This is a genomic window from Acidovorax sp. GW821-FHT11A03 (assembly GCF_058809075.1).
Genome location: NZ_JBXASG010000002.1, coordinates 621396 through 736738 on the forward strand (window position 1 = coordinate 621396; position 115343 = coordinate 736738).

A 115343-nucleotide genomic window follows, 5' to 3' on the forward strand; every position below is an offset into this window, starting at 1 on the left:
GCAGGGTGGTCCGGGTCTTCGCAGCTCATCGTGAGGCTGCCGTCCTTGAGCGATTGCACCACGTAGTCCTTGGCATCCATGCCCTTGGCAGCGGCATCTTTGGCCACCTGCATCGGGTTGGTCTTGAGCTGGGGAGCCGATGGCAGCCAGCCCATGCGCTCGGCACGCACGTTGTAGTCGATCTGCGCGCCGTGGTAGGACTTCTTTTCGGCCAGGGGCGAGAGGATTTCCTCCATGCCCAGCTTCTCGTAACGCCACTGGTCGGTGTGGGCGTAGAAGAAGCTCGTGCTGTTCATCTGGCGCGGTGGACGGATCCAGTCCAGTGCAAAGGCCAGCGCCGTCCAGCCCGTCTGGGGCCGCAGCTTTTCCTGGCCCACATAGTGCGCCCAGCCGCCGCCGCTTTGGCCGATACAGCCGCACAGCATCAGCATGTTGATGATGCCGCGGTAGTTCATGTCACTGTGGTACCAGTGGTTCATGGCCGCGCCGATGATCACCATGGACTTGCCATGGGTCTTGTGCGCGTTGTCGGCGAACTGGCGGGCTACGGTGATGATCTGCTCGCGCGGCACACCGGTGATGGCCTCTTGCCATGCGGGGGTGTAGGGGCGGTCGGCATCGTAGCTGCCACCAGGTTCTTCACCCGGCAGGCCACGGTCGATGCCGTAGTTGCCTGCCAGCAGGTCGAACACAGTGGCCACCATCACGCGGCCCTGGGCTTCGTGCCCGGCCAGCTCCAGGTGCGACACCGGCACGCGGCGCACCATCACGTCGCCACCTTGTTCGTTGGCGGTGAAATTGGGCGTTGCCACACCGCCAAAGTACGGGAAGGCGACGTCGGCCACGTCATGGGCCTGCGCGCCGTCCTCGATCACCGACAGCTTGAGCTTGACGGTGTTGCCGGTGCGTGCTTCTTTGTTCTCCAGGTTCCACAGACCCTGGTCGGGGCGGCCGTCGGCCCCCCAGCGAAAGCCGATGGAACCATTGGGCAGCGTGACCTGGCCCAGCTCGTCGTAGCCCACCGTCTTCCAGTCGGGGTTGTTGGACTGGTCGAGCTGGCCGGGGAAGTCGCTGGCGCGCACATAGCGGTCGGGCACCATCACCGTGCGGCCATCGGGCAGCGTCTTTTCCTTGAGCACCACCAAGAGCGGCAGGTCGGTGTAGCGGCGGGCGTAGTCGTCGAAGTACGCGCTGCGGCCCTTGCCGCCGTCCTTGAAGTAGAACTCGTTCAGGATCACATGGCCCATGGCCATGGCCACCGCGGCGTCGGTGCCCTGCTTGGGGTGCATCCAGAGGTCGCCGAGCTTGGCGACTTCGGAATAGTCGGGCGTGATGGATACGACCTTGGTGCCCTTGTAGCGCACCTCGGTCAAGAAGTGCGCATCGGGTGTGCGCGTCTGGGGCACGTTGGAGCCCCAGGCAATGATGTAGGAGCTGTTGTACCAGTCGGCCGACTCGGGCACGTCGGTCTGCTCACCCCAAACTTGCGGGCTGCTCGGGGGCAGGTCGCAGTACCAGTCGTAAAAGCTCATGCACACGCCGCCAATCAGGCTGAGATAGCGGCTGCCCGCGGCGTACGAAATCATCGACATCGCCGGGATGGGCGAGAAGCCGATGATGCGGTCCGGTCCGTGCTTCTTGATGGTGTACACGTTGGCCGCAGCGATCATCTGGTTCACTTCTTCCCAGGTGCTGCGCACGAAGCCGCCCAAGCCCCGTTGCTTTTGCCATTCGCGTTTGGAGGCATCGTTCTCGACAATGCTGGCCCAGGCGTCCACCGGGCTCTTGGCGAGGGCAATGGCGGCGCGCCAGTGCTTGAGCAGGCGGCCACGCACCATGGGGTACTTCACGCGGTTGGCGCTGTACAGGTACCAGCTGTAGCTGGCGCCGCGTGCGCAGCCACGGGGTTCGTGGTTGGGCAGATCGGGGCGGGTGCGGGGGTAGTCGGTCTGCTGGGTTTCCCAGGTCACGATGCCGCCCTTGACGTAGATCTTCCAGCTGCAGCTGCCCGTGCAGTTCACGCCGTGCGTGCTGCGCACAATCTTGTCGTGCGCCCAGCGGTCGCGGTAGGCGTCTTCCCAGGTGCGGTCTTCACCGTTGGTTTCGCCGTGGCCTTGGGCAAAGGTCTCGCGGGGCTGCGAGAAGTACGAAAGGCGATCGAGGAAATGGCTCATCGGGGGCTCCTTGTTCTGTCTTGTTCAGGTGTGCTCAGCAAGGCATGGCGGCGTTCTTGCGCGCGTAGTGCCACCAGGTGATGACGATGCAGACGATGTAGAACGCGAAGAACGTCCACAGCGCGGCATGGGGGCTGCCGGTCAGGGCAATCGAGCTGCCATAGCTCTTGGGAATGAAGAACCCGCCGTAGGCGGCCATGGCGGCGGTGAAGCCCAGCGTGGCCGCGCCCAGGGTGTTGCCTTCCTTGTTGGCATGCGCGATGGCGGCCGGGTCGTTGCGGTCCACGCCGCGCATGGCTTCGGTCAGGAAGATCACGGGGATCATGCGGAAGGTCGAGCCGTTGCCGATCCCGGTGGTGAGGAACAGCACCAGGAAACACACGAAGAAACCCGCGAACTGGCCTTCGTTGCCGCCGGGGCCGCCGGAGGGCAGGAAGAACGTAACGCCCACCACCGCGATGGCCATGACGATGAAGTTCCACAGCGTGACGCGCGCACCGCCGAGCTTGTCGGCCAGCCAGCCGCCAAAGGGGCGGATCACGGCGCCCACCAGCGGGCCCAGCCAGGCGTAGGCCAGGGGGTTCACGCCGGGGAACTGGCTCTTGATGAGCAGCGGAAAGCCCGCCGCATAGCCGATGAACGAGCCGAAGGTGCCGAGGTACAGCACGCACATCAGCCAGTTGTGCTTGCGCCTGAAGATCGCGGCCTGCGCGGCGAACGAGGCGCGCGCGTCGGCGATGTCGTTCATGCCGAACCAGGCGGCCAGCGCCGTCAGCGCGATCCATGGCACCCAGATGAAGGCGGCGTTCTGCGTCCACACCTGCACGGTCTGGCCGTTCTTCACGATGGTCTGGCCTTCGCCGCCAAAGATGCCGAAGATGCCGGCCGTGACCACGAGCGGGCTCAGGAACTGCACCACCGACACGCCCAGGTTACCGAGGCCCGCGTTCACCCCCAGCGCCGAGCCCTTGCGCTCCTTCGGAAAGAAGAAGCTGATGTTCGCCATGCTGGAGCTGAAGTTGCCGCCGCCCAGGCCGCACAGCAGCGCCAGGATGAGCATGGTGGGGTAGGCCGTGGTGTTGTCCTGCACGGCAAAGCCGATGCCGATGGCGGGGATCAGCAACGAGGCGGTGGAGATCGCCGTCCAGCGGCGTCCACCCACGAGCGGCACCATGAATGAATAGAAGATGCGCAGCGTGGCACCCGAGAGCGCGGGCGCCGCCGCCAGCCAGAACAGCTGGTTGGTCGAATACTTGAATCCGAGGCCCGGCAGGCTCACGGCGACCACGCTCCAGACCTGCCAGATGGCGAAGGCCAGGAACAGCGCGGGCACCGAGATCCACAGGTTGAGCTTGGCGACGGCCTCGCCTTCGCGCTCCCAGAACGACTTGTCCTCCGGAGCCCAGAGGGTGAGCAGGCGCCCCTGGCGCCCGCTGGTGGTGGTGGCAGACATGGTGAGGTTCCTTGAAAAATCAGCGGGCGCCAGCCGGTGCGGCGGCGTTCGGCGAGCCCATGAGACGGGTGTTGCGCACTTCGGTGAAGTACATCCAGATCAGCGAGACCCACACCACGCCGTACATCAGCATGAAAGCGCTGGAGCGGATGCCGGTGATGTCCATCAGCGCGCCGAACAGGATGGGCAGGATGAAGCCGCCCAGGCCGCCGGCCAGGCCCACGATGCCGCTGATGGCGCCGATGTTGTGGGGGTAGTCGTCGCTGATGTACTTGAAGACACTGGCCTTGCCGAAGGCCCAGGCAATGCCCAGCAGGAACATCAGGCCGGTGAACAGGTAGACGTTCAGGCCGATGTGGAAGGTCTTCGGGCCGTTGACGGTGGCGATGGTGAAGTCGGTCTGCGGGTAGCTCAGCAGGAACAGGCAGATCCAGCTCACCCACATCACCCACCAGGTCACGCTGTGGGCGCCGTACTTGTCAGACAGCATGCCGCCGATGGCGCGCAGCACGCCGCCGGGCAGCGAGAAGCAGGCGGCCAGCAACGCCGCCACGCGGATGTCCAGGCCGAACTCGCCCACGTAGTACTGCACCATCCACAGCGACAGCGCCACGTAGCCGCCGAACACGATGCTGTAGTACTGGCAGTACTTGAGTACCTTGGGGTCCTTGAGCGCCTTGAGCTGGTCGGTGAACTTGACGTTGCTTCCCACCAGGTGGGCCGGGTCGCTGTAGCTGAACAGCCAGAACAGCACCAGCGTGCCCAGCATGATGGCCGCGTACACCTGCGGCACCATGGTCCAGCCAAAGGCCACCAGCAGCACCGGGGCCACGAACTTGTTCACCGCCGCGCCCGAGTTGCCCGCGCCGTACACGCCCATGGCCGTGCCCTGGCGGTGCTTGGGGAACCAGCGCGCCACGTAGGGCGTGCCCACCGAGAACGAGCCCCCCGCCAGCCCCACGAACAGGCCGATGGTGAGGAAGTGCCAGTACTCCGTGGCGTAGCCCATCATCCAGATGGCGGGCACGGTGGTCGCCATCACGGCGGCCATCACGATGCGGCCGCCGAAGCGGTCGGTCCAGATGCCCAGCGGCACGCGCACCAGCGAGCCCGTGAGCACGGGCATGGACATGAGCAGCCCGAACTGCGTGGAGTTCAGGTTGAGCATCTTCTTGATGGGGATGCCGATGACGCCGAACATCATCCAGACCATGAAGCAGACGGTGAATGCGAAGGTGCTGACGATCAGCACCGACCAGGCCTGGCGGGTGCGCTGTGGGCTTTCGCCCGGGGGCAGGGTGGTGTGTGCCATTGCGCGGTTCCTCTTCCTTCTTCTCTTTGGGGTATGGCTGTATGGTCCGTTTTCAGGGCCGCCCTGAACATCCTTCGCAAGCACACCCGCGCCACGGCAGAAGGACTAGGCCGGAGGGCGCCGCGAGGCCCGCGCATCGTCCGAAGGAACTATGGACACCGGGGCCGTCTGGGTGCAGCAAAGTCCCCGGCGCGCGCGCACGGGCCGCCAATGCCGGGTCCACCGGGGTTGGATATCGAAAGAAAACAGGCTTTCGCGCTGGATGGACAAGCGCCAGAAGCTACCAATTCAGTAGCAAATCACCACATGCGGCCACCGGGGATGGCGGCCGTGGGCACCCTCTACTCCGTGCGCTGGCGGTCCGAGGCGTAGACCGCCGCCTGCACGCGCGAGGTGAGGCCCAGCTTGCGCAGGATGTGCTGCACGTGGATCTTCACCGTGGTCTCGGCGATGTCCAGGGTGCGCGCGATTTCCTTGTTGCTCGCGCCGCGCGCGATCTCGCGCAGCACGTCCTCCTCGCGCGGCGAGAGCGGCGCCACACCGCCCGCGGGATCGGCCTGCAGCGGCGCGGGCGCGGACGCCAGGGCGTGAGCTGGCGGCGCCTCGGGCGCGCCTTGCGACTGGAACGCCGCCACCAGCTTGCCCATGAGCTCGGGGCTCACCACCGGCTCGCCGCGTGCCGCGCGGCGGATGGCCTGGGCGAGCAGGTCGCCGTCGATGGTCTTGAGCAGGTAGCCCTGCGCGCCATTGCGCAGCGCGGCGGCCAGGTCCTGCGAATCCTCGCTCACGGTGAGCATGAGCACGCGCGATGCGGGCGCCACCTCGCGCAGCCCCCGGATGGCGTCCACGCCCATCACGCCGGGCAGGTGGTTGTCCAGCAGGATCACCTGGGGCCGCAGCTGGGGCGCCAGGCGCAGCGCCTCGGCGGCGTCGCCCGCCTCGCCCAGCACCAGGAGGCCCGCGTCCTGCCCCAGCAGGGCGATCAGCCCCCGGCGGAACAGCGTGTGGTCGTCCACCACGAGCAGGGTCACCGGCGGCTGCATCGGGGCGTCCGGGTGCGCAGGGACAGCTGCCGGCAAAGGGGCGGTGGTGGTGGTGTTGTTCATGGTGCGTGCGCCGCCACCGGGCTGGTGGCGGCGGCAGAGGGGGTGTCCGCGCCAGGCGGCGTGCCGCGCGAGGCGCGGGCCACGGATGGCGGGGTGGCGGGCGGGTGCGCCGGCGGCGCAGGCATGGGGGCGGCGGCCGTCACCGTGGGCAGCTCGATGCACACGCGCGTGCCCTGGCCCGGCGCGGATTCGACCTGCAGGGCCGCCCCCACGCGCTGGGCCCGCTCGCGCATGATGCCCAGGCCCACGTGCAGCGAATCGGGCGGCACGCTGGCCACGTCGAAGCCCTTGCCGTTGTCCTGCACCTCGAAGCGCCAGCGCGGGTGCCGGTGCACCAGCAGTTCCACGCGCGTGGCGCCCGAATGCTTGCGCACGTTCGACAGCGCTTCCTGCACCATGTGCAGCACCTGGATCTGCAGGTCCGGCGGCAGCGGCAGCCCATGGCCCACCATGCTGAGCACGGTGGCCATGCCGGTCTGGTGCTCGAACTTGGACAGCGTGGCGCGCAGGGCGGACTCGATGTCCTCCTCGCTGGTGCGCGTGCGAAAGTGCACCAGCAGCTCGCGCACGTCGGCATAACACTCGCGCACGCCCACGTCCAGCTCGCCGATGCTGCGGTCGCGCTTGGCCTCGTCGCCGCGCGCCACCGCGTCGCGCAGCAGCTGGGTCTGGATCTTGAGGAAGGCCAGCGACTGCGCGATGGAGTCGTGCAGCTCGCGCGCCAGCAGGCTGCGCTCCTCGGCCACCGCCGCCTCGCGCTCGAGCGCCGTCGCGCGCAGGCCCTCCATGGCGCTGGCCAGGTGGCGCGTCATGGCTTCGAGCAGGTCGCGCAGCTCGTCGGTCAGCTCGACCTGGGAGCGGAAGAACAGGTCCACCTCGCCCAGCAGGCGCTGCTGCATCTGCACGGGGATGGTCACCATGGTTTCAAAGCCCGCTTCGCGGCAGTGGGGCAGCGCGACGTGGGTGGACGGCGTGATGGGAATGACCCGCGTGCGCGCCTGGGCCTGGGGCTGGCCGCACAGGCAGCTGCCCGTGTGCAGGCAGTGCTCACCGTCGGCCATGGAGCGCGGCAGGCCGTCACCGGCCAGCAGCACATAGCGTTCGTTGGCCTCGTTGGACCAGCGCACGGCCGCCGCGTCGGCCCCGGCCACGCGGCGGATCTGCTGCACGAAGCCCTGGGCCAGCAGCTCCAGGCTGCCCGCGGTGGACGCCAGCGCGCTCACCTCGTACAGCGCGGCCAGGCGCTGGTTCTTCACGGCGATGCTGGCGGTCTTGTCGCGCACCTTGTGCTCCAGCTCGTCGTGCGAGGCCTGCAGCGCGTGCGCCATGAGGTTGAAACCCGCCGAGAGCTGGCCGAACTCGTCATCGGTATCGACCGGCAGGCGCGTGCCCAGCTCGCCCTGGCGCAGCCGGGCCTGGGCCTGCTGCAGGCGCGCCACGGGGTTGATGACGAGCAGGTAGCTCACGGCCATGAAGGTCACGGCCGCCACGATGGCCAGCGCCATCATGAACAGCTGGAACAGGTGCAGCGCGGCCGTCCAGCCCGCGATCTGCAGCTCGATCGCGTCGACGAAGCCGTCCACCTGCTGCACGAACGCGTCGGCCTGCGCCAGCGTGCGCGCGCGGTCGGGTGGCTGCGTGGCCACCCAGCCGCTGCGCGCCTGCGCCCACTGCGCGCGGATCGCGTCGAAGCGCGTGCGCGTCTCGGCGCTCCAGGGCACGAACAGCGGCCGCGAAGGATCGCCCGTGCGCAGCAGCTCCAGGCTCGCATCGAACAGGCGGGCGCGCTCCTGCACCGCCTCGGGCGGTTCGGTCTGCAGCACCAGCACCATGCGCAGCATGTTCATGCGCAGCCGGCCCGCCTCATTGACGGCGGCCGCGCCGCCCTCCAGCTTCCAGGTCACCCACAGCGTGAGGCTGATGGAGGCTAGGGCCACGAGCAGAAAGCCTCCACCCATCGCCAGGAGCTTGGTGGTCAGGGTGGGCTTGGAGCGCATCGGCCCAGTGTAGGCAGGGGGTTCGCCCGAAGTCTTGACCTGCGTCAAGTCGCAGCCGCGTAGCATCGCCCCATGCACACACAGCACCCGAGCACCTTTGCACCGTCTTCGGCCCCGGCCCGTGGCCGCTGGCGGGCTTGTACGCTGGCCTGGGCCGCCGCCACGGCGGCGGCGCTGAGCGCCTGCGCCAGCCCTGAATCCAGCGCCCCGGTGTCGCCCGCCGCCTGGCCCGCGCGCCTTGAGGCCCTGCTGCCCGCCGACGTGCTGCTGCTGGGCGAAAAACACGATGCCCCCGAGCACCAGCGCCTGCAGCGCGAGGCCGTGCAGTGGCTGGCGGCGCGCGGACAGCTGGCGGCCCTGGTGCTGGAGATGGCCGAGCGCGGGAACGGCACCACCGGCCTGCCCCGTGACGCCACCCCGGACCAGGTGCAGGCCGCCCTGCAATGGAAGGACGCCGCCTGGCCCTGGCAGGCCTATGGCCCCGTGGTGATGGCCGCCGTGGCCGCCGGCGTGCCGGTGCTGGGCGGCAACCTGCCGCGCGCGGATATGCGCGCGGCGATGGGCGAATCCACGTGGGACCGGCACCTGCCCGCCGCCGCGCTGCAGCGCCAGCACGAGGCGCTGCGCGAGGGCCACTGCGGCCTGCTGCCCGAGGCGCAGATCGCCCCCATGGCCCGCATCCAGATCGCGAGCGACGCCAGCATGGCCCGCACCGCGCGGGAGGCCCTGCGCCCCGGCCAGACCGTGCTGCTGGTGGCCGGTGGCGGCCATGTGCTGCGCAGCCTGGGCGTGCCCACGCACTGGCCCTCGGATCTCAGGTCAAAGGTGGCCCTGGCGCAAGCAGGAAAAGCGCAGGAAGCTATCAAAAACGAAGCAGATGCGGTGATCGAGACCCCCGCCCCGCCGCCCCGAGACCATTGCGCGGAACTGCGCCAGCAATGGGGCCAGGGCGCGCGCACGGGCGGCTGACGGCGGCGGGGCGAGCGTTCAGCGCGGCTCGCCACGCTCCCGCAGCAGCGCGGCGAACCCGTCGGCGGGCAGCGGGCGGCTGCACAGGTAGCCCTGGTAGGCGTCGCATCCGCGCGCCTTCAGGAAGGCCAGCTGGCCCTCGTCCTCCACCCCCTCGGCCAGCACCGACAGCCCCATGCTGTGCCCCATGGCGATGATGGCCGCGCTGATGGCCATGTCGTCCGCGCTTTGGGGGATGTCGCGGATGAAGCCCTGGTCGATCTTGAGCACGTCGATGGGAAAGCGCTTGAGCTGCGCGAGCGATGAGTACCCCGTGCCGAAGTCGTCCACCGCGATCCGCACGCCCACGCTGCGCAGCCGCATCAGCACCTGGCGCGCCTCCTCGGTGCGCTCGGCCAGCGCGGACTCGGTGATCTCCAGCTCCAGCAATTCGCTGGGAAAGCCCGAGTCGGCCAGCGCCGCCGAGGTGCACCCCGCCAGGTCGGTCAGGTGGAACTGGCGGGGCGATACGTTGACGGCCAGCGTCAGGTCGGGCAGGCCCTCGGCGCGCCACTGCTGGCCCTGGCGGCAGACCTCGCGCAGCACCCATTCACCCAGCGGGCCGATCACGCCCGAGGTCTCGGCCACGGGGATGAAGCGCGCGGGCGAGATCAGCCCCTCCTCGGGGTCGTTCCAGCGCACCAGCGCCTCGGCCCCCAGGATGCGCCCGCTGGCGATGTCCACCTGCGGCTGGTAGTGCATCTGCAGATGGCCCTGGGCCAGCGCCAGGCGCAGGCGCGATTCGAGCGCGAGCCGCTCGCGCGCGGCCTGGGTCATGGCTTCGTGGAAGAAGCACCACGCGCCCCGGCCCCGGGCCTTGGCGCCGTACACCGCAGCGTGCGCGCCCTGCAGCAGCAGCTCGGTGGTGGCGGCGTGTTCGGGGAACATGCAGATGCCCACGCTCACGCCGGCCACCACCTCGAAGCCGTCGGGCGAGCGCCAGGGCTCGGCCACGGCGGTGATGAGGTGGCGCGCCACGGCCGCAGCGCCGTCCGCATGGCGCAGGTGGCGCGCCACCACGGCCAGCTCGTCGCCGGCCAGCCGCCCCAGCACGTCGCCGGGCCGCAGGGCCGACTGCACCTGCCGCGCGATGTGCTTGAGCACCTCGTCGCCCGTCGTGTGGCCATAGCTGTCGTTCACGTCCTTGAAACGGTCCAGGTTGAGCAGCAGCACGGCGATGTGCTCGCCGCTGGCGCGCGCCTCCTGCACCACCTGCTCCAGCTGGTGGCCGAACCAGGCGCGGTTGGACAGCCCCGTGAGCGCGTCGTTGTGCGCCAGGAATTCCAGCTGCCGCTGGTGCGCCTTCTCCTCGGAGATGTCGGTGAACATGCACACGTAGTGCGTGACCTCGCCCGCCGGGTCGCGCACGGCCGACAGCGACATGTGCTCGGGGAAGACCTCGCCGCTCTTGCGCCGGTTCCAGATCTCGCCCTGCCAGTGGCCCGTGCGCCGCAGCGTGCTCCACAGGGCCTCGTAGAACGCCTTGTCGTGCCGGCCGGACTTGAACACGCGCGGCGTCTTGCCCAGCAGTTCCTCCTCGGTATAGCCCAGGAGCCGCGTCACGGCCGCGTTGGCGGACAGGATGCGGCTGTGCGCATCGGTGACCACCACGCCCTCGATGGTGTTGTCCACCACCGTGGCGGCCAGCCGCTGGCGGGCCTCGCTGGTCTGCAGCGCGGCGCGCGCGGCCTTGATCTCGTCCAGGTCCTGCACCACGCAGACCAGGTGGGCGGGCTCGTCGCCCGCTTCGGGGATCTGCGTCACGGTGCACAGCACCGGCACCCCGCGCGTCCCGCCGGGCCGCCGGCACTCGCGCTCGTCCACGCAGTGGTCGATCTCTCCCGCCAGCAGGCGCACCAGCTGGGCGGTGGCCCCCTCGGGGTCGGGGGACTGCATCACATCGTGGAAATTGAGGTGGCGCACCTGCGCCAGGGACACGCCCAACAGCTCGCACAGCCGCTCATTGGCCCAGAGGAAGCGGCCGTCCGGCGCCACGCGCGCGAAGCCCGCGGGTGCATGGCGCACCACCTGGGCCAGCTCCCGGGCCATGGCCCAGCGCACCTTCTCGGCGTAGCGCATGCGCCGCAGCATGCACCAGGCGAGCACGCTGGTGGCCAGCACATAGCCCCAGCCTTTCCAGGTCTGCCAGTGCGTGAGCTGGGCCGGGTCGGTCACCCAGCGGGCCAGCAGCGCGTCGCCCGCGAACACCCAGGCCACCCCGAGCACCAGGTACAGCAGCATCCCCCGCCAGGGGGCAAGACGCGGGGCATCGCCCGGATTGACCATCGATTCCCTCGTTCCTTGGGCGCCTGTAGCCATGCTGCGACAATTGGGCAGCTATGACGACCAACGCCTACATCCTTACTCTGTCCTGCCCCGACCGCCTCGGGCTGGTGCACGCAGTCTCCGGCTTCCTGCTGGAGCACGGCGGCAACATCGAAGAAGCCGCCCAGTACAACGACCACGCCACCGGCCTGTTCTTCATGCGGGTGCAGTTCGCCTGCGACCAGCATGACCACGCCACGCTCAAGACCCGCCTGGCCAGCTTCGCGGAGCCCCACACCATGCGCTGGAGCCTGCACGCCACGGCCGCCCCCATGAAGACGGTGCTCATGGTCAGCAAGGAAGGCCATTGCCTCAATGACCTGCTGTTCCGCTGGAAAAGCGGCCTGCTGCCCATCGACATCCGCGCCATTGTCAGCAACCACCGCGACTTCTACCAGCTCGCGGCCAGCTACAACGTGCCGTTCCACCACATCCCGGTGACTGCCGCCAGCAAGCCGCAGGCCGAAGCGAAACAGTTGGAGATTATCGAGGCCGAAGGGGCCGAGCTGGTGGTGCTGGCGCGCTACATGCAGGTTCTTTCTCTTGATCTGTGTCAAGCTTTGGCCGGACGGGCGATCAACATCCACCACAGCTTCCTGCCCAGCTTCAAGGGCGCCAAGCCCTATTACCAGGCGCACGACCGGGGCGTGAAGCTCATCGGCGCCACCGCGCACTACGTGACGGCCGACCTGGACGAAGGCCCGATCATCGAGCAGGACGTGGCCCGCGCCGACCACACCGACACGGTGGAAGACCTCACGGCCCGGGGCCGCGACACCGAAAGCCAGGTGCTGGCCCGCGCCGTGAAGTGGCACAGCGAGCACCGCGTGCTGCTCAACGGCCACAAGACCGTGGTTTTCCGCTAGCCCGTTCTGCCCCATGGCCACGGCAGCTCCGTCCTCCTTCCTCAGCAGCGCGGCACGGCGCATCCCGCCGATACAGTGCCTGCTGACGTTTGAAGCCCTGGCCCGCCTGCGCAGCGTGACGCAGACGGCGGACGAGCTGTGCGTGACGCCCAGCGCGGTGAGCCACCGGGTCAAGCAGCTCGAACAGATCCTGGGCGTGCGGCTGTTCGGGCGGGCCGATTTTTCGCTGACCACCGAGGGCAGCGCCTACCTGGCCCACGTGCGCGAGGGCCTGGGCGCGCTGCAGCGGTTTCCGGGGGCCGCTGCGGCGCCCGGGCGCCGGCGGCTCAAGCTGGCCGTGACGCCCACGTTCGCGCGCACCATCCTCATTCCGCGCCTGCGCCAGTTCACCGAGGCCTACCCCGAGATCGACCTGGCGCTGCAGGTGTCCATCCCGCTGCTGGACGTGGTGGCCGAGGACGCCGACCTGATGGTGCGCTTTGGCCCCGGTCACTACGCCGACGTGGAGCATGTGGAGCTGGCCCGCGACGTGGTCACGCCGCTGGCCTCGCCCGCGTTCGTGCGCGAACACGGCCCGTTCGACCGGCCGGAGGACCTGGAGGGCGTGCCCCTGCTGCGCAGCCCGCTGGAGCCCTGGCGCACCTGGTTTGCCGCCACGGGCCTGGACTGGGCCGAGCCCAGCGAGGGCTCGCAGTTCAACGACATCGGCCTGATGTGCGACGGCGCCGCCGCCGGCATGGGCGTGGCGCTGGTGCGCCTGAAGCTCGGGGCGCCGTGGCTGGAGAACGGCACGCTGGTGCGCCTGTTCGACACCGATACGACCAGCCCCCACGCACACTACCTGTGCTGGCGCACGGGCACCATGGACCGCTGGGAGTGCGCGGCGTTCGCCGAGTGGCTGCGCAAGACCATGGCCTGAGCCCTCGCCGCATTCAAGGCCATTCTGGCCCCCAGCGCTTACCTATAAAGCGTCAATAGCTATACATTTTATAGCACACCGGATCCACCCCGCCCTCCCCTGTGGCGCGCAGGGTTCCAGATTCACGCAGCCCGCCTGCCGCCGTCACCCGGCACGCGCCTCTCGCCTGTCCTGTCTCTTGACCTCTCCACCATCTCACCACGCCGTGCCACAAGACGCCCACTTCAAGAAGAGATACCCCACGCTGGAGCAGAACGCGGTGCTCAACGCCACGGCGAGCGCGGTGCTGGTCAACGCGCTCGCGGGCACGGGCAAGACCACCACCCTGGCCATCAAGGCCGCCGACCTCCTGCGCACCCAGGGCGCAAGCCGCATCCTGATGCTCGCGTATTCGGAGGCCGGGCTGGCCGCCATTGCGCAGCGCCTGGAAAAGCTCGTTCCGGCCATTCCGCGCCAGGTGCAGATCATGACCGTGGAGCAGCTGTGCGCCACCGTGCTCAAGGAACAGGGCGACGAGCTGGTGCGTGTCACCGAGCCCCTGCAAAAGAACCTGCTGGTCCGCCAGGCCCACACCGCGCTGCTCCAGGACCCGGCGCTGGACAGGGCGCCCGAGGCCGGCGACTTCCTGTCGCGTGAACTGGACGTGCAGGCCTTCGCCGACTTCGAGGCCCGGGCCAAGCAGCAACTGCTGCTGCGCGACATGGACCGCTCGGACCTCGGCGCCCTGCCCTACTGCCGCGAGCACCAGCTCGACTACGGGCTCTACCAGCTGCTGGTGAAGTACGAACGCCTGCGCCGGGGGCTGAACCACGAGCCGCATTTCTACGCACCGGGCGACTGCACGTATGAAGTGGCCACGCAGCTCGGGGAGCTGGATTTCGGCGATGCCTTCGCGCCGCTGCAGGGGCGCTTCGATGCGGTGCTGTTCGATGAGCTGCAGGACCTGGACGAAGCCGCCATGCTGGTGCTGCGGCATCTGGTGCAGGGCGGCAACGGTCTGTTCGTCGGCGCGGGAGACTTCAACCAGCACATCCTGCCCGGCGCGTTCTCCGTCTTCGGCGACAGCCTGGCCCGCATCCGGCAGGAACTGCCCGCGGACACCCAGGTGGTCGCCCTCAACACCACCTACCGCTTCGGCAACGCCATCTGCCAGGGGCTGAACCCCCTGTTCGGCGTGGAATTTGCCGCGCACTACCCCACCAAGCCCTCCGCGTTCGAGCGGCGCAGCTACACCGACGACGAGGATTGCGCCCGGCAACTGCTGGCGATCCACGACGCCGTGCTGCACCAGCAGCCCCCCGCGCCCGGCGGCACCACGCCCCCTCCTTGCCTGAACGTGGTGCTGCGGTCGCCGGAAGACTCCATCCTGCTGGAATGGATGTTCGCCCACGAAGGCGTGCACTACGCCTGCTTGGGGCTGAAGCGCTTCTACCAGCGCCGCGAGATCGCCCTGGTGCTGGCCATCATGGGGGCCATGCAGGGCTGCGGCACCGGCGTGCGGCTCACGCAGGGCATTCTGAGCAGCGCCATGGAAGGCCTGCTGCGCTACGTGCGGCGCGGCAGCCAGCCGGACCAGGACGTGCTGGCCAACGGCGCGTTCGACATGCAGGCGCTGGTGGAGGACTCCCCCGTCGAAATGGACACCCGCGCCGTGGCGGCGGAACTCATCGGCAGGCAGGACCTGGTGCGCCGGTTCCTGGTGCGCGCCAGCTTCAACCCCCAGGCCCCGGTGGCCTCCCCCGTGTTCGAACAATTGCTGGCCTTGCCCCCCGAGGCCTGCGCCGACGCCGGGCAGCTGTGCGCGCACCCGCTGGTGCACCGCTTCTTCGCGCAGGCGCCCATCAGCCCGCAGGAGCTGCGCTACTGCAGGGACAGCCTGGCGGCGCTGGCCCGCATCTGCGCCGGCTTGTCCGTGGACGAATTCCTGGGCCGGCTCACGCTCATGGTGCAGGCCAGCATCCACCAGCACACCCAGCAGGAAGCCTCCAGCCTGCAGCTGCTGACGGTGGAGCGCTGCAAGGGGCATGAATACGACCATGTGGCCGTGCCCCTGGTGGAGCGCGGGCGCTTTCCGCGCAGTGCCGCCCGGCAGGAGGCCTATCGCGAACGCAACATGCTGTATGTCGCCATGACGCGCGCCAGCAAACGCCTGTGGCTTCTGGAAGGCAGCCAACGCCCGGTGAGCCCCGGGCCGGTGTGAGGAGGAGGAGGATGAGGAGGGGGGCTGCGGGCCGCCCACCGGCCCAATTCAAGGCAAAGGAGCCTCCAGCGCTTTGTCCATATGCGCCAGCCGCTCATTGGTTGATAGTAAACGGCCACACCCAGGCCATTTCACAGACCGCTGCAAGAAAACTCACGCTCCCGCGCGCGGGCTTCCTCTACAGTGGCGGCCATGAACACTGCCGCCGAACCCACCACAGCCCTGTCCGAACGCGCCGCACGCCAGGCCGAGGTTGTCCAGGCCCTGAGCCGCGTGGTGCCCGCGCACGCGCTGCTGTGGCACGCCGAAGACACCACCCCCTACGAATGCGACGGCCTCACCGCCTACCGCCAGCGCCCGCTGGTGGTGTGCCTGCCCGAAACATACGAGCAGGTGCAGGCCGTGCTCAAGGCCTGCCACCACCTGCAGGTGCCCGTGGTGGCGCGCGGCGCGGGCACGGGCCTGTCGGGCGGCGCCATGCCGCATGCCCTGGGCGTCACGCTCTCGCTCGCCAAGTTCAACCGCATCCTCGACCTCGACCCGGTGAGCCGCACGGCCGTGGTGCAGTGCGGCGTGCGCAACCTGGCCATCAGCGAGGCCGCCGCGCCCTACGGCCTGTACTACGCGCCCGACCCCAGCAGCCAGATCGCCTGCACCATCGGCGGCAACGTGGCAGAGAACTCGGGCGGCGTGCACTGCCTGAAATACGGTCTCACGGTGCACAACGTGCTCAAGGTGAAGGGCTTCACGGTGGAAGGCGAGCCGGTGGAGTTCGGCAGCGATGCGCTGGACACCCCTGGCTACGACCTGCTGGCCGCCGTGATCGGCAGCGAAGGCATGCTCGCGGTGATCACCGAGGTGACGGTGCGCATCATCCCCAAGCCCATGCTGGCGCGCTGCATCATGGCCAGCTTCGACGACGTGCGCAAAGCGGGCGACGCCGTGGCGGCCGTGATCGCCGCCGGCATCATCCCCGCCGGCCTGGAGATGATGGACAAGCCCATGACCGCCGCCGTGGAAGATTTTGTGCACGCAGGCTACGACCTCACGGCCGAAGCCATCCTGCTGTGCGAAAGCGATGGCACGCCCGAGGAGGTGGAAGAAGAAATCGGCCGCATGAGCGACGTGCTGCGCGCGGCGGGTGCCACCGCCATCTCGGTCAGCCAGGACGAGGCCGAACGCCTGCGCTTCTGGAGCGGCCGCAAGAACGCCTTCCCCGCCAGCGGCCGCATCAGCCCCGACTACATGTGCATGGACTCGACCATCCCGAGGAAGCGCCTGGCGGACATCCTGCTGGCCATCCAGGAGATGGAAAAGAAGTACCAGCTGCGCTGCGCCAACGTATTCCACGCGGGCGACGGCAACCTGCACCCGCTGATCCTGTTCGATGCGAACGATGCCGACCAGCTGCACCGCTGCGAACTGTTTGGCGCGGACATCCTGGAGACCAGCGTGGCCATGGGCGGCACGGTGACGGGCGAACACGGCGTGGGCGTGGAGAAGCTCAACAGCATGTGCGTGCAGTTCACGGCCGAGGAGAACGCGCAGATGTTCGGGCTCAAGCACGCGTTTGACCCGGCGGGGCTGTTGAATCCGGGGAAAGTGATTCCCACGCTGAACCGGTGTGCGGAGTACGGGAAGATGCTGGTGCGCGGGGGGAAGATCAAGCATCCGGAGTTGCTGAGGTTTTGAGAACACAGTCCTATAAGCCGCTCTCAGGAGAAGCCCATGTCCAGAGAATCCCGCGTCGCCCAGCATGTCGCGCAGGTTCGGCGGCCTCAATTGCGCTAGACCTCAGATGAAGCCCATCGAAACCACCCCGGAAGACTACACGGATATGTTTGAGCTGTTCCGGGGCGAAACAGACCGAGGAGCTGCGGTCTTGGCCGGAAGCTACGTAGAAAACTTTCTGGGTCTATTTCTTCAAGCGTGCATGGCCGACCGCTCGCTGAGCGACAGAATATTTGGCACCAATGGCCCTCTGGCGACGTTTTCTCAGCGCATCGATTTCGCTCAAGCCTTCGGCTTCCTTCCGCAGCCGCTATGCGTAGACCTGCATCTAATTCGAAGAATTAGGAACCACTTTGCCCACCACCCTAAGAGCGCCTCCTTTAAGGCAGCGCCAGTGCGCGACTGGGTGGCCTCTCTCAAGGCGTCCAAGCAGGTGTCCATGGGGGACGGACAGCCATTCAAGCTGGACGACGGACGCACTGCATATCTGGTCACAGTAGCAATGGTGATGATCCTCGCGAACCAAAAGATCCACGGATATGGGAACCCTGAGGTCTAACAGGTCGCTGGATACGGACACGCTGCGCATTGAACGTCTGCTTTTTCTAGCTGTAACCGGTAGGTCTTCGCCGACAGCAGCCAGCAAAACCTCCGACAATCCTCAACCCCATCGTTCCCGCCTCCCAAACCCATGCCCAGCGACTCCCCCACCTCCCTCCTCCAATCCGGCAACGCCCTCGTAGCCCAAGCGCAAGCCGTAGCCACGCAAGACTTTGCCGCAGCGCGGGCGCTGTGGCGGCAGGCGGGAGTGTTGTTTCAACGGGCGCATGACGCCGCCCCCACTCAACATGCTGCTGCGTTTCGCCTGGGGCAGGCGTGGGTCGCAGAGGCCCATGCGCTGCAGAAAGAAGGATCAGAAGATGCGACCGCGATGTGGCGCCAGGCGGCGCTGCAGTGCGAGGTGGCCTTTGCGCTCGACCCGCACCATGCGGTGACGGCCATGCACATCGCCAGTTGCTACGCCTGGGCGCAGGACGCCGAGGCCAAGCAGGCCTGGGCGCAGATTGCGCAGCATCTGCAGGAAGAACACGCAGCCAACATGGCGGCGGATCAGGCGGCCCGCTAGCAGCGCAGCGCTGGCGCGGCCGAGCAACGCGATGGCCCGTGTGGCTGCTCGGCTGTTGGCTGTTCGGCTCCCACCCCCTGCTGGCTGCGCCTGCGGCGGGGCGGTTGCGGGGTGAGCATGGGCGTCGCAGCGCCCATGCCTCGTGCTCTGACTCGCCGTGGTTGTCCGAGCGGCGCGCCGCAGGCGCAAAGCGAGTTCCACGGCGCACCCCGCAACCGCACCGACGCAGGTTTGCCCCGTAGCGAAGCGCAGGGGTCGCAGACTGGGGGTCGCCTTTCTTTTGGGTACTTTTCTTTGGCGAAGCAAAGAACAAGTACCTCGCCCGCCGAGGCGAGTCCCGGCCTCCGCCCTCAACACCAGCATGCTTTTCGAACCAGCACGCCCTGGCTGCGACAAGCTCAGCCCGAACGGTTGGGGTGGAACGCACCGGCTTCGACAGGCTCAGCCCGAACGAGTGGTCAGCTGCCCACCACCGCCCGCCAAATCTCCCCAGCGTGCGACACCACAAACAGCACCAGCCCGATCAGCCCGCCCACCACGGTGCCGTTGATGCGGATGTACTGCAGGTCCTTGCCAATGTTCAGCTCAATCAGCTGCGTCATCTCCTCGGTATCCCATCGCCGCACGGTGTCCTCAATGTGCTGCGCAATGAACGCCGACACATCCGGCGCCAGGCTCTCCACCCACCGCTCCAGCCGGTCATTGAGCGACTGCCGCAGCGCCGCATCCCCCGCCAGCGACTGGCCCAGCCACTGCCCCAGGTTGCGCACCTGCCGCGCCAGCACCGAATCCGAGTCGGCCAGATCGCGCTGCAGCGCCCCGCGCAGGTCCTGCCACAGCGCCTGCACATAGCCACCCACCGTGGCATCGGTCTGCAGCCAGGCGCGGATCTCTTCGCCCTTGCGCGCCCAATCGGGGTCGCCGCGCAGGCGCTCGATGAAGCGCTGCACCGCTGCGTCGAACTGCGCGCGCAAGGCGTGCTGCGGGTTGGCGGCCACATCGGCCATCACGCTCTCCAGCGCGCGCGCCAGCAGGGCCGAGCCCTTGTCGCCCAGCCAGTCGCTGGGCAATAGCCTCTCGGTGCGCGGGTGGTCCTTCTTGAGCCAGGCCACGATGGTCTGCGCCACCCAGGCACGGGTCTGCTCGTTCTGCAGCAGCTCGATGAGCTTGCCCAGCACGTCGTCCAGCAGCGCCTGGTGGCGGCCGTTGTGCGTGAGGGTGTCGAGCACCGCCGCCAGGGCCCGCGACATGTCCACCTGCCCGATCAATGCGCGCGCCGCCTTCTGAATGAAGCGCTCCACCTGCGCGTCCTGCACCGTCTCGAGCGCGGCCGACGCCAGGCGGGTGGCCTGGTGGCCCAGGAGCGCGGCGTTGCCGGGTGCCGTGAGCCACTGCGCCAGCCGCTCGGCGGGGTCGTGCCGGCGGATCAGCGCCACCAGCGAGGGCACGTCCAGGAACTTGTCGCGCACGAAGACCGCCAGGTTGCGGCCGATGCGCGCCTGGTTGCGCGCGATGACCGCCGTGTGCGGGATCGGCAGGCCCAGCGGGCGGCGAAACAGCGCCACCACCGCGAACCAGTCGGCCAGCGCGCCCACCATCGCGGCCTCGGCCACGGCCTTCAGGCAGTTCAGCCACAGGCCGCGCTCCACCACGCTGGTGGCCACGAACACGGCCGACACCAGCACCAGCAGCCCCAGGGCGTGGCGCCTCGCACGTTGCAGGGCAAGGGCTTGTGGCAGCGGTTCGGATTCCTGGGTCATGGCATCGGACAGGCAGCATGCGGGCGGGCGGGGCGGCCGGCCGGCCGGCGGGGGATTCAAGATGCATTCACCCTACCATGCCCGGCCCCGGCGCATGCCCCGTCTCCACTCGCGCCCCGGCCGTCCAGGCGCACCCACTGTCATTCGCGGGGCGCGGGCTCCCTGGCCAGGATGCCGCGCGCGGCGCGCTCCTCCTCCCGCAGCTCCCGCAACCGCCGCACGTTCGCCAGGATCATCTGCCGCTGGGCGGGCGTCAGGATGAGCCGCTGGCGTTCACGGTCGTCCACGGGCGGGGCGGGCACCACTGCCGCCACCGGCCGGGCGCCGTCCTGGGAGCAGCCCCCCACGGGGTGGTCCCGCCCTGCGCAGGGCGGCAGCGATCCTTCGCGGGGGTGGCGGGGGCCGCTGCTGCACACGTCCCGGCCCCCTGTCAGTGCGGCAGCCCGCGCACCGCGGGCGTCACCGCCGCGCAAGTACATGGGTGACTGTGGCGCAATGCAGAACCCCGCACAATGGGCCGGCGGCCGGGCCACCCGCGCGGCCGCCGCCCGCCCGGCAGGGCTGCCGCGCGCATGCAGGCACCGGGAAACCAGCCCACCCGCTCCCGCCGGGCTTCCCAGGTTTCCATCCTTCGGTGTTCGACAGCCACGCCACCCTCCTTGCAAGGCCGCTCGTTGCCCCTGAATTGGCGGGCAGACCCGCTACGTAACCAACGAGCAAATTGATTGCGTGACTATATACAAGAATCACCGCAGCTCCTGCGCGCCTTTTTAGTGTGACTGCATGCAGGATGCAAAAAGACAGTTTGCGGACCGGTTACGCAAGGCGATGATGGACGCAGGCTATGAACCCAGGCCGGCGGTGCTGGAGCGCGAGTTCAACACCCGCCACTGGGGCAAGCCCATGACGCTGCACGGCGTGCGCCGCTGGCTGCTGGGCGAGACCATGCCCGACCACAAGAAGCTCACCACCCTGGCCGAATGGCTGCAGGTGCCGGTGCAGCAGCTGGGCTACGGCGATGCAGAGCCCCTGCGCGTGCGGGAGCGGCAGGCGCAGTGGCATGCGGGCCTGGGCTACCAGGACCGCGAGCTGTTCGACATCTACCTGCGCCTGCCCGTGCCCAAGCGGCGCCTCGCGCGCGACGTGATCCTGGCGATCGCGCGCGCCCACGCGGCCGAAGAGGCCGAGCGCGAAACCCAGGCCCCCTAGGGATTCTCTGCACGCATGAATCACCGCGCCGTGTGCATCTGCGGTCTCGGGCGGTCCGCGGCGCGCACTTGCCGCCCGGTGCGTGCCGAGCCCCCAGGCACCACCACCGCGCCCGGCCACCACGAAAAAAAGCCACCCGCGGGTGGCTTTTTTTTCAAGAGGCCCGCGAAACACGGGCGGCGGCCCGGTTCAGCCGCGCGGGGCCACCTGGTCGAGCGCGGTGCTCAGGTGGCCCACCGTGCGGTCCACGTTGTGCCACTTCTCCAGGCCGAACAGGCCGATGCGGAAGGTCTTGAAGTCCGGCCCCTCGTCGCACTGCAGCGGCACGCCGGCGGCGGTCTGCAGGCCCACCTCCATGAACTTCTTGCCGTTCTGGATGCCGGGGTCGGTGGTGTAGCTCACCACCACGCCGGGGGCCTTGAAGCCCTCGGCCGCCACGCTCGGGAAGCCGCGCGACTCGAGCAGCGCGCGCACCTTGGCGCCCAGCTCGATCTGCTCGTCGCGCACCTTGGCAAAACCGTATTCGCGCGTCTCGGCCATCACTTCGGAGAGGCGCACCAGCGCGTCGGTGGGCATGGTGGTGTGGTACGCGTGCTGGCCCTTTTCGTAGCCCTCGGCGATCTGCATCCACTTCTTGAGATCGCACGAGAAGCTGCTGCTCGTGGTGCCGTCGATGGCCTGGCGCGCGCGCTCGCTGAGCATCACCATGGCGCAGCAGGGCGAGCCGCTCCAGCCCTTTTGCGGGGCCGAGATCAGCACGTCCACGCCGGTGGCCTGCATGTCCACCCACATCGCGCCCGAGGCCACGCAGTCGAGCACGAACAGCGCGCCCACCTCGTGGGCCGCGGCCGTCAGGGTGCGCAGGTAGTCGTCGCTCAAGATGATGCCGCTGGCCGTTTCCACATGGGGCGCGAACACGACCTTGGGCTTTTCGGCGCGGATGGTGGCCGCCACTTCCTCGGCCGGGCACGGCGCCCAGGGCGCCTGCGGGCCGCTGCCCTGCGGGCGCGCCTTGCACACCACGGAGCCGCCGCCCAGGCCCTTGTCGGCGTCGAAGATCTGCGTCCAGCGGTAGCTGAACCAGCCGTTGCGCACGATGAGCACCTTCTCGCGATTGGCGAACTGGCGCGCCACGGCCTCCATGCCGAAGGTGCCGCTGCCGGGCACCAGCACGGCGGTGTGGGCGTGGTAGACCTCCTTGAGCGTGGCCAGGATGTCCTGCATCACGCCGGTGAAGCGCTTGGACATGTGGTTGAGCGCGCGGTCGGTGTAGACCACCGAAAACTCGAGCAAACCATCGGGATCGATATCGGGCAGCAGTCCGGGCATGGTGAAAAGTCTCCGTCAAACAGGGGCGCCGCCCCGGCGTGGGGCGGGCAAGGCGGGCCAGCTTAGCATGCAGCGCGCGGCCCGCGCGCTGCCCTACCAGGTGTCCACGAACCGGTGCCCGGGCGGCGCCACCTGCGCCGATGCCAGGCCCCGTGCCAGCCATGCGCGCGTGTCGGCCGGGTCGATCACCGCGTCGATCTCCAGCGTGGTCGCCATGTGCAGCGCCTCGCCGTTGGCGTACGACCTGGCCAGCAGCTTGGCGAACAGCGCGTCGCGCTCGGCGCCCTCGGGCAAGGCCTCCAGCTCCTTGCGGAAGCCCAGGCGCACCGCGCCTTCGAGCCCCATGGCGCCGAACTCGCCCGTGGGCCAGGCCACGGTGAACACCGGCGCGTGAAAGCCCCCGGCCGTCATGCCCATGGCGCCCAGGCCGTAGCCCTTGCGCAGCACCACGCTGAAATACGGCACGCGCAGGCTGGCGGCGGTGACGAACAGGCGGCTCACGTGGCGCACCTGGGCCGTGGCCTCCACCTCGGGGCCGACCATGAAGCCGGGCGTGTCCACCAGGCTCACGATGGGCAGGCCGTGCGCGTTGCACAGCTGCATGAAGCGCGCGCCCTTGTCGGCCGCATCGGCGTCGATGGCGCCGCCCAGGTGCAGCGGGTTGTTGGCCAGGATGCCCACGGGGCGGCCCTCGATGCGCGCCAGCGCCGTGTGGATGCCCGCGCCGAAGCCGGTGCGCAGCGGCAGCAGGCTGCCGTCGTCCACCAGGCCGGCCATCGCCGCGCGGGTGTCGTACACGCGCAGCCGGTTCTCGGGCACCACGGAGCGCAGGGCCCGTGCGTCCGGCGCCGTCCAGGCACCGGTGCGCCCCTGGAAGAACGACAGGTAGTGCCGCGCGGCCGCCACGGCCCCGGCCTCGTTGTCCACCAGCACGTCGATCACGCCGTTGGCATGCTGCACGCGGCTGGGGCCGATGTGCTCGGGCTTGAACACGCCCAGGCCGCCGCCCTCGATCATGGCCGGGCCGCCCATGCCGATGTTGCTGCCGCGCGTGGCGATGATCACGTCGCTGCAGCCCAGCAGGGCCGCGTTGCCCGCAAAGCAGCGCCCCGCCGCGATGCCGATCACCGGCACCTGGCCCGAGAGCGCGGCGTAGCTGGCGAAGGTGTGCACGTGCAGGCCGGCCACCACGGGCATGTCGGTGTCGCCCGGGCGGCCGCCGCCGCCTTCGGCGAACAGCACCACGGGCAGTTTCTGCGCCAGCGCCACGCCCAGCATGCGGTCGGTCTTGGCGTGGTTGCGCGCGCCCTGGGTGCCCGCGAGCACGGTCGCGTCGTAGGACATGACCACGGCGCGGGACTTCTCGGGCCCGAACAGCGCACCGTTGATGCCGCCGATGCCCGTGACCATGCCGTCGGCGGGCGTGTTGGCGATGAGGTCATCCAGGCTGCGGCGGCGCGTCTGCGCGGCGATGGCCAGCGTGCCGTATTCGATGAAGCTGTCCGCGTCGCACAGGTCGGCGATGTTCTCGCGCGCGGTGCGCCCGCCCTGGGCGTGGCGCCTGGCGATGGCCTCGGGCCGCGCGGCGTCGAGCGTGAAGGCGTGGCGGTCCCGCACGCGCTGCAGGTCGGGGCGAATGGCATCCAGGTCCTGCTGCGCGCCCTGTGCGTCCTGGGCGAGGTCCGCCCCCTCCACGGCATCGAGCACCAGCAGCGGCTGGCCCTGCACGAGGTAGCCGCCCGGCACCGCGAGCAGCGCGCGCACGCGGCCCGCATTCGGCGCCAGCAGCATGTGCTCCATCTTCATGGACTCGAGCACGGCCAGCTCGGCACCCGCGGCCACCACGTCGCCCTCGGACACGCTCAGTTGCACGAGGCGCGCGGGCATGGGAGCGAGCACGGCGCCTTCGGGTGCGGGCGCTGACGGATTTTGGGGGTTTTGAGCGCTAGCGCTTGAATCATATGCGCCAGTAGCTATATTTTTGGTAGCAACCAGCAGTTCTGGCAGCACCGACTCCAGCCAGCGCGTGTGCACCTGCTGGCTTTCCATTTCGGGCCGCGCGGCCAGGGCCTGCAGCAGCGCGAGGTTGGTGGCCACGCCACCGATGCGGCACTCGTCCAGCGCGCGCCGCGAGCGGCGCAGCGCATCGGCAAAGCGCGGGCCGCCCGTGTGCACGATGAGCTTGGCCAGCAGCGTGTCGTAGTGCGGCGAGGGCGTGGCGCCCGCTGCGCCGTGCGTGTCCACGCGCACGCCGGGGCCGGTGGGAAGGTCGAAGCGGGTGAGCGTGCCGCTGCCGGGGGTGGCACCGCCCTGCGCGTCCAGCGTCTCGGCGTTGATGCGCCACTGCACCGCAAAGCCGCGCACGGCGGGCGGCGCGGCGGGGTCGAGCCCGATGTCTTGCAGCCTGCGGCCGGCCGCCAGCGCGATCTGCGCCTGTACCAGGTCCACGCCGGTCACCTCTTCGGTGATGGTGTGCTCCACCTGCAGGCGCGGGTTGCATTCGATGAACACGAAGGGCACGTCGCTGGAGGCCAGGTCCACCAGGAACTCGAAGGTGCCCAGGCCCTCGTAGGCCACCGCGCGCGCCATGGCCAGCGCGGCGGCGATGATGCGTTCACGCAGCGGCGCGGGCAGCGAAGGGCTGGGCGCGATCTCCACCACCTTCTGAAAGCGCCGCTGCAGCGTGCACTCGCGCTCGCCCAGCGCGACCACGTCCTGGCCGTCGCCCAGCACCTGCACCTCGATGTGGCGCGCGTTGGACATGAGCCGCTCCACATACACGCCGTCCACGCCAAACGCTGCCTGCGCCTCGCTGCGGCAGCGCGCGTAGGCGGCGGGCAGGTCGTCCTGCGCCTGCACGGCGCGCATGCCGCGCCCGCCGCCGCCGCCAATCGCCTTGATCACGATGCCGGCGCCGCCCTGCTGCGCGAAGAAGGCCTGGGCCTCCTCCAGCGACACCGCCGCCTGGGTGCCCGGCATGAGCGGCACGCCCTGCTGCAGCGCCAGCGCGCGGGCCTGCGCCTTGTCGCCGAACAGCGCGAGCTGCGCAGGCGTGGGGCCGATGAAACGCAGGCCGGCCCCGGCGCAGGCGCGCGCGAAGTCGGCGCGTTCGCTCAGGAAGCCGTAGCCGGGGTGCACGGCGTCGCAGCCCTGCGCCTGCGCGATGGCGATGATGCGCGCGCCGTCCAGGTACGCGGCGGGCCCGGTGGCGCCCAGGGCGACGGCGGTGCCCGCGGCCTGCACGTGCGGGCTGGCCGCATCGTCATCGGCAAACACGGCCACGCTGGCGATGCCCAGGTCATGAAGGCCGCGCACGGTGCGCAGCGCAATCTCCCCCCGGTTGGCGACAAGAACTTTGGTGAACAGAGCGGGCGATGGCATGGGGTGTTGCTATGGTTGGTGGAGCTGCCAGCGCAGGATGGGCAAGCGCTGGAATCGTTTCTGGTTCAAAGGTCGCGCAGCAGGCGGCGCAGCACCTTGCCGGCGCCCGTGGCCGGCAGCGCGTCGATGAAGCGCACCTCGCGCGGGGCCTTGTAGGGCGCCATGTTCTCGCGGCACCAGGCCACCAGGGCAGCGGCGTCCACGTCCTGGCCGGGTTTCTTCACGATGAAGGCACGCACCACCTCGCCCTTTTCCGCGTCGGGCACGCCGATGACGGCGGCCTGGGCCACGGCGGGATGCTTGATGAGCAGGGTCTCCACCTCTTCCGGGAACACGCTGTAGCCCGAGACCTTGATCATCTCCTTGAAGCGGCCGATGAAGGTGACGTAGCCGTCGGCATCGATCTTGCCCATGTCGCCGGTGTAGACCCAGCCGTCCCGCAGGGTCTTGGCCGTGGCCTCGGGCTTGTTCCAGTAGCCCTTGAAGTTGCCGGGGCCGTGGATGGTGATCTCGCCCACCTCGCCCGTGGCCAGCGGCGCGCCGGTGTCGGGGTCGACGATGCGCAAGGTGTTGCCCGGCACCGGCTTGCCCTGGGTGCCCCAGCGGATCGCGTCCACCGGCATGGCGGTATCCACCGTGTGGGTTTCGCTCAAGCCGTAGGCGGCCTCGTGCGCGATGCAATGGGGCGCGAACTGCCGCCACTGCTGGGCGAGCGCCTCGGTGAAGGTGATGCCAAAGCTCGTGACCGGGTTGCGGCGCAGCGCGCTCCAGTCCATGGCGCGCGCGCCCGGCACCTGCATGAGCGCGCCGTTCATGGGCGCGATGCTGTACCACCAGGTGATGCGGTGGCGCTCCAGCGCCTGGGCCACGCCCAGCGGATCGAAGCGGTACAGCAGCACGGCCGTGGCGCCGGTGTAGACGGGCAGGTTCACGCCCATCACCATGCCGGCGATGTGGTACAGCGGCGCCACCGCGAGCAGCGTCTCCTGCTGCGTCATGCCATTGCAGTCGGCCGACGCGGCGGTCTTGAAGGTGGCGTTGCCGTAGCTCAGCATCGCGCCCTTGGGCAACCCCGTGGTGCCCGAGGTGTAGGTCATGAGCGAGACATCGTCCATGGACAGCGCCACGGGCGCGGGCCGCTGCCCGGTGCGCGTGGCGGCCAGGAAGTCCTCGCAACCCGCGGGGGCTGGCGCCATGGCGGCACGCATGGCCAGCAGCTCGGCGGGCGCGTCGATGCTGAGCGCGCCGTCGGGCAGCAGCTCGGCATAGCGCACCACGAACACGTGCCGCAGCGCCGTGCTGGCGCGCACCTTGTCCACCACGGGCAGCAGCACGTCGGCCGCGACGATCACGCGCGCCTGCAGGTCGGTGAGCTGGTATTCCAGCTCGTGCTCCTTGTTCAGCGGCCCGCAGGGGCAGACGATGGCGCCGATCTTCTGGATGCCGTAGTGCGCCATCACGTACTGCGGGCAGTTGTTCATGAACAGCGCCACGGGCTCGCCCTTGCCCACGCCCAGCGCCTGCAGGCGCGCGGCGAAGGCGTCGCTGGCCGCGTCGAGCTCTGCCCAGGTGACGGGCTGGCCGTACCAGAGGTACGCGGTGCGGTCGGGCGTTTCGCGCGCGTGGCGGCGCAGGTGTTCGTGCAGCGGCAGCTGCGGTGCGGTCTGTGGCATGGCGTTGTCTCCGAGGTGTCTGGAATCGCTGGTTCTAAGGGCTTGCTAAGGGTTTGCGATAGGCACCCCTGCCCGCCAGCGTCTTGCCAATATATACCGACCGGTAGAACAATGCTACCCATGGGTATAAATCAACCGTCACACAAAGGACAGCCTGCCATGGGCCAGCAGCTCCCCATGCAGGCCAGCGGCCGGCAGAAAGCCGCCACGGCCGGGTCGGACGAGAAGCGCGAGCGCATCCTGCGCGCAGCAGAGGCGCTGTTCGATGCGCAGGGCTACGCCAACACCACCATCGAGCAGATCGTGCAGAAGCTGGGGGTGACCAAGCCCTTCGTCTACTACTACTTCCGCAACAAGCAGGAGATCTTCGAGACCCTGTCGTGGGCACCCGCCGTGGCGTGCTTCACGGCCATGGACTTCGCCGAGGACGACCCGCGCCCCGCGCACGTGAAGGTGGCCGAGGGCATCGACCGCCTGATCCGCGCCACGCTCGCGCACCACCCGTCGGCGTTCTTTCCGTACCGCGAACCCCAGGTGTACCGCCCCGAATACCTGGCCACCCAGAAGCAGCTGGCCAACCATTTCTACGACAAGCTCTGCGCCCTGCTCGAGGAAGGCCGCGAGGACGGCATGTTCGAGTTCCACGACACCAAGATCACCGCCCTGGCGGCCTGCAGCCTGCCGGGCTTTCTCTACAACTGGTACCGGCCGGACGGCCGCCTGTCGGCCGACGAAGTGGCGCAGGAGCTGTCCACCCTGGCCTACCGGGTGCTGGGCCTGCGCGCCCGGCGCCGGTCCGCGCGCTGAGCGCGGCGAGAGTCTTTCGCCCCCACACACCCCTCAAGGAAACCTAGCCACCATGCTGCTGTCACGACGATCCACACTGGCGCTGCTCGGCGCCACATCGCTCGGCCTGAGCCGCGCGCTGCACGCCTCCGCCCCTTTCCCGGCCAAGCCGCTGCGCTGGATCGTGCCCTACCCCGCGGGCGGCGGCTCCGATTTCATGGCGCGCACGGTGGGCCAGCCCATGTCGGCCGCCGTGGGCCAGAGCGTGGTGGTGGACAACAAGCCCGGCGGCAATGGCGCCATCGCCGTGGCCGATGTGCTGCGCGGCCCGGCCGACGGGCACACGCTCATCAACGTGGACAACGGCACGCTGGTCTTCAACCCGGTGCTGTACCGCAAGCTCGGCTACGCGCCCGACAAGGACCTCAAGCTCGTGACGCTGCTGGCGCGCGCCCCGATGATCCTGGTCGTGGGCCCCGCCTGCGACGCCAAGGACGCGAAGGAGTTCATCGAGCAGGCGCGGCGCCAGCCCGGCACGCTCAACTTTGGCTCGGCGGGCGCGGGCACGCCGCAGCACATGGCGATGGAGATGCTCATGCACCACGCCCGACTGAAGATGACGCACATCCCCTACAAGGGATCGTCGCCCGCGCTCGCCGACCTGGCGGGCGGGCAGATCCCGGCGGTGATGAGCGACTACGCGGCCGCGGGCGGCTTCCTGCAGGCGGGCAAGCTGCGCGCGCTGGCGGTGGCCGACAGCCGGCGCCACCCGCGCCTGCCCGATGTCCCCACGTTCGAGGAACTGGGACTCAAGGGCGTGGAGGCCACGGCGCTGGTGGGCGTGGCGGTGCATGCGTCCACGCCGGATGCCACCGTGCAGGCGCTGCAGAAAGCCATCGCCCAGGCCCTGCTGTCGCCGCAGACCAGCGCCCGGTACCGCGAGGTGGGGATCGAGCCCGTGGGCAACACGCCGCAGGAGTTCACGCAGATGATCACGGCCGAGGTGTCGCGCTGGCACCCGCTGATACGCAGCCTGGGCATCGCGCTCGACTGACGGGCCCAGCCTTCTCCCTCCCGCCGGGGTGGCAAGCCCGCCCCGGTCTCACCACGACAAGAAAGCGAGACAAGCACCATGCTGCGCCACCCCCTGACGCGTTCCTTCACGCCCCTGGCCGCCTGTGCGGCCCTGCTGTGCACCGCCGCCGCCTCCACGGCCTGGTCGCAGGAGACCTTCAAGGTCGCCTACATCGACCCGCTCTCGGGCCCCTTCGCCAACGTGGGCGAGCTCATGCTCACGCACACGCAGTACGCCATCGAGGACATCAACGCCAAGGGCGGCGTGCTCAAGGGCACGAAGCTGCAGTTGCTGCAGTTCGACAGCAAGCTCTCGGCCCAGGAGAGCCAGAGCGCGCTGCAGGCGGCCATCGACCAGGGGGCCAAGGCCATCGTGACGGGCGGCTCGGGCTCGTCGGTGGTCACGGCGCTGGTGCAGGCCGCGGCGCGCCACAACCAGCGCAACCCGGGCAAGGAGATCCTGGTGCTCAACCACTCCTCCATCGACCCCGAGCTCACCGGCAAGGCCTGCAACTTCTGGCACTTCCAGTTCGAGGCCAACACCGCCATGAAGATGAAGGCCATCGCCAACTACATCAAGAAGCAGCCGGACATCAAGAAGGTGTACCTGCTCAACCAGGACTACGCGCATGGCAAGCAGTGGGCGCACTACGGCCGCGAGATGGTGGGCCTGGCGCGGCCCGACATCCAGTTCGTGGGCGAGGCGCTGCACCCCATCGGCCGCGTGAAGGACTTCGCGCCCTACCTCGCCAAGGTCAAGAGCACCGAGGCCGACTCGGTCATCACCGGCAACTGGGGGCAGGACATGACGCTGCTGCTCAAGGCGGCGGGTGACGCGGGCTACAACCTGCGCTACTTCAACCACAGCGCGGGCTCCATTCCCGGCACGGTACTGGCGGTGTCGCAGGCCAAGCAGGGCCAGCTGACCTGGGTGGCCGAATGGCACCCGGGCCAGGCCGACACCCCCAAGGTGGACGCGCTCGCCAAGGCCTACCAGGCCAAGACGGGCAAGGACTTCCTCGCGCCGCGCATCGAGATGACGCCGCGCTTTCTGGCCGCGGCCATCAACAAGGCACAGTCCACCGACCCGGTGAAGGTGGCCCGCGCGCTGGAAGACCTGACCATCGACTCGGTGGTGGGCCCCGTGCGCATGCGCGGCGAGGACCACCAGCTGCTGCTGCCGCAGGTGGTCAACACCATCGCGCCGGTGGACGGCAAGACCGTGAAGGTGGGCTGGGAAGGCACGAACTATGGCTTCCGCACCGATGCCGCCTACACCGGCAATGAGCTGGCGCAAGGCACGGACTGCAAGATGACCAGACCGTAGCCCCCCTGAGTCGCCTTCGGCGCCTTCCCCCCAGGGGGACGACGCCCTCGCTGCGGGGCGGCCCTGGCTCGGCGTCCCTGGCCTCGGCAGCGCCCATGTCGCCGGCCGAGCGCCTTGCGGCCGCAGGGGAGGCCAACGCGACTAACATGGCCGGTCTTTGCATTCATTGACCCGACCCACGAGGACCGCGCCCATGCCCGACTTTCGCAGCGACACCGTCACCCAGCCCACGCCCGCCATGCGCGAGGCCATGTTCAAGGCCCCGCTGGGCGACGATGTGTTTGCCGACGACCCTTCCGTGAACGCACTGCAGGAGCATGCGGCGCAGTTGCTGGGCTTCGAGGCCGCGCTGCTCGCACCTTCGGGCACGCAGACCAACCTGATCGCGCTGTGGGGCCACTGCCAGCGCGGCGACGAGGCCATCGTGGGCCAGAGCTGGCACACCTACCGCTGGGAGGCCGGTGGCATGGCGGTGCTGGGCTCCATCCAGCCGCAGCCGGTGGAGACGCAGCCCGACGGCACCTTGCGCATTGCCGACATCACCGCCGCCATCAAGCCCGACGACCCGCACTTTGCCCGCACCCGCCTGGTGGTGCTGGAGAACACGACCGGCGGCCAGGTGCTGCCGCCCGCCTACATCGCCGAGGTAGCCCAGCTGGCGCGCAGCCGGGGGCTGGCGATGCACCTGGACGGCGCTCGCCTGTTCAACGCCGCCACGGCCAACGCGGCGCGCCACGGCACCGATGTGTACGACGAGGCGCGTTCGCTGTGCAGCCATTTCGATTCGGTGTCGCTGTGCCTGAGCAAGGGCCTGGGCGCCCCCGTGGGCTCGCTGGTGCTGGGCTCGCGCGACTTCATCCGCCAGGCGCGCCGCACCCGCAAGATCCTGGGCGGCGGCATGCGCCAGGCCGGCGTGCTGGCCGCAGCAGGCCACCATGCGCTGGAGCACCACGTGCGCCGACTGGCCGACGACCATGCGAACCTGGCACGGCTGGCCCAGGGGCTGAGCGATATCAACCAGCGCCATCCGGTGCTGCAGGGCAAGATCACGGTCCACCCCTGGCAGACCAACATCCTCTTCACCGACCTGCATGCGGATGTGGCCCCGGCCTTCACCGCCTGGCTGGCCGAGCATGGCGTGCGGGTGACGAGCAGCCTGTACGGCGTCGCCACGCGCCTGCGCTGGGTGGCGCATCTGGACGTGAGCGAGGCCGATGTGACAGCGGCGCTGGACTGCGTGGGGCGGTTCCAGCTGCCGGGCTGATCGACCGGCTCATGCTTCAGGCGGGGTAAGTCCGACCTCCAAAAATGCCGGTGCCCACGCGCACCATCGTGCTGCCGGCGTGGATGGCGGCCTCCAGGTCGGCCGTCATGCCCATCGAGAGCGTGTCAAAACGAGCCAAGCCTGGCTCGTTCAGGGCGCATATCTCGTCAAAAAGCGCTCGGGCGCGGGTGTGGATGGCCAACTGTGCTTCGAATTCAGGAGCATGGTCCGGGATGCTCATGATCCCGCGCACCACCAGCCGTGGCAGTTTCGCGACAGCACGCACCAGTTCCAGCGCGTCGGCCGGCGCCACGCCCGACTTGGTGGCCCCGCCATCGATGTTGACCTGAACGCATATTTGTAACGGCACCAGGTGCTCCGGCCGCTGGGCCGACAGGCGCTCGGCGATCTTCAGGCGGTCCACCGTGTGCACCCAGTCGAAGTGTTCGGCCACCAGGCGCGTCTTGTTGCTCTGGATGGGCCCGATGCAGTGCCACTGCAGCGCCACGCCGGGCGCGGCGGCGCGCAGGGCGATGATCTTGTCCACCCCTTCCTGGATGTAGTTCTCGCCGAAGTCGCGCTGCCCGGCGGCCACGGCCTCGGCCACGGCGTCGGCGCCAAAGGTCTTGGAAACCGCCAGCAAGGACACGCTGGCCGGGTCGCGCGAGGCGGCTGTGCACGCCCGCGCCATCCTGCCCAGAACCTGTTGGAGGTTGTTAGCAATCGTGGTCATAATGTTTGACAGCGTATCAAACGATAGAGGGATTCCGTGGACATTACCCAACTGCTCGCTTTCAGCGTCAAGAACAAGGCCTCCGACCTGCACCTTTCCGCAGGCCTGCCGCCCATGATCCGGGTCCACGGGGATGTCCGCCGCATCAATGTCGATGCGCTCGACCACAAGACGGTGCATGCCATGGTGTACGACATCATGAGCGACTCGCAGCGCAAGACATATGAAGAGTTCCTGGAGGTCGACTTCTCGTTCGAGATCGAAGGCCTGGCCCGCTTTCGCGTCAACGCCTTCAACCAGAACCGTGGCGCGGCCGCCGTGTTCCGGACCATTCCCTCCAAGATCCTCACGCTCGAGCAGCTCAATGCGCCCAAGATCTTCGGCGACCTGGCCCTGAAGCCTCGCGGTCTGGTGCTGGTGACCGGCCCCACGGGCTCGGGCAAGTCCACCACGCTGGCCGCCATGGTCAACTACCTGAACGAAACCGAGTACGGCCACATCCTCACGGTGGAGGACCCGATCGAGTTCGTGCACGAATCCAAGAAGTGCCTGATCAACCAGCGTGAAGTCGGCCCGATGACGCTGTCGTTCGCCGCCGCGCTGAAGTCCGCGCTGCGCGAAGACCCGGACGCCATCCTGGTGGGCGAAATGCGCGACCTGGAAACCATCCGCCTGGCCATGACGGCGGCGGAAACGGGCCATTTGGTGTTCGGCACGCTGCACACCTCCAGCGCCGCCAAGACCATCGACCGGATCATCGACGTGTTCCCCGCCGAAGAAAAGGAAATGGTCCGCGCGATGTTGTCCGAATCGCTGCAGGCCGTGATCTCGCAGACGCTGTGCAAGACCAAGGACGGCTCGGGCCGCGTGGCGGCGCACGAGATCATGCTGGGCACCAGCGCCATCCGCAACCTGATCCGCGAGGCCAAGGTGGCGCAGATGTACTCCACCATCCAGACCAGCAACAGCGTGGGCATGCAGACGCTGGACCAGAATCTCACCGACCTCGTTCGCCGCAACATCATCAGCCCGGCCGAGGCGCGCGCCAAGGCCAAGATCCCCGAAAACTTCCCGGGCTGATCCGCGCGCGGCACCCATGTACCCTGCGGCCCGACGAGCTGCCGCACACCGGAGCACTGTATGAAAGGCATTCTGAGCCTTCTGAAAATGAAAACCCGCGGCGGCAAGCCCATGGAGGACAACACGGATTCGGTGCTGTTTTCCACGGCCTTCGCCGGCCAGGGCGTGGACGATTCGATGCTCGTGCCCTGGGAGGCGCGTGCGGTGGAAGTGGGCGCCAAGCGCCTGCCCACCAGCCGTGGCGGCAAGCTGCTGCAGGGCCTGTGGGCCAAGGACAAGTACATGGCGCACCTGGACAAGGACGCCGTGGAGCGCATGGAGCGTTTCTTCGAATTCGCGGCCATCCCGTCCAACCGCGACGTGATCCGCCAGGACGAATACGGCAACTTCATGGTGGTGCTGCTCACCGGCACCATCGCGGTGGACCGCGTGCAGCCCTGGGGCGAACAGCTGCGCCTGGCCGAGACCCGGCCCGGCGACATCCTGGGCGAGATGTCGCTGCTCGACAGCGGCATCCGCTTTTCGGCCTGCACCACGCTCACCGACTGCGAGATCGCCGTGCTGAGCGCCGAGGCCATGGACGACATGATGACCAAGGACCCGCAGCTCGCCGCCAGCCTGATCGCGCTGCTGGCCCGCAAGCTGTCGCTGCGCCTGCGCGTGGTGAGCGCCCGCCTGAGCGACAACCAGAAATGATGATGCGCGGATACCACCTGCACAACGACCACCCGACAGACGAACACCCCCGGGAGAAATTCTGATGGAACGCGATCAGGCCAGTAAATTCATCAATGACCTGCTCAAGTTGATGGTGAGCCGCAATGGCAGCGACTTGTTCATCACGGCGGAATTCCCCCCCGCGATCAAGGTCGATGGCAAGGTGACCAAGGTGTCGCCCCAGCCGCTCACGCCCAACCACACGCTCACGCTGGCGCGCGCCATCATGAGCGACAAGCAGGTGGCCGATTTCGAACGCACCAAGGAGTGCAACTTCGCGATCTCGCCCGCCGGCATCGGGCGGTTTCGCGTCAACGCGTTCATCCAGCAAGGCAAGGTCGGCATGGTGCTGCGCACGATTCCGCTCACGCTGCCCACCATCGACGGCCTGGGCGTGCCGCAGGTGCTGAAAGAAGTGACGATGACCAAGCGCGGCCTGTGCATCCTGGTGGGTGCCACGGGCTCGGGCAAATCGACCACGCTGGCCGCCATGGTGGACTGGCGCAACGAGAACTCGTTCGGCCACATCATCACGGTGGAAGACCCCATCGAATTCGTGCACCCGCACAAGAACTGCGTGGTGACGCAGCGCGAGGTGGGCCTGGACACCGACAGCTGGGAAGCGGCCCTGAAGAACACGCTGCGCCAGGCGCCCGACGTGATCCTGATGGGTGAAATCCGCGACCGCGAGACCATGGAGCATGCCGTGGCCTTTGCGGAAACCGGCCACTTGTGCCTGGCCACGCTGCACGCCAACAGCGCCAACCAGGCGCTGGACCGGATCATCAACTTCTTCCCCGAAGAGCGCCGCGCGCAGCTGCTGATGGACCTGTCGCTCAACCTGCGCGGCATGGTGTCCCAGCGCCTGATCCCCAAGCAGGACGGCAAGGGCCGTGCTGCGGCCGTGGAAATCATGCTGAACACCCCGCTGATCTCCGACCTGATCTTCAAGGGCGATGTCTCCGAGATCAAGGAGATCATGAAGAAGAGCCGCAACCTGGGCATGCAGACCTTCGACCAGGCACTGTTCGACCTGTACGAGGCCAACGTGATCAGCTATGAAGACGCGCTGCGCAACGCCGATTCGCTCAACGACCTGCGCCTGCAGATCAAGCTCAACAGCCAGCGCGCCAAATCGCCGGACCTTGCCTCGGGCACCGAGCACTTCGCGATTGTGTGACAACCCCCTGAGCGGCTGCGCCGCTTCCCCCTTTTCTCGCGCTGCGCGCGGGAAGGGGGACGACGCTGGTGGCCTGGCAAAGCCAGTTCCACGGCGTCCGCTGGCCTGGGCCGCGCCAGTTTCAAACGCTGCCCCCGTGGCGGCCTTTTTTTGCAAGAACCACTCCCATGCCAAGCACCAATCCCCGCAACTACGACGCAACCCCATCCCGCAAGGTCGCCTTCCTGGGCCTGGGCGTGATGGGCTATCCGATGGCCGGCCACCTCGCGCTGGCCGGGCATGAGGTCACGGTCTACAACCGAACCGCTACAAAATCCATAGCTTGGTGCACGGAGTACGCCAGCGCCAAGGCGCCAAGGCATGCCGCAACGCCGCGCGAGGCCGCGGCTGGTGCCGACATCGTGTTCTGCTGCGTGGGCAACGACGATGACCTGCGCTCCGTCACCCTGGGGGCCGACGGCGCCTTTGCCGGGATGAAGCCGGGCGCGATCTTCGTGGACCACACCACCGCGTCGGCCGAGGTGGCGCGCGAGCTGTACGCAGCCGCCCATGCCCTGGGCCTGCACTTCGTGGATGCCCCCGTCTCCGGCGGCCAGGCCGGCGCGCAGAACGGCCTGCTCACCGTGATGTGCGGCGGCGACGCGGCGGCCTTCGAGGCGGCCCAGCCCGTGGCCATGGCGTTCTCGCGCGCCTTCACGCTGCTGGGTGACAGCGGCGCGGGCCAGCTGGCCAAGATGGTCAACCAGATCTGCATCGCCGGGCTGGTGCAGGGGCTGTCCGAGGCGGTGGCGTTTGGCCAGAACGCGGGCCTGGACATGAAACAGGTGCTGGAGGTGATCGGCAAGGGCGCGGCCCAGAGCTGGCAGATGGACAACCGTGGCAAGACCATGGTGGACGGCAAGTTCGACTTCGGCTTTGCGGTGGACTGGATGCGCAAGGACCTGGGCCTGGTGCTCGACGAAGCCAAGCGCAACGGCTCGCGCGTGCCCGTGACGGCGCTGGTGGACCAGTTCTACGCCGATGTGCAGAAGATGGGCGGCAACCGCTGGGACACGTCGAGCCTGATCAAAAGGCTGACGTAGCCCCCTGGGTCGCCTGCGGCGCCCCGGTGGCACGCGCCAGAAGCGCGCGCGGCCTCTTCGGCCTGGCGAAGCCGGCTCTGCGAGTGCACTCGCTTGTGCCGTGCCAGCTTCATGCCGCAACGCGCGATGCAGGGTCTTCAAGAAAAAATCCCGGTCCGCGTCATGCGAACCGGGATGTTTCGACCCAAGGGGCTGTGCAGGCTATCGAGCCTGACCGCCCGCTTTCAACCGCCGGGCGATGCGCTGTTGTCGGTGGTCACTGGCGCGGGCTGCGGCGCGATGCGGCGCAGCTCTTCTTCCGAGACGATCTCGAACACGCGCACGACCTTGCTCACGCCGCTCACGCCCCGGGCGATCTCGGTGGCGCGGTTGGCCTCGCGCTGCGACACGCGGCCCATCAGGTAGACGATGTTGCGCTCGGTCACCACCTTGAAGGAATTCGCCGAGATGTCCTGGGCGTCCACCAGGCTGGCGCGCACCTTGCCGGTGATGAAGGTGTCGTTGGAGCGCTGGCTCAGGCTGCTGGCGGGCATCACGGCCAGGTCATTGACGACCGAGCGCGTGTTCTCCACCTGCGACACGATCTGCTCGACGGTCTGGCGGTCCTGGGCGCTCGGTACCTCGCCGGTCAGCAGGGCCTGGCGGTTGTAGCTGGTCACGTTGACATGGGCGCGGTCGCCCAGGGTTTCGCGGATGCGGTTGGCGGCGCGCAGCTCGATGCCTTCGTCCTCGATCTGCGTGCCGGTCGTGCGGCGGTCCACGGCCATCACGCCGCCCACGACGGCGCCGCCCACGATCAACGGCGCGCAGGCCGACAGGCCCGCGGCCAGCGCGGCGGCGGCCAGCACCGAGCACACGGTGCGCCGGGTACGTTTCAGGGTGGTTTGCTTCATAGGGGAATCTCCTGTTCGCCAAGTAACTGGGCGTCCACGCCATCGCTCAGGCAATGCAGCACCAGGGCATGGACTTCGCGCACGCGCGCGGCGCGGTCGTGCGGAACGCTGATCAACACATCGGTCTCGCGCAGCAGGGCGGCCAGCTTGCCGCCCGTGCGGCCGGTCAGCACCACCACGGTCATGTCACGCTCGTGGGCGGCCTCGGCGGCGGCCAGCAGGTTGGCGTCATTGCCGGTGACCGACAGCGCCAGCAGCACGTCGCCCGCCTGGCCCAGCGCTCGCACCTGGCGCGCAAACTGCTGCGCCGCATCGTGGCTGCCACCCGTGGCGGCCGTGAGCAGCGTGCTGTCGGAGGTGAGGGCCAGCGCGGCCAGCTCGGGCCGGTCGCGCTCGAAACCGGCCACGCAGAACGCGGCGAACTGCTGCGCCTCGGCGGCCGAGGGGCCGTTGCCGCAGGCCAGCACCTTGCCGCCGCTGGTCACGCAGGCCAGCACGGCCTGCACGGCGGCGGCGATGGGGTGGCTCAGAACCTGCGCGGCCTGGTACTTCAGGTCGGCGCTGTCGATGAAATGCTGTTGGATGCGTTGCTCAAGCATGAGGGCCCGATGATACCCGCCGCGTGTTACAGCTTTTGTAGCAAACCGTAGTTCCCTGCATGGCGCCGGCGCCAGGGATGGCGGCCACCGGGCGCGCGCCTACTGCGCATCGAAAGCGGCCTGCAGCCACTGCACGGACTCCTCGACCAGCACCACGTCGAAGCGGCACGGCGGCGGGGAAGGCAGGCGCAGCAGGTAGTGCCGGGCCGCGAAAATGATGCGCTGCTGCTTGGTGGCGCCGATGCTGGCCCCTGCGCCGCCAAACGCGCGGCCCGCGCGGCTGCGCACCTCGACGAACACGAGCGTGCCGTCCCGTGCACGCATCACCAGGTCGATCTCGCCGCCGCCGCGCCCGGGCGTCCGATAATTGCGCTGCACCAGGTGCAGGCCCGCCGCCTGCAGGTGGGCCAGGGCCTGGTCTTCCGCCGCATTGCCGCGCTCGCGCGTGGTGGCGGGTTTGGCGGCCGGGCCAGGGGCTTCCGCCGGTTTTCTCTTTCCAAGGAATTTCATTGAGCGCATCTTTCGCTTCAGCCCAGGGCGCCGCGCGTGAAGCGGCGGCTGCGCAGCATTATCCCGAGGGCGCCCTGTACGTGGTGGCCACGCCCATCGGCAACCTGGCCGATATCACCCTGCGCGCGCTGCATGTGCTGCAGATGGCCGACACCGTGGCCTGCGAGGACACGCGCCATACGCAATCCCTGCTGCGCGCCTATGGCATCGACAAGGGGGCCTCGCAGCTGCTGGCCGTGCACCAGCACAACGAGGCCGAAGCCGCGCAGAACGTGGTGCAGCGGCTGCAGCAGGGCCTGCGCGTGGCGTACGTGAGCGACGCGGGCACGCCCGGCGTGAGCGACCCCGGCGCCCGGCTGGTGGCCGCCGTGCAGGCGGTCGGCCTGCGCGCCGTGCCCCTGCCCGGCGCCAGCAGCATCACCACCGCGCTGAGCGTGGCTGGCGCCGTGGCCCACAGCACCGAACACGGCGGCTTCGTGTTTGCGGGCTTCCTGCCCGTCAAGAACGCTGAACGCGCCACGGTGATTGCGCAGCAGCTGGCCCATGAGCCCCGCTGCGTGGTGCTGCTCGAAGCCCCGCACCGCATCGGCGAACTGGCCCAGGCCCTGGCGGTGCTGGGCGATCGCCCGGTGACGCTGGCGCGGGAATTGACCAAGCAGTTCGAGGAAGTGACCACGCGGCCCGCCCATGAGCTGGCGGCGTGGCTGGACGGCGCCCCCCAGCGTTCGCGCGGCGAGTTCGTGGTGCTGCTGCACCCGGTGGCGGTGGCCAGCGACGATGGCTCCAGCCTGCGGGTGCTGCGCCTGCTGGTGCAGGAGCTGCCGCTGAAAACCGCCGTGCGCCTGGCCGCCGAGATCACCGGCGCATCGCGCAATGTGCTGTACGACACGGCCCTGGCATGGAAGCGCAGCGGTGCGGACGACGGTGGCGCAGACAGCGGCACCGCGGACTGATTCCGGCCCGGATTTCATGCTAATTGGCCGCAGACCCTTGGCAGGAAAGCGCCAACAGCTACATTTTCAATAGCAAACCGACCCGCCACGGCGAGTACCGGCACCGGCCAGGGTGCGCGGCACCTCCCGCCGGACTCTCACCCCGACACCGCCAGCCCGGCCGCCACGCCGCCGAACAGGTCGCCTTCCACCTGGGGGGTGCCGGGAAATGCCGCCTTGAGGGCCTGGCGCAGCGGCCGCAGGGCCGACGAGCCGCCCGTGAGATAGATCGCATCGACCCCCTGCTGCCCCAGGCCCGCCAGCTGCACACATTCCTGCGCGCAGGCCACCACCTGTTCGAGGGGCTGCGACAGGAACCGCGCCAGCCCCTCGGGGGTGACGGATTCAGCCAGCCCGGCCTCGATCCAGTCCAGCGGCATGGGCGCATCGGCATCGCCCAGGGACGCGGCGATCTTGGCCTGCTCCACGGTGTTGGCCATGCGGTGCCCCAGGCGCTCGTGCAGCACCCGCATGAGCCGCGCGTGCAGCCGGGCATCTGAATAGTCGGTGCGCAGGTTCTGCGCGTCGCGCAGCGCGCGCGGCGAGTACAGCCACTGGATCAGGTGCCAGGTGGACAGGTCGAAGAACACCCGGCTGGGCACCTCGCGCCCCGCGGGGCCGGTGTGCCGAAATCCGAGCAGGGGCATCAGCAGGTCCAGGCTCAGCCGCCGGTCGAAGTCGGTGCCGCCCACGTGCACGCCGGTGGTGGCCAGCACATCGCTGCCGCGCTCGGCGCGCGCCATGCGCTGCGGCCCCAGCCGCACCACCGTGAAGTCCGACGTGCCCCCGCCGATGTCCACCACCAGCACCAGCGACTCGTGCGTGATGCGCTGCTCGTGGTCCAGCGCGGCGGCGATGGGCTCCAGCTGGAACGACACCTCGGCGAACCCCGCGTCCACCGCGGCCTGGCGCAGCGCATCTTCCGCCTGCTGGTCGCGGCCGGCGTCCCCGTCCACGAAATGCACCGGGCGCCCCATCACCACCCGGGCCGGCATGCCGCCCAGGTCATCGCGCGCCTTTTGCACCAGCATGCGCAAGAAGAGGCTGATGATGTCCTGGTAGCTCACCAGCTTGTTGTGCACCGCCGTCTTGTCCTGCAGCAGCGCGCTGCCCAGCAGGCTCTTGAGCGAGCGCATCAGGCGCCCCTCCGTGCCCGCCAGGTACTGCCCCACGGCATCCCGGCCAAAGTGGGTGCGGTGGTCTTCCGCATTGAAGAACAGCGCGGTGGGCAGTGTGGGGGCGCCTCCTTCGAGCGCGATCATCCGCGCGGGCCCGGTGCCCTGGCGCACGGCCATCGCGGAGTTGGAAGTGCCAAAGTCGATGCCGAGGGTGGTGTCCTTCAGGAAGGGTGTCATGGGAGGTCAGAGAATCGGTGGCGAAGTCACTCTGCACGGCCGAACTGTCGTGCCCGGGCCGGCGAGTGGCGGCGGTGGCCGCGTGGAACAGGGTGAATGGCATGCCGCGAGGCATGCCGGGGGAAACCGTCCGGCGCCCAGGGCGCCCATTGAAAAGAAAAGGCCCTTGATTCCTTCATCAAATCAAGGGCCTTCGGCGGCGCAGGCGGGTACCGGCACATCGGCCGCGCATTCACACGCCGTTGCCTGGCGTTGCCGCCGGGCCTGGTGCCTGCCACGGCATGGCGCCCTCGGATCGGCAGCGGCAGTGGGGCTCCCGTGGAGCCGCTGCGCAGGGCGGCATTGTCTCACGCTCCGCGCGCCCTCGGCCCGAAGCGGCATGCCGCCCCCGGCAGGTGCGCATGGAAACCGGCGACCGCCCGCCGCTGCCACCGGCGGGCACGGGAAAGGCAGGCCGTCAGCCCCGGGTGAGGCGCCGGCGCGCCGGGGCCGGCGCCTTCTTCGCGGGCGGCGGGGGCTGGCAATCGCTGCACTGGCCGTACAAGGTGACGTCGTGGCCGTCCACGGTGAAGCCCGGCGGGGCCAGGTGTGCGAAGCCGCCAGGGCATGCATGGATATCGAACACGCGGTGGCAGACCCGGCACAGGAAATGGTGATGGTGGTCCTGCCCCGCCATCTCGTAGCGGGCGCTGCTGCCGGGCAGGGTCACCGGCTCGATCGTGCCGTCCTCCATCAGCGCGCGAAGATTCCGGTAGACGGTTGCCACCCCCAGCGAGGGGATGTCGGCGCGTGCTGCCTCCAGGACCTCCTGCGGCGACAAGGGACGCCCTGCGGTGGCTATCGCGGCGTGGATTGCCGCACGCTGGCGGGTTGCTCGTTCCATGGTCGTGTTTCTTGGGGGGTCGGTGGGCTCCCGCGATTCTAGGGACTCGCCGTGCCCCACGGGACCGGCGGGCGGCGCGCCCTGAGGGGGCCCACAAAGCTCCACCATGCCATCTATTGGTTCCCCGCAAGGCCTCCAGTCGGTATATTCGAACTGGCCGATAGCAGCCAGCCAACGGATTCCTGATGTGCTGCACGATGCAGCAGGCATGGCGAACCCCGTCCTTCCGGTGCCGGCGTACTGTTCGATCCGGGTCCATCCGGCCGGGTCTCCTCACGGAAAGGTCAATACGGTGGCACGCTGGTCCAGTTTCGAAAGCAAGGTCGCCATTGCATTCGGCGCCGCCGTGCTGGTGGTGGCGGCGCTGGTGGCGGCCACCTGGCGGGTGGCGAACGATGCGTCCCAGACCGCGCTGATGCTCGCGCATACCCATGAGGTGCTCAACAACCTGGCCCGCACCCGTGGCTACACCCTGCAGATCGAGCTGGCCACGCAGAACTTCCGGCTCAGCGGAGATCCCGCCCACATCGCCGAACGCGACGACACCATCGCGCAGAGAGAGCGCACGCTGGAGAGGATCCAGTTGCTGACCGCCAGCAACCCCGACCAGCACCAGCGCTGGGGCCAGCTGCGGGAAATCGTGAACCAGCGGATGGTGATCTCCCGGCAGGTCGAGATGCTGCGCAAGACCCAGGGCCAGGAGGCCGCCAATGCCTTCGTGGCCACGGCGCCGCTGCGGGCCACGCGCGCACGCACCTACGAGCTGCTCGGCGACATGGACACGGCGGAGCGCCACCTGCTCACGCTGCGCGCCAACGCGCATGCCCAGGCACGGCAGAAACTGGTGGTGGCGGGCTCCATCGCCGCCGCGATGCTGGTGGCCCTGCTGGGCGCGACCTACCTGCTGATCCGCCGGCAGCTGCGCGAAACCGAAACCAGCCAGCGCGCGCTGGCGGACAGCGAAGAGAGCCTGTCGACCACGCTGCACTCCATCGGAGATGCCGTGCTGGCCACCGACACCGAAGGCCGCATCCTGCGCATGAACCCCGTGGCCGAGCAGTTGACGGGCTGGCCCATCGCGCTGGCCCGGGGGTTGCCGGTGGAAGTGGTGTTTCGCATCGTCAACGAACAGACCCGCGAGCCCGCCCTGGTGCCCGTGGCCGCCGCGCTTGCCACCGGCGAGATTCAAGCCCTCGCCAACCACACGTCGCTGCTCGCGCGCGACGGCACGGAATGCCCCATCGCGGACAGCGCGGCCCCCATCCGGGATGCCAACGGCCAGCTGCATGGCGTGGTCCTCGTCTTCCGTGACGTCACGGCGGAGCGCCAGGCCGAGCAGACCATTCGCGCGCAGAACATCCTGCTGGAGTCGCACGTCCGGGAGCGGACGACGCAGCTCAAAGAAAGCGAAGACCACCTGCGCAGCGTCATTGGCGCGGTTCCCGCGCTGATCGCGTTCGTGAGCGCCGAGCGGCGCTATGTGTACGTGAACGACCAGTACCGCCAGAGCTTCGCCCCGGAACGCGCGGACATCACGGGGTGCACGGTGCAGGAAATACTCGGCGACGAACGCTACGGCCAGGCCGCCCCGATGATCGACGGCGTGCTGGCGGGCACTCCGCAGGCCTATGACTGGCAGCCCTTCCCCGGGGTCTGGCAGGCCATCCGCTACCTGCCCAGGTTCGAGGCGCACGACAAGGTGGGCGGCTACTACGTGCTGGGCACCGACATCACGGACCGCAAGCACTTCGAGAACCGCATACAGACGCTCAACACCGAACTGGAGCAGCGCATACGGCAGCTGGAGCACGCGACCCGCGCCCTGCGCACCCTGAGCGCCGGCAACCGCACCATGCTGCGGGCCAGCGAGGAACAGGATCTGCTGGACAGCATGTGCCAGGCCATCGTCACGGCCGGCGGCTATGGCATGGCCGTGGTCTGGTACTGCGGCAGCCGCCCGGAGCTGCCCCTTGAACCCATGGCCGAATGCGGCTACCCCGGCGGCATGGACGCGCTGCGGCAGCTGGGGCTGGACCTGAGCGGCACGGCCCTGGGCCAGGGGGTCACCTCCAGCGCCATCCGGACCGAGGAGGTCTGCCTGGTGCGCAACATGAACACCGACCCCGGCCATGCCCCCTGGCATGGCAGGCCCCACGGGCCGAGATCCGGCATCTCGTGCCCGCTGCGGGTGGCAGGCCGGGTCATTGGCGCCTTGTCCATCTACGACCCGGAACCCGACACCTTTGGCGAGGACGAAATCGCGCTGCTCACGGAGTCCAGCGATGACCTGGCCTATGGCATCGCGACCTTGCGCTCGCGCGTCGAACAGGAGCGCGTGCAGGCCGCCATGCACCACTTCACCCGGCATGACCCGTTGACGGGCCTGCCCAATGCCCTCCAGTTCGAAGAGGCGCTGGCCGCCGCCATCCACGAAGGCGGTGAACAGCCGCGCTCGCTGGCGGTGCTGCAATTCAATATCGAGCGCCTGAGCGAAATCAACGAAGCGCTGGGCTTTGCGCACGGCGACGACATCCTGCGCGAGTTCGCACGGCGGCTGCAGCGCAGCGCCCCGCCATCGGCCCTGGTGGCCCGCCTGCGCGGCGATGAGTTCGCGGCCCTCTTGCCGGACAGCGACCTGCACGCCGCCCGCCACACGGTGAACATGCTGGAGCAGAACTTGTCACAGCCGATTTCGGTGGCCGGCATCGCGCTGGATGTGGTGGCCAAGGCCGGCATCGCGCTGTTCCCGGAGCACGGGCGAACCGTGCACGACCTGCTGCGCCGCATGGACAAGGCGGTTCACCAGGCCAAGAGAATGGGCGTGGACCACGTCGTTTTCATTCCTCAGCAGGAACAGGACCAGGCCGAGCGCCTGAACATGGCGGGCGAGCTGCGCCACGCGATCGACGCCGGCCAGCTGCGGGTCTACCTGCAGCCCAAGGTCGATTTCGCCAGCGGCCGCGTCTGCGGCGCCGAGGCACTGGTGCGCTGGCTCCACCCCCAGCGCGGCCTGCTGGCGCCCGGGGTCTTCATCGAACTGGCGGAGCACACGGGGCTCATCAAGCCGCTGACGGAATGGATGCTGGTGTCCGTGCTCGACATACTCCAGGCCTGGCAGCGCCAGGACTGCGCCCTGCCCATCGCCGTCAACCTCTCGGCGCGCAACCTGCGCGATGAGCAGCTGTTCGCCAAGTTCCGCCACTGGCAGCGCGAGCGCGGCGTGGCACGCGGGCTGCTGGAGGTGGAGATCACCGAGAGCACCGTCATGGAGGATGCGCAATACGCCATGGGCGTGCTCCACGCCCTGCGGGAGGAAGGCATTCCGCTGTACATCGACGACTTTGGCACCGGCTACTCGTCCCTGGCATACCTGCAGAAGCTCCCCGTGGACTGCATCAAGATCGACCAGTCTTTCGTCGCCGCCATGACACACGACAAGAGCTCCGCCAAGATCGTGCGCTCCACCATCGACCTGGTCCATGACCTGGACCGCAAGACAGTGGCCGAGGGCATAGAGACCCGCGAGCACTGGGAGCAGCTCTTGCATCTGGGGTGCGACATAGCGCAGGGCTACTTCATTGCCAGGCCCATGCCGGCGGACGAGTTCCCGGCGTGGGCCGCCAGCTTCAGGGCTCCGGCTCCCCCGCCCGGGGGATGACCGGGTGCACGCGCCGGGCCGCGGCCGTGCGCCCGGGACGGCGCCTGCGCCCCCATCAACCCCGGCGGCGGCGCAACCCCAGCAAGGCCATGGCAGCCAGCGTGGCCCCCGTCAGCACGACGCCCCATTCGCTCAGCGTGGGAATGGCGGTAGCCAGGCCCGCGGGGGCCAGTGGCATCACCGGGTCCACGATCACGCCGTTCTGGGCCCAATCGTCGTCCCCCAGCTGGCCGTCGGTCAGGTCGAAACTCACGGCGTTGCCGTCGATGGTGAGATTCCTCGGCGCAAAGAAGCTGGCGCTGGCGGCGCCGCTGCTGGCCCTGCCGTACTTGGTGAAGCCGGCGACCGGCTGCGGCCACAGGGTGGTCACACGCACCGTGGCGCCCGGGGTGCAGTCCACCAGCCGGACGCGGAACGCGCCCTGCGGCGCGCTCTGCCCCGGCGGGGCGGCGCTGGCGGCCATGAAGCCGGTGGCGGCGGGGTCGAACCGGCAGCCGGCGCCTCCACCCGTGAAGCTGGCGCTGGCCGGGCCGCCCGCACCCGTGGTGGGCACGGTGGTGCCGCTGTAGGTGACAGGGATGGCGATGGTCTGCTGCACCTGGGCGGCAGCGGCGTAGTTCGCGTCGCCTGCCTGGTTGGCATTGACGGTGCAGGTGCCCGCGCCGGCAAATGTCACCACGCTGCCCGCGACCGAGCAGGCCCCGGCCGTCGAGGCGGCATCGATGGTGAACACGACCGGGTTGCCCGAGCCGCCGCCGAGGGCTGACACCGCATAGGCCCCGCCCACGACGGGGTACGCCGGTGGCGTGGAGGTGAACGTGATCGCCTGGCCGGGCAGGACCACCTGGTTGACGAGGACGTTCATCGTCGTCTTGATCGTGCCGTCGCCCTTGCTCGTCGCCGTGAGCGTGCGCGAGCCGGGCCCGGCAAACGTCGCCGCGAACGCCGCGCTGCCTTCGCTTTGCTGGATCTCGCCCGGCATCGTGTCGCCCGGGTTGCTGCTCGTGATCGCCCAGCGTGTCGTATCGTCGATGTTCGCATTGACCGGGTCGGCCACGGTCAGCCGGAACGGGATCGGCGCATTGGCCGCGACCGTCACCGACGCGGCGCCGGGCACCATGTCGATGGTGCCCGGGCCACCGAGCGACGGCGCGGGCAGCGGCAGGTTCTCGAAGTGGATGACGGCGCGCAGGTTGTGCCCCGGCATGCTGATGATTCCCTGGTACTGGCCCGCGACGCGGTTGGCCCGGGCGTCGTAGATGTAGTAGCCGGTGCCGCCATCGCCCATGAAGCCCTGCTCCGCCGGATCGGGATCACTCTGAATGATCGCGCTGGCGCCGCTGGACGGCACCGCGACGTTGATCGGGGTCGCATAGGGCAGGTAGGAACCTTCGGGGGTCGATGCCCTTGGGTCGATGACGATGGGGTTTCTCGTGAAGAGCTGCCCCAGGCGCGCGCGCAGCGACAGCGACGGGTTGCACATCCCATCGCCCAGCGCAAGGCAGTAGTTGCGCGTGTGTTCGCTGTCGTCCCTGTCGAACTTCATGAAATTGCGCATCCTGTCCGACACGGGCGTGATCGCGGCAACGAAACGCGGCATGTGCCCGGTCCGGGTGTTGTTGTCGCTGTCCAGCGTCAGCGGAGCCTGCAGGTTCGTCGAGCCGGCGATGGCGAAGTTCTCGCGGCGATCCGCGTTGTAGGCACCCGCGAGCGCGGAGACATAGCCCTCGCTGGCATCGACGAACAGGGACTGGTTCTGCGCATCCCGGTCGAGCGGTGCGGTGGCGAACAAGGCTGCTGCGGATGGTTCGGCCCAGCCCCCGTTCCAGGAGGTGACCTGCTGGTTCTGCGAGGTGAATCCCGGCCTGGTGTAGAAATTCGCTTGCGGCTGTGCCGTGGCCTGTTCCGGCACCGGCGCATTCACGAACGCCACCATGGTTTGCTTGACCCCCACGGAACCCATCTCGTTCAGGGCGGTGCGCAAGGTGAAGGCGCCCGTGGGCAATGATTGCGGCTGTATCAGCGCATATGCCCGGTTGCCCGGGACGCCGCTCAGCCACAGATTTTCGTCCTGGGCAAAATTCCGTGAAGCCACGGAGGGGTCGATGGACGACTGGCGCACGCTGGTCGCGGCATAGGCGTTCCTGGTGGCGCCCACCGCATCGCTGAGCGTGATCAGCAGCTGGGGCTGGTGCAGTACATGGGCCTGCCCCGCTGGCAGCTCCTTGCTCGCGAACTCGAAACTGCCAAAGGTGTTGTCGTTGGGATCGGGGGCCGCGCCCACACGCATCATCGACTCGACGTTGTTGGCCAACCGGTATTTGACCAGCTTGGTGACATCGAAGCTGTAGAAACCCGGCGTGGTGATGCGCAGGGGCTGCGCGGGACTGTCCGCATCGGTGGCGGCCGCATCGGCGCTGGCCACGGACTGGCCGCAGTGCGGCGCCGTGTCCTCGCGCTCGAAGCAATCGGCACCGTCCTGATGGGCGCTGAATATCGCGATATAGCCAGGCGCGGCCACTTTCTCCACATAGAGCACCAGGCGCGCGCGCGCGACCTTGTCGGCATTCAGCGTGTAGGCTTCCTGCCCCACGGAGGCCGTCGTGCTCGCCTTGTCCACGACCAGCTTGGTCAACGTTCCGCTCGGCAACGTGGCGTACGAGAACTTCAGCTGCGCATTCGCGTCGGGGTTCACGAGCAGCGTGGGCTCGAAGGGGAAATAGTCCGCGTTGCGGGTGTAGCCGTCGGCGACAAGCGGCGCCTCGATCCACGACGACAAGGTCGCTCCGCCGCAGGCCTGCAGCAAGACCACCGCCGCCGCAAGCGCGAGCCCCCGGACCGCCCGGGACCTTTCCAGGGATGCGCCCGCGCTGCGCCCTGGCCGGGAGCTGTGGCGCGCCGTTGCGCCCGGCCGCATCGCGGCCTCTACCATCCGAATCATGTATTCCTCACTCCGTGGTGCGTTCGAGAAAAGCCGCTCGGGCTTGCCCTGAATGGAACGGTGTCGGCCACCGTGTTCTTGTGGATTCAGGTGCAGGCCCCTGCTTGCGGGACCGGAAGTTACCGGATGGGCACGGTTTTGTATGTCCCCCGTTTGGGCGACATGACAAGGGCCCCGGGGGATGGCAGCATGGACAGAGCACCCGCCGAATGGGCGCGCATTGACGACCTGGAACCCATGCAGAAACCCACCGACCCCGCATGCAGCCCGAAGAACCGACCATGATCCGCCGCTTGCCACCGTACCGGCTGGCGCAGCCGGCCTGCCGGGCACAGCAGCCCCGCCAGGCCCGGCGCTTTTGACCTGGGCCTGTGGCAGCATCGGCGCATGGTTTCCCTTCCTCGCACAACTCCCTGGGCGCCGGATGCGGCGCCTGCGCCCCCTGCCATCCGCGTGGCGGTGGTGGAGGACGACTTCGTCTGCCGCAACGCGCTGGCGCATGCCTTGCAAGGCGCGGCCGACATGCATCTGCAGTGGGTGGCGGCCAGCCGCGCCGAAGCGCTGGCGGCGCTGCAGGCGGACGATGCGCCGCTGGACGTGCTGCTGCTGGACCTGGGGCTGCCCGATGGCAGCGGGCTCGACGTGCTGGCCGTGCTGCGCGCGCGCTGGCCCGGGGCGGCGGCCATGGTGAGCACGATCTTTGGCGATGAGGCGCATGTTCTGGGCGCCATCGAGGCCGGTGCGATGGGCTACCTGCTCAAGGACCTGCCCCCCAGCGCCGTCGTGGACGAAGTGCGCAGCCTGCATGCGGGGGGCAGCCCCATCAATCCGATGGTGGCGCGCAAGCTGCTGCTGCGCCGCGCGCAGTCTCCCGTGACAGCCAAGCCGTCAGCGGGCCTGGAGCCGGGGTTGGCGGCGGCGGAGATCACGGAGGTGGCACCTTCGGCGCGCGAGGCCGAGTTGCTGCGCATGGTGGCACGCGGCTACACACTGGACGAGGTGGCGCGGGCGATGGGCGTGTCGCGCCACACGGTGCGTACCTTCGTGCGGCGCGTGTACGCCAAGCTGCAGGTGACGACCCAGGCCGAAGCGGTGAGCGCCGCGGCGCGCAAAGGGTGGATCGATGTGGCTTGATCTCGCGCGCCTGGCGCTGCGGCTCTTGCTGGCCGGTGCCGCCGCCGGGGGCGCGGCGCTGGCAGGCATGCTGCCCGCGCACCTGGTGCAGGCGCAGGCGTGGAATCCCGCCAGCGGGGGCTGGGCGCCGCCGCCCTCGCTGCACGAATCACCCGATGCAGTGCTTTCGAGCACCATACCGTGGAGCACGGTGGACCTGCCACATGCCCGCGCACGCAGCACGGTCTCGACAGCCGCGCAGGCCGATGCGCCACCCGAGGTGTGGTGGTACCGCCTGCGGGTGCCGGGCGAGGCGCTCGCCGCCACGCCCCAGGGCACGCGCCTGTACATCCCGCGCTGGCAGACAGTGGGCACGGTGGCGGTGTATGCCGATGGGCACCTCGTCTGGCAGTCGCACGGCAGCCGGGTCTGGAACAGCTTCAACCGCCCGGTGTGGGTGGACCTGGCGGGCCATGCTGCGCCCGGCATTCCCCTGGAGGTGCATGTGCGCATGGCCAACCTGCCCGGCGTGGGCGGCGCGCTGTCCAGCGTGTGGGCCGGGCCGGCCGAGGCGCTCTGGCCGGGGTGGCGGCTGCGCAGCCTGCTGCAGACCGACCTGGTGGCCTACCTGCGCGGTGCCTACCTCGTGCTGGGCGTGTTCGCGCTGGCGGTGTGGCTGGTGCGGCGCGGCCGGGGCGAGGCGGGCTACCTGCTGTTCTTCCTGCTGTCGGTGGGGCACTTGCTGGCCACGCTGTTCTACCTGGTCGATGCCGAGGGCTTCGGCGTGCCCGACGAATGGTTCTCCTGGCTCACGCTCGTGGGCTCGCTGGGGTCGTCGGCCTGCTCCTTCTTCCTGTTGTGCCGGATGCAGGGCCGGGGCTATCCGCGGCTGGCGCGCGCCGTGGTCGCCTATTGCGGCTTGGTGGCGCTGGCGGCCCTGCCACTGTGGGACCTGCGGCACGAGGCGATGCTGCCGCTGTTGCGCCTGGCGCTGTTTCCTCCGGCCCTGGTGGTGCTGTGCGTGGCGGCGCTGGGCGCGTGGCGCGAACGCTCCTGGTCCAGCGTGCTGCTGGCCGGGGCCGTGGCGCTCTCGTTTCCCCTGGCCATCCACGACCTGGCCATGCAGCGCTACCGCATCAGCATCGAGCACATCTACCTCACGCCCTACGTGTACATGGGCGTGTTCACCATGTTCCTGCTGGTCGGGTTCACGCGCTACCACCGCGCGCTGGAAGTCGCCGAGCAAGCCAATGCCGTGCAGGCCGAGCGCCTGGCCGCGCAGGAATTGCAGCTGCGCGAAACACACGAGCTGCTGCGCGCCGCCGAGCGCGAGCAGACGCTGCTGCACGAGCGCCAGCGCCTGATGCGGGAGATGCACGACGGCGTGGGTTCCTCGCTGATGAGCGCGCTGCGGCTGGTAGAGACTGCGCCGGCGGCACCCGTGGACGTGGCGCAGGTGCTGCGGGAGTGCATCGACGACCTGAAGATCTCCATCGACTCGCTGGAGCCCGTGAATGCGGATCTGCTGGCACTGCTGGCCGGCCTGCGCTATCGGCTCGGGTTGCGGCTGGAGGGCGCGGGACTGGTCATGCACTGGCAGGTGGACGACCTGCCGCCGCTGCCCTGGCTGGACGCGCAAAACGCGCTGCACGTGCTGCGCATCCTGCAGGAGATCCTCACCAACATCCTCAAGCACAGTGGCGCGACGGAGATCGTGCTGAGCACGGCCGAGGCCGTCTGGCCCCCGCCAGAGGGCGGCGGCGATGGCACGCGCGGCGTGCAGGTGTGCATACGGGACAACGGCCGTCCATTCACCCCCCCGGCGTCCGAGGCGCTGGCGCCCGCCCGCCGGGGCCTGCCCAACGTGCACAGCCGCGCGCTGGTGCTGGGCGCGCATTGCACCTGGAGCACCAGTGACGGCGCCCAGGCGCAAGGTTCCACCTTCACGCTGTGGCTGCCGCTGCACAAGCAGGGCTGACACCCCGCCCTCCGCGCGAGCCAGCCGCCACGGGATCGTTGGCACCGGTTCAGGGCCGATGGCGCCAGCACAAGGCATCCACCGCAGCGACAGCGGTGGCGATCCAGAGGGCATGAAGTGCCGCCATCGAGCGAAGAAGACTGTGCGATGGGGACTTCCGTGCGCAGCGGGACCCTAGCCGCGCAGGAAGTCTCTTGCCACCAGGCCATGCCGGCGCAACTTGTCGTACAGCGTCTTTCGGGGGAGATGGAGCTGCTCGGCGGCCTGGGCCACGCGGCCCCGTGCCTGGCGAAGCGCTTCACGTATCAGCGCGGCCTCTGTTTCGTCCACGCGCGCGGTGAGCGACGTAGAAACCGGCGGCGGATCGGCTTGCGAAAGCCCGTCGGGCAGGCCCAGGCAAAGCCTCTCGGCAACGTTGCGCAGCTCGCGGATATTGCCGGGCCACCGGTGGGCCTTCCAGCGGCGCAGGTCGTCATCGCTCCATTCCGGTTGCGCCATGCCGTGGTGTTGGGCGAACTCGCGCAGGAAGTGGGCCATGAGCAGCGGGATGTCCGGCATGCGATCGCGCAATGGCGGGACGTCGATCGTCACCACATTGAGCCGGTAGAACAAATCCTCGCGGAATCGGCCTGCCGCCGTCATGGCCTTGAGGTCCCCCTTGACGGCGGCGAGCACGCGGCAATCGACGGGTATGGAGACATTGCTGCCCAGCCGTTCGATCTCGCGCTCCTGCAGCACCCGCAGCAGCTTCAGTTGAACGGAGAGCGGCATCGACTCGATTTCATCGAGGAACAGCGTGCCTTTGTTGGCGAACTCGATGCGCCCCACGCGCCGCTTGGCCGCGCCGGTGAAGGCACCCACCTCGTGGCCGAAGATTTCACTCTCGATGACGCTCTCTGGCAGGGCGCTGCAGTTGAGCGCAACAAAGGGACCGCTGCGGCCGCTGGCGGCATGAATCGCCCGTGCCACGACCTCCTTGCCCGCGCCCGTCTCTCCGGCGATCAGGACATCCACGTTGGTCGCCGCCAGTGCGCGAACCAGTTGGCGGACACGCTGCATGGCGGGTGTCTGGCCAATGAGCGGACGCCCCTCTTCGCAGGGCAAGCGCTCGCGCAGGCGCCGGTTCTCTTCCAGCAGCACGCGCCGCTCGACGGCCCGGCGCACGACGCCGACCAGCGTTTCCGAGGAAAACGGCTTCTCTATGAAATCGTAGGCGCCTTCGCGCATTGCCTGCACCGCCATGGCGACGTGCCCGTGCCCGGTGATGAGAACCATCGCGACTTCACGATCATGCTGGCGCAATCTGTTGAGCAGCTCCAGGCCATCCATGCCGGGCAACTTGACGTCGCTCACGACGGCCCACGGCTGCACGTCCTCGAAAACATCCAGCGCGGCCTCCGCGCTGCCGACCGCCTTCACAGTGATGCCGGCAAGCACCATGGCTTGCTCGAGGCCGCGCCGCACGGCGGGCTCGTCATCCACGAGGAGAACTCGCGGCCTTTCGTCGGCAGGGATGGGTGGCACGGGCATCAATAGACCTCCAGCGTGATGGTGAAGAGCGCGCCCTGCCGGTCCAGGTTGCGCGCTTCGATGCGCCCGCCGAAGCTCTCGACGATGCTTTGCGAAAGGGCGAGCCCAAGACCCAGCCCCGCGCCCGCGGGCTTGGTGGTGTAGAACGGTTCGAACAGCCGTTGCATGGCCTCTGGCGCGATGCCGCCGCCCGTGTCGCTGACGGAGATGACGGCATGGCGCCCTTTTTGCCGGACCGCCACCCTCACCAGGCGCTCCGCCCGGAACTCGACCGCGTCGAGCGCATTGCGCATCAAGTTCACGAGCACCTGTTCGAGCCGGATGGCGTCGGCCCGCACCGGGCGGGTCGCCAGCGTTGAGCTGACCAGGATATCCGCCCGCACCTCGCACCGCCGAGACTCTACGAGCATGAGCGCATGATGGATCGCCATGTCCATGGCCACGGGTTCGAGGCTGGTGCTGTCGGCGCGGGCAAAGGCCTTGAGCAGCGCCATGATGCGCCCCATGCGGGCGGTGAGTTCGCTGATGAGGTGAAGGTTCTCGCGCACCTCTTCCAGGCGCGCGCCGTCAAGCAGCGTGATCGCGTTGTCCGACAGGGTCCGCAGCGCGGTGAGCGGCTGGCTGAGCTCGTGGCCCATGCCCGCAGACATCTGCCCGAGCACGGCGAGCTTGCCCGCGTGCACCGCACCGTCCCGCGTCTCATGAAGAATCGCCTCGGTACGGCGCAGTTCTTCGATCTTGCGTTCCAGCGAGGCATTGGCTTGGCTGATATCCGCCGTGCGCTCGATGATGCGCTGCTCGAGCCGGGCACTCGCTTCCACCAGCGCGCGCTTGGCTTTGCGCATCTCCTCACGGCGATACCGGCCTTCCTGAAAGCCGACGGTGAGCGCCCCCAGGAAGGCGGCGACGGAGGTGGCGGCCAGTGCGGCCAGGACGGCGGCGCGGCGCGAGGGTGCCTGGTCCACCAGAAGTGCGGCACGCCAACCCAGATCTTCGCTCGCATGGGTCGCCATGGTGTAGTGCGTGATGCCCCCTTCAAGCGCGAGCGTTGCGTGGGACCGGGTGAAATCCAGCCCCGGCCCGGGCAGCGCGAGCAGCGGCAGGTCCCCATACTGCCGCGATTGCCGGATGCGCTCGCGCGCGGCCGGTGCGAGCGCGGCGACGGTGCGGTACCGCCACTCGGGAACGGAGCTGAGAATGACCACGCCCTCGCGGTCCGTGAGGATCACCACGTCGGTGCTCTGCCGCATGGCTTCCTCGAACTTTTCGAGCGAGAGCTTGACCGCGATCACACCGCGGGCGCCGCCCGGCGCCACCACGCCGGCCGCCAGGAAGTAGCCGGCTTCGCCGGTGGTGGATCCGATGCCGTAGAAGCGCCCGGTGCGGCCCGCCATCGCATCCTTGAAGTAAGGCCGATAGGCGTAGTTCTCGCCAACGAAGGTCAGCACCTGGTTCCAGTTGCTCGAAGCCAGCGTCGTCCCGCCGGCATCCAGCAGGTAGACGGCAGAAATGCCGGAGGCCTTCGCCACTGTTTCAAGATACGCGTTGGCGGCGGCCTGGGCCGCCAGCGTGTTCGTGTCCAGCAGCGAGCCAAGCGTTGACTTGAGTCCGATGATGCCTGGCAGGGCTTCGTTGCGATGGACGAGCGCCTGCAGGCTGAGCACGACAAACTCGAGGCGTTTCGCGGCGCTCCGGGCCTGCTCTTCCCGATAGAAAGTGAAGGTGGCCACATAGGCGACCGCGCCGCACAGCGCGCATGCCGCCAGCACGACAACGTGGCGCCACCGCCAGCGGAGCGTCGTGCCCGCCCGGGCGGGTATCGAGAGATCGCCCGAGGATGCATCGCACAGCGGATCCGCCGCAGGCAAGACCCGCAGCGAAGAGGCATTGCGGGGTGTCGTCATGGGCGATCCGTGGGGTCAACCTGCCTGCACGGCGCAGGCCCATTCTTCCATCAGCGCCGTCCCCGGCGCGATGCAGGGGGCTCGGGCTCCAGCTCCCCGGGGGTGGTGTCGGTGGCATCCCTGAGCTGCCCTTCATGGTCGTGGTGAACCAGCAGCTGCCGCGTGCGCTGCCAGGACGACAGGCGGGCGGGCGGCACGTCAATGTAGGAGGCCAATGCGGACAGCGACGATGGCTCATGGGTGGATGGCGCCTCGCGTTCATGCTGGCGGCGGCGCCACGGTGCCACTACCAGCATCGATACAAGGATCGCGGCGATCACTGCCGCGTACAGGCCAAGCAGATGTAGCACTTCGGGCTGCGAGCGGGCATTGAGCACATAGGGCCAAGCGTACCAGACCGCACAGAACCAGATCGCGAGGGTGAGCGCAGGGCGCAGCACGCGCAGCCAGAGGTACATGGCGAGCGTGCGCCGCGGCGACCGCCCCGCGCCGAACGCCTGCAGCGAGACCCGGGCGGCATCGATGATCGGCTCCTCGCCCACTGGCTGCCCCCAGGAATGCCGCCGGCTCGGTGGGCGCACGTCGGCGTGCGGCGCGGGCGGCAGGGAATGGTCGTCAGGCTCATGAGACATCGGAGACTCCTCGGTCGGGGCTCGTCCACACAGCGCGCTTGCCGCGGCGGCGCATCAGAGCGTTGGGAAGCGCGACCACGGTGGTGGTCATCGTGATGGTCCAGAATGCGATCGGATACCAAATCGTTCCCGCGAAATAGCGCATGAGATCGCGGTCGTAGCGCCGGTCGATCCACAGGCTCAGCAGCATCTGCAGGATGCAGGTCATGGCCAGCAGCGTGCCTTGCCAGTGCGGAAGGAGCGTGGAGTGCCAGACCGACTCCTGCGGCAGCAGCGGACGCATCGCGCTGATCAGCAGCACAATCGCCATCGCGTAGGCCCACACCACGCTCGCCATGTATTCGCCATAGATGAGCCACAGGCGCCAGCTGCGCAGACGCAGGATGGATGGCGTGATGCGCAGCATGGTCTGGATACCGCCCACCGCCCAGCGCAGGCGTTGTTTCCAGAGGCCGCGCAGCGTTTCCGGCATCAGAATCCAGCACAGCGCGCGCGGCTCGAACCGCAGTCGCCAGCCAAGGAGCTGCAACTTCCAGCTGATGTCGATGTCTTCGGTGAGCACATCCGGGCTCCAGAAGCCCACCTCGAGTACCGCGCGGCGGCGGAACATGGCGAGCACGCCGGACACCGTGAACAGCGTGCCGACAAGCTGCTGCGAGCGCTTGATGAGACCGATGATGGAGGAGAACTCACCCACCTGCATGCGCCCGAGCAGCGTGGTGCGCGTACGGATGCGCGGGTTGCCCGTGACGGCGCCAATGCGGTCCGAGACCAGCATGCGCCGCAGCATCCAGGCGATGGCGTTGGGGTCCACCAGCGCGTCCCCGTCGATGCCGAGAATGTACTCGCCGCGCGCGAGCTGGCTCGCGGTGTTGAGACCGACGGCCTTGCCCTGGTTGCTGGCGTTGTGGATCACGCGCAGGCGGCTGAACTCCAGCGTCATCGCGTCGAGCAGTTCGCCAGTTCCATCGGTGCTGCCATCATTGACGGCGATCACTTCATAGTTCGGGTAGCGCGTGCGCATCAGCTGCTCGATCACTTCTCGCAGGTGAGGCGCCTCATTGAAACACGGGACCACCACCGTGACGAACGGCCGCGAGGGCAATGCCAGCAAAGGGTCGGTCTCTACGTCGTCCTTGCGTTCGAACGCCCACGCGTGCGAAAGGCCGCCGGCCATCCACACCCACGCCATGAAGAACGGGTAGTAGAAAACGAAACCGAAGAGCAGCGAGGGCAGCGCCTGGACAAGCCACGGGCCGGAGGTCATCGGGATTCCCCGGCCTGCGCAGGGACCGCAGGCCCCGTCTGTGGAGGGACCGTCGCCGCGGCACCCGCCGGCGAGCGCAGCGCGCGCGGCAGCAGCTTGCGCACCGAGATCGCGCGGCGCACCGTGTCGAGCGAGGGATGGTTGCCAAGAAAGTCATCCGGGTAGTAGCCCAGGTGCCGCACGCCTGCGCGCTGCAGCTGCGCCCACTGGCGCGTGAGCTCGTCGTTGGGCACGGGCTTTCCGGTATGCCAGTCGCGGGCCTGCAATTCGAACACAGTGCCGTCCAGGCCACGGGGGGTGTCGGCTGCGCGGCGCGCCAGCCGGGCAAGCCAGCCCTGGGCATCGCTCTCGCGCTCCATGCGCGGCATGGCCATCAGCGCAACATAGTCGTAGGCCGCGAGCGATGCTTCGTAGTTTTGCGCGAACCATTGCTCCGCCTCGGGTTCGAGCACGGGCCGGGCGTACAGGTTGCGCGCGGTTTCCAGCGTCGGCCGCCAGGCGCCCACCCGGCCCAGGAGCTCCTGGGTGAACTCGATGAGGTGGCGGGTCTTGGCGGTGGTCCAGCGGGACCGCAGCGCCGGATCGGCGTGGATGGCGCCCACGTCGGGCGGCAGGCCCCAGCGGGCGTAGGCGGACAGCGCGTCGGGAGAGGCGTCCTCGTCGTCGGCCAGCATTGCGTCGTCGTGGAACAGCAGGCCATCGAAGAAGGTGTAGCGGCCCAGGTCTTCATAGATGCCGCCGATCAGCGTGCGCACCGCCGGATGGAAGGGCGTGAGCCGGTGATAGCGGTCGGCCGGCGCCTTGCCGCCCTGCGCCATCACCGTATGGGCAGACAGTGGATGCGAAGCCGGCAGACGGTAGGCCATCACCGGCATCCAGGCATAGACCTTCACGCCAGCGCGGCTGCGCAGCTGCCAGGCAGCGCGGCCGAACAGGTCGGCGCGCACGGGCAGATGGCGGTTCGGGAAGTACATGGCATCGGCCACGCCGTCGCCATCGGGGTCGGCGTAGGCCTGCAGGAACACCGAGCGCGGCCGCACGGCGGCCACACGCTCGATCAGTGCCGAAAGGTTGCGCTCCTGCTGTGCCGGATCGGGGTCGTACACATAGTCAAGGTCCACGTGCATCACGCGGTTGACAGGCCGCGTCTCGCCGCCCGCAGGGCTGCGCAGGAGCTGGGCGTATTCGGGCGCCGCATTGTCGTAGACGGCCAGCGCGCGGCGGATGCGTGCGAGCGGCACGGCGGCCGTATTGGGGCCATCGTCCAGCGTGAAGGTGATCGGCATGCCCGCGCGCTCGGAGGCCCGCAGCGCCATCGCGTTGTAGGCGCCATAAGGCCAGACGGTGGCGCGGACCCTGGCGCCGGTGCGCGCCTCGATGATCTCCCGGCTGCGGCGCAGGTCGGTCTCGATGCGGTGCCGGTAGGCGGCATCTTCTTCGTAGCGGCCGGTCCCGGGATCGTAGCGATGCGTGGCGGCGGCCGCCAGCATGTTCCCCTGCGGGTTGGCCTGGATGCCCATGTGCATGGCATCGCTGTGGCTGGCGAACTCGGCCAGGCCCGAGCGCGCCATTTCGGCGGCCTCGCGCCAAAGCAGGAAGTTCTCGCGCGGCGCCGGCTTGTCGCCCCAGTGCACAGGCTGGCCTTCGGGCACCTCGAGCCAGCTCGTCACCAGCGCGAACAGCGCCGGGTACCCGTAGCGCTTGAGCAGCGGAAACACCTTGGTGTAGGCGCTGCGGTAGCCGTCGTCGAAGGTCAACAGCACGGGCCGGGCGGGCAGGGGCCGGCCGCCCGCACGCGCGTCGATGATCTGCTGCAGGCTCACCGGGTGGTAGCCGCTGTACTGCAGCCAGGCGAACACCTCCACGAGCGTGCGGTCGTCAATGGCGGTGGCATCGGGCGAGCTCTCGAAACTGGCGCGCACGCCGGTGCGCACGTCATGGAACGAGATCACGCGAAAGCTCACGCCATCGTCGGGGTCGGCCGGCGGCAGCGGTTGGGCGGGCGCAAGCCGGGACAGCGCGCACAGCGCAAGCCCGATCAGCAGCCATGCCATGGCGGCCCGCAGGAAGGGGAAGGTGTTCTTTGCGGACATCACTGCAGGGGCATCGAGAAGTTCAGAAAGACGCTGCGCTGTCGTTCGCGCACGCCGTCATAGGGATGGCTGGCGATGCCCAGGCCGTAGCGCAGCGTGAGCCGCCGGCCCAGGCTCCAGCTGTGTTCATAGCGCAGGCTCCACAGCGGTCCGCTGCCGAAGCCGCGCTGGTGATAGCTGCCGCCACCGACCTCGATGGCCTGGAAGAACTGCCGGTCGTCGCTCTTCCACGTGAGCCATTGGGCCCGCGCCGCAAGCCGCACGCTGGTATCGCGCGGCGGGTTGAAGTACGGCGTGTCCAGCACGCGGCCACGGCCCGTGCCGGCCTCGAGCCGGGTCTCGGCCTGGACGCGCGGCGTGCTGACCCTGCGCTCGGTCCAGCCCAGGCCCAGGCCGCTGCGCACATTGCCGTCGCTGAAATCCAGGCGCTGCCACTGCAGGTTGAAGCGGCGCGCCTCGTTCACCACATGGGCCACGCCGCCCGCCATCTCGCGCGCGCCTGTGCCAGCTACCCGCGCCTTCCAGGGCAGTTCCTTGCTGTCGCCATCGTAGGCAGCCCACAGCCGCCAGGCATCGCTGGCGCGGTAATCGACGCGACCGGCCATCCCGTTGCGGTAGGGGCCGGCAGCGGCATGCTGCAGAGCACCTTCGGCCACCCAGGGACCGCGCTGCCAGCGCAGGCCGAGGCCACCACGGACCCTTTTGGCGTTGCCGGCCTCGGTGCTGCCCTGGGCGAGCGACTGGTCGTAGAACACGCGCCACTGGTCTGCGATGAGTCCCGAACTCAGACGGCTGTCGATGCGCCACTCGCCGCTGGCGATCACGGCGCCACCACGCGACGCCGCGGCGTCGACCTCAAGCCGCGCACCGGTGAGGGTATCGCGCTTGCGTTCCATGTCGCGCACCTGCAGGCTGTCGGGAACATCGGCCACCAGCGATGCGGCGCGCTGGCGGGCTTCGCCGAACCAGCCCGCACCGAGCAGCGCCTCGACATGGCCGACGCGCATGCCGATGTCGTCGGGATGGTCCGCCATCTGCGCCTCAAGGCGCGCGAGCCCGGCCTCGGGGCGTTCGCGCAAGCGCTCGGTGAGGCTGGCGCCAAGGGCATAGCCCGCGTTGAGCGGCGCGTCCAGCGTCAGCGCCGTGAAGCTCTGCTGAGCAAGCGCGAGCCGGTCGGTGTAGAGCTGCATCAGCGCACGCATGCCAATCACCTCGGTGTATTGGCTGTTGGGCCGGCCAGGTTCGGGTGCCAGGCGCGTGAGCGCCGGCGTGCTCTCCTCGAGCCGCTTGAGCAGCGCTTCAGCCCGTTCGAAGCGGCCGGTGTCCAGGTAGGCATAGACCAGGCCGAAGTGGATTTCGCCCGGCATCGGTACGTCCGCCCCACCCTTCGCGATGGCGGCTTCATACAGGGGCACGGCCTCGGCCGAACGGCGCTCCTGCGCGAAAGCGCGGGCCGCCGCGGCGAGTCCGTGGAACGACAGGTCGATGCCCGCCAAGCTCAGGGTTTCGTAGAGCGCGACGGCGTCCCCGGGACGGCCACGCTCCACCAGCGCGAGCAGCCGATCGGACTCAAGATTCCTGCGCAGCACGCGCCAGGCCTCGGCGTCCGCGCCGCGGGCCTGCTGCGCCGCGGCTTCGAGCCGGACCAGGGCGGCCTCCTGGCCGGCCAGCACCTTGTCGAGTGCGACCACGCGCGCCACGCCCCGGCGTTGGTCGCGCTCCTGGAGGGCCCAGCGCAGCCGCTGGGCCAGTGCCTTCTGTTGCAGCATGGACAGCGCCAGCGCGGAAAAGGCGCCGGGGTTTTTCCCTGCGGCTGCTTCGGCGTCGTCGAAGGCGGTAGGCGCCGCGCCGTTGTCGGCGAGCAGAAAGTCGGCCTCGCGGCGAATGTCCAGGCGCTCGGGGCGCAGCGCACCGGCCTCGGCGTAGGCGGCCATCGCGATCAGTGGCTGGTCTTCGGCGCGGGCCACGGCAGCGCGCAACTCCAGCAGCGCGACACGGACTTCGATGTGCTCTGCCGCTTTCCGCATGAGCGCCTCGCTGATTGTTTTCGCGCCCACGACATCTCCGCTGTCGAGGCGCCAGAAAGCTTCGTGGATGCGGGGTCCGAGCGCCTGCGGCTGCCGCGCGCGCCAGATGCTGATGGTGTCGCCTTGCAACGCGGTGTCCTGCACGCGCCGCGCGGCCACGGCGAGCGCCTCCAGCGCGTAGTCGCTCAACCCCGCCGCGGTTTGCTGGCGTCCCAATGTCACGGCTTCGGCGAACTGGCCGCCGGCGGTCGCCATCACGACGGCGTCGGAGACCAGACGCTGGCGCACGCTGTCGCTCAATGGCACGTCGAGCCAGTCCTTCAACTGCTGCAGCGCTCGGGCCGGGGCGACATGCCCCTCGCGGTGCGCCAGGATCAAGGCATCATGCCGCTGCGGGTCATAGGCCATGGAACTGCGGCCCGTGGCAGCTGGGGCGGAGTCCGCCGGGTTCGCGAATGCCACCGAGGCACCCAGCATCAATGCGCAGGCGATGGGAGGGAAAGCCGTTGACCACCCTCGATGCCGCAGCGGAACTGCGCCGACAGCCCCGGATGGCCGTTCCGCGGCAAACGATCCGCCGTCTTGTTGGAGGACTGGCACTCGGCAATCCGGCTATCGATGGAATTTGGCAGCAGTGCGCGGCGCCCATGCACACCCCAGGCGCTCGCCGTCATCGCCGATGACTGCCTGGCAAGACGGGTGGAGGCAGGGTGGAGGGGCGTGCGGCTTGGGGTGTGACAGCATGGAGATGGGGGTTCCTGAACCTGTGTTGGACGAAGCCGCCTTGTTCATGGCGGCTTGAAATCACGCAAGAAGATGGTTCACACGGCATCCATTTCTGCAATCGATGAACCGATCAACGAATGTCCATCTAGCAACGCATGTGCCACACGGCGCCATCCTTGTAAGTCATTGATTTCAAAGAGATTTCCATTTCAATGGCGGCACCTTTCCCGCATTCCTGGATGAAAATCCATCCCAAAAAACCGGAGAGGCTGGAAATCCGCACATGCCGCGCGGTGATGCCCTGCGCCCGCGTTCACCCCGGACGCGGCATGTGCCTGAAGGAAAGACAACCCCGGGCTTGTCCGGCCCGTGCCGGCGGCCAATGAGCCGACAGACCGCCCCCATACGCTGGGCGCCTTGCGGCTGGGGGGTGTCGCTGCGGGTGGATGGCCGCGCTGCGCATCCACAGCATGGCCATGGGGCTTCGGCAGCAACCTCGACGGATCCGAAATCTTCCCAGCCACGGACTGGGCGGCCGCCTTCAACGATCCAGCGTGCGCAACACCTGCGCGAGCTTCTTCACAGCGGTCTCCAGTTCCTTCGGCGCATACGCGGCAAACCCCATGAGGAATCCGGCCCGGCTCGTGCCCGCTGCATGCAATGGCGTCAGTCCCAGCAGATCGATACCGGCACGCTGCGCTGCGCCCATGGCTTCCAGCTCGGGAATGTCGCGAATGAACCGGCAGGGCATTTGCATGCCGCCGTCCGGCACTTCAGGCTCGACGAAGTCCGCCAGGTGCCTGCGCACGAGCAGTTCCAGGGCATCGCGCCGCTCACAATAGACGGCACGCATGGTCCGCACGTGGGCCCCGAAATGGCCACCCTCCATGAAGCGCGCCAGGGTCAGTTGCGGAATCGGCGCGCTGTGGCCATCCAGCAGGGTGCGTGCGGCGGTCATCGGAGCCACGAGTTCGGGCGGCAGCACCATGAAGGCAATGCGCAAGCCCGGAAACATCGACTTCGTGAATGTGCCGATGTAGATCGTTCGCTGGTTCGGGTCCAGGCCCTGCACGCAGGCCGTGGGCTTGCCCGCGTAATGGAACTCGCTGTCGTAGTCATCCTCGATGATCCAGGCTTGGTGCTGCCGGGCCCATTCGATGATGTCCAGCCGCCGGTCCAGCGCCAGGGTCGCTCCGGTCGGAAATTGATGCGAAGGCGTGAGAAACACCGCCTTGCCCGGTTGCCGCGCCTTGCGCAGAGTCTCCACCCGCATTCCCTCCCCATCCAGCGGCACGGGCACACATTCCAGCCCCGCGGCGTCGAACGCCTTGCGCGCGCCGTGGTACACGGGGTCTTCAACGAAGATGCGGTCGCCAGCGTCCAGCAGCACGGTAGCGCACAGGGTCAGGGCCTGCTGGGAGCTGGTGAGCACGAGCACACGCTCGGCCGTGGCATGCGCGCCGCGTTCGAGATTGACGTAGTTCGCAATCGCACGCCGTAGCGGCTCCATCCCTTGCGGTGGGCTGTGCAGCAGTGCCGTGGTGCCCCAGTCCTTCAGCACCTGCCGCTCCAGCCGCTCCCAGGTGGCCAGCGGGAAGCCGCGTGTTTCCGGCACGCCGGGAGCGAACGGGCGGGGAGCCAGAAAGTCCCGCACCCCACCGCCGCGGAACATGGCCGATCCGCGCTGGCTCAGCCGCAGAGGTTCCCGCAGTGCCGCAGGTCGCCGCCCCATGCCCCGCCTCCGCAAACGCTGAGCCCTCTCCGAAACGAAGCTGCCGCTGCCCACGCGCCGTTCGATAAACCCCTCGGCATGCAGCTGGCTGTATGCCGCCTCCACCGTGTCGCGGGACAGGCCCAGCGACTTTGCCAGTGCGCGCGACGCAGGCAGTGGCGCCCCCACCTCCAGCGCACCGTCGAGGATGAGTTGCCGGATGGCGCGCTGAATGCGCGCGTGCAGGGGCAAAGCGCCATGCGCTGGATCGAGCACCCAGGCTTTCACGGATTCGAGTTGCGCATGCTTGAACAATTGGCCGGTATCTCATTGAAAAATTGGCTGGGCACAGTATGCCATTTCAAGCCTATAAATCAGCACCATGGCCCGCTCCATGGGGCCACTTTCAGGAGCCCCGATCCCACATGCCGTCCCCACCGCCCGCCGCCTCTTCCCGCTGGTCCGATCTCGCCCATCCCATTGTCGCGGGCCTCATTTCCGTCATCGTCAACTACGGCGGTACCTTCATTCTCGTGTTCCAGGCGGCCAGGGTGGCAGGCCTGAGCCCGGAGCTGACGGCATCGTGGGTGTGGTCGATTTCGATTGGCGTGGGCGTCACGGGGCTCATGCTCAGCTGGCGGACGCGCGAGCCGATCATTACCGCGTGGTCCACGCCGGCAGCGGCGTTCCTGGTGACGGCACTGGCCACCACGCCCTATGCCGAAGCGGTGGGCGCGTACCTGATCTCCGCCGCGGCCTTTGTGGCGCTGGGGCTGTCAGGCTGGTTCGAGCGCTTGATCCGGCTGATTCCTCCGGGCGTGGCCGCAGGCTTGCTCGCGGGCATCCTGCTGCAATTCGGCATCCAGGCTTTCGGCGGCATGGGCATCGATCCGGTGCTGGCTGGCTTGCTGATCGTGACGTATGTGGTGCTCAAGCGCTTCAGCGCACGCTATGCCGTCGTGGGCATCCTGGTGCTGGGCCTGCTCTTTCTGCTCATGCAGGACCGGGTGGACCTGTCGGGACTGGCGTTGAGACTCGCCGCCCCGGTCTTCACCATGCCGGCGTTCTCGCTCAATGCCTTGCTGAGCGTCGCCTTGCCCCTGTTCCTCATCACGCTGACCGGCCAGTACATGCCCGGCATGCTGGTGCTGCGCAATGACGGGTTCAGGACCAGCGCCAATCCCATCGTGGCGCTGACCGGGCTCGGCTCGCTGCTGATGGCGCCGTTCGGCTCGCATGCCTTCAACATCGCCGCCATCACCGCAGCCATCGCCACGGGCCGGGAGGCGCACGAAGACCCGTCCAAGCGCTGGATCGCGGGCATCGCCGCAGGCGTGTGCTACATCCTCGTGGGCGTGTTCGGCGTGACGCTGGCGGCCGTCTTCATGGCATTCCCGGCAACCTTCATCACCACGCTGGCGGGCCTGGCGCTGCTGGGCACCATCGGCGGCAGTTTGGCCACTGCCCTGGCCGACGCGAAGACGCGCGAAGCGTCGCTGATCACCTTCCTGGCCGCGGCGGCCAATATCACGCTGCTGGGCATCGGTGGTGCGTTCTGGGGCCTGGTGGTGGGCCTGGCGGCCCACGCCGCGCTCAATGGCACACTGCCGCGCCGCGGGCGCCCCGCCACCGCGGCACCGGCCGCAGAGCCCGCGATCGTCAAGAGGGAAAGGAACCAGGCCAATGCTTGAGCCACCGGACACCCAGACCCGCCACGGCCAGCATGGCCGCTATCCGCAGACAGCTTCCGTCGATGACTTCCGGCGCAACTTGGCGGCGGTGCGCGCCCGCATGGATGCCGCCTGCCGCCGCGCGGGGCGCGACCCGGTCGGGGTGCGCCTGCTGCCGGTGAGCAAGACCAAGCCCGAGTCCAGCCTGCGCCTGGCCTACGCGGCGGGTTGCCGCCTGCTGGGTGAGAACAAGGTGCAGGAAGCCTTCGGCAAATGGGAAGCCATGCAGGACCTGGCCGATCTGCGCTGGTCGGTCATCGGCCATCTGCAGACGAACAAGACCAGGCTGGTGGCACGCTTCGCCAGCGAGTTCCAGGCACTGGACAGTCTGCGCGTGGCCGAGGCGCTGGAGCGCCGCCTGCAGGCCGAGGGCCGCGCGCTGGATGTGCTCGTGCAGGTCAACACCTCGGGCGAGGCCAGCAAGTACGGCCTGTCGCCCGAGGACGTTCCGGCGTTCCTGCGCGCGCTGCCCGCTTTCCCCGCGCTGCGCGTGCGCGGGCTGATGACGCTCGCGCTGTTTTCGCCAGAGGCGGAGCGGGTGCGGCAGTGCTTCATTCTGCTGCGCACTTTGCGCGACCGCTTGCGCCAGAGTGCGCCCGCCCACATCGCCCTGGAGGAACTGTCCATGGGCATGTCCGGCGATTTCGAGATCGCCATCGAGGAAGGCGCCACGGTGGTGCGTGTCGGCCAGGCCATCTTTGGCGCCCGCCCCCTGCCCGACAGCCACTACTGGCCCGGCGAGCCCAGCACCCAGGAGCCACGTCCATGAAAACCGCCATCGCCCTGCGCCATCTGCATTTTGAAGACCTGGGCACGCTCGAGCCGCTGCTGGCGGCGCGTGGCTATGCCGTGCGCTATCTGGACGCCACCACGGATGATCTGCACGCCGTGGACACGACCGCGGCGGATCTGCTGGTGGTGCTGGGCGGCCCCATCGGCGCTTTCGATAACCACATCTACCCCTTCATCCACGACGAGCTGGCGGTGATACGTCAGCGGCTGCAAAGCCGGCGACCGCTGCTGGGCATCTGCCTGGGCGCGCAGCTGATTGCCCGCGCGCTGGGTGCGGGTGTTGCCAGCATGGGCATCAAGGAAATCGGCTTTGCGCGCCTGGTGCTGACCCCGGAAGGCGAGGCATCGCCGCTGGCGGCGCTGGCCCACATGCCCGTGCTGCACTGGCATGGCGACCGCTTCGACATTCCCGAGGGGGCAACGCGACTGGCGGGTACACCCACCTGCGCCAACCAGGCCTTCCGCATGGGACGCCACGTGCTGGCGCTGCAATGCCATCTGGAAGCCGACCCCCGCCAGATCGAGCGATGGCTGGTCGGCCATGCCTGCGAACTCGCGCAGGCGGGCATCGATCCGCGCGCATTGCGCGCCGAAGCGCAAGCCTTGCAACCCGGTTTGCCGCTGGCGGCACGGGCGGCTTTCACCGCCTGGCTGGACGGGATCGAGCCAGGCCTTCAGGAGGAGACTCCGTGAGAAAAACCCGGCATTCCACCGCATCTCGACCGCCATGAACCGGCCCGGCCTGGACCGACCCCGGGCCAGAAATGGATAGCCCCATTTCTGGCCCGGGACGCACGACGCCGTCGCATGCGCTGAGGGCTGCGGGGCCCCTCAGTGCCTGTGCGAATGATGGGCATCCGGCACGTGGGCGTGGCGGTGCCGCACCGGACCGTGGACGTGCGCATGGCTGTGCGGCCCCGCGGGCATGGGCTCATGGGCGTGCCCATGGTGACCGTCGTCATGGGTGTGGGCGTGCTCATGTTCCAGGAACTCGTGCGCATGCTCGTGGTGATGGGACTCCATCAAATGAACGGCCACCCCCAGCAGCATCAGCACGCCCCCCGGCAGCATGCCCCACCCCCCGGGGCGATCCCCCAGCATGAGCGCCAGCGCCGCGCCCATGAACGGGGCAAAGGCAAATACCGATCCCGTGCGTGCCGCCCCGAACGCGCGCTGTGCGAGCAGGTAGAAACGCAGGCTCAGGCCATAGCCGCTCGCACCCACGGCCAGAAGCCCCAGGGCGGGCCCCGCCGCGGGAGCGGGCTCGTCCGTCAGCCAGGCCAGCGCCAGCGTGGCGGTGACGCCCAGCACGGCCTTCGCCACCACGACCTGCCCCGGGTCACGCTCCGCCAGCGCACGTGACAGCGTGTTGTCCAGGCCCCAGGCTGCCGTGGCGCCCACAACGGCCATCAGTCCCCAGAACTGGCTGCTGTTTCCGCTCTGCCCCTGGTCCAGCACGAGGGCGATCCCGCCGGCCAGCAGCAGTGCCACGGCCAGTCCCACTCTGCGGTCCATGGTTTCGCCGTAGAGGCGCCATGCCAGCAAGGCCGTGAACAGCGCCTCCAGGGTCAGCATCAGCGACGCGCCGGTGCCGCTCGTGCGCTGCAGACCCCAGGCCAGGGCCACGGGGCCGATGCTGGCGCCCAGCAAGGCCATCACCAGCAGGCGCGGAAAGTCTGAACGCCGCAGGCGCGCCTCCCGCTCGGCGGGCTGGCGCAGCAGTGCGCCGATGAAGGCAGCGCCTGCATAGAGCAGCGCCGCCGTGGTGAACGGGCCAACGCCCAGGCCGAGTTTCTGCACCAGCGGCGTGCTGATGCCAAACAGGACGGCCGCCAGCAACGCAAGCAGGCCGCCCCGCAGGGCGGGAAGGGTGTGGGTCGGATCTTTCATCAGCGCTCCATTCTTGCCCATCGGCCCGATCGGCGCCCCCGCCCTGCTGGCATTCTTCTTTCTTTCCCGCCTCCAAAAAAGCTCCGGCCAGGGCGCTGTTCGCACCCGCAGCGCTGGCCCTTGCCTGCCATGTGTGGCTACAAGCTCGAGCCCCCATCGACGACCAACTGGACCCCGGTGATGTAGGACGAATCGTCCGAGGCAAGAAACAGCGCGGCCTTGGCGATGTCCCAGGGCGAACCCTGGCGCCCCATCGGGCATCGCGCATCACGGGCCCGGTGGCCGGCTGCAGCCTCTTCCGCGCCGCCGTACAGAGCGTCGGCATGGGGGGTGCGGATCATGCCGGGGATGATGCAGTTGCAACGCACCTGGTCCGCGGCATATTGCCGGGCAATGACACGGGTCATGTGGTTCAGGCCGGCTTTGGACGTGCTGTACGACAGAAACTGCATGGGGCTCCACTTCAGGCTTGCCGTGGACGAGACATTGATGATGGAGCCCGACTTGCGGGCGCGCATCCCGGGCACCACAGCACGTGACGTGGCCATCGCTCCGCGAAGGTTGATCTCCATGACCCGGTCCCAGTCCTCATCCTTCACCTCCAGGAGGTCGCCCTGCATTTCAATGCCCACGTTGTTGTGCAACACGTCGATGCGCCCGTGCTGCGACAGAAGCTGGCGCACGACATCGTTCACTTGCGCCGTGTCGGTGACGTCCATCTGCACGGCCTGGGCGCGGCCGGATTCCCCGTGAATCATCTTTGCAGCGAGCCCGGCGGCGTCCAGCGAGCGGTCTGCACAAACCACGATCGCGCCTTCCCGCGCGAAGGTGAGCGCACACGCGGTCCCATTGCCCACCTGCCCTGCGTCCGTGAAGTCCTTGCGCAGGGTACCGGCACCCGTGACGAGCACCACCTTGTCTTTCAGTTTCATAGCCCAGCCTTTGAGGAAACGTTTCCTCTCATGCTATGCCAACCTCGTCACGGAGCGGATGGGGATAACCCCACGGTCTCGCGGTTCGTCGGGGGAATTTGCGCAACGGGCCTATTTCCGTAGGGGAATTTCAGAAATCAACACCTGTCGGCATGGCAGGGTAAACCCCGGTCAACCCTTTGGCAGAATCTGCGCAAAATAGCGCAAACGTTTCCACAACAAGGAAAAGGACCCATGACCAACGAAGAGTTGCGCCAGGCGCGCATCCAGACCGTGCGAGACCACATGGCGCTGGAGTGCACCCAGGACTGGGACGGTGTCATCGACACCTTCGAGCACCCGCGGTATGAGATGTATGGCAATGGCGCTGTCTACGACGGCGAAGAGCAGGTTCGCGCCTACTTCCACGCTTCGCGCCAGGCCTTCCCGGACCAGGCCAACGAAGTCATCGCCATCGCCGCCGACGATGCACAGAACACCGTGCTGGTGGAGTTCTTCCTTTTCGGAACTCACCTGGGCGAGTTCCGCGTGCGCGACAGGACGTTTGCGCCGACCGGCAAGAGCTTCAAGGTGCGGATGGCGGCCACGTTCCTGTTCAAGCCGGGCTCGGCGAAAATCATCTGCGAGCGCCCCTACACCTCGCCGGACCTCAAGCTTCAGCAACTCGGGCTCCTGTAGGTGCAACACCCACCCCTTCAGGCCGGCGCGCTAGATGGTCGCGCACGACTCCCGCTCGATGAGCCGCATCTCCACAACGGCCGAACGGGGGCCTGTGGATTCGTCCCGCATCTGGGAGAGCAGCAGCGAGGAGATGTCGCCCGACAACGTCTTGATGTCCCAGGCCAGCGAGGTGATGGACGGGCTGTGCAGTTCCGAGAAGTCAGAGTCGCCGATGGATATCACGCTCACATCTTTCGGGATGGCCCGCCGAGCGCTGCGTATCGCGGCCAGGACGCCCGCCAGAATCTTCGTGCCCAGGCACAGGAATGCCGTGGGCCGCTCTCCCGGCATGTTCAGGAGCATCTGGGCCCGCTCGGGAGGAAAGTTCATCGACGAATCCGCCAGGCAAATCAGGCTGGGGTCGAAGCCTATGGACGCTTCCACGAGGCAGTCCTGATAGGCCCGGATCCGGTCCTTGATGGGCTGGATCTGGCTGCCCGGTGTCAGAAGGGCGATGCGCCGGTGGCCCCTGGCAATCAGATAGCGCATCGCGGAGCACGTGCCCTGGTAGTGGTCGACCTTCACCGAACTCAGTGCGTTTCCTCCATCGCGGTCGAACAGAATTGTTGGCGTGCCTTTGATTTCAGACACCAGGTGCGCGATGGAGTCGGTTTGGCACGGGCCAAGAATGATGCCGTCGACCTCTCGGCTCTTGAACAGGCGCACGAGGTTGACTTCGGTCGAGATGTCGTTGTTGGAACTGGCGACAAAGCAGGCGTAGCCACTTTCGGACAGGCTGCGCTCGAGTGTCTTGACCAGGCGGCCGTAGAACGGATTGGAGATGTCGCTCACGATAACGCCCACCGCATGGCTCTGCTTGGAACGCATGGCCCGCGCAATCGCATTGGGCTGGTAACCCAGGCGCGCCGCAACCTCCTGAACCTTTTTCACAGTGTCTTCACTGACACGGCCCGCCCGGTTCATGGCCCGAGATGCGGTGCTGATCGAAACGCCCGCCACGCGAGCCACATCGTGAATGCTAACTGCTGCCATCGAATCCGCCGTCCGTTCAAATCATTCAATCGCCGCAATTTTACGCCTATTTTTAGTTTTTGCGGAAACGTTTCTTCATATTAACGCGGACAGGATACCCCATGGCAACCCCCACCTCGCTGACCCCACAAGATGAGCTGCTCACGGTCAATATCAGGAACATGGACTATTTCCCGGGCGGAGCACCGGGCTCGGAAATCATTCCGCTCTTTCTCGACCGGGAAAATGGAATATGGGTGCTTTATGGGAAATTCGCCCCTGGCACCAGGCTTCCAAAGCACTTCCACACGGGTACGGTGCACTTTTTCACCACCAAGGGGCAATGGAACTACGTCGAGTACCCCCAAAACCCGCAGACCGCCGGGAGCTACCTCTATGAGCCGGCGGGCTCCATCCACACTTTTTGCGTGCCTGACGACGCACCGGAGCCGGCGGAAGGATTCATGGTCGTTCACGGAGCCAATGTGAATTTCGATGGCGAGGCCTTCATGAATGTCCGCGATGCAGGGGCCATCGAAGACGGGATATTGAATTATGCAAGGACACAAGGGCATTCCATACCCGCATATATCTCACCCAGGGCTGCCGGATACAAAAACAGATAATCCCGGCCTGATTTTCAACCGCAAAAGGAGACATGATATGAATTCGCGCAGAAACGTTCTGAAAACCACTACGGCGGTCGCCGCCTCGGTGTTTGCTCCTGCCCTGTCATGGGCGCAAGCCAAATGGACGGCGAAAAAGCCGATTCAATTGATTGTTCCTGGCCAGGCGGGGGGCAACTCCGACATCTTTGCCCGACTGATCTCCAACGCCATCGGCAATGCCCTGGGCCAACCCATCGTGGTGGACAACAAGCCTGGCGCCTCGGGAACCTTGGCATCGGGCATTCTGAGCAAGTCGCCAGGAGACGGCCACTACCTGCTGGCCGCCAGCAGCGACACCCATGCCATCTACCCGCACTTCTTCAACAATCCGAACTTCCGCCCCGAAGGCCACGTCCCCGTGGCCGTGCTGTGCTTCGTGCCGTTCGCGCTGGCCGTGCGCAAGGACCTGGACGTGAAGGACGTTGGCGAATTCATCGCGCTCGCCAAGCGCCAGCAGGTGAGCTTCTCGACCTGGGGCGTGGGCACCACCGGCCAGGCCGCCATGATGCTCTTCGGCCGCGCCGCCGGCACCAGGGAGATGCTGCACGTGCCGTTTACCGGCAGCGCTCCGGCTATTCAGGCGCTGATGGCTGGCCAGGTGGATGCCATGATGGGCGCCATTCCGCTGATTTCATCGGCACGCGCACACCTGAAGCCGCTGGCGGTCATGTCCAGGAACCGATCGCCGGCGATGCGCGATGTCCCTACGATGGACGAGGCAGGGCTGGTCATCAACGAGACCAAGGAGTTCTGGGTGGGCATCATGGCGCCGCCCGGAACCCCCGCCGATGCCGTGCACACCATCGCCGACGAGGTGCGCAAGGCGATGGCCCTTGCAGCCGTGAAGAGCCGCATCGAAGAGCTCGGTGCCATCGCCGAATTCGTCGGGCCGGAGGACTTCAAGAAGGTCATCTCCCACGAGTTCGCCCAGTGGGCCCGGATTGCCCGTGAAGCGGGTGTGACGCGCCAGAACATTGGCTAGGTGCACGCATGTCGTCATCCGTGCTTTTCCTGCGATGAAACAGCTCCACCTGGGCAACACCACGGTCGACAAGGTCGTGGAAATCGACAATTTCTGGGTAGACCCCACTTGGCTCTATCCCAACATTGAACCGTCAGCGGTCTTGAAACACCAGGAGGCCTTGGGCCCGACGTTGATTCACCCAGAGACGAAGAAACTCAACCTGAGCTTTCACAGCTATCTGGTGCGCACGGGGACGGCCAATATCCTGGTGGACACCTGCAACGGAAATCACAAGGACCGGCCCCGCGCGAAGTGGCAGCACATGTTCAAGTCGCAGGAGTACTTGCGCAATCTGGCACGCCTGGGCCTGGGCCCCGAGGACATCGACATGGTTCTGTGCACCCACCTCCACACCGACCACGTGGGGTGGAACACCGTGCTCAGCGACGGCCGATGGACGCCGACTTTTCCCCGCGCAAAGTACATCTTTGCACAGGAAGAGTTCGAACATTTCCTTCGGCAGCACCAAAGCGGGCCGGAATTTCCGGTGGGCCAGGGCTCCTTCCTGGACAGCGTGCTGCCGGTCGTGGAGGCCGGGCAGGCCCTGTTGGTCGACTCCAACCACACGGTGGATGGAGACCTGGCCAAAGGCGTCTGGCTCGAGGATGCCAAAGGGCATACGCCAGGCCACGTCACGGTCCATGTGAAGGGCAACGGACAGCACGGGGTCATGACGGGCGACATCTTCCATCACCCCATCATCTTCCTGGAGCCCGGGCTCATCAACACCGGCGACTGGAACCCCACGCTGGCGCGGGAGACGCGGCAACGGCTTTGTGAGCGATTTGCCGACACATCGTCCGTCCTGCTGACGATGCACTTCCCCGCGCCGACCGCCGGCCGCATCCATTCATGCAGTCACGGCTTCAAGTTCAAGTACCTCAGCTGACGGGCCAGTGCAACCTCAAAAAGGAGACAACCGATGACGAAGACATTCAAGCTATCTCGAGTTCTTGCCGGCCTCGTGATGCTGGCGAGCGTGACGGCCCTTGCGCAAGGCAAGGACTATCCCCACCGTCCCATCAAGCTCTTGCTTCCCTTGTCCGCGGGCAGCGGCGGCGACGCCCTGGGCCGCCTGGTCGCCGAAGCGATGGGCAAGCGCTTGAACGGATCGTTCTTCGTTGAAAACAGGGTGGGGGCCGGCGGCACCATCGGGGCCGCCCAGGCGGCCAAGTCGCCGAGCGACGGATACACCATCACGATGGGAGGCATGACGTCCCACATCATTGCGCCGGCCGTCTATGCGAAGCTGCCCTACGACCCCGTGAAGGACTTCACTCAAATTGGCCGCATCGGTACCGCAGGGGTCGTGGTGGTTTCCACGATGGCATTTCCCGCCAAGGACCTCAAGGGGCTGGTCGCGCACTCCAAGACCCTCGACAAACCGCTTCAGTACGCGACCTGGGGTCATGGTTCCACCGGTCACCTGTGTGGCGAAGTCATGGTTCAGAAAGCGGGAGCGAAATTCGACCACATCCCCTTCAAGTCTTCGTCCGACCTGGTCACAGGCCTTCTGGGCAACCACATCAACGTGGCGGTGCTCGACATGGGCACCGCATCGCCCCTCGTGAAAGCAGGCAAGATCCGGGCGCTGGGCATCTGCGGAACACGCTCGCCCAGCATGCCGGACGTAGGGACCTACCCGGACCAAGGCATTGATTTCAAGAGCGAGCTCAGCTGGGTGCTGTTGGCCCCCGGGGGGTTGCCGGCGGAGTTGACGCTCAAGCTCACGGAGGCGCTGAAAGAATCGTTGGCGGACAAAGGCGTTGCGGACCGGATGCTGGAACTCGGAATACAGCCGGCCTACCTGCCGCCAGCGCAACTGCGCCAGCTGATGGCCGAAGACGTGGCAACCTGGAAGCAGGTGGCGGAAGCCGCGAACGTGCTGCCAAACTGAGCGCCACGCCCACATTCCTGCCAAGGCGGCGGATGCGGGCCGATTCTGCGAGTTGGCTCACTCGCGGGAAGCAGGGGACCACGGCGCAGGAGCGGTTACCGCACTCGCGGCCTATCGCCGCTGGCAAGGATGCGCTGCACCAACAAAAAGGGCTCCCAAAGGGAACCCAGTTTGCTTGTCATCAGTGCGGGTCTGTTCAAAACACTCCCCATGGCAGCGGCACCCGCGAAGTGCCGCCACCATGGGAAGGCCCGCAACTGCGTCAATTCAATTACATAGCGCTGAATTCGCCCGAAGGGATCTGGCCGGTGCGCACGGCTTCGGCAGCCTGGGCACGCACGGCGGCGCGGTCGGCGGTGGACTTGTAGGTCACCACACGCGAACCGGCGGGTTCGATGGAGCGGGTCTGTGCCACGGTGGCGGCTTCGGCTTGCACTTCGGCGCGGGTGCGGTTGGTCTCGAACTTGGTGGCGAACTGCGAAGCATCGGCTTCATCGGCCTGGGCACCAAAAGAAGCGAAAGCAGCCACAGCGGCGATGGAGAGGAAACGTACGGTCGTGTTCATGATGAAAATCCTTGAAGTTAAAAAAGCGTCTCAAAAAAGCCGGGACAAAAACCATTTCTGAACCGGGTTCGGTGAGTCGCCTTGCGGGTTCGGCTCATCGATGGGTTGAACTGTACGCCTGGGGTATCCAAAGAAAAACCATCTGGTCGCGAACTAACTGTTCCAGTATTGAGAACAATCAAAAAGGAGCGCAGCTCCCCAGACCATTCTCAACAGCAAGCCGAACATCAACCCCTCGCCCTCCCATGTCCAGGCCCGCCTCAGTCGAGGGACACACTGGCGCTCTTGACGATGGCCTGCCAGCTTTTCAGGTCGTTGGCCAACAAGGTGGCCAGTTCTGCCGGCGTGGAGGCGACGGGCTCCGCACCTTGTTCTTTCAAACTCCGCACGACGGCGGGGTCTACCAGCACTTCGTGAAGCGCCTGGTTCAGGCGGCCAAGGATCGGGGCAGGCAGCCCCTTGGGCGCAAAGACGCCGAACCAGGAGTCCACGACCATGTCTTTCAGGCCGCTCTCCCTTGCGGTGGGCAACTGAGAAAAGACAGGGGATCGCTGACTGCCGGTGACGGCGATCGCTCGCAACTGGCCCGATTTGATGAAAGGCAGCGCGGTGGGTATGGTCGAAAACATGACCTGTGTCTGGCCCGCCATCAGATCCGTGAGCGCGGGAGCGGCGCCTTTGTAAGGCACATGGGTCATGGAAATGCCGGCCTGCTGCGACAGCATTTCCCCCGCGAGGTGAAAGATGCTGCCGGGTCCGGCCGAACCATAGTTCACCTTGCCCGGATGGGCCTTCGCATAGGCCACCAGTTCAGGCAAGGTCTTGATCGGAAGTGTCGGGTTGACGACCACCACGTTGTTGACACGCGCCACGAGCGACACCGGATCGAAGCTGTTCACGGGATTCCAGGACAGCTTTTTATACAGCGATGGATTGATCGCATTCGTTCCGTTGTAGCCCATCAGCAAGGTGTAGCCATCGGCCTTGGCGTTGGCGACTGCCGCCGCGCCGATGTTGCCGCCAGCACCGCCACGGTTGTCGACGATCACGGGCTGGCCCAGCTTCTTGCCCAAACCATCCGCCACGATGCGGCCGAGGATGTCGGTGGTCCCACCCGCCACGAAGGGCACCACGACGGTGATGGGCTTGGTGGGGTAGTCCTGCGCACAGGCAAGTTGCGTGGCGAGCGGCAGTACAGCCGCCAGAGCGGCCTTGGCGGTCGCGGCGAGAACGGATCGGCGAGATGTAGCGTGCATGGTTTGTCTCCTATGGATGTGGCGAGTCCTCGGGCCGCGAGGAGGCGGCCCGAGCTCGGGTTTTCGCGAAAGTGGGAAAGGTCGTCTAGAACGACGCCTCGGCCTGCATGGACACCGCGCCGTCCGGCTGCGCAGTCCACAGCGTCAGGCCATCGCCGCTGGGCGCCGCATTGACGGTCAGCGGGGTGCCAAGCAGATTGGGCTGCACGCCGCGGTAGCGGAATTGCCGGAGCGGCCGCGTCCCCAGTCGTGCCGCAAGTCCCGCCAGGAGGGTGGCCTGCAGCGGTCCGTGCACGACCAGGTTGGCGTAGCCCTCGACGTTGCGGCAGTAGTCCAGGTCGTAGTGGATGCGATGGCCGTTGAAGGTGAGCGCCGAGTAGCGGAACAGCACCGTGGAGGTCGCCTCGAAAGGTTCGCTGTGGCTCGGTGCCGGCATGGCCACCGCGGCGGCGCGCGTCGTGCCAGGCGGCGTGGGTTGCTTGTAGACGATGTCGTGGTCTTCGGTGATCGCCACCGTTTGGCCATCGAGAATCTCGTGCCGCACCGTGACGAAAACCAGGTCGCCGCTGCGGCCGCGCTTGTGCTCGACCGAGGTGACGGCGGAGCGCTTGCGCACCGTGGTGCCCAGCGCCACCGGTGCGTGGAACGCGAGGCGACCGCCTGCCCACATCCGGTTCGCCAGGGGCACCGGAGGCAAGAACCCGCCCCGGGCCGGATGGCCATCGCGGCCGAGTTCGCTGGCGGGAAGCCCTTCCAGGAAATACAGCCAATGCCACAACGGCGGCAGCGGCGTGCCTTCGGCGAATTGCGCCTGCGGCAGCCCCAGCGTGGCGGCCATGAGGCGAGCATGGCGTACCGACAGCGTGTCTTCTGCGACAGACTCCCGGCCCATCCAGGTTCGAAGGAAATCCAGATCGATGGCGCTGCCATCCGAGGTGTTCAGTGTGCTCATGGAGTGATCTCGTGTCATGCGGGAAGGAATTCGGCGCGCACGGCGGCGCCGTGCTGGTCCAGACCTGGCGCGGCCGTGAAGCGCCCGCTGTCCCAGGGGGCGCGGACGGGCGGTGCGACCAGGTCGAGTTCCTTGTCGCCGACAGCCATGGGCCAGGTGCGCAGCGCGGGGTGCCGGGCCATATCGGCAACGGATCGCACCTGGCCGTAGGCGGTGTTGGCGACCTGCAACTGCTGCAAGGCCTGCGCAAGATCCAGTTCAGCGAACCTCTGGGCGATGAGTGCGTTGAGTTCCAGGCGGTTCTGCACACGCAGGTAGTTGCTGCTGAAACGCTCGTCCTGCGCCAGCGCGCCCTGCCCCAGGAAGGATTCGCAGAAGTTGCGCCATTCGCGCTCGTTCTGGATGCTGATGACCACGCTGCCACCATCGCGCGTGGCGTAGGCCCCGTAGGGGGCAATGGAGGGGTGCTGCAAACCCTGGCGCGTGGGAGCGCCGGCACCGTAGATCGCGTGCACGTAAGGCACCGTCATCCAGTCGGCGGCGCCATCGAAGAGCGAGACGGAGATGCCGCAACCCTTGCCAGTGCGCGCGCGCGAGGCCAGGGCGGAGAGGATGCCGATCGTCGCATTGAGGCCGGCACCGATGTCGCAGATCGATACGCCAATGCGACCGCACGCCTCGGGGGAGCCAGTGATGCCCGCCAGGCCGCTCTCGCATTGCACCAGCAGGTCATAGGCCTTGAGCGTGCTGGCGGGCCCTTCGGCGCCATAGCCGCTGATGTCGCAGGTGATGAGCCGGGGGTGGCGCACGCGCAGCGCGTCGCTGTCGAGCCCGGCGCGGGCCAGCGCCCCCGGAGCGAGGTTCTGCACGAAGACATCGGCCTTCGCCAGCAAGGCGTCGAGCACCGCGCGGTCATGCGGCTGCTTGAAGTCCAGCGCCACGGATTCCTTCCCGCGGTTGGTCCAGACGAAGTACGAGGCCTCGCCGTTGGCCGCACGGTCGTAGCCACGCGCGAAGTCGCCTTCGGGGCGTTCGATCTTGATGACCCGTGCGCCCATCTCGGCCAGCCTGCACGTTGCGAGCGGTGCCGCCAGGGCTTGCTCCATGGCCACGACAAGAAGACCTTCGAACGGTTTTTTTGAAGGGGCGGTCGACGCCAAGGAGGTTGAAAGCAGTTCGGTGTTCATAGGCCGAAGTTTCAAACTCTGCGTCTCTGCCAACAAGCGAGTTTTTCCAAACCCAGCCTTCGTCTTGCGCGAACGCTCTTTGTACATACTAGGCGCTACTGAAGCTCCTGTGGGGGATCAATTCATGCGCTACGACTTGATGGATCTGAGAGTGTTTCTGGCCGTGGCCGATGCACAGAATCTCTCCCGCGGCGCCGCCCGCTGTTTTCTGGCACCGTCTTCAGCCAGCCTGCGCCTCAGGGAGCTTGAGGAAGCCGTCGGGACACCACTCTTCAAACGCCATGCCCGCGGAATGGAACTCACGCCGGCTGGAGCCGTCATGCTGGAACACGCCCGCCGGTGTATTGCTCAGCTCGAACAGATGCATGCCGACCTGGCGCCATTCGCTGATGGAATTCGAGGCCACATCACCCTGTTCGCTAACAACAATGCCATCAGCAGTCACCTGCCTGGCGATCTGGCGCGATTCTTCGCGCGCCATCCATCGGTGCGCATCACCCTGGAGGAGCGGCCGAGCCTGGACATCGTGACAGCCGTCATGGCCGGGCGCGCCGATCTCGGGGTCGTGGCCGTGGAACAACCGCACTCGGAACTGCGCTACCTGCCTTACCGAGAAGACGAATTGATTTTGCTCGTGCCACGTTCCAGCCCGCTGGCGGCACGCGGCAGCATCAATTTCGGCGCGTGCCTGAGTGAGCCTTTCGTCAGCCTTCAGTCCGGCATGGCCCTGCACACATTTCTGGCCAATCACGCGGTGGCGCTGGGCGGCAAATTGGATATCCGGGTGCAGGTATCGGGCTACCGCGCCATCGCGCAGCTCGTGGCCTCCGGGGCTGGCATCGGCGTCGTGCCACGCTCAGCGCTCCAGGATGCTGACCTGCAGCACCTGGCAGTGCTTGATATCAAGGAAACCTGGGCCATGCGCCATCTGCAGATATGCCTTCGGGAGCAGACCCTGCGCAGCCCTTTCGTTGCGCAGTTCATCGACACACTGTGCGAAGGAAACGCAAGCTCCTGATCACGGGCACCCGGCGGCCACGGGTTCATGCATGCTGGGCACTGTCCAAGCGACTGCTCAATGTGACCTGGCGGTGGCCAGCCCGGCCGCAGTTCTCATGGATGTTGCCGGAAGGCCTTGGCGCAGACACGGCGTCAGCGACCATCTGGTCCAGTTTCACGAGCAGCTCTTGCGAAGTGGTTGCGACGATGTGCCCGGCATCGGTCGGTACCAGCCCCCCCTTGCGGCGATAGAAGAGCACAGCGCCCAGGCGCTCCTCAAGAATCCTCAAGCGACGGCTGGCACACATGACCGACATGTGGCACAGCGGAGACGCATGCGTCAACGAACCTGTTTGCGCGCAGGCGACCACCAGCCGCAGGGACAACAGGTCCAGCCGAGCCATGTTGGTGGAGGGCGCCAGCACCTCCTTCACCGATGCGACTTCATTCGCATTGCGCGACATTCACGCCGCATCCAGGGCTGTTTCGCGGGCAGCGCGCATGCATGGCGCCTGGCGCGCGCCCCACGCCGAAAATGCGGATGGCATATCTCATGGCTCCGTTCAACGGGAAAGGGCACTCCAGGACCTCTACAGAATCAACAACGCTCGGAAGTCATTGACATTGGTATGGGTGGGCCCGGTGACGAAAAGATCCCCGAGCGCCGAGAAGTAGCCGTACGCGTCATTTCTCTCCAGGTGATCGGCCAGCGTGAGGCCAGCCCCGCGGCCACGGGCGATCGTGTCGGGCATCACGAAGGCCCCCGCGTTGTCTTCAACACCATCGATTCCATCGGTGTCGGCTGCCAGCGCCCAAACGCCTGGCTCCCCCTGAAGAGCGTGGGCTAGCCCCATGCAGAACTCTCCCGCTCTCCCACCTCGGCCACGCAGGCTGCCAGCAGGTTGGGACCTGACCGTGACCGTGGTCTCTCCGCCAGAGAGCAGCAGCAACGGGCTCGTTCTGGAGTTGCCATCGCGCAGGGCATATCTTGCCAACGCAGCATGCACTTTGCCTACCTCCCGCGACTCGCCCTCGATGTCGTCGGAGAGGATGCGCGTCTCCATGCCCAGGCGGCGCGCTTCCTCGGCGGCTGCCAGCAATGATTCGTGGGGCGTGGCAATGAGGTGCACGCTGTTCCGCGCAAAACGCTTGTCTCCCGGCTTTGGGGTTTCCAGCTTTCCCTCGGCCAGGGCTGCGTGGACCGCCTCTGGCACCGCGATGGAGTAGCGGGCCAGGATGCCGAGCGCGTCACGACAGGAGGTGGCGTCCTCCACCGTGGGGCCGCTGGCGATGACCGAAACGTCGTCGCCGGGCACGTCGCTGATCGCGAGGGTGACGACCTGCGCGGGCCAGCATGCCGCAGCCAGCTGCCCGCCCTTGAGGCGCGACAGGTGTTTGCGGACACAGTTCATCTCCCGGATGTCGGCGCCACTTTCCAGCAGCTCCTTGTTGATGCGTTGCTTGTCGGCCAGATCGAGTCCGGCGACCGGGAGGGTGAGCAGCGCCGAGCCACCACCCGATATCAGGCAGACCACGAGGTCGTCCTCGCAGAGGCCCCGGGTCATTGCATGGGTGCGCACGGCGGCGGTCCGGCTTGCTTCGTCAGGTACGGGATGAGAGGCTTCCATGATCTCTATGCGTTCCGGCAATCCCTTCGGGCGCGGCGGGGTGTGGCCATATCGCGTGACCACCAGCCCGCTCATTGGCGCACCCTCGGGCCACGCCGCCTCCAACGCGTGCGCCATCGCCCCTGCTGCCTTTCCGGCTCCCAACACCAGCGTGCGGCCTTTCGGGGCAGGAGGTAGATGGGCCGCCAAGGTCTCCGACGGCTGTGCGCGCCGCACCGCCACCCTGAAGAGGCGCTCAAGAAGCGCCCGGGGGTCGGCAATCGGGTTCACGCTGCGGCCCCCACCACGTTGACGGGCTCACCACGGACAAACGCCTCCAGGTTGTCGACGAGCTGGTCTGCAAGGCCCTGGATGGCTTCCTGGGAAGCCCAGGCGACGTGCGGGGTCAGGATGAAGTTCGGCAGGTCCAGGAGCGCCATGAAGGGGTGGTCGGCTGGCGGCGGCTCGGCGGAGACGACGTCGAACGCCGCTCCGGAAATCTGCCCGCCGCGCAGGGCGGCGGCCAACGCTGCCTCGTCCACCAGGCCGCCCCGTGCCGTGTTGACGATGAGCGGCTTGCGCGCCATCTTGGCGAACTCTTCGGCGCCCAGCATGTTGTGGCTCTGGGCGTTCAGCGGGCAATGGAGCGTGATGATGTCGGAACGCGCAAGGACGTCGTCGAATGGGGTGTAGAGGCTGCCCTGGCCAGAACGGCCCTTGAAGGCCGAGAAGAGCACCTTCATGCCGAGCGCGCGCCCGATGGCCGCCACCGCATTGCCAAGCACGCCGTCGCCCACGATGCCCAACGTGGAGCCGGCGAGGTCGCGCACGGGGTAGTCGAAGTAGCAGAACTGGCCTGACTGCTGCCACCGGCCAGCCTTCACCGATTCCCGGTAGGCACAGATGCTCCGCCGGAGCGCGAACATCAGCGCAAAGGTGTGCTCGGGAACTGTGTTTCCAGCGTAGTTGCGGATGTTGGTGACCGTGATGCCATGCTGGGCGCATGCCTTCAAGTCGATGTTGTCGGTTCCGGTGGCCGCCACGGCCACCAGCTTCAGCCTGGATGCCTGCTGCAGGGCCTGGGCGCCGAGCTTCACCTTGTTGGTGATGACGATGTCGGCGTCCGCGATGCGCTGCGCCACCTCGCCAGGCTGCGTGTTTTCGTAGCTCACGAGCTCATGCTCGAACAAAGGTGCGCGCAGAGTGGTGTCAGGGGACAGCGTGGAACGGTCAAGGAATGCAATCTTCATGGCGGTCCTGGCAACGGCCAGCTTAGTAGTGGAGGCGAATAGGAATGTGGAAACGCAAAGATCAGCTGTCCCCCATTGCAGGGACAGCTGACGAGAGGGTCTACGTCGAGAGAGGCAAAGGTCTAGTCAACAACCGCCCCCGACGCCTTGACGATGGGTGCCCATCGGGCAATGTCTTCCTGCAGCAGCTGCGCAAGCCGTGTCGCCCCCCCGCTCAGCGGCTCGACGCCTGCAACCTTGAATCGCTCCAGCACATCGGGGGCGGCGACCGCGGCGGTGACCCATTGGGTCAGCTTGGATACCACGGGTGCTGGCGTGCCACGTGCCGCGAACAGGCCTACCCAGAGGTCTCCGACGTAGCCAGGAACCACTTCGCTGATGGAGGGCACATCGGGAAGCGCGGGAGACCGCTTGGCGGAACTCACGCCCAGGGCGCGCAGCTTGCCGCTCTTGATGAACTCGATGCACGAGGGCAGGCTGGCGAAGGCCACGGGGACCTGTCCACCCATGACGTCGGTCAACGCAGGTGCCACACCGCGGTACGGAACATGCTGCAGCGGCACGCCTGTGCTCGTGGAAAGCATGGCCCCCAGGAGGTGGTTCAGCGAGCCGTTGCCCGCGGAGGCGTACTGAATCTCTTCCTTGCTGGCGCGAGCCACCTTGATGAAATCGGCCAGGTTCCTGGCGGGAAAGGATGCATTCACCACCAACACGTTGGGCACGACGCCCACGGGGGCGATGGGCTCGAAGTCCTTGACCGGGTCGAATGGCACCTTTTTATACAAGGCAGGGTTGATGGCCTGTGTGCTGCTGATGGTCAACAGCAAGGTGTAGCCATCCTTGGGCGCGCGCGCAGCGAAATCGGTGCCGATGTTCCCGCCGGCGCCGGGACGGTTGTCCACGATGATCCGCTGGTTGCTCAGCTCGCTCAGCTTCTGGGCCAGGATGCGGCCGACCGTGTCGTTGGTGCCACCGGGCGCCTGCGGCACGACGATGGTCACCGGCTTGGACGGGTATGTATCGGCAAAGGCATTCAAGCCCAGCAGGCCCGTTGCGGCCAGGACGCTGAACTCGCGGCGTGTTGGATTCATGGTTGTCTCCTGTATTTCTGGTGTGGGGAACGGGGTTCCTAGAGCTGCGCGAGCAGCTCCTGGGCACGGAGGTACACGGGCTTGTCGACCATGGCTCCATCGAGCTTGATGGCTCCTTCTCCGCGGGCGGACGCCTCGTCAAAGGCATCCACCACTCGCTGGGCCCGCTGGATTTCGTCGGCGGTTGGCGTGTAGCACTCGTTGACCACATCGACGAACTTGGGGTGCACGACGACGGCCCCCCGAAACCCCAGCCCGCGGGCACGCAGCACCACGGCACTGAAGTCCTCGGGAGTACCAAGCTCGGCAATCGATGCAATGAAGCCGATGGGTTGGATCCGGGCCGCACGTGCCGCGGTCAGGACGGCCATGCTGGGATAGAGCAATGCGTCGGCGGTCGGGAGGCCTCCGCAATCGAGCGAGTAGTCCTCACTGCCGAGCATCATTCCCATCACGCGGGGCGAAGACGCCGCGATGTCGTGGAGATGCGGCAAGGCCGCCGCGCTTTCAATCTGCAGGAGAAAACGCACATGCCCCGGTGGCACCGACGCCGCTGCTTCCAGGTCCGTGACCATCTGCGCGATGATCTGAACGTCGCGTGCATGCTCCACCTTCGGGAGCACGATGATGTCCAGGCCGGGCAACACCGCGGATTTCAGGTCCACGACCGCGGTGAGCCAGTCGCCGTTGATGCGCACGGCGGCCAGCTTGTTCACCGCCTTCAGACGGCCCATCGAATCCGCGAGCCGCTCACGGGCAACCGGTCGCTGGGAAGGGTGGGTTCCATCCTCGAGGTCCAGGATGACAGCGTCGCTGGACTTGGTGACGGCGCTCCGCAGCAGCTTCTCATTGGCTGCCGGAACGAAGAGGAAAGAGCGGACAGTTTTCATGGCATCAAGTCGGTTGTGCGGCTGCAGCGGGACCTGCGTCGGCAGACGGCTTGGCGGCGCCAAACCAGGCGGTGTTGTCTTGGCCGAGCGCAGGCGCACCGCGGCGAATAGGGGGGCGCTGCCCATTGATGCGGTAAGGCGCCGCATGGACGGAGACCGTTCGGCCATCTGGAGCGACCTGGTCGACCAGAAGCTGGCTTTCGGCGATATAGGGATGCTCCAGCAGGTCCGCGATGTCACAGACCGGGCCGGCAGTGATGTCCCGCACCGCGAAGAACTCCAGCGCCTCCGGCAGCGTGAGTTGGGTGATATGCCCCTGGATGAGCGCATCCAGGGCGTCTATGTTCTTCAGCCGCGCCTCATGGGAGGAAAACCGCGGGTCCTGAAGGCCTTGCGGGTAGCCGATGCCTTCGAACAAGCGGGCCAGCGTGCCCTCCATGCCGGCCGACAAGGCCACCCACTTCTCGTCGCGGGTCTTGTAGACGTTGCGAGGTGCATGGGTGGGCGAACGGCTGCCCGACCGCGGCGTCGACTTGCCCGTCAGCTGGAACTCCGCTGCCTGGGGCCCGAGGATGGAGAACAGCGGTTCGAACAACGACAGGTCAATCTCCTGGACCGATGCGTTCGCATTGCCACGCTGGCCATGGAGCGCGGCGAGCGCCAGCGCGGCGCCGTAGATGCCGGCCACGGAATCGGCCATGGCAAAGGGTGGAAGCACCGGCGGCAGGTCGGCGAAGCCATTCATGGCCGCGAAGCCGCTCATGGCTTCAATCAGCGAGCCGAAACCACCCTTGCTTGCAAACTGGCCCGTCTGGCCCCAGCCGGAGATGCGAACCACCACCAGCTTCGGGTTCAAGGCATTGAGCCGGTCCTTGCCGAGTCCCATGCGCTCCAGCGTGCCAGGGCGGAAGTTCTCGACCAGGATGTCGGCATCGGCCAGGAGACCCGTCAGCCTGGCCATGTCGTCCCCGGTGCGCAGGTTGAGCTCGACGCTGTCCTTGTTGCGGCTGTACGCGAGCCAGTAGGTGCTCATGCCTTCGCGCTGCCAGGCGCGCAGCTCGTCGCCCTTGCGCGGCGGCTCCACCTTGATGACCGTGGCGCCGAGGTCTGCGAGCACGTGGGTCAGCATGTTTCCAGACACCAGGCGCGAGAGGTCGACGACTTTCACCCCCGACAGGGGTTGCGTGCCGCCACGGGCCGAAGAGTGGTTTTGTGGGTTCATCAGTAGCTCCTGGGGCAAGTCTCTGTTTTCATCTGATATCTGTAAAATACATTCGACATCTACTGGATATCGCGAAAATCAATATCAATGGAACTGCGCCAACTTCGGTACCTGATTGGGGTCTGTGAGGCGGGGGGCGTGCTGGCTGCGTCCAAGACCTTGCACGTGGCGCAGCCAGCGCTGAGCCAGAGCATTTCCTCGCTGGAGGGCGAGCTGGGGGTGCAGCTGTTCGTGCGGACGAACCGGGGAATGACCCTCACGGATGCGGGCCGCACCATGCTTGAACACGCGCGGGTTGTGCTTGCCGACATCGAGCGGGCCCGCAGTGCCGTTCAGCATTCGGCACTGGACATCCAGGGTGAGATGGCCGTGGGGTTGCCGACGACCGTGGCGCTGGTGGCAACGCTGCCCATCCTGCGCGCCACCAGGACGCGGTACCCGAAGCTGAAGCTCAAGATCATCGAGAGCCACAGCGGCTTTCTGGGCGAGTGGCTGCGCGCCGGACGGCTGGACCTGTCGGTTCTGTTCGTATCCGGCAACGAGCCGGCTTTCGAGTACCGCCTGCTTCTTGAAGAACGGCTCGCGCTGGTGACCACGCCCCAGGACACACCTGCCACCAGGGAGATTTCCTTGAAGTCTCTGGCCTCCCGCCCGCTCGTGCTTCCCGCCCAGGAACACGGGTTGCGCAGGATCATCGACAGGGTGTGCGCGGAGCATGGAGTGGAGCTGGAAGTGATTGCGGAGATTGACTCGCTGCCGAACATCAAGAAGGCGGTGCAGGAAGGCATGGCCAGCACCATCCTGTCGCCGGGCGCGGTTGCCGACGAGGTGCAGGCGGGCCACCTGGCGGTCACCACCATCACCCGGCCGCACATCCCGCGCCAGGTGGCATGTGCGACCTCGATGACGCGCCCCGTGACGCCGGCGACCGCGGCCATGATTTCGCTGGTGACCGAGGAAATGCGCTCGCTGGTTGAGCAAGGGCTCTGGCCAGCGGAGTGGATTGGCGACGCGCCTGCCTAGGTGACCAGACAGCGGCGGGGATGCCCCTTGCGCAGGTGCATCAGCGCCCAACTGAGTTGAAGTGGTCGCGCACGAAGTCGATGCCCTTGCCGTTGTAGCCTGCGCGCAGGGCCGGACTGGCTCCAAACTCCATGTACGACTGCTCTTGGGCGCTGTACGGCTTCCAGGCACCCAAGCCCTGGCCGTTGGGGTCGCCGGTCTTTGCGAACTGCACCCAGGCATCCGCCATCGTTCTTGCGACGGTTGCATCGACGGCATTGAAGGGGCGGTTCTTCCGGCGGTGCGGTGACTGCAGGTTGTCGAAGACGAACTGCAACTCATCCCCGTGGATGGGCATTGCCGCCGCCTCATTGCGATGGCGGGTGAACACGTAGCGGTAGCTTTTAAGGCCATGGTCCTGGTAACGCGCCAGCAGTTCCCGCGTGCCAAAGAGGTACTCCGTATCAGCGTAGAGGTCGGCCAGCGCCTGAGGAACCTTGTCGTCGCTGGCCACGGCGTACGCGGCCCAGGCTGCCTGCTCCCTGCCCTTGAAGGACTGCTGGACGAAGCCCTGGAAATCCGCCACGGTCTTGATGGACCAGTTGCGGGTGGCCCCGCCCCCTTCGTTCTCGTTGTTTCCAACAAGGATGGGGACCTTGGCGAACTTGCCGGTGGCGTACGCCTGGTAGTCGGGCGTCTTCACGGCGTAGCCATCGTTGATGATGCTCACCGGCCTTCCGGTGGCGAGAGACCGGCCAGAGGGCTGCTTCTTGAACAATTCCACGAAGTCGGTAGCAGGGAGCTTGCGCAGCGCGCCCAGGTCGCTGCCGAAACGCAGCCCGTACAGCTCCGCATCCTTCAGCGCCATCGTCGGGCGCATCACACCCACGCTCTGCATGATCGCCTTCTGGAACGTGCCCTGGGCCATGTCCGTGGTCATGAGCGTGCTGATGGCATGGGCGCCGGCGGATTGGCCCATCACGGTCACCCTGGCCGGGTCGCCACCAAAGGCTGCGATGTTCCGCTGCACCCACTTGAGCGCGGCCGCCTGGTCCATCAGGCCGTAGTTGCCCGAGGCCCGCTGGGGCGACTCCGCAGTGAGTTGGGGGTGGGCCATGAAGCCCAGCAGGCCGAGGCGATAGTTCAGTGTGACGACGACCACGCCGCGGCGGGCAAGGGCTTCGCCATCGTAGGAGGGATGGGAGCCTGCGCCGTACGCGAACCCGCCACCATGGATCCAGACGATGACCGCCAGGCGTTCATCTTTGCGCCGGGCCGGTGTCCAGACATTCAGGTTCAGGCAGTCCTCGCTCATGCCACCGCGCTGCTCAGGGTACTCCTGCGGCTGGACGCAGTAGTCGCCGAACGCGGTGCTGTCGCGCACGTCCATGGGGCGGCTGGCTGCGGCGTCTTCCAGCGCAGGTCGCCGGCGGGCGCGGCGGCGTAGGGGATGCCGTAGAACTTCTTCACGTCCGTGCCGTGGCCATGGACAACGCCCGACTCGGTCCGTGCCGTGGCGAGGCCGGTGTCAGCGCCACCACCGGGGGATGCGCAGGAAATCAGGAGGCCCATGGACAGACCCGTCGTCAGTAGACGTAGTGCGAATTTCATGCCCTTGCCCCCTCACTCGGCTTTGATGTTGCCTTCGCGAACCACCTTGGCCCACGCGGCTGTTTCCTGGTCCACGAACTTGCCCAGTTCTGCGGGGCCCATGTAGGCGGCGAAGGCGCCCTGGTCTTCGATCTTTTTCTTGTAGTTGTCGCTCTCGACGATGGTCTTGATGGCTGCAGCGAGGCGGGCCGTGATGGCGGAGGGTGTCTTGGCGGGGGCGAAGACGGCGAACCAGCTTTCAACTTCGTAGCCGGGCAGCCCCGCCTCGGCAGCGGTCGGCACATTCGCAAGGGATGGATGGCGCTTGGGCCCCGCATACGCCAGGGCCTTCAACTTGCCCGCTTGCACCTGGCCAATGACGGAGGGCGGCGTCGTGATGAACATGTCGACCTGGCCGCTGATGAGGTCGGTGATGACCGGACCAGCGCCCTTGTAGGGCACATGGGTCACAGGGACCTTGGACTGCTTGCCGAACATCTCGCCGGCAATGTGCTGAATCGAGCCATTGCCAGAAGATGCGTAGAACAGGCCCTTGGGATTCTTCTGGCCGTAGGCGATGAACTCCTTCAGGCTGTTGACCGGAAGGGTGGCACTGACCGCCACGACGTGCGGTGCGCGCATCACCAGCGCGATGGGCACAAAGTCAGAGGTCTTCCAGCGAATCTGCGAGAACAGCGCGGGGTTGCCCACGTGATAGCCCGAGTACTGGACCAGCAGCGTATGGCCATCGGCCGGTGCGCGGGCCGCAAACTCGGTGCCGATGTTCCCACTGCCGCCGGGCCTGTTGTCAACCACGACGGCCTGGCCAAGCGCCGTCTGCAGCTGCTCGCCAATCAGGCGGGCCACGATGTCGGTGGAACCCGCCGGGGCACTGGGCACCACGAGCGTGACGGGTTTGGAGGGGTAGGTTTCCGCGTGCGCAGCCCCGAATGCCGCGCACACCGCGATGCCCAGCAATGCATTTCTACGAATCATGTCTGTCTCCTTTTTTTGTGGAAAAAGCATCCCCATCCCGGGTGCCGTGAGGCCATCCGGGCTGAGAGAATCGGGGAAGTGTTCGGCGGCTAGCCCGCAGGCGCCAGCTCAGAAATCTCGATGAGGTTCAAGTCGGGGTCGCGCAGGTAAATCGAGCGAATCCTGGAAGTGGCGCCCGTGCGCAGGACCGGGCCCTCGGCGATGGGAATCGAATGCTGCCGCAGGTGCTCGATGACCTGGTCGAGCGGAACCGATGCCAGGAAGCACAGGTCCAGCGCGCCGGGTACAGGCGTGTGGGCCTTGGGCTCGAATTCCCGCCCCTTCACATGCAGGTTGATTTTCTGGCTGCCGAACTTGAAGGCCCGGCGCTCCACCGGGGGCGTGCCACCGATGAAGGACTCCAGCTTCATCCCCAGTACTTCGGTGTAGAAGCGAACACACTCTGTCTCGTTGGCAGTGGTAAGGACCAGGTGGTCGAGGTGGCTGATCATGGTGTGGACTACTTTGCAGATGCCGTGTTGCGAGCGATGGCGCGCTCCCGGATTTCATCGAAGCCCGCCGGTGGCTCATGGCGCTTGAGGCGTTCACCGGCGCGGCTCACCTGGGCGGGGAGCTCGTGGCCAATCAGCCGCTCCAGCTCGTGGGCCGCCTGGATGAGACCAGGAACATCGACACCCGTGTCGTAGCCCATCCACTGCAGCATGTGGACCACGTCCTCCGTGGCCACATTGCCGGACGCACCTGGGGCATAGGGGCAGCCACCGATGCCGCCCAGCGACATGTCGAACTGGCGGATGCCAGCCTCGACCGCCGCAAGTGTGTTGACCAGGCCCATCCCCCGCGTGTTGTGGAAGTGGCCGGTGATGTTCAGTTGGGGATAGGCCTTGGCGACTGATTCGCAGATGCCATGGACCTGGGTGGGGTATGCCATCCCCGTCGTGTCGCAAAGCGTGACGCCCGTTGCACCCAGGCCAACGAACTGACTCACCAGGTCCAGCACGGTGGCCTGCGGCACCTCTCCCTCCATGGGGCAACCGAACACGCAGGACAACGAAATGTTCACAGGTACCTTGGCCGACACGGCAAGGGCAGCCACATCACCCAGCTGGCGCAGCGACTGTGGACGGGTCATCCTCAGGTTGGCCAGATTGTGGGTTTCGCTGGCCGACATCACCAGGTTGAATTCGTCGACCCGGCACTCCAGGGCGCGCTCGCCACCACGGACATTGGGAATCAACGCGGTGTACACAACACCGGGCTCGCGCCGAATGCGGTGCATGACGGCCTCGGCATCCCTGAGCGCAGGGATTGCGGTCGGCGAGGTGAACGACGTCACTTCGATCTTGGAGTACCCCAGTCCGCTCAGATGGTCCACCAACCGCACCTTGTCGTCGGTCTCTACGAACGCGGCCTCGTTCTGAAGGCCGTCGCGGGGGCCGACCTCATTGATCTTGAGCTTGATCGCCCTGCCCTCAAACATGGTGGGCCTCCTTCTCGCTGCGTGCTGGCCATCCCGAGGTTTCCGACAGGACGTGGGTGTGTTCTCCCAGCAGAGGCGCTGGATATGAAACACGTCCGGGTGTGGCGCTGAGCTTGGGAACGATGCCAGGTACCTTCACTCGCGTTCCGTCGGCAGTTTCCTGCTCGACAATCATTTCCCGGGCGATGTACTGGGGGTCGTGCACGATGTCCTCCACCGTGTAGACCTTGCCTGCAGGCACCTTGGCCTCGTCGAGCACGTTGAGCACTTCGGCCAGCGACTTGGTGAGTGTCCATGCCTCGATGGCGGCGTCGATTTCCTGAACCCGTGCGACACGGCCGTCGTTCTGGGCAAGTGCCGGTTCATGCTCCAGGTCATGCCGGCCTATGGCAGCCATGAGCCGTTTGAAGATGCTGTCGCCATTGCCCGCAATCAGCGCATAGCCACCATCAGAACACCGATAGGCATTGGTCGGCGCGATTCCTGGCAGCGCGCTGCCCGAGCGCTCACGCACAGCGCCGAAGGCGTCGTATTCGGGCACCAGGCTCTCCATCATGTTGAAGACACTCTCATAGAGGGCGACGTCAATCACCTGGCCTTCGCCGCCCCGGGCATCACGGTGGTAGAGAGCCAGCATGACGCCGAGGGCTCCGTGCATGGCGGACAGACTGTCCCCAATGGAGATGCCGCAGCGCACCGGCACCCGCCCAGGCTCGCCCGTCAGGTGGCGCAGGCCGCCCATGGCCTCGCCGAGAACGCCGAAGCCGGGCTTCTGCCTGTAGGGCCCCGTCTGCCCATACCCAGAGATACGCAGCATGATGAGCCTGGGATTGAGCGCATGCAGCGTCTCCCAACCCAGACCCCAGGCCTCCATGGTTCCGGGCTTGAAGTTCTCGATGACCACGTCTGCCTCGGTGAGCAGCGCACGGGTTGCGTCCTGGCCTTCGGGCGTGCGAAGGTCCAGTGCGACCGACCTCTTGTTGCGGGATTGGACCTCCCACCAGACCGAGGTGCCCTCCCGGAGCAGGCGCCATTTTCGCAGCGGGTCGCCAACCCCTGGCGGCTCTACCTTGATGACATCCGCGCCGAAGTCGGCCAGAGTCTTGCCAGCAAACGGGCCCGCAATCAGCTGCCCGAGTTCCAGTACCTTGATTCCGTGGAGTGCTTGCACGTTCGCCTTATCCGTTGTCTGTGGGGCGACTGTAGGAGGATCATTGCTGTCGTGGAATTGCTCATTTGTGGCACGGCATTCGCGTTTTGCGAAACCTTCCTAGAATTGACCCATGCCCACGCTCATCAACCCCGCACGCGTTGACTTCGTCACCCTCAGGCTCTTTTGCGCAGTCGCGCAGGCGGGCAGCGTTACACGGGGGGCTGAAGCCTGCAGTCTCGCGGTCTCGGCCGCGAGCCGGCGGCTGTCGGACTTTGAGAACGCTTCGGGCACAAGGCTCTTCGATAGAACATCCCGTGGAGTCCAACTGACACCTGCAGGCCACTTGGCAATGCAGCATGCACTTCGGCTTTTCCAGGGGTTCGAACAGTTCAGCAGCGAGATCCGGGACTACACCAAAGGGATACGCGGCCATGTCCGCCTGTGGGCCAACATGTCCGCACTGACGGAGTTCCTGCCTGGTTGCCTCTCCACGTTCATGGCCGAGTACCCCGACATCCATGTGGAGCTCGAAGAGCAACTGAGCGGTGACATCGTCCGCGCGGTGGTCGAAGGCGTTGCGGACATTGGCATATTCGCCGAGAACACGGCGGTCGGCGACTTGAACGTGGAGCGATTCCAGCAAGACCTTCTTGTGGCCGTTTGTGCGCACAACCATCCATTGGGAAAGCGGAAGCGGGTCAGCTTCAGGGAATGCCTGAAGTACGACTTTGTGGGCCTGAATCGTGGGAGCTCTTTGCTTGAACTGACCTCGCGAGCCGCAGAGCAATACGGCGAAGTGATGCGCGTTCGCGTGCAGGTCCGCAGTTTCGACGCGATGTGCCAGATGATCAACGCGAACCTCGGGATTGGAGTCTTGCCAGTTGCTGTCTTGAGAAATACGCAACCTCATCCACTCAAGACGGTCCATTTGAGTGAGCCGTGGGCCAGGCGCAACCTTCTCCTCGGAGTGTCGCCGTCCTGTTCAGCCGCGGCGGGACTTCTGCGAGACCACCTGAGGCTGTCCGCCGCGAGTTCCTGTTGAGAACCGGCAGTGTGCACAAACCGCGGGACAGCTCAGTGCCAGTCCACTGGCTCTTGGGAACGTCGATGCAAGGGTAGCTAGCCTAGGCGAGATGGAAGTCGAGACGCCTGGCGAAGTGTTCCCGCTCAAGGCCATGGCAGCTACCGGGCCTTGTCTTCTTCAGTTTTTTGATCGTCGGACCCACGATACCGGCTGCCTGGGGCTTGCGGCCGACAGCGCATCCCAAAGATGCCGGGCAGCCAGGCTGTGATGCCGGCTGCGTGAGCGCACCAGGCAGGCTTGCCTGCGTAGTTTCTTGTCAGCCAAAGGGGTGGCGTCGTTCACATCCAGGCTCAGCGCGGCAGCGCCGTTGAGCAGTGCAACCATGCTGTTTTCACGCGCAGCATGCACAAGATCTTCAAGCGCATCGGACTCAAGTTGGACGTTTGGCTTCAGCCCCAGCGCGGCAAAGGCGTTGTCGAGCTGGCGGCGCATTGAATACTCGGCGGGAAGCAATGCCAGAGGATGCTTCGCGACGTCGGCGAGGCTCAGCGAGCGCCTTCTGGCCCCCAACCCGACAGCAACAGCAGACTCCTCGAAACATGCCAGGACTTCAAGATCCGCATGTGGTTCCGGGTCGAAACTGACAGCAAGATCAAGATCACCGCGCAAAACGCCTTCGATCAAGGCTTGTGCAGTCCGTCTGCGCAGCGCAATCGAAAGCTCCGGCCACTGAGCTTGCGCGGTGCGCACCACGGGGAGTACCCAGCATCCAGCGTAAGACTGCACCAGGCCGACGCGGACCAGCCCTGCCACGGTGTTCGCACGTTGGCGCGCATCGCGCAGGGCCGACTGCAGTTCCATCAGACAGGCCGAAACCCGGCGGTCAAGCTCCTGCCCAGAGACCGTCGCAATGGCGCGCCCGCTCGTACGGTCGAACAGATGCACATCGAGGGTCGATTCCAACAAGGCGATTTGCTCCGACAGGGCCGCCTGAGAGATCGAGGCATCGCGCGAAGCTGCATTGAAGCTGCGCGCACGCATCGCTGCCGCGAAGTAGCGCAACTGGCGCAAGGAGACAAGATCAAGTGGATCGCGGTCGCGTGTGCCCATTGTTATCGGATTATCCGATAGATACGACCAGAAAATGCAAATTGCGCAGACCCGCTGCACTGTCGACACTACAACACGAGATAACTCCAACCAACTGTGCACCGATGAAAAGACGCAACTTCCTTCAGTACGCTGGCGCGGCCACGGCACTTCCCGCCCTCGGCGTGACGCCCTGCGCTCACGCGCAGGCTTTTCCCTCAAAGCCGATCCGGATCGTGTGTCCCTATCCAGCAGGCGCTACTACGGATGCGGTTTCGCGCCTGATGGCGAATGCCTTGCAAACGCACAGCGGTGCCACGGTGATGGTCGACAACCGCAGTGGTGCGGGCGGGAACATCGGCACCGAGGCGGTCGCACGCGGTGAGGCCGACGGATATACGCTGCTGCTGGGTGCGCTCGGCCCGTTGGCCGCCAACCCAGCGCTGTATCCCAAGCTCAACTTCGATGCAGCAAAGGACTTCACACCGCTGGCATGGGCCGCTTCGGTGCCGTTGCTCTGGGCCGTGCACCCCACCTTTGCAGCGACGACGGTCAACGAAGCCCTCGAACTGCTGCGCAAGAGCCCCGGCAAGTACTTCTACGCGTCTGCTGGCAATGGCACACCTCAACACTTGGCGGGCGAACTGTTCAAGCAGCAGACCCGTACGTCCATCCTCCACATTCCGTACCGCGGCTCCGCCCCTGCACTCAACGATGTACTGGGAGGGACGGCTCACATGGTGTTCGAGGCCATGCCGGCCATCTTGCAGCATGTGCACAGCGGGCGCCTGAAGGCGCTTGCGGTGACGGCAGCCCAGCGCATTCCCTCCTTGCCCAATGTGCCAACGCTCAAGGAATCGGGTGTGGATGCCGAAATTGGCGGCTGGTACGGTTTCCTGGCCCCCGCTGCCACGCCGGCCGACCGCACGGACTGGTTGGTCAAACACATGGGCGCAGTGCTCGCAACCAAGACCACTCAAGACAAGCTGGCCGCACTCGGCTCGGTCCCTGTCGATAGCTCCCCCCAGACTTTCGCGCGGCTGATGGCGAGCGAGCGAACACGCTGGCAGAAGCTGATCCGCGATGTCGGCATCAAGATCGACTGAACACGGAGCCCCCCATGCCGCATATTGCCATCCAGGTTTCACCGCCGCTGCTTGCAGCGATTGAATGGGAGCCTGTATTGCGGGCTCTGCACCATGCGCTGGCGGAGCGCGGATGGGCAGTGCTCGCAGACCTGAAGTCGCGCGTGACTCCCATCGCCGCCGAGTTGTGCGGAGTAGATCCGCAAGCGCAGCAACTGATCGCGACCCTCATGCTGACCAACCCGCGCCCGCCGGATACCTGCGCCGCGATGGCCGCGATGGTGTTGGATCATCTTTCTCACGCAATCGACGCCCACCCGGCGACCATGGACTGGGTGCAATGCTGCGTGTTTCTGCGTGAGCATCCGAAGACACACTACCTCAAGCGTGAGTGGAATGGACCACTTCCAACCGCAAGACAACGACCTGATCTTGCCGAACGGCAACCAGCTTAGGAGCAGCGTCCTGCCCAACGTCCCAGACTATGTCTCCCCCGGAAAGGGATACAGGCATCGTTGCAATGCCCGCAGAGTTCCACCGGTCGCCTTTAGGCGCCGCTATCGAAGACCGCAAGCCGCACGCAGCGCGAAGGGCTACCGTGAGCGAGATCGAACGCCATGCTCGCTCCGTCCAATGCTGATCTGAGCTGAGCGGCAGTCCGTCTGCGGGATTCGAATGCCCTGGTCCAGCTTGAAGCACGCCAATCGGACCAAAGGGCTGATCCGCAGCGGCATTGGCGGATCGTCTCGATCCATCACTGCGCTCAATGGTGAATGAAAGCGCGTCGCCCGGACATATTGCTCCCGAGCCCAGCAGTTGCCCCCAAAGTTGCCCCCACTTTGCGCTGGCTTGGGGTGGATAACTACGGACGGGCCCGGAATGGAAAAAGCCCTAAGTCGTTGATTTACTTAGGGCTTTTTGACTTCTGCAGTCGTCTATGTACGACTACAAAATGAGAGTGGTGGCCTGGGGCGGAATCGAACCACCGACACAAGGATTTTCAATCCTCTGCTCTACCGACTGAGCTACCGGGCCTGAGCCTCAAATTATAACCAGAAAAATCGAGGCTTCTGAAGAACCTGAAGGAATTTATTGCGGTGCTGCTAGGTGCGCTTGCCTCGCCCCAGGTCCACGCCCAACTGGCGCAACTTGCGGTACAGGTGAGTGCGTTCCAGGCCGGTTTTTTCGGCTACCCGCGTCATCGAGCCGCCCTCGCGGGCAAGGTGGAATTCGAAATAGGCTTTCTCGAAGCCATCACGCGCTTCGCGCAGGGGGCGGTCCAGATCAAACCCCTGGTGGGCGTGCGGGCCGGCGTCCACGCTGGCCATCACGGCCGATACGGCCGGCAGTTGCGAGAACGTGGGGTCGGCGGGAGCGTGAACGGGCGCCTGGGTGGCGGCCGCCGGGGCCGATTGGTGGGCGGCATTGCGCGCCAGGCCCTGCTCCACCGCCTTGAGCAGCTTTTGCAGGGTGATGGGCTTTTCAAGGAAAGAGAACGCGCCGATGCGCGTGGCCTCCACGGCGGTGTCGATGGTGGCGTGGCCGCTCATCATGATCACGGGCATGGTGAGCACGCCGGCCGTTGCCCATTCCTTTAGCAGCGAGACACCGTCGGTATCGGGCATCCAGATATCGAGCAGCACCAGATCGTAAGTATTGCCCGACCGGGCAGCACGCGCCTGGGTTGCGTTTTCTGCGAGGTCTACGCTGTGACCTTCGTCGTTCAGGATTTCCGACAACAGATCACGAATGCCGAGCTCATCGTCGACCACCAGAATGTTTGCCATGTGTGTTGAAGCGCCTTGGGTACTGCGGGGCGGTGTTGTTATGACGCCACCGCTGGTTCAGGGGCGAATGATAACGACACTTGGGCTCCCCGCACCACGCCATCTTCGATGCGATTCGACAAGTCGATGCGTGCGCCGTGCTCGTCGGCAATCTTTTTGACCACGGCCAGCCCCAGGCCGGTACCCCGCGGCTTGGTGGTGACGTAGGGTTCGAAGGCCCGCTGAAGGATGTGCGCGGGGAAGCCGGCGCCGCTGTCCGATACCGTGAGCCGCACGCGCCGCGAGGACTCGCTCCAGCGCGTGCTGATGCGCACCGCGGGCACGGGCTCGGAGGTGCTGGCGCGGGCCTGTTCGGTGGAATCCTGCGCGTTTTGCAGCAGGTTGTGCACGACCTGGCGCAGTTGCTGCGCGTCGCCCGCGATGCTGGGGCAGCGCGGGTCCAGTTCGGCGTCCACACGCACGGTGGCGTTCTCTTCCCCATACAGGTGGAGCACATCCGCGACCAGCGCATTGAGGTCCAGCGCATGCAGTTCTGCGGCGGGCAACCGCGCGTAGTCACGGAATTCGTTGACCAGCCGCTTCATGGCGTCCACCTGGTCCACGATGGTCTTGACGGACTTGGCCAGGATGGCTTGCTCTGGATCCGGCAGCTTGCCCGAGAGCTTCATTTCCAGCCGCTCGGCGGACAGCTGGATGGGCGTCAGCGGATTCTTGATTTCATGCGCCAGGCGCCGTGCCACCTCGCCCCAGGCCTGCGCACGCTGTGCTGAAACAATTTCCGAAATGTCGTCAAAAACCAACAATCGGGCCGAATCAGGCAGTTCGGCCCCCCGGGCCACGAGGCTGGTGGCGTGCTGCCCCACGCCGCCGGACGACGCATGCAGTTCAAACGGTTGCTGCCAGTGGTCCAGCCCATGGCGTTCGGTGTCCCCCAGGAAGGCGTCGAAATGGCCCTGGATCGATGCCGCAAACTCGGCAAGGCCGGGCACCTCGGACAGCGGACGCCCTTCGTACACCGCCATGGGTGCACGCAGGATCCGCGTGGCGCCGGGGTTGGACGACCGGATCAGCCCCTGCGCATCCAGGACGATGACCCCCGCTGTCAGGTTGTCCAGAATGGTCTGGAGATTGGCGCGGGCGGCATCGACCTCACCCATGCTCTGTTCCACGGCCTGCCGGGCATCCGCCAGTTGCTGGGTCATCAAGGCGAAGGACCGCGTGAGGCCGCCCAGTTCGTCCTTGCCCTGCAGCACGGCCTTGGGGCTGAGGTTGCCGGCCGCCACCTCGCGCACCCCTTCGGCCAGCACGAGCAGGGGGCGTGCCAGCTGATTGCCCAGCAGCACCGCCAGCAGCACGGCTCCAAATACCGCCAGGAAAAGGCTCAGCGTGAGCGTGCCCACGTACATGCGCCGCAGGCCTCCCCGCGCCAGCGCGCGCTCCTGGTATTCACGGTTGGCCTCCTGCACGGCGATGGCGTTCGCCACCAGCGCGGGCGGCAGCGGGAGCGTGGCTTGCAGGTACCGGGGCTCCACGAGCAAGCCCACACTGGGACTGCTCACCAGGGCAAGCACCTTGACCCGCGCGTTCTGCGCGGCGGCAGGGTCCGATATATCGTCCAGTCCCTCGATCTGCGCGGTGGCGCGCTGCTGGCGCACGGTGCGCAGCAGGGGCACCCCGGGGCGGTCGGGGTTCAGGCTGAAGCGCGACTGGCCGGCGCTGGCCACCGCCTGCCCTGCAGCGTTCCAGAGCACGACATCGGTGGCGCCCAGCTGCTCGCGGATGCGTTCGAGCACCAGCCCGGCGGCGGCATCGGGCACCTGGGCCACCTGCGCACCCGCGTTGCGCGTCTTGGCGGCCATGTCGGTGGCCAGCGAGTCGAGTGAAACCCGGGCCAGGTTCACCCCCGCCGACAGGGCCCCTTCCACCTTCACATCGAACCAGCTCTCGATGGAGCGGGTGACGAACTGGTAGGACACCACGTAGATCAGCAGCCCCGGCATCAGGCCCACCAGCGCGAAAATGGCCGCCAGCTTGACGAGCAGCCTGCTGCCAAAGCGCCCCTTGCGCAGGCGCATGCCCAGGCGCACCGCCACCCAGACCAGCACGGCCAGCAGCAACAGCGCCACCAGCACGTTCACGCCAAAGAGCCAGGCGTAGTTGCGCTCGTACAGCGCGCGGTTGTTGGTCGCCAGGGTGAGCAGGAACATCAGCACCAAGCCGATGGCGGACATGGCGGCGGCGCCCACCCCCACCGCCCAGCGCACGGCGCGCGACTGGCGTGCGGCGGCGTGGGCCGATGCGGAGGCCGCCGCCGGCCGGGGAGCGCCGGGGTGGCTCACTTCGCAGGCTCCGCTGCCAGGCGCTGGCTGCGCGAAACCAGCAGATTCCATCCGGATCGCCCCACGGCCCCAATCTGAAACGGGCGGGGCAGCTGGGACATGTCGAGCCTGAACCGGAAGTTGACCGTGTGCACGACATCTGCCTCGATCACCTCGTTTTCAGCGATCTTCCAACGCGAAATCCGCTGAATGGCAGACAACGCGTCGGCATAGTCGTCAAAGTTCTGCCCCAGCACCACGCCCAGGCCGCTGTTCGTGAACGGCACGGGGGAGATGTTCAATCGCCATCTTCGCGTCAATGGCTGATAACTTAGGCGCAGATAGCGGATGGTTTCCGCCACTTGGCGGTCAGACCAGTACCAACGGTCGCGCAGCACCTGGGCCTCCGCCACGAAGAACATGGGAATGCCTTTGTTCAATGCGTCTTCTGCGAGTTCCGGCAGCATGAACTGCAGGTTGGTGCTGAGGTACAGGCCGTCTTCGGCCCGCTCGAGCCGCAGTTCGCCCACCTCGGGCGCGGCGGCTTGCCCTGCCGCGACCAGCCCCGGCAGCAGGGCGGCACATCCCATGAGCACAAAAATTGCGCAAACCACCATCCACCGAGCCATCACGGACTCATTGCGGCGATTTTTGCAACAGTGCGTAAAAAAATCCGTCGTGGTCACCCGGTTGATTGTCCGGGACAGCCCCGGGCTTGTCCCCGTTGCCGGGAATTAAATGCCCCGGCGACGGCAGCAATTGCGCATCGGTGTTGTGTGCAAGAAACGTTTGCACCTGGTCGTCGCCTTCGGCGCGGAACACGGAACAGGTGCAATACAGCAGCCGCCCGCCTGGGCGCAGAAGGGGCCAGAGCGTCTTCAGCAGGCGGGCCTGCAGGGCGGCCAACTGGGCAATGTCGCTCTCGCGGCGCAGCCAGCGCACGTCGGGGTGGCGCCGCACGATGCCCGAGGCGGTGCATGGCGCATCGAGCAAGATGGCATCGAACAGTTCACCCCCGCAGCGCTGCTGCCACCAGTCCTGGGGGCGTGCGGCGTCGGCCACGACCACCTGCGCACGAAGCCCCAGGCGCTGCATGGTGTCACCGATGCGGGCGCTGCGGGCGGCGTCGATCTCCAGCGCGGTGACCTGTACAGGGGCGCCAGCACCGGCCAGCTCCAGAAGGTGGGCCGTCTTACCCCCCGGTGCGGCGCAGGCGTCGAGCACACGCAGGGGCTGTGCGAGGTCCAGGCCGTCCAGCAGCAGGGGCGCCGCCATCTGCGCGGCGGCATCCTGCACCGACACCCAGCCCTGGTCAAAGCCCGGCAGGGATTGCACAGGCACGGGGTGCCGCAGCACCAGCCCGGCCTCGCCCCACGAAGACGCTTCCAAATTAATAGCATCTAGCGCTTGCTGGTATTGCGCCGGAGTGCATTTTTGCTTGTTAACCCGCAACGTCATTGGCGCGTGGGCGTTGTTGGCCTGAAGGATCTGCTCCCAATGCTGGGGATGGTCCTTGCGCAGCCGTGCGATCCACCACTGGGGATGGTTCCAGCGTGCCAGCGGGTCGTCGCCGGTGCGGGCGACCAGCGCATCGCGCTCGCGCAGAAAGCGGCGCAAGCACCCGTTGATGAACGAGGCCTGCGCGCGGGTGGATGCGCTCCGCTTGGCCGCCTCCACCGCCTGATTCACCAGCGTGAAGGCCTCATACGGCGATTCGTCCGGGTTCCAGCACAGCGCCAGCGCCGTGCACAGCAAGGCATCCGCCGCCGGCGGCGGCGTGCGGGCGACCATCTGGCGGCGCAATGCCTCGGCGCGCCCGGCCTGGCGCAGCACCTGGAACAGCAGAGACTGCACGCCCGGGCGCAAACCCACGTCCACCGCCGCCATGGCGGCGGTTCCGGACTGGCCCCCGCGAATGGCCAGCAAGGCGCCGGCCACGGCATCCAGCTGCTGCCACAGCGCCACCGGCTGTCCGCCCCCGGACGGCGGGTGGGCGGGGCTGCGGGGCGAAGGAGGTTGTCCCCCGGAAGAAGACATGGGGCGGCGCGCAGGGGGTTGGGTCATGGTGGTCCTGAAAACGGTCTACAGGCCCCGGGCGGCCTTGAATCCGAACACCCAGGCCAGCAGGTTCGCGGGAAACTGGGCAATGGCGGCGTTGTAGTGCAACACCGCATCGTTGAAGACGCGAATGGCCTGGTCGTTCTGCTGGACATGTTCATCCCACCGGATTTGCCAGGGCGACGGCAAGGCGTCCCGCGCGTCAGCCGCTGTGGGCGGTGGGTCGCCCTGCCCTTCCCTGCGCCCCGCCTTCTGCCAGCAAGCCTGCAGCACATCGCGTGCGGCCGTCAGAGCGGCGATTGCATCTGCCTGCAGGGGACGGGCACGCGCCATTGCGAGCGACGCACTCAATTGGGTGGTGGCGCCCTGCAGTGCTGCCATCTCCTGTTCCGGGGCACTCAAGGTGGAGGGCTGGACAGCATGCGCGGCTCCAAACTCTCCCAGCAGCGCCACCAGCCGCACCATGTGCGCGTCAAAACTGCCGAACGCCTGCACGACGGCAGAGCGCAGCCGCATCAGGCGGTTGTAGGCGCCCAGGGCCCAGAAGACGGCGATGGCAAAAACAATCCAGAAAAGAGGCGATGACCACATGCACAGCTGCCGTCTCCGCGTGCACCACGCGTTCCGGCCCGAAAAGTAAATGGAGAAAGGAAAAGAAGAAAGGTGCGCAGACGGTGTGTCCAAAAAAAAGCTCCCGGCCTGCCAGGGACAGGGCGGGAGCTCTTCAGTGACAGCCCTCGGGCTTAGTCAGCAGCTGCGTCGGTGGCCGTGGAGGCACTGCCCTCGACTTCGGTGGCATCCGCCTGGGCTTCCATCTCGGCCGCTTCGGCTTCGGCGATGGCGCGGCGCTCGGCGTCGTCCATGGCATCCTTGGCCTTGCGTGCCTGGTGGTAAGCCAGACCCGTACCGGCCGGGATCAGGCGGCCCACGATCACGTTTTCCTTCAGGCCGCGCAGCTCGTCGCGCTTGCCCATGATGGCAGCCTCGGTGAGCACGCGGGTGGTTTCCTGGAAGGAAGCCGCCGAGATGAAGGAGTCGGTCGACAGCGAAGCCTTGGTGATACCCAAGAGCAGGTTGCTGTAGGTCGCGGGAATCTTGCCCTCGGCCTGCAGCGCCTCGTTGGTGTTGAGGATCTCGGAGCGCTCGACCTGTTCACCGGCAATATAGTTCGACTCGCCGACGTTCTCGACCACAACGCGGCGCAGCATCTGGCGAACGATCACCTCGATGTGCTTGTCGTTGATCTTCACGCCCTGCAAGCGGTACACGTCCTGCACTTCGTCCACGATGTAGCGCGACAGTTCCTCGATGCCCAGCAGGCGCAGGATGTCCTGCGGATCGGCCGGGCCGTCCACAATCGACTCGCCCTTGTTCACCACCTGGCCTTCGTGCACCAGGATGTTCTTTTCCTTGGGCACGAGTTCTTCGAACACGTGGCCTTCAGGATCGGTGATCTGCAGGCGGACCTTGCCCTTGGTTTCCTTGCCGAACGACACGGTACCGGTCATCTCGGCCAGCGTGCCCTTGTCCTTCGGAGTACGGGCTTCGAACAGTTCGGCCACGCGGGGCAGACCGCCGGTAATGTCGCGGGTCTTCTGACCTTCGACCGGGATACGGGCCAGCACTTCGCCGGGGCCCACGTCCTGGCCGTCGCGCACCTGGATCAGCGCGCCGACCTGGAAGCCGATGGTCACCGAGTGGTCGGTGCCAGGGATCTTCACTTCGTTGCCCTGCGCGTCGATCAGCTTCACCTGTGGACGAACGACCTTGGCAGCGCCGCGGCGCTTCGGATCGATCACCACCAGCGTGGACAGGCCGGTCACTTCGTCGACCTGCTTGGCCACCGTGAGACCTTCTTCGACGTTCTCGAACTTGGTCTGGCCGGCGAACTCGGTGATGATGGGGCGCGTCAGCGGATCCCAGTTGGCCAGGATGGTGCCGGCCTTGATCTGCTGGTCGGCCTTGACCGTCAGCGTCGCGCCGTAAGGCACCTTGTGGCGCTCGCGCTCGCGGCCATGCTCGTCGTGGATGATGATCTCACCCGAACGTGCAATGACGACCAGCTCGCCCTTGGTGTTGCTCACGTAGCGCATCGTGGCATTGAAGCCGATCACGCCGTTGGACTTGGCTTCCACGCTCGATGCGATGGCGGCGCGCGAAGCGGCACCACCGATGTGGAACGTGCGCATGGTCAGCTGCGTGCCGGGTTCGCCGATGGACTGGGCTGCGATCACGCCCACGGCTTCGCCGAGGTTGATCAGGCCGCCACGGCCCAGGTCGCGGCCGTAGCACTTGGCGCACAGGCCATAGCGGGTCTCGCAGGTCAGCGCCGTGCGCACCTTCACTTCGTCGACGCCAGCGGCTTCGAGTTCCTCGATGAGGTCTTCCTCGAGCATGACGCCCGCCTGGACCAGCACCGCCCGGGTTTCCGGATGCAGCACGTCTTCTGCGGCCGTGCGGCCCAGGATACGGTCGCGCAGCGATTCGATCACTTCGCCGCCTTCGACAATGGCGCGCATCAGCGAACCATTGGAGGTTTCGCAATCCTCCTCGGTCACGACCAGATCCTGCGTCACGTCCACCAGGCGGCGGGTCAGGTAACCGGAGTTGGCGGTCTTGAGCGCCGTGTCGGCCAAACCCTTACGGGCACCGTGGGTGGAGATGAAGTACTCCAGCACATTCAGGCCTTCGCGGAAGTTCGCGGTGATGGGCGTCTCGATGATCGAGCCATCAGGCTTGGCCATCAGGCCCCGCATGCCGGCCACCTGGCGGATCTGGGCGGCGGAACCGCGGGCACCGGAGTCGGCCATCATGTAGATGGAGTTGAACGACTCCTGGTCCACTTCCTTGCCGTGGCGGTCCATGACCTTCTCTTTGGAGAGCCGGGCCATCATCACCTTGGACACTTCGTCGCCGGCCTTGCCCCAGATGTCCACCACCTTGTTGTAGCGTTCGCCAGAGGTGACCAGACCGGACACGTACTGCTGTTCGATCTCCTTCACTTCCTTCTCGGAGCGCTCGATGATGCCGGCCTTCTGTGGAGGCACCAGCATGTCGTCGATGGCGATGGAGATACCGGCGCGCGTGGCCAGACGGAAGCCGTTTTGCAGCAGCTTGTCGGCGAACACGACCGTTTCCTTCAGGCCGCACTTGCGGAAGGACACGTTGATCAGGCGCGAGATTTCCTTCTTCTTGAGCGCCTTGTTCATGTTGGAGAACGGCAGGCCCTTGGGAAGGATCTCGGACAGCAGTGCGCGGCCAGCGGTGGTTTCCACGAGCGAGGTGGACGGAACGAATTCGCCCGTTTCCTTGTTCTTGGTCCACTCGGTCATGCGCACCGTGATCCTGGCGGCGAGTTCGACCTCGCCGGCGTCCAGAGCACGTTGCACTTCACCGGTGTCGGCGAACACCAGGCCTTCGCCCTTGCCGTTGATACGGTCACGGGTGGCGTAGTACAGGCCCAGCACCACGTCCTGCGAAGGAACGATGGAGGGTTCGCCCGATGCGGGGAACAGCACGTTGTTGGAGGCCAGCATCAGCGTGCGGGCTTCCATCTGCGCTTCCACCGACAGCGGTACGTGAACAGCCATCTGGTCACCGTCGAAGTCGGCGTTGAAGGCCGCGCAGACGAGTGGGTGCAGCTGGATGGCCTTGCCTTCGATCAGGATGGGCTCGAAGGCCTGGATACCCAGACGGTGCAGCGTAGGCGCACGGTTGAGCATCACGGGGTGTTCCTTGATGACCTCTTCCAGGATGTCCCACACCACCGGCGTGCCGGATTCGACTTCCTTCTTGGCGGCCTTGATCGTCGTCGCGATGCCCATGGCTTCCAGGCGCGAGAAGATGAAAGGCTTGAACAGCTCCAGGGCCATCAGCTTGGGCAGGCCGCACTGGTGCAGCTTGAGCGTTGGGCCCACGGTGATCACGGAACGGCCCGAGTAGTCCACCCGCTTGCCCAGCAAGTTCTGGCGGAAACGGCCCGACTTGCCCTTGATCATGTCGGCCAGCGACTTCAGGGCGCGCTTGTTGGCACCCGTCATGGCCTTGCCGCGGCGGCCGTTGTCCAGCAGCGAGTCGACGGCTTCCTGCAGCATCCGCTTTTCGTTGCGGGCGATGATTTCAGGGGCCTTCAGCTCCAGCAGGCGGCGCAGGCGCGAGTTGCGGTTGATGACGCGGCGGTACAGGTCGTTCAGGTCGGAGGTCGCGAAGCGGCCGCCGTCCAGCGGCACCAGCGGACGCAGGTCCGGTGGCAGCACGGGCAGCACTTCGAGCACCATCCACTCGGGCTTGATGCCCGACTTCTTGAACGCTTCGAGCACCTTCAGGCGCTTGGCGTTCTTCTTGACCTTGACTTCGGAGCCGGTCAGGTCGCCGCGCAGGCGTTCGATCGACAGGTCGATGTCGATGGATTCCAGCAGGTCCTTGATGCCTTCGGCGCCCATCTTGGCGATGAACTCGTCGCCGTATTCCTTGCGCTTGGCGTCGTAGTCGTCCTCGGACATGATGCTGAACTTCTTCAGCGGGGTCATGCCGGGGTCGGTCACCACGTAGGCTTCAAAGTACAGCACGCGTTCGATGTCGCGCAGCGTCATGTCCAGCACCAGGCCCAGACGCGATGGCAGCGACTTCAGGAACCAGATGTGAGCGCAGGGCGCGGCCAGGTCGATGTGGCCCATGCGCTCGCGGCGCACCTTGGTCTGCGTGACTTCAACACCGCACTTCTCGCAGATCACGCCGCGGTGCTTCAGGCGCTTGTACTTGCCACACAGGCACTCGTAATCCTTGATGGGGCCGAAGATCTTGGCGCAGAACAGCCCGTCGCGCTCGGGCTTGAACGTGCGGTAGTTGATGGTCTCGGGCTTCTTCACTTCGCCGAAGGACCACGAGCGGATCTTTTCGGGCGAAGCCATGCCGATGCGGATGGCATCGAAATGCTCATCCGGCGTGAATTGCTTGAACAGGTCGAGTAGCGATTTCATAGTGACTCTTTCCTTTTCTGCTTAGGAGCGTTCCAGCTCGATGTCCAGGCCCAGCGAACGGATTTCCTTGACCAGCACGTTGAACGATTCCGGCATGCCGGCTTCGATGGCGTGTTCGCCCTTGACGATGGATTCGTACACCTTGGTACGGCCCACCACGTCGTCGGACTTCACCGTCAGCATTTCCTGCAGCACGTAGGCGGCGCCGTAAGCTTCCAGCGCCCACACTTCCATTTCCCCGAAACGCTGGCCACCGAACTGCGCCTTGCCGCCCAGCGGCTGCTGCGTGACGAGCGAGTAAGGACCGGTCGAACGGGCATGCATCTTGTCGTCCACCAAGTGGTGCAGCTTCAGGTAGTGCATGTAGCCGATGGTCGTCGGACGCTCGAAACGCTCGCCGGTGCGGCCGTCGAACAGGTATGCCTGAGTGCGGGTGGGCGTGAGGCCCTTGCGCTCGGCAATGTCGTCCGGGTAGGCGATCTTCAGCATGTCCTTGATTTCTTCTTCCGAAGCACCATCGAACACCGGAGTGGCATAAGGCACGCCGCTGGTGAGGTTGGCCGCCATGTTCAGCACATCCTCATCGCTCAGTTGCGAGAGGTCTTCGGTACGGCCGCGGGAGTTGTACACCTCTTCCAGGAACTTGCGCAGCTCGGAGGCCTTGGCCTGCTGCTGCAGCATGTCGCCGATGCGCTGGCCGATGCCCTTGCCGGCCCAGCCCAGATGGACTTCGAGCACCTGCCCGATGTTCATCCGCGAGGGCACGCCCAGGGGGTTCAGCACGATGTCGGCAGGGGTGCCGTCGGCCATGTAGGGCATGTCTTCGACCGGAACGATCTTGGAGACCACCCCCTTGTTGCCGTGGCGGCCGGCCATCTTGTCGCCGGGCTGCAGGCGGCGCTTGACGGCCAGGTAGACCTTGACCATCTTGAGCACGCCCGCTGGCAGCTCGTCGCCTTGCGTGAGCTTCTTGCGCTTTTCTTCAAAGGCCAGGTCGAAGCTGTGGCGCGTCTGCTCCAGAGCGTTCTTGATGGACTCGAGTTGCGTGGCGACTTCGTCTTCGGCGGGGCGGATGTCGAACCAGTGGAACTTCTCCACCGAGGCCAGGTAGGCCTTGTCGATCTTCGTGCCCTTGGCGAGCTTCTGCGGGCCGCCGTTGGCCACGCGGCCGTTGAGCAGCTTCTCGATACGGTCGAACGCGTCGGCCTCGACGATGCGCAGCTGGTCGTTCAGGTCCAGGCGGAAGCGCTTGAGTTCATCGTCGATGATCTGCTGGGCGCGCTTGTCGCGCTGGATGCCTTCGCGGGTGAACACCTGCACGTCGATCACGGTGCCTTGCGAGCCCTGGTCCACGCGCAGCGAGGTGTCCTTCACGTCGGAAGCCTTCTCGCCGAAGATGGCGCGCAGGAGCTTCTCTTCGGGCGTGAGGGTGGTCTCGCCCTTGGGCGTGACCTTGCCGACCAGCGTATCGCCGGGCTGCACTTCGGCACCCACGTAGATGATGCCGGACTCGTCCAGACGGTTCAGCTGCTGTTCCGACAGGTTCGGAATGTCGCGCGTGATTTCTTCGGCGCCCAGCTTCGTGTCGCGGGCCATGACCACCAGTTCCTCGATGTGGATCGAGGTGTAGCGGTCTTCGGCCACCACGCGTTCGGAGATCAGGATCGAGTCTTCGAAGTTGTAGCCGTTCCAGGGCATGAACGCGATCAGCATGTTCTGGCCGATGGCGATCTCGCCGAAGTCCGTCGATGCGCCGTCGGCGATCACGTCACCCTTGACCAGCTTGTCACCCTTCTGGACGATGGGGCGCTGGTGGATGTTGGTGTTCTGGTTGGAACGCTGGTACTTGATGAGGTTGTAGATGTCCACGCCCACTTCGCCGGCCACGGCCTCGTCGTCGTTCACGCGCACCACGATGCGGGTGGCATCAACGTAGTCGACGATACCGCCACGGGTCGCGGTGACCACGGTGCCCGAGTCCACGGCGGCCACACGCTCGATGCCCGTGCCCACCAGGGGCTTCTCGGGACGCAGCACGGGCACGGCCTGGCGCGACATGTTGGCGCCCATCAATGCGCGGTTCGCATCGTCATGCTCCAGGAATGGAACCAGCGAGGCGGCCACCGACACGATCTGCGCGGGCGACACGTCCATGTACTGCACACGGTCTGCACCGCACAGGATGGATTCACCCTTTTCGCGGGCAGAGACCAGTTCGCCCGTCAAGCGGCCGTCCTTGTCGAGCACGGCGTTGGCCTGCGCGATCACGTACTTGCCTTCCTCGATGGCCGACAGGTAGTCGATCTCGTTCGTGACCTTGCCTTCCACCACGCGGCGGTACGGGGTTTCGATGAAACCGTATTCGTTCAGGCGTGCGTACAGGGCCAGCGAGTTGATCAGGCCGATGTTCGGGCCTTCAGGCGTTTCGATAGGGCAGACGCGGCCGTAATGGGTCACGTGCACGTCGCGCACTTCGAAGCCTGCGCGTTCGCGGGTCAGACCGCCCGGGCCCAGTGCGGAAACACGGCGCTTGTGCGTGATTTCAGCCAGGGGGTTGGTCTGGTCCATGAACTGCGACAGCTGCGAGGCGCCGAAGAATTCCTTCAGCGCAGCCGAGATCGGCTTGCTGTTGATCAGGTCGTGGGGCATCAGCGGCTCTTGCTCAGCCTGGCCCAGACGCTCCTTCACGGCCTTCTCGATACGTGCCAGGCCGGTGCGGTACTGGTTCTCGGCCAGTTCGCCCACGCAGCGCACGCGGCGGTTGCCCAGGTGATCGATGTCATCGACTTCGCCGTTGCCGTTGCGCAGGTCCACCAGGATCTTGACCACGGCCAGGATGTCCTCGTTGGACAACACCATGGGGCCGGTGGATTCGTCGCGGCCGATCTTGGCGTTGAACTTCATGCGGCCCACGCGCGACAGGTCGTAGGTGTCGGGGTTGTAGAACAGGCGCTGGAACAGGGCCTGCACGGCGTCTTCCGTTGGCGGCTCGCCGGGGCGCATCATGCGGTAGATGGCGACGCGGGCTGCGAACTCGTCCACCGTTTCGTCGATGCGCAGGGTCTGCGACATGTACGCGCCCTGGTCGAGTTCATTGGTGTAGATGCACTGCACGTCCTGCACGCCGGCACTGCGCAGCTTCTTGAGCAGTGCCTCGGTCAGTTCGTCGTTGGCCTTGGCGATGATCTCACCGGTGTCCGCATCCACGATGTTGCGGGCCACCACGCGGCCGATCAGGAAGTCTTCGGGCACGCTGATGTGCGTGGTGCCGGACTGCTCCAGTTCGCGGGTGTGGCGCGCGGTCACGCGCTTGTCCTTGGCCACGACGACCTTGCCGGACTTGTCGGTGATGTCGAAGCGCGCCACTTCGCCGCGCAGGCGCTCGGAGACGAACTCCATCTGCGCGCCGCTGTCCATCAGGCGGAAATTGTCGTTCACGAAGAAGTTCGCGAGGATGGACTCGGGGTTCAGACCGATGGCCTTGAGCAGGATCGTGACCGGCATCTTGCGGCGACGGTCCACGCGGAAGTACAGGATGTCCTTCGGGTCGAACTCGAAGTCCAGCCAGGAGCCGCGGTAAGGAATGATGCGCGCCGAGAACAGCAGCTTGCCCGAGCTGTGCGTCTTGCCCTTGTCGTGCTCGAAGAACACGCCAGGCGAGCGGTGCAACTGGGACACGATCACGCGCTCGGTGCCGTTGATGATGAACGAGCCCTTGTCGGTCATGAGCGGCACTTCGCCCATGTAGACCTCTTGCTCCTTCACTTCCTTGACCACCTTGGACTGCGACGTCGAGGACTCGCGGTCATAGATGATCAGCTGCACCTTGGCACGCACGGCCGACGCGAACGTCAGGCCACGCGTCTGGCACTCGCGCACGTCGAAGGCGGGCTTGGCCAGGTTGTACTCGATGAATTTCATCTCCACGAAACCGTTGTGGGAGACGATAGGAAAGGCAGCGTCGAATGCAGCCTGAAGGCCTTCGATGGTTCTTTTCTGGGGTGCTTTATCAGCCTGCAGGAAAGCGGTGTATGCGTCCTTCTGCATCTGCAGCAGATAAGGAACTTCGAGCACGCTATCGCGGGTGCCGAAGCTTTTGCGAATTCGCTTGCGTTCGGTGTAGGAATAGGCCATGAGATCTCCGGGCAAAGACATGAGTCCTGGGTCTTCGACGACTGACCCGCAAGGAGAGGTGTCCTTGCGGGCTTGGCGGTTGGCCACTACCAACCATGGCGGACGGTGATGCATTGCACATCACCCGAACCAAGGCGTCTTCTGCTGTCGGGGTTGTCAGAAGACACTCGAAAGACTCGTGGAAAACGAGGCTTGCGGGTGCGCTCTGAAAGCACCAAAGGCTGGAGGCCCTTTGAGGAGCACTCCAGCCCTTGAACGAGACCGAATTACTTGAGTTCGGCCTTGGCGCCGGCTTCCACCAGCTTCTTGACGGCAGCTTCGGCGTCGGCCTTGGCAATGCCTTCCTTGACGTTCTTGGGAGCGCCGTCCACCAGGTCCTTGGCTTCCTTGAGGCCCAGGCCGGTGATTTCGCGCACTGCCTTGATGACGGACACCTTGTTGGCGCCGGCTTCCGTCAGCACCACGTTGAATTCCGTCTTTTCTTCAGCAGCAGCAGCGCCAGCACCGCCACCAGCGGCAGCAGGAGCAGCCATGGCTGCAGCGCTCACGCCAAACTTCTCTTCAATGGCCTTCACCAGGTCATTGAGTTCCAGGACCGTCATGCTGTCCAGCGCGGTCAAGAATGCGTCTTTATCGAATGCCATTTTGATTTCCTAACAATTGTGTTGGTTGACTGCCCGGCTATCAAGCCGCGGCAGGTTCGGCGGCCGGTGCGGCTGCGCCTTCGCCTTTTTTCGCCGCCAGTGCGCCCAGCACAACGGCCGTACGCGACATGGGGGACATAAGCAAGCCACAAATCTGAGCCAGCAGCACTTCCTTGGAAGGAATGTTGGCCAGTTGCTTAACGCCGTTGACATCCAGGGCCTTGCCACCGAAAGCGCCACCACGAATCACCAGCTTGTCGTTGGTTTTCGCGAAATCGGCCACCACCTTGGCGGCGGCCACAGCGTCTTCGGAGAAGCCATAGATCAGCGGACCGGTCATCTGGTCAGCCACCACGTCAAACGCGCTGCCAGCTACAGCACGGCGAGCCAGGGTGTTCTTCAGAACACTCAGGTTCACGCCCTTGCTGCGAGCTTCCACACGCAGTTTGGTCATGTCGGCGACCGTGATGCCGCGGTACTCCGCGATCACAAGCGTTTGAGCTTTAGCGGCGAGGCTGGTCACTTCACTGATGACCGCTTCTTTCTCACTGCGATTAAGACTCAAGGTCTACTCCTTAAATTGCACATTCAGGCTTGCACCCTCCTGCGCGCTCTTGTTGCAGCGACCAACTGTTTCGGAACGGATTCCATCTGCAGCGGGATCGCCATCTGCGTTGGCCCCAGGGGGATTAAGTGCGAACTTACACACCAACGGTCTTGGATGGCCTGAAGGCAGCTTGAATGCCAGCTTCAGCCCACCACATCGGACCCTTTGACAGGTCCGAAGATTTCTTTTCGCAATTACGCTGCGATGGATTGCGTATCCACGCGGACGCCCAGGCCCATCGTGGAAGACACGGCGACCTTGCGCAGGTACAGACCCTTGCTCGAAGCAGGCTTGGCCTTGTTCAGTGCATCGATCAGCGCAGCCAGATTGCCTTGCAGCTTCTCGTTGTCGAACGAGCGGCGGCCAATCGTGCTGTGCACGATACCGGCCTTGTCCACGCGGAACTGCACTTGACCAGCCTTGGCGTTCTTCACGGCCGTGGCAACGTCAGGCGTCACTGTGCCCACCTTGGGGTTGGGCATCAGGCCACGCGGGCCCAGGATCTGGCCCAGCGTACCCACGACGCGCATCGCGTCAGGGGCAGCAATCACCACGTCGAAAGGCATGTCGCCAGCCTTGACCATGGCGGCCAGGTCGTCCATGCCGACGATGTCGGCACCCGCGGCCTTGGCTTCTTCAGCCTTAGCACCCTGGGCGAACACGGCGACGCGCGTCGTCTTGCCGGTACCGTTGGGCAGCACCACGGCGCCACGCACCACTTGGTCGGACTTCTTGGCATCAATGCCGAGCTGCACGGCCACGTCGATGGATTCATCGAACTTGGCGGTGGCGGCTTCCTTCACCAGAGCCACTGCATCCGCAAAGGCGTACAGCTTCGTGCTGTCAACCTTGCCCTGCAGGGCTTTTTGCTTTTTCGTCAACTTGGCCATTTACAAACCCTCCACCGTCACGCCCATCGAGCGTGCGGAACCAGCCAGCGTACGGACAGCAGCGTCAACATTCGCGGCATTCATGTCCTTCATCTTGGTCTTGGCGATTTCTTCGAGCTGTTCGCGCGTGATCTTGCCGACCTTGATCTTCAGCGCATTGGCCGAACCCTTTTCGAGCTTGATGGCCTTCTTGATCAGAGTCGTCGCAGGCGGCGTCTTGATGATGAAGGTAAAGCTCTTGTCTGCGAAAGCCGTGATGACCACGGGCAATGGCAGGCCTGGCTCCACACCTTGGGTCTGCGCATTGAATGCCTTGCAGAACTCCATGATGTTGAGGCCACGCTGACCCAGTGCCGGGCCGATGGGTGGGGATGGATTGGCCTTACCAGCTGGGACTTGCAGCTTGATAAAACCGACGATTTTTTTCGCCATGTTTTACTCCTTACGGGTCATAACGCCTGCGCTGCACCATGCAGCAACCGGCTCCCCGGGGTTAACGACTCGCTATCACGATGTTCGCACCGAGCCGAAAAGCGCGACATCCAATTGCTTGCCCTGGCGTGCCAGGGCGATCAGGGTTCTTATCGAAGACGTTCTTACGTCTTTTCGACCTGACCAAATTCCAGCTCGACCGGCGTGGAGCGGCCGAAGATCATCACGGAGACGCGCACGCGGCTCTTTTCGTAATTGACTTCTTCGACGGAGCCATTGAAATCCGTGAACGGACCTTCCTTGACGCGAACCAGTTCGCCCACCATGAATTCGATCTTGTGGCGCGGCTTGTCCGTGCCTTCCTGCATCTGGCTGACGATCTTCTGGACTTCCTCTTCGGAAATAGGGGCGGGGCGGTTCTTGGCCCCCCCCACGAAACCGGTCACCTTGTTGGTGTGCTTCACCAAGTGCCAGGTATCGTCGTCCATCACCATCTCGACGAATACATAGCCAGGGAACAAGCGACGCTCCGTCGTCTTGCGCTGGCCGTTTTTCATCTCCACCACTTCTTCGGTCGGCACCAGAATGCGACCGAACTTGTCTTGCATGCCAGAGCGACCAATGCGTTCCTGGATATTGCGCTCCACCGCCTTTTCCATGCCCGAATAGGCATGGACGATGTACCAGCGCAGATCCGGATTTGCCGAAGCAGAAGCGCCTGCAGGAGCTTCTGCTCCAGTGATTTCCGCAGCGGTCGTCATGACTTTCTCCAACCCAAAACCAAGTCGTACAAGACCCATTCCAGCGTCTTGTCCGTGAACCACAGGAAAAGCGCCATGATCACGACGAAGGCAAACACATACGCCGTCATCTGCAAGGTTTCCTTGCGGGTAGGCCAGACGACCTTTTTCACCTCGCGCCATGCATCCTTTGCGAAGGCAACGAACTGACGGCCAGACTCCGACACCAGGAACACGCCCGCAGCCGCCACCAGACCGACGATCAGCGCAGCCCATTGGACGAGAGCACCCTGCTTGCTCAGCAAATAAAAGCCCGCAACCGAGGCGATGACCAAAGCCACCACCGCTGCGAGCTTGGCCTTGTCTGCGCCTGTATTGACAGTTTCAACCTGTGAAGTGGCCATCTTTGAGTATTTCCTGCTTCCGATTCACGGCATCACTTAAGACACCGAAGCCCGCCAGGGCCTGGCGGGCTTGTTCTGGGCCACATTCAAGTGGCAGGGGCAGTAGGAATCGAACCTACAACCTTCGGTTTTGGAGACCGACGCTCTGCCAATTGAGCTATACCCCTGTATACCTTTGCCAGTTAAGCAATGATCTTGGCCACGACGCCAGCGCCGACCGTACGGCCGCCTTCGCGGATGGCGAAGCGCAGGCCTTCTTCCATGGCGATGGGGTTGATCAGCTTGACGGTGATCGACACGTTGTCGCCAGGCATGACCATTTCCTTGTCGGCCGGCAGCTCGATGGCGCCGGTCACGTCGGTCGTGCGGAAGTAGAACTGTGGGCGGTAGTTGTTGAAGAACGGCGTGTGGCGGCCGCCTTCGTCCTTGCTCAGCACATACACTTCAGCGGTGAAGTGGGTGTGGGGCTTGATCGAGCCGGGCTTGCACAGCACTTGGCCGCGCTCCACGTCTTCGCGCTTGGTGCCGCGCAGCAGCAGGCCGACGTTGTCGCCAGCTTGACCTTGGTCCAGCAGCTTGCGGAACATTTCCACGCCGGTGCAGATGGTCTTTTGCGTGTCGCGGATACCAACGATTTCGATTTCTTCGCCGACCTTGATGATGCCGCGCTCGACGCGACCGGTCACCACGGTGCCACGACCGGAGATGGAGAACACGTCTTCCACGGGCATCAGGAAGGCACCGTCCACAGCGCGCTCTGGCGTGGGGATGTAGGTGTCCAGCGCTTCGGCCAGCTTCATGATGGCTTCTTCACCCAGCTTGCCCTTGTCGCCTTCCAGGGCGAGCTTGGCCGAGCCACGGATGATGGGGGTGTCGTCGCCTGGGAAGTCGTACTTGTCCAGGAGTTCGCGCACTTCCATTTCGACGAGTTCCAGCAGTTCTTCGTCGTCCACCATGTCGCACTTGTTCAGGAACACGATGATGTAAGGCACGCCCACCTGGCGGGCCAGCAGGATGTGTTCGCGGGTCTGGGGCATGGGGCCGTCAGCGGCCGAGCACACCAGGATGGCGCCGTCCATCTGGGCAGCGCCGGTGATCATGTTCTTCACATAGTCGGCGTGGCCGGGGCAGTCCACGTGGGCGTAGTGGCGGTTGGCCGTTTCGTATTCCACGTGCGCGGTGTTGATCGTGATGCCGCGGGCCTTTTCTTCGGGCGCCGCATCGATCTGGTCGTATGCCTTGGCTTCGCCGCCGAACTTGGCGGACAGCACGGTGGCGATGGCCGCCGTCAGCGTCGTCTTGCCATGGTCCACGTGGCCGATCGTGCCCACGTTGACGTGAGGCTTGGTGCGCTCGAACTTTCCTTTTGCCATTTTTCCGACTCCGAAAAAAATCTATACCAATACGACAGGATCTCGGCGCAACCAGAATCGGACGCACCTGAAAGTGGTGCCCATGGCGGGAATCGGACCCGCGACCTCTCCCTTACCAAGGGAGTGCTCTACCACTGAGCCACATGGGCAACTTGATGCCGCTCGCACAACATCAAAATCTCTAACTCAACAAACCAGCACAAGCGAGCAATGGAGCGGGAGACGGGAATCGAACCCGCGTCATTAGCTTGGAAGGCTAGGGTTCTACCATTGAACTACTCCCGCATCGG

90 protein-coding genes, 4 tRNA genes and 1 pseudogene (1 of these 95 only partly in view) are annotated in these 115343 nt (G+C 66.5%); 33 read left to right on the forward strand and 62 right to left on the reverse strand.

What is annotated here, in order from left to right; all coding sequences use genetic code 11:
- The 5 genes from AC1RVY_RS06600 to AC1RVY_RS06620 form a co-directional block, all read right to left on the reverse strand.
- Positions 1 to 2174, reverse strand: the 5' portion of a protein-coding gene (locus tag AC1RVY_RS06600; RefSeq protein ID WP_492805865.1) for a nitrate reductase subunit alpha. It extends 1630 nt beyond the left edge of the window; 2174 of the gene's 3804 nt are visible here — the first part of the coding sequence; its start codon is at positions 2172 to 2174; the stop codon falls past the left edge of the window.
- A 34-nt stretch (positions 2175 to 2208) separates the two neighbouring features.
- Positions 2209 to 3627, reverse strand: coding sequence for an MFS transporter (locus tag AC1RVY_RS06605; protein WP_218297311.1), 1419 nt, complete (start codon positions 3625 to 3627; stop codon positions 2209 to 2211).
- A 19-nt stretch (positions 3628 to 3646) separates the two neighbouring features.
- Entirely contained in the window at positions 3647 to 4939 is a 1293-nt protein-coding gene (locus AC1RVY_RS06610; protein WP_218297312.1) for an MFS transporter, read from the reverse strand.
- A 341-nt stretch (positions 4940 to 5280) separates the two neighbouring features.
- Complete coding sequence (locus tag AC1RVY_RS06615; protein WP_218297400.1) at positions 5281 to 5982, reverse strand: response regulator; 702 nt, start codon at positions 5980 to 5982, stop codon at positions 5281 to 5283.
- Positions 5983 to 6041: 59 nt separating this feature from the next.
- Entirely contained in the window at positions 6042 to 8042 is a 2001-nt protein-coding gene (locus AC1RVY_RS06620; protein WP_255591675.1) for a type IV pili methyl-accepting chemotaxis transducer N-terminal domain-containing protein, read from the reverse strand.
- A 72-nt stretch (positions 8043 to 8114) separates the two neighbouring features.
- Between AC1RVY_RS06620 and AC1RVY_RS06625 the strand changes: the two genes are divergently transcribed.
- Positions 8115 to 9011 (forward strand): ChaN family lipoprotein, encoded by an 897-nt coding sequence (locus tag AC1RVY_RS06625; RefSeq protein ID WP_492805868.1) that lies wholly within the window; start codon positions 8115 to 8117, stop codon positions 9009 to 9011.
- Positions 9012 to 9029: 18 nt separating this feature from the next.
- Here AC1RVY_RS06625 and AC1RVY_RS06630 read toward each other — a convergent pair whose 3' ends face one another.
- A complete protein-coding gene (locus tag AC1RVY_RS06630) occupies positions 9030 to 11336 on the reverse strand; it encodes a putative bifunctional diguanylate cyclase/phosphodiesterase (RefSeq protein ID WP_218297314.1) in 2307 nt (768 codons plus the stop codon).
- Between the two features lie 53 nt (positions 11337 to 11389).
- Here AC1RVY_RS06630 and purU point away from each other — a divergent pair, with 53 nt between their 5' ends.
- The 6 genes from purU (at position 11390) to AC1RVY_RS06660 (ending at position 18217) form a co-directional block, all read left to right on the forward strand.
- Positions 11390 to 12241, forward strand: a complete 852-nt coding sequence (purU, locus tag AC1RVY_RS06635; protein ID WP_218297315.1) for a formyltetrahydrofolate deformylase — start codon at positions 11390 to 11392, stop codon at positions 12239 to 12241.
- 13 nt (positions 12242 to 12254) lie between these two features.
- Entirely contained in the window at positions 12255 to 13160 is a 906-nt protein-coding gene (locus tag AC1RVY_RS06640) for a LysR substrate-binding domain-containing protein (protein WP_218297316.1), read from the forward strand.
- A 205-nt stretch (positions 13161 to 13365) separates the two neighbouring features.
- A complete protein-coding gene (locus AC1RVY_RS06645; RefSeq protein WP_492805871.1) occupies positions 13366 to 15360 on the forward strand; it encodes a UvrD-helicase domain-containing protein in 1995 nt (664 codons plus the stop codon).
- A 192-nt stretch (positions 15361 to 15552) separates the two neighbouring features.
- Positions 15553 to 17052 (forward strand): FAD-linked oxidase C-terminal domain-containing protein, encoded by a 1500-nt coding sequence (locus AC1RVY_RS06650; protein ID WP_492805873.1) that lies wholly within the window; start codon positions 15553 to 15555, stop codon positions 17050 to 17052.
- 106 nt (positions 17053 to 17158) lie between these two features.
- Complete coding sequence (locus tag AC1RVY_RS06655) at positions 17159 to 17650, forward strand: hypothetical protein (RefSeq protein WP_492805875.1); 492 nt, start codon at positions 17159 to 17161, stop codon at positions 17648 to 17650.
- A gap of 372 nt (positions 17651 to 18022) precedes the next feature.
- Positions 18023 to 18217 (forward strand): hypothetical protein, encoded by a 195-nt coding sequence (locus AC1RVY_RS06660; protein WP_492805877.1) that lies wholly within the window; start codon positions 18023 to 18025, stop codon positions 18215 to 18217.
- 458 nt (positions 18218 to 18675) lie between these two features.
- Here AC1RVY_RS06660 and AC1RVY_RS06665 read toward each other — a convergent pair whose 3' ends face one another.
- Together AC1RVY_RS06665 and AC1RVY_RS06670 are read right to left on the reverse strand one after the other, a co-directional pair.
- Positions 18676 to 19977 carry a DUF445 domain-containing protein gene (locus AC1RVY_RS06665; RefSeq protein WP_492805879.1) on the reverse strand — a complete coding sequence of 434 codons (1302 nt, stop codon included), beginning with the start codon at positions 19975 to 19977 and terminating at the stop codon, positions 18676 to 18678.
- A gap of 140 nt (positions 19978 to 20117) precedes the next feature.
- Positions 20118 to 20324 carry a hypothetical protein gene (locus AC1RVY_RS06670; protein WP_492245708.1) on the reverse strand — a complete coding sequence of 69 codons (207 nt, stop codon included), beginning with the start codon at positions 20322 to 20324 and terminating at the stop codon, positions 20118 to 20120.
- A gap of 436 nt (positions 20325 to 20760) precedes the next feature.
- Here AC1RVY_RS06670 and AC1RVY_RS06675 point away from each other — a divergent pair, with 436 nt between their 5' ends.
- Positions 20761 to 21186: an XRE family transcriptional regulator gene (locus AC1RVY_RS06675; protein WP_218297323.1), complete on the forward strand. Its 426-nt coding sequence runs from the start codon at positions 20761 to 20763 to the stop codon at positions 21184 to 21186.
- 189 nt (positions 21187 to 21375) lie between these two features.
- Here AC1RVY_RS06675 and AC1RVY_RS06680 read toward each other — a convergent pair whose 3' ends face one another.
- The 3 genes from AC1RVY_RS06680 to AC1RVY_RS06690 form a co-directional block, all read right to left on the reverse strand.
- On the reverse strand, positions 21376 to 22515 hold the full coding sequence (locus AC1RVY_RS06680; RefSeq protein WP_369641209.1) for an aminotransferase class V-fold PLP-dependent enzyme: 1140 nt from the start codon (positions 22513 to 22515) through the stop codon (positions 21376 to 21378).
- 93 nt (positions 22516 to 22608) lie between these two features.
- The gene (locus tag AC1RVY_RS06685) at positions 22609 to 25896 is read right to left on the reverse strand and encodes an acetyl-CoA carboxylase family protein (RefSeq protein WP_492805882.1); all 3288 of its coding nucleotides are present in this window, start codon (positions 25894 to 25896) and stop codon (positions 22609 to 22611) included.
- A gap of 65 nt (positions 25897 to 25961) precedes the next feature.
- Positions 25962 to 27569: an AMP-binding protein gene (locus tag AC1RVY_RS06690; RefSeq protein WP_218341364.1), complete on the reverse strand. Its 1608-nt coding sequence runs from the start codon at positions 27567 to 27569 to the stop codon at positions 25962 to 25964.
- Between the two features lie 159 nt (positions 27570 to 27728).
- Here AC1RVY_RS06690 and AC1RVY_RS06695 point away from each other — a divergent pair, with 159 nt between their 5' ends.
- The 4 genes from AC1RVY_RS06695 to ltaE all read left to right on the forward strand — a co-directional run bounded on the left by AC1RVY_RS06695 (position 27729) and on the right by ltaE (position 32020).
- A complete protein-coding gene (locus tag AC1RVY_RS06695) occupies positions 27729 to 28376 on the forward strand; it encodes a TetR/AcrR family transcriptional regulator (protein WP_492805884.1) in 648 nt (215 codons plus the stop codon).
- Between the two features lie 52 nt (positions 28377 to 28428).
- Complete coding sequence (locus AC1RVY_RS06700; RefSeq protein WP_218297327.1) at positions 28429 to 29409, forward strand: Bug family tripartite tricarboxylate transporter substrate binding protein; 981 nt, start codon at positions 28429 to 28431, stop codon at positions 29407 to 29409.
- A gap of 78 nt (positions 29410 to 29487) precedes the next feature.
- Positions 29488 to 30756 (forward strand): branched-chain amino acid ABC transporter substrate-binding protein, encoded by a 1269-nt coding sequence (locus AC1RVY_RS06705; RefSeq protein ID WP_492805886.1) that lies wholly within the window; start codon positions 29488 to 29490, stop codon positions 30754 to 30756.
- 193 nt (positions 30757 to 30949) lie between these two features.
- Positions 30950 to 32020, forward strand: a complete 1071-nt coding sequence (ltaE, locus tag AC1RVY_RS06710; RefSeq protein WP_492805887.1) for a low-specificity L-threonine aldolase — start codon at positions 30950 to 30952, stop codon at positions 32018 to 32020.
- A gap of 16 nt (positions 32021 to 32036) precedes the next feature.
- Here the strand turns inward: ltaE and AC1RVY_RS06715 are convergent, their stop codons facing one another.
- Positions 32037 to 32753 (reverse strand): YggS family pyridoxal phosphate-dependent enzyme, encoded by a 717-nt coding sequence (locus AC1RVY_RS06715; RefSeq protein WP_492805889.1) that lies wholly within the window; start codon positions 32751 to 32753, stop codon positions 32037 to 32039.
- Positions 32754 to 32789: 36 nt separating this feature from the next.
- On the opposite strand from AC1RVY_RS06715, the gene AC1RVY_RS06720 reads away from it, so the two are divergent.
- From AC1RVY_RS06720 to AC1RVY_RS06735, 4 genes are all read left to right on the forward strand, one after another.
- Complete coding sequence (locus AC1RVY_RS06720) at positions 32790 to 33833, forward strand: type IV pilus twitching motility protein PilT (RefSeq protein WP_010463046.1); 1044 nt, start codon at positions 32790 to 32792, stop codon at positions 33831 to 33833.
- 60 nt (positions 33834 to 33893) lie between these two features.
- Positions 33894 to 34529: a Crp/Fnr family transcriptional regulator gene (locus AC1RVY_RS06725; RefSeq protein ID WP_218297331.1), complete on the forward strand. Its 636-nt coding sequence runs from the start codon at positions 33894 to 33896 to the stop codon at positions 34527 to 34529.
- Between the two features lie 64 nt (positions 34530 to 34593).
- The gene (locus AC1RVY_RS06730) at positions 34594 to 35730 is read left to right on the forward strand and encodes a PilT/PilU family type 4a pilus ATPase (protein WP_218297332.1); all 1137 of its coding nucleotides are present in this window, start codon (positions 34594 to 34596) and stop codon (positions 35728 to 35730) included.
- 167 nt (positions 35731 to 35897) lie between these two features.
- Positions 35898 to 36812: an NAD(P)-dependent oxidoreductase gene (locus AC1RVY_RS06735; RefSeq protein WP_218341360.1), complete on the forward strand. Its 915-nt coding sequence runs from the start codon at positions 35898 to 35900 to the stop codon at positions 36810 to 36812.
- Positions 36813 to 37036: 224 nt separating this feature from the next.
- On the opposite strand, the gene AC1RVY_RS06740 is transcribed toward AC1RVY_RS06735, so the two are convergent.
- The 3 genes from AC1RVY_RS06740 to AC1RVY_RS06750 form a co-directional block, all read right to left on the reverse strand.
- Entirely contained in the window at positions 37037 to 37705 is a 669-nt protein-coding gene (locus AC1RVY_RS06740) for a BON domain-containing protein (protein WP_492805892.1), read from the reverse strand.
- Complete coding sequence (locus AC1RVY_RS06745; protein ID WP_218297335.1) at positions 37702 to 38304, reverse strand: SIS domain-containing protein; 603 nt, start codon at positions 38302 to 38304, stop codon at positions 37702 to 37704. The genes AC1RVY_RS06740 and AC1RVY_RS06745 overlap by 4 nt, the downstream gene beginning before the upstream one ends.
- 99 nt (positions 38305 to 38403) lie before the next feature.
- Positions 38404 to 38814, reverse strand: a complete 411-nt coding sequence (locus AC1RVY_RS06750) for a YraN family protein (protein ID WP_492805894.1) — start codon at positions 38812 to 38814, stop codon at positions 38404 to 38406.
- On the opposite strand from AC1RVY_RS06750, the gene rsmI reads away from it, so the two are divergent.
- Positions 38814 to 39767 (forward strand): 16S rRNA (cytidine(1402)-2'-O)-methyltransferase, encoded by a 954-nt coding sequence (rsmI, locus tag AC1RVY_RS06755; protein ID WP_492805896.1) that lies wholly within the window; start codon positions 38814 to 38816, stop codon positions 39765 to 39767. The two genes, AC1RVY_RS06750 and rsmI, sit on opposite strands and share 1 nt — an antisense overlap.
- A gap of 137 nt (positions 39768 to 39904) precedes the next feature.
- On the opposite strand, the gene AC1RVY_RS06760 is transcribed toward rsmI, so the two are convergent.
- Together AC1RVY_RS06760 and AC1RVY_RS06765 are read right to left on the reverse strand one after the other, a co-directional pair.
- Positions 39905 to 41161: an Hsp70 family protein gene (locus AC1RVY_RS06760; protein ID WP_218341357.1), complete on the reverse strand. Its 1257-nt coding sequence runs from the start codon at positions 41159 to 41161 to the stop codon at positions 39905 to 39907.
- Positions 41162 to 41618: 457 nt separating this feature from the next.
- Entirely contained in the window at positions 41619 to 42044 is a 426-nt protein-coding gene (locus AC1RVY_RS06765) for a Fur family transcriptional regulator (RefSeq protein ID WP_492805898.1), read from the reverse strand.
- 292 nt (positions 42045 to 42336) lie between these two features.
- On the opposite strand from AC1RVY_RS06765, the gene AC1RVY_RS06770 reads away from it, so the two are divergent.
- Positions 42337 to 45702: an EAL domain-containing protein gene (locus AC1RVY_RS06770; protein ID WP_492805900.1), complete on the forward strand. Its 3366-nt coding sequence runs from the start codon at positions 42337 to 42339 to the stop codon at positions 45700 to 45702.
- A 55-nt stretch (positions 45703 to 45757) separates the two neighbouring features.
- Here AC1RVY_RS06770 and AC1RVY_RS06775 read toward each other — a convergent pair whose 3' ends face one another.
- On the reverse strand, positions 45758 to 48643 hold the full coding sequence (locus tag AC1RVY_RS06775) for an IPTL-CTERM sorting domain-containing protein (RefSeq protein WP_492805901.1): 2886 nt from the start codon (positions 48641 to 48643) through the stop codon (positions 45758 to 45760).
- Between the two features lie 387 nt (positions 48644 to 49030).
- Between AC1RVY_RS06775 and AC1RVY_RS06780 the strand changes: the two genes are divergently transcribed.
- Positions 49031 to 49777: a helix-turn-helix transcriptional regulator gene (locus AC1RVY_RS06780; protein WP_218297342.1), complete on the forward strand. Its 747-nt coding sequence runs from the start codon at positions 49031 to 49033 to the stop codon at positions 49775 to 49777.
- Positions 49767 to 51734 carry a sensor histidine kinase gene (locus AC1RVY_RS06785; protein WP_492805903.1) on the forward strand — a complete coding sequence of 656 codons (1968 nt, stop codon included), beginning with the start codon at positions 49767 to 49769 and terminating at the stop codon, positions 51732 to 51734. The genes AC1RVY_RS06780 and AC1RVY_RS06785 overlap by 11 nt, the downstream gene beginning before the upstream one ends.
- A 174-nt stretch (positions 51735 to 51908) precedes the next feature.
- On the opposite strand, the gene AC1RVY_RS06790 is transcribed toward AC1RVY_RS06785, so the two are convergent.
- The 7 genes from AC1RVY_RS06790 to pdxR all read right to left on the reverse strand — a co-directional run bounded on the left by AC1RVY_RS06790 (position 51909) and on the right by pdxR (position 63939).
- On the reverse strand, positions 51909 to 53264 hold the full coding sequence (locus AC1RVY_RS06790; protein ID WP_369641200.1) for a sigma-54-dependent transcriptional regulator: 1356 nt from the start codon (positions 53262 to 53264) through the stop codon (positions 51909 to 51911).
- Positions 53264 to 55168 (reverse strand): sensor histidine kinase, encoded by a 1905-nt coding sequence (locus AC1RVY_RS06795; protein ID WP_492805904.1) that lies wholly within the window; start codon positions 55166 to 55168, stop codon positions 53264 to 53266. Before AC1RVY_RS06795 ends, AC1RVY_RS06790 begins: the two co-directional genes overlap by 1 nt.
- Positions 55169 to 55218: 50 nt before the next feature.
- Positions 55219 to 55800: a poly-beta-1,6-N-acetyl-D-glucosamine biosynthesis protein PgaD gene (gene pgaD, locus AC1RVY_RS06800; protein WP_218297346.1), complete on the reverse strand. Its 582-nt coding sequence runs from the start codon at positions 55798 to 55800 to the stop codon at positions 55219 to 55221.
- Entirely contained in the window at positions 55790 to 57067 is a 1278-nt protein-coding gene (gene pgaC, locus AC1RVY_RS06805) for a poly-beta-1,6-N-acetyl-D-glucosamine synthase (protein ID WP_218297347.1), read from the reverse strand. The genes pgaD and pgaC overlap by 11 nt, the downstream gene beginning before the upstream one ends.
- Complete coding sequence (gene pgaB, locus AC1RVY_RS06810; RefSeq protein WP_492805905.1) at positions 57064 to 59160, reverse strand: poly-beta-1,6-N-acetyl-D-glucosamine N-deacetylase PgaB; 2097 nt, start codon at positions 59158 to 59160, stop codon at positions 57064 to 57066. The genes pgaC and pgaB overlap by 4 nt, the downstream gene beginning before the upstream one ends.
- Positions 59160 to 61595, reverse strand: coding sequence for a poly-beta-1,6 N-acetyl-D-glucosamine export porin PgaA (gene pgaA / locus AC1RVY_RS06815; RefSeq protein WP_492805907.1), 2436 nt, complete (start codon positions 61593 to 61595; stop codon positions 59160 to 59162). Before pgaA ends, pgaB begins: the two co-directional genes overlap by 1 nt.
- 859 nt (positions 61596 to 62454) lie before the next feature.
- Positions 62455 to 63939, reverse strand: a complete 1485-nt coding sequence (pdxR, locus tag AC1RVY_RS06820; RefSeq protein WP_492805908.1) for a MocR-like pyridoxine biosynthesis transcription factor PdxR — start codon at positions 63937 to 63939, stop codon at positions 62455 to 62457.
- A gap of 110 nt (positions 63940 to 64049) precedes the next feature.
- Between pdxR and AC1RVY_RS06825 the strand changes: the two genes are divergently transcribed.
- From AC1RVY_RS06825 to AC1RVY_RS06835, 3 genes are read left to right on the forward strand one after another with little or no spacing between them, the layout of a single operon-like run.
- Positions 64050 to 65315: a benzoate/H(+) symporter BenE family transporter gene (locus tag AC1RVY_RS06825; protein ID WP_492805910.1), complete on the forward strand. Its 1266-nt coding sequence runs from the start codon at positions 64050 to 64052 to the stop codon at positions 65313 to 65315.
- On the forward strand, positions 65308 to 66123 hold the full coding sequence (locus AC1RVY_RS06830; protein ID WP_492805912.1) for a YggS family pyridoxal phosphate-dependent enzyme: 816 nt from the start codon (positions 65308 to 65310) through the stop codon (positions 66121 to 66123). Before AC1RVY_RS06825 ends, AC1RVY_RS06830 begins: the two co-directional genes overlap by 8 nt.
- The gene (locus AC1RVY_RS06835; RefSeq protein ID WP_492254447.1) at positions 66120 to 66839 is read left to right on the forward strand and encodes a glutamine amidotransferase; all 720 of its coding nucleotides are present in this window, start codon (positions 66120 to 66122) and stop codon (positions 66837 to 66839) included. Before AC1RVY_RS06830 ends, AC1RVY_RS06835 begins: the two co-directional genes overlap by 4 nt.
- 138 nt (positions 66840 to 66977) lie before the next feature.
- On the opposite strand, the gene AC1RVY_RS06840 is transcribed toward AC1RVY_RS06835, so the two are convergent.
- Together AC1RVY_RS06840 and AC1RVY_RS06845 are read right to left on the reverse strand one after the other, a co-directional pair.
- Complete coding sequence (locus AC1RVY_RS06840) at positions 66978 to 68036, reverse strand: DMT family transporter (RefSeq protein WP_492805913.1); 1059 nt, start codon at positions 68034 to 68036, stop codon at positions 66978 to 66980.
- A gap of 137 nt (positions 68037 to 68173) precedes the next feature.
- Positions 68174 to 68968 (reverse strand): SDR family NAD(P)-dependent oxidoreductase, encoded by a 795-nt coding sequence (locus AC1RVY_RS06845; RefSeq protein ID WP_218297355.1) that lies wholly within the window; start codon positions 68966 to 68968, stop codon positions 68174 to 68176.
- Between the two features lie 234 nt (positions 68969 to 69202).
- Here AC1RVY_RS06845 and AC1RVY_RS06850 point away from each other — a divergent pair, with 234 nt between their 5' ends.
- Complete coding sequence (locus tag AC1RVY_RS06850) at positions 69203 to 69646, forward strand: ester cyclase (protein ID WP_218297356.1); 444 nt, start codon at positions 69203 to 69205, stop codon at positions 69644 to 69646.
- Between the two features lie 30 nt (positions 69647 to 69676).
- Here the strand turns inward: AC1RVY_RS06850 and AC1RVY_RS06855 are convergent, their stop codons facing one another.
- Positions 69677 to 70681 (reverse strand): LacI family DNA-binding transcriptional regulator, encoded by a 1005-nt coding sequence (locus tag AC1RVY_RS06855; RefSeq protein ID WP_492805915.1) that lies wholly within the window; start codon positions 70679 to 70681, stop codon positions 69677 to 69679.
- A 101-nt stretch (positions 70682 to 70782) separates the two neighbouring features.
- Between AC1RVY_RS06855 and AC1RVY_RS06860 the strand changes: the two genes are divergently transcribed.
- From AC1RVY_RS06860 to AC1RVY_RS06875, 4 genes are read left to right on the forward strand one after another with little or no spacing between them, the layout of a single operon-like run.
- The gene (locus AC1RVY_RS06860) at positions 70783 to 71286 is read left to right on the forward strand and encodes a 2,4'-dihydroxyacetophenone dioxygenase family protein (RefSeq protein ID WP_218297358.1); all 504 of its coding nucleotides are present in this window, start codon (positions 70783 to 70785) and stop codon (positions 71284 to 71286) included.
- Between the two features lie 37 nt (positions 71287 to 71323).
- Complete coding sequence (locus tag AC1RVY_RS06865; protein WP_492805917.1) at positions 71324 to 72310, forward strand: Bug family tripartite tricarboxylate transporter substrate binding protein; 987 nt, start codon at positions 71324 to 71326, stop codon at positions 72308 to 72310.
- 34 nt (positions 72311 to 72344) lie between these two features.
- A complete protein-coding gene (locus AC1RVY_RS06870; protein ID WP_492805919.1) occupies positions 72345 to 73241 on the forward strand; it encodes an MBL fold metallo-hydrolase in 897 nt (298 codons plus the stop codon).
- A 33-nt stretch (positions 73242 to 73274) separates the two neighbouring features.
- Entirely contained in the window at positions 73275 to 74249 is a 975-nt protein-coding gene (locus tag AC1RVY_RS06875; protein WP_492805921.1) for a Bug family tripartite tricarboxylate transporter substrate binding protein, read from the forward strand.
- Positions 74250 to 74520: 271 nt separating this feature from the next.
- On the opposite strand, the gene AC1RVY_RS06880 is transcribed toward AC1RVY_RS06875, so the two are convergent.
- The 4 genes from AC1RVY_RS06880 to AC1RVY_RS06895 form a co-directional block, all read right to left on the reverse strand.
- On the reverse strand, positions 74521 to 74814 hold the full coding sequence (locus AC1RVY_RS06880) for a DUF4148 domain-containing protein (protein ID WP_492805922.1): 294 nt from the start codon (positions 74812 to 74814) through the stop codon (positions 74521 to 74523).
- A 260-nt stretch (positions 74815 to 75074) separates the two neighbouring features.
- Entirely contained in the window at positions 75075 to 76070 is a 996-nt protein-coding gene (locus AC1RVY_RS06885; RefSeq protein WP_492805924.1) for a Bug family tripartite tricarboxylate transporter substrate binding protein, read from the reverse strand.
- Between the two features lie 85 nt (positions 76071 to 76155).
- Positions 76156 to 77022: an HTD2 family dehydratase gene (locus tag AC1RVY_RS06890; RefSeq protein WP_218341339.1), complete on the reverse strand. Its 867-nt coding sequence runs from the start codon at positions 77020 to 77022 to the stop codon at positions 76156 to 76158.
- A 14-nt stretch (positions 77023 to 77036) separates the two neighbouring features.
- Entirely contained in the window at positions 77037 to 78209 is a 1173-nt protein-coding gene (locus AC1RVY_RS06895) for a CaiB/BaiF CoA transferase family protein (protein WP_218341338.1), read from the reverse strand.
- 124 nt (positions 78210 to 78333) lie between these two features.
- Here AC1RVY_RS06895 and AC1RVY_RS06900 point away from each other — a divergent pair, with 124 nt between their 5' ends.
- On the forward strand, positions 78334 to 79227 hold the full coding sequence (locus AC1RVY_RS06900) for a LysR family transcriptional regulator (protein WP_492805927.1): 894 nt from the start codon (positions 78334 to 78336) through the stop codon (positions 79225 to 79227).
- Positions 79228 to 79252: 25 nt separating this feature from the next.
- Here AC1RVY_RS06900 and AC1RVY_RS06905 read toward each other — a convergent pair whose 3' ends face one another.
- The 6 genes from AC1RVY_RS06905 to AC1RVY_RS06930 all read right to left on the reverse strand — a co-directional run bounded on the left by AC1RVY_RS06905 (position 79253) and on the right by AC1RVY_RS06930 (position 85268).
- Positions 79253 to 79672 carry a LysR family transcriptional regulator gene (locus tag AC1RVY_RS06905; RefSeq protein WP_492805929.1) on the reverse strand — a complete coding sequence of 140 codons (420 nt, stop codon included), beginning with the start codon at positions 79670 to 79672 and terminating at the stop codon, positions 79253 to 79255.
- A gap of 126 nt (positions 79673 to 79798) precedes the next feature.
- Positions 79799 to 81106 carry a glycerate kinase type-2 family protein gene (locus tag AC1RVY_RS06910; protein ID WP_492805931.1) on the reverse strand — a complete coding sequence of 436 codons (1308 nt, stop codon included), beginning with the start codon at positions 81104 to 81106 and terminating at the stop codon, positions 79799 to 79801.
- Positions 81103 to 82065 carry a D-2-hydroxyacid dehydrogenase gene (locus tag AC1RVY_RS06915; protein WP_492805933.1) on the reverse strand — a complete coding sequence of 321 codons (963 nt, stop codon included), beginning with the start codon at positions 82063 to 82065 and terminating at the stop codon, positions 81103 to 81105. Before AC1RVY_RS06915 ends, AC1RVY_RS06910 begins: the two co-directional genes overlap by 4 nt.
- Before the next feature lie 122 nt (positions 82066 to 82187).
- A complete protein-coding gene (locus tag AC1RVY_RS06920) occupies positions 82188 to 83156 on the reverse strand; it encodes a Bug family tripartite tricarboxylate transporter substrate binding protein (RefSeq protein WP_492805934.1) in 969 nt (322 codons plus the stop codon).
- 38 nt (positions 83157 to 83194) lie between these two features.
- A complete protein-coding gene (locus tag AC1RVY_RS06925; protein ID WP_369641177.1) occupies positions 83195 to 84046 on the reverse strand; it encodes an HpcH/HpaI aldolase/citrate lyase family protein in 852 nt (283 codons plus the stop codon).
- Positions 84047 to 84050: 4 nt separating this feature from the next.
- Entirely contained in the window at positions 84051 to 85268 is a 1218-nt protein-coding gene (locus AC1RVY_RS06930; RefSeq protein WP_492805936.1) for a CaiB/BaiF CoA transferase family protein, read from the reverse strand.
- A gap of 87 nt (positions 85269 to 85355) precedes the next feature.
- Here AC1RVY_RS06930 and AC1RVY_RS06935 point away from each other — a divergent pair, with 87 nt between their 5' ends.
- On the forward strand, positions 85356 to 86291 hold the full coding sequence (locus AC1RVY_RS06935; protein WP_218297372.1) for a LysR family transcriptional regulator: 936 nt from the start codon (positions 85356 to 85358) through the stop codon (positions 86289 to 86291).
- A 40-nt stretch (positions 86292 to 86331) separates the two neighbouring features.
- Here AC1RVY_RS06935 and AC1RVY_RS06940 read toward each other — a convergent pair.
- From AC1RVY_RS06940 to AC1RVY_RS06960, 5 genes and pseudogenes are all read right to left on the reverse strand, one after another.
- Positions 86332 to 87881: pseudogene (locus AC1RVY_RS06940) on the reverse strand (carboxylesterase/lipase family protein).
- 12 nt (positions 87882 to 87893) lie between these two features.
- On the reverse strand, positions 87894 to 88856 hold the full coding sequence (locus AC1RVY_RS06945; RefSeq protein WP_369641173.1) for a Bug family tripartite tricarboxylate transporter substrate binding protein: 963 nt from the start codon (positions 88854 to 88856) through the stop codon (positions 87894 to 87896).
- Between the two features lie 89 nt (positions 88857 to 88945).
- Positions 88946 to 89347: a VOC family protein gene (locus tag AC1RVY_RS06950; RefSeq protein ID WP_218297375.1), complete on the reverse strand. Its 402-nt coding sequence runs from the start codon at positions 89345 to 89347 to the stop codon at positions 88946 to 88948.
- An 8-nt stretch (positions 89348 to 89355) separates the two neighbouring features.
- On the reverse strand, positions 89356 to 90336 hold the full coding sequence (locus tag AC1RVY_RS06955; protein WP_492805938.1) for a hydroxymethylglutaryl-CoA lyase: 981 nt from the start codon (positions 90334 to 90336) through the stop codon (positions 89356 to 89358).
- Positions 90329 to 91507: a CaiB/BaiF CoA transferase family protein gene (locus AC1RVY_RS06960; protein ID WP_218297377.1), complete on the reverse strand. Its 1179-nt coding sequence runs from the start codon at positions 91505 to 91507 to the stop codon at positions 90329 to 90331. Before AC1RVY_RS06960 ends, AC1RVY_RS06955 begins: the two co-directional genes overlap by 8 nt.
- 112 nt (positions 91508 to 91619) lie before the next feature.
- On the opposite strand from AC1RVY_RS06960, the gene AC1RVY_RS06965 reads away from it, so the two are divergent.
- A complete protein-coding gene (locus AC1RVY_RS06965; protein ID WP_369641171.1) occupies positions 91620 to 92531 on the forward strand; it encodes a LysR family transcriptional regulator in 912 nt (303 codons plus the stop codon).
- A gap of 159 nt (positions 92532 to 92690) precedes the next feature.
- Here the strand turns inward: AC1RVY_RS06965 and AC1RVY_RS06970 are convergent, their stop codons facing one another.
- The gene (locus AC1RVY_RS06970) at positions 92691 to 93623 is read right to left on the reverse strand and encodes a LysR substrate-binding domain-containing protein (RefSeq protein WP_492805939.1); all 933 of its coding nucleotides are present in this window, start codon (positions 93621 to 93623) and stop codon (positions 92691 to 92693) included.
- Positions 93624 to 93727: 104 nt separating this feature from the next.
- Here AC1RVY_RS06970 and AC1RVY_RS06975 point away from each other — a divergent pair, with 104 nt between their 5' ends.
- On the forward strand, positions 93728 to 94708 hold the full coding sequence (locus AC1RVY_RS06975) for a Bug family tripartite tricarboxylate transporter substrate binding protein (protein WP_369641170.1): 981 nt from the start codon (positions 93728 to 93730) through the stop codon (positions 94706 to 94708).
- Between the two features lie 14 nt (positions 94709 to 94722).
- Complete coding sequence (locus AC1RVY_RS06980) at positions 94723 to 95142, forward strand: 5-carboxymethyl-2-hydroxymuconate Delta-isomerase (protein WP_218297381.1); 420 nt, start codon at positions 94723 to 94725, stop codon at positions 95140 to 95142.
- Between the two features lie 504 nt (positions 95143 to 95646).
- Here the strand turns inward: AC1RVY_RS06980 and AC1RVY_RS06985 are convergent.
- The 18 genes from AC1RVY_RS06985 to AC1RVY_RS07070 all read right to left on the reverse strand — a co-directional run bounded on the left by AC1RVY_RS06985 (position 95647) and on the right by AC1RVY_RS07070 (position 115338).
- A tRNA-Phe gene (locus AC1RVY_RS06985) sits at positions 95647 to 95722 on the reverse strand.
- A 68-nt stretch (positions 95723 to 95790) separates the two neighbouring features.
- Positions 95791 to 96474 carry a response regulator gene (locus AC1RVY_RS06990; protein ID WP_218297382.1) on the reverse strand — a complete coding sequence of 228 codons (684 nt, stop codon included), beginning with the start codon at positions 96472 to 96474 and terminating at the stop codon, positions 95791 to 95793.
- A 38-nt stretch (positions 96475 to 96512) separates the two neighbouring features.
- Positions 96513 to 98813 (reverse strand): sensor histidine kinase, encoded by a 2301-nt coding sequence (locus tag AC1RVY_RS06995; RefSeq protein WP_492805941.1) that lies wholly within the window; start codon positions 98811 to 98813, stop codon positions 96513 to 96515.
- On the reverse strand, positions 98810 to 99382 hold the full coding sequence (locus tag AC1RVY_RS07000; RefSeq protein ID WP_492805972.1) for a DUF4390 domain-containing protein: 573 nt from the start codon (positions 99380 to 99382) through the stop codon (positions 98810 to 98812). The genes AC1RVY_RS06995 and AC1RVY_RS07000 overlap by 4 nt, the downstream gene beginning before the upstream one ends.
- Before the next feature lie 46 nt (positions 99383 to 99428).
- The gene (rsmB, locus tag AC1RVY_RS07005) at positions 99429 to 100856 is read right to left on the reverse strand and encodes a 16S rRNA (cytosine(967)-C(5))-methyltransferase RsmB (protein ID WP_492805943.1); all 1428 of its coding nucleotides are present in this window, start codon (positions 100854 to 100856) and stop codon (positions 99429 to 99431) included.
- A gap of 18 nt (positions 100857 to 100874) precedes the next feature.
- Positions 100875 to 101441 carry a LemA family protein gene (locus AC1RVY_RS07010; RefSeq protein ID WP_218341323.1) on the reverse strand — a complete coding sequence of 189 codons (567 nt, stop codon included), beginning with the start codon at positions 101439 to 101441 and terminating at the stop codon, positions 100875 to 100877.
- Between the two features lie 152 nt (positions 101442 to 101593).
- The gene (gene rpoC / locus AC1RVY_RS07015; protein WP_218297385.1) at positions 101594 to 105829 is read right to left on the reverse strand and encodes a DNA-directed RNA polymerase subunit beta'; all 4236 of its coding nucleotides are present in this window, start codon (positions 105827 to 105829) and stop codon (positions 101594 to 101596) included.
- A gap of 21 nt (positions 105830 to 105850) precedes the next feature.
- Positions 105851 to 109963 (reverse strand): DNA-directed RNA polymerase subunit beta, encoded by a 4113-nt coding sequence (gene rpoB, locus AC1RVY_RS07020; RefSeq protein WP_218297386.1) that lies wholly within the window; start codon positions 109961 to 109963, stop codon positions 105851 to 105853.
- 266 nt (positions 109964 to 110229) lie between these two features.
- Complete coding sequence (gene rplL / locus AC1RVY_RS07025) at positions 110230 to 110607, reverse strand: 50S ribosomal protein L7/L12 (protein WP_008907085.1); 378 nt, start codon at positions 110605 to 110607, stop codon at positions 110230 to 110232.
- A 40-nt stretch (positions 110608 to 110647) separates the two neighbouring features.
- Positions 110648 to 111172, reverse strand: coding sequence for a 50S ribosomal protein L10 (rplJ, locus tag AC1RVY_RS07030; protein WP_218297387.1), 525 nt, complete (start codon positions 111170 to 111172; stop codon positions 110648 to 110650).
- Positions 111173 to 111408: 236 nt separating this feature from the next.
- Complete coding sequence (gene rplA / locus AC1RVY_RS07035; RefSeq protein ID WP_218297388.1) at positions 111409 to 112104, reverse strand: 50S ribosomal protein L1; 696 nt, start codon at positions 112102 to 112104, stop codon at positions 111409 to 111411.
- The gene (gene rplK / locus AC1RVY_RS07040; protein WP_063459212.1) at positions 112105 to 112536 is read right to left on the reverse strand and encodes a 50S ribosomal protein L11; all 432 of its coding nucleotides are present in this window, start codon (positions 112534 to 112536) and stop codon (positions 112105 to 112107) included. It abuts the gene before it with no gap.
- 164 nt (positions 112537 to 112700) lie between these two features.
- Complete coding sequence (gene nusG / locus AC1RVY_RS07045) at positions 112701 to 113297, reverse strand: transcription termination/antitermination protein NusG (protein WP_082437456.1); 597 nt, start codon at positions 113295 to 113297, stop codon at positions 112701 to 112703.
- Complete coding sequence (gene secE / locus AC1RVY_RS07050; protein WP_218297389.1) at positions 113294 to 113680, reverse strand: preprotein translocase subunit SecE; 387 nt, start codon at positions 113678 to 113680, stop codon at positions 113294 to 113296. Before secE ends, nusG begins: the two co-directional genes overlap by 4 nt.
- Positions 113681 to 113771: 91 nt before the next feature.
- A tRNA-Trp gene (locus AC1RVY_RS07055) sits at positions 113772 to 113847 on the reverse strand.
- 15 nt (positions 113848 to 113862) lie between these two features.
- Positions 113863 to 115053: an elongation factor Tu gene (gene tuf, locus AC1RVY_RS07060; RefSeq protein WP_056642984.1), complete on the reverse strand. Its 1191-nt coding sequence runs from the start codon at positions 115051 to 115053 to the stop codon at positions 113863 to 113865.
- Positions 115054 to 115127: 74 nt separating this feature from the next.
- A tRNA-Thr gene (locus tag AC1RVY_RS07065) sits at positions 115128 to 115202 on the reverse strand.
- Between the two features lie 62 nt (positions 115203 to 115264).
- Positions 115265 to 115338 (reverse strand) — tRNA-Gly (locus tag AC1RVY_RS07070).
- Positions 115339 to 115343 lie beyond the last annotated feature (5 nt).

Bases quoted from the DNA above. Each gene is read 5' to 3' on its own strand.
- AC1RVY_RS06605 (WP_218297311.1), bottom strand. From the start codon at position 3,627: ATGTCTGCCACCACCACCAGCGGGCGCCAGGGGCGCCTGCTCACCCTC.
- AC1RVY_RS06610 (WP_218297312.1), bottom strand. From the start codon at position 4,939: ATGGCACACACCACCCTGCCCCCGGGCGAAAGCCCACAGCGCACCCGC.
- AC1RVY_RS06615 (WP_218297400.1), bottom strand. From the start codon at position 5,982: ATGCAGCCGCCGGTGACCCTGCTCGTGGTGGACGACCACACGCTGTTC.
- AC1RVY_RS06620 (WP_255591675.1), bottom strand. From the start codon at position 8,042: ATGCGCTCCAAGCCCACCCTGACCACCAAGCTCCTGGCGATGGGTGGA.
- AC1RVY_RS06625 (WP_492805868.1), top strand. From the start codon at position 8,115: ATGCACACACAGCACCCGAGCACCTTTGCACCGTCTTCGGCCCCGGCC.
- AC1RVY_RS06630 (WP_218297314.1), bottom strand. From the start codon at position 11,336: ATGGTCAATCCGGGCGATGCCCCGCGTCTTGCCCCCTGGCGGGGGATG.
- purU (WP_218297315.1), top strand. From the start codon at position 11,390: ATGACGACCAACGCCTACATCCTTACTCTGTCCTGCCCCGACCGCCTC.
- AC1RVY_RS06640 (WP_218297316.1), top strand. From the start codon at position 12,255: ATGGCCACGGCAGCTCCGTCCTCCTTCCTCAGCAGCGCGGCACGGCGC.
- AC1RVY_RS06650 (WP_492805873.1), top strand. From the start codon at position 15,553: ATGAACACTGCCGCCGAACCCACCACAGCCCTGTCCGAACGCGCCGCA.
- AC1RVY_RS06655 (WP_492805875.1), top strand. From the start codon at position 17,159: ATGAAGCCCATCGAAACCACCCCGGAAGACTACACGGATATGTTTGAG.
- AC1RVY_RS06660 (WP_492805877.1), top strand. From the start codon at position 18,023: ATGTGGCGCCAGGCGGCGCTGCAGTGCGAGGTGGCCTTTGCGCTCGAC.
- AC1RVY_RS06665 (WP_492805879.1), bottom strand. From the start codon at position 19,977: ATGACCCAGGAATCCGAACCGCTGCCACAAGCCCTTGCCCTGCAACGT.
- AC1RVY_RS06675 (WP_218297323.1), top strand. From the start codon at position 20,761: ATGCAGGATGCAAAAAGACAGTTTGCGGACCGGTTACGCAAGGCGATG.
- AC1RVY_RS06680 (WP_369641209.1), bottom strand. From the start codon at position 22,515: ATGCCCGGACTGCTGCCCGATATCGATCCCGATGGTTTGCTCGAGTTT.
- AC1RVY_RS06685 (WP_492805882.1), bottom strand. From the start codon at position 25,896: ATGCCATCGCCCGCTCTGTTCACCAAAGTTCTTGTCGCCAACCGGGGG.
- AC1RVY_RS06690 (WP_218341364.1), bottom strand. From the start codon at position 27,569: ATGCCACAGACCGCACCGCAGCTGCCGCTGCACGAACACCTGCGCCGC.
- AC1RVY_RS06695 (WP_492805884.1), top strand. From the start codon at position 27,729: ATGGGCCAGCAGCTCCCCATGCAGGCCAGCGGCCGGCAGAAAGCCGCC.
- AC1RVY_RS06700 (WP_218297327.1), top strand. From the start codon at position 28,429: ATGCTGCTGTCACGACGATCCACACTGGCGCTGCTCGGCGCCACATCG.
- AC1RVY_RS06705 (WP_492805886.1), top strand. From the start codon at position 29,488: ATGCTGCGCCACCCCCTGACGCGTTCCTTCACGCCCCTGGCCGCCTGT.
- ltaE (WP_492805887.1), top strand. From the start codon at position 30,950: ATGCCCGACTTTCGCAGCGACACCGTCACCCAGCCCACGCCCGCCATG.
- AC1RVY_RS06715 (WP_492805889.1), bottom strand. From the start codon at position 32,753: ATGACCACGATTGCTAACAACCTCCAACAGGTTCTGGGCAGGATGGCG.
- AC1RVY_RS06725 (WP_218297331.1), top strand. From the start codon at position 33,894: ATGAAAGGCATTCTGAGCCTTCTGAAAATGAAAACCCGCGGCGGCAAG.
- AC1RVY_RS06730 (WP_218297332.1), top strand. From the start codon at position 34,594: ATGGAACGCGATCAGGCCAGTAAATTCATCAATGACCTGCTCAAGTTG.
- AC1RVY_RS06735 (WP_218341360.1), top strand. From the start codon at position 35,898: ATGCCAAGCACCAATCCCCGCAACTACGACGCAACCCCATCCCGCAAG.
- AC1RVY_RS06740 (WP_492805892.1), bottom strand. From the start codon at position 37,705: ATGAAGCAAACCACCCTGAAACGTACCCGGCGCACCGTGTGCTCGGTG.
- AC1RVY_RS06745 (WP_218297335.1), bottom strand. From the start codon at position 38,304: ATGCTTGAGCAACGCATCCAACAGCATTTCATCGACAGCGCCGACCTG.
- AC1RVY_RS06750 (WP_492805894.1), bottom strand. From the start codon at position 38,814: ATGAAATTCCTTGGAAAGAGAAAACCGGCGGAAGCCCCTGGCCCGGCC.
- AC1RVY_RS06760 (WP_218341357.1), bottom strand. From the start codon at position 41,161: ATGACACCCTTCCTGAAGGACACCACCCTCGGCATCGACTTTGGCACT.
- AC1RVY_RS06765 (WP_492805898.1), bottom strand. From the start codon at position 42,044: ATGGAACGAGCAACCCGCCAGCGTGCGGCAATCCACGCCGCGATAGCC.
- AC1RVY_RS06775 (WP_492805901.1), bottom strand. From the start codon at position 48,643: ATGATTCGGATGGTAGAGGCCGCGATGCGGCCGGGCGCAACGGCGCGC.
- AC1RVY_RS06780 (WP_218297342.1), top strand. From the start codon at position 49,031: ATGGTTTCCCTTCCTCGCACAACTCCCTGGGCGCCGGATGCGGCGCCT.
- AC1RVY_RS06785 (WP_492805903.1), top strand. From the start codon at position 49,767: ATGTGGCTTGATCTCGCGCGCCTGGCGCTGCGGCTCTTGCTGGCCGGT.
- AC1RVY_RS06790 (WP_369641200.1), bottom strand. From the start codon at position 53,264: ATGCCCGTGCCACCCATCCCTGCCGACGAAAGGCCGCGAGTTCTCCTC.
- AC1RVY_RS06795 (WP_492805904.1), bottom strand. From the start codon at position 55,168: ATGACGACACCCCGCAATGCCTCTTCGCTGCGGGTCTTGCCTGCGGCG.
- pgaD (WP_218297346.1), bottom strand. From the start codon at position 55,800: ATGTCTCATGAGCCTGACGACCATTCCCTGCCGCCCGCGCCGCACGCC.
- pgaC (WP_218297347.1), bottom strand. From the start codon at position 57,067: ATGACCTCCGGCCCGTGGCTTGTCCAGGCGCTGCCCTCGCTGCTCTTC.
- pgaB (WP_492805905.1), bottom strand. From the start codon at position 59,160: ATGTCCGCAAAGAACACCTTCCCCTTCCTGCGGGCCGCCATGGCATGG.
- pgaA (WP_492805907.1), bottom strand. From the start codon at position 61,595: ATGGCCTATGACCCGCAGCGGCATGATGCCTTGATCCTGGCGCACCGC.
- AC1RVY_RS06825 (WP_492805910.1), top strand. From the start codon at position 64,050: ATGCCGTCCCCACCGCCCGCCGCCTCTTCCCGCTGGTCCGATCTCGCC.
- AC1RVY_RS06830 (WP_492805912.1), top strand. From the start codon at position 65,308: ATGCTTGAGCCACCGGACACCCAGACCCGCCACGGCCAGCATGGCCGC.
- AC1RVY_RS06835 (WP_492254447.1), top strand. From the start codon at position 66,120: ATGAAAACCGCCATCGCCCTGCGCCATCTGCATTTTGAAGACCTGGGC.
- AC1RVY_RS06840 (WP_492805913.1), bottom strand. From the start codon at position 68,036: ATGAAAGATCCGACCCACACCCTTCCCGCCCTGCGGGGCGGCCTGCTT.
- AC1RVY_RS06845 (WP_218297355.1), bottom strand. From the start codon at position 68,968: ATGAAACTGAAAGACAAGGTGGTGCTCGTCACGGGTGCCGGTACCCTG.
- AC1RVY_RS06850 (WP_218297356.1), top strand. From the start codon at position 69,203: ATGACCAACGAAGAGTTGCGCCAGGCGCGCATCCAGACCGTGCGAGAC.
- AC1RVY_RS06855 (WP_492805915.1), bottom strand. From the start codon at position 70,681: ATGGCAGCAGTTAGCATTCACGATGTGGCTCGCGTGGCGGGCGTTTCG.
- AC1RVY_RS06860 (WP_218297358.1), top strand. From the start codon at position 70,783: ATGGCAACCCCCACCTCGCTGACCCCACAAGATGAGCTGCTCACGGTC.
- AC1RVY_RS06865 (WP_492805917.1), top strand. From the start codon at position 71,324: ATGAATTCGCGCAGAAACGTTCTGAAAACCACTACGGCGGTCGCCGCC.
- AC1RVY_RS06870 (WP_492805919.1), top strand. From the start codon at position 72,345: ATGAAACAGCTCCACCTGGGCAACACCACGGTCGACAAGGTCGTGGAA.
- AC1RVY_RS06875 (WP_492805921.1), top strand. From the start codon at position 73,275: ATGACGAAGACATTCAAGCTATCTCGAGTTCTTGCCGGCCTCGTGATG.
- AC1RVY_RS06880 (WP_492805922.1), bottom strand. From the start codon at position 74,814: ATGAACACGACCGTACGTTTCCTCTCCATCGCCGCTGTGGCTGCTTTC.
- AC1RVY_RS06885 (WP_492805924.1), bottom strand. From the start codon at position 76,070: ATGCACGCTACATCTCGCCGATCCGTTCTCGCCGCGACCGCCAAGGCC.
- AC1RVY_RS06890 (WP_218341339.1), bottom strand. From the start codon at position 77,022: ATGAGCACACTGAACACCTCGGATGGCAGCGCCATCGATCTGGATTTC.
- AC1RVY_RS06895 (WP_218341338.1), bottom strand. From the start codon at position 78,209: ATGAACACCGAACTGCTTTCAACCTCCTTGGCGTCGACCGCCCCTTCA.
- AC1RVY_RS06900 (WP_492805927.1), top strand. From the start codon at position 78,334: ATGCGCTACGACTTGATGGATCTGAGAGTGTTTCTGGCCGTGGCCGAT.
- AC1RVY_RS06905 (WP_492805929.1), bottom strand. From the start codon at position 79,672: ATGTCGCGCAATGCGAATGAAGTCGCATCGGTGAAGGAGGTGCTGGCG.
- AC1RVY_RS06915 (WP_492805933.1), bottom strand. From the start codon at position 82,065: ATGAAGATTGCATTCCTTGACCGTTCCACGCTGTCCCCTGACACCACT.
- AC1RVY_RS06920 (WP_492805934.1), bottom strand. From the start codon at position 83,156: ATGAATCCAACACGCCGCGAGTTCAGCGTCCTGGCCGCAACGGGCCTG.
- AC1RVY_RS06925 (WP_369641177.1), bottom strand. From the start codon at position 84,046: ATGAAAACTGTCCGCTCTTTCCTCTTCGTTCCGGCAGCCAATGAGAAG.
- AC1RVY_RS06930 (WP_492805936.1), bottom strand. From the start codon at position 85,268: ATGAACCCACAAAACCACTCTTCGGCCCGTGGCGGCACGCAACCCCTG.
- AC1RVY_RS06935 (WP_218297372.1), top strand. From the start codon at position 85,356: ATGGAACTGCGCCAACTTCGGTACCTGATTGGGGTCTGTGAGGCGGGG.
- AC1RVY_RS06945 (WP_369641173.1), bottom strand. From the start codon at position 88,856: ATGATTCGTAGAAATGCATTGCTGGGCATCGCGGTGTGCGCGGCATTC.
- AC1RVY_RS06950 (WP_218297375.1), bottom strand. From the start codon at position 89,347: ATGATCAGCCACCTCGACCACCTGGTCCTTACCACTGCCAACGAGACA.
- AC1RVY_RS06955 (WP_492805938.1), bottom strand. From the start codon at position 90,336: ATGTTTGAGGGCAGGGCGATCAAGCTCAAGATCAATGAGGTCGGCCCC.
- AC1RVY_RS06965 (WP_369641171.1), top strand. From the start codon at position 91,620: ATGCCCACGCTCATCAACCCCGCACGCGTTGACTTCGTCACCCTCAGG.
- AC1RVY_RS06970 (WP_492805939.1), bottom strand. From the start codon at position 93,623: ATGGGCACACGCGACCGCGATCCACTTGATCTTGTCTCCTTGCGCCAG.
- AC1RVY_RS06975 (WP_369641170.1), top strand. From the start codon at position 93,728: ATGAAAAGACGCAACTTCCTTCAGTACGCTGGCGCGGCCACGGCACTT.
- AC1RVY_RS06980 (WP_218297381.1), top strand. From the start codon at position 94,723: ATGCCGCATATTGCCATCCAGGTTTCACCGCCGCTGCTTGCAGCGATT.
- AC1RVY_RS06990 (WP_218297382.1), bottom strand. From the start codon at position 96,474: ATGGCAAACATTCTGGTGGTCGACGATGAGCTCGGCATTCGTGATCTG.
- AC1RVY_RS07000 (WP_492805972.1), bottom strand. From the start codon at position 99,382: ATGGGATGTGCCGCCCTGCTGCCGGGGCTGGTCGCGGCAGGGCAAGCC.
- rsmB (WP_492805943.1), bottom strand. From the start codon at position 100,856: ATGACCCAACCCCCTGCGCGCCGCCCCATGTCTTCTTCCGGGGGACAA.
- AC1RVY_RS07010 (WP_218341323.1), bottom strand. From the start codon at position 101,441: ATGTGGTCATCGCCTCTTTTCTGGATTGTTTTTGCCATCGCCGTCTTC.
- rpoC (WP_218297385.1), bottom strand. From the start codon at position 105,829: ATGAAATCGCTACTCGACCTGTTCAAGCAATTCACGCCGGATGAGCAT.
- rpoB (WP_218297386.1), bottom strand. From the start codon at position 109,963: ATGGCCTATTCCTACACCGAACGCAAGCGAATTCGCAAAAGCTTCGGC.
- rplL (WP_008907085.1), bottom strand. From the start codon at position 110,607: ATGGCATTCGATAAAGACGCATTCTTGACCGCGCTGGACAGCATGACG.
- rplA (WP_218297388.1), bottom strand. From the start codon at position 112,104: ATGGCCAAGTTGACGAAAAAGCAAAAAGCCCTGCAGGGCAAGGTTGAC.
- rplK (WP_063459212.1), bottom strand. From the start codon at position 112,536: ATGGCGAAAAAAATCGTCGGTTTTATCAAGCTGCAAGTCCCAGCTGGT.
- nusG (WP_082437456.1), bottom strand. From the start codon at position 113,297: ATGACGACCGCTGCGGAAATCACTGGAGCAGAAGCTCCTGCAGGCGCT.
- secE (WP_218297389.1), bottom strand. From the start codon at position 113,680: ATGGCCACTTCACAGGTTGAAACTGTCAATACAGGCGCAGACAAGGCC.
- tuf (WP_056642984.1), bottom strand. From the start codon at position 115,053: ATGGCAAAAGGAAAGTTCGAGCGCACCAAGCCTCACGTCAACGTGGGC.